Here is a 114,689-nt window from a genome sequence, read left to right on the forward strand (position 1 = left end):
GCCGCCGAATCATCCTACATGGCCCACCAAGTGGTAACGGGTGTGTACCGAGCACATAGGTCACACTTTATACCGGAGAGATAGGTAACACTCCGGTCAAGAAAGGGTTGGGCGCAGCCGCCGAATCATCCTACATGGCCCACCAAGTGGTAACGAAGCCCGGACCCGGCGTCCGGGTTTTTCGTTTTCAGATAACGCATTCGAACCTACGACGTCAAACAGGCTTGGTTCGACAGCGCAGCGAAGCGGAGCTGTATGAGACGNGCGTCCGGGTTTTTCGTTTTCAGATAACGCATTCGAACCTACGACGTCAAACAGGCTTGGTTCGACAGCGCAGCGAAGCGGAGCTGTATGAGACGGCGCAGCCGCCGAGACATCCTTCATGGCCCACCAAGTGGTAACGAAGCCCGGATCTAGCGTCCGGGTTTTTCGTTTTCAGATAACGCATTCGAGCCTACGACGTCAAACAGGCCTGGTTCGACAGCGCAGCCGCCGAGACATCCTTCATGGCCAGTTAATGAAATCAGGTGCTTACCCAAGATTTCCAAGTTGGGAGGGGAGTCTCTACATTCGATGCGATTTGTAAACTATCCCATTAGCTTCTTGCAGTTCGCGCACATAAGCGATGATATAAGATACTTCGCGTTTCGATATTTCAGGCCGGGGTGGCATATTGCCATATGGCCAATGGTGTTGTTTGACGCCTTGCAGTGTCGCGCGATAGAACGCCTCGTCAGCATGATGTCCGGGGTTATAAATGTCGTGGACCAGGGGCGGACCATTTTTGGTACCGCTGGCATTGTCACCATGACAGGAGATACAACTTTTGTCGTAATATTTCTCGCCTTTAACCGCTGTGGTAGTGAGTTGAGGTACCGTTACAGCTACAGTAGCGTCATTTTCGCCAGGTCCCATGACTTTGGAGGCAATAACCGCCGCACCTCCTACCAGAGCTGAACCGATAACGACAATTTGTATGATCTCAGTGGTTTTCATATGCAATACACTCTGTAATTAAGGGTAAAAATAGATCGAATTTGCAATTAAACAGATAGGCGGTGTTTATTGATCTGGATCAGAAATAAAATGCGCCATCAACCCACACTGCTAAACCAGGGAATTGTCTTTAGCAGCCAAAATGAGAAGCGACTTAAATACCCTGTAATCATTGCGATTCCCATGATGATCAGGATGATTCCGGCGATGCGGTGAATGAGTGGACCGCGTTTCCGAAACTTTTTCGCGTGATGAAGAAACTGATCGGTAAACAGTGCCGCCATGACGAAAGGAACACCAAGCCCCAGCGAATAAATCGCCAACAGGCCGATACCGTTATTGATAACGCCGGATGTTGCACTAACAGTGAGTATGGCGCCGAGAATCGGGCCAATGCAGGGTGTCCAACCAAAGGCAAAGGCAAGTCCTAATAGATACGATGACAGTGCCTTGCCTCCGGGTAATTCGCTGTGTACACGTATGTCGCGCTGCAGAAAAGATGATTTAAGCAGCCCTGTCATGAATAGACCAAAAATTATAATAACAATGCCGCCAACAATATTGGCTTCATATTTGTAACTGAGCAGCAGTTGGCCCAGCGCGGTTGCACTTGCGCCAAAGGCAATAAACACCGTGGAAAAACCCAGGATAAAGGAGAGACTCAAACCGACTATGATCAGCGTCTCTTTAGAATTGGCGCCACTCTTTCTGATCTCGTCGAGTGATTGACCACCTATATAAGAAAGATAGCCAGGGACCAGGGGCAGTACACATGGAGAAAGAAAAGAGACAAGTCCCGCTCCAAAAGCAGAGATGACGCTTATTCCTGAAAGTTCAAACATGGTGCGGCCTTGACGGGCAGGGTTTTGGATTGCGATGCGTTGTCATGTCGTTAGGCATTCAAGGTTATTCATGGGATTATCTGATCCCAGCCTTTGACTGCTCTTGTCTGATATAGGCAATGACATGGGCAGTTTGTTCAGGTGTTATCTGGGGTACGGCGGGCATATCACCAAACCCCCAGTGATGCTGTCTTACGCCATCGCGGACCGCCATATGGAATGCAAAGTCCGCATGGTGGGCGGGACGATAGACGTTATTGACAAGCGGAGGTCCTTGTTCAGTACCGCGGGCATTGTTCCCATGGCATGAAGAGCAATTGGTTACAAACAGTGCTCCGCCTTGCGTCGCATCACTGACAAAGCCTTCCGGTGGCAAATGAAGCGCCGCGCGACGTGCCGCAGGATCGGGTGCTTCACATGCAGTCAGAAAAATAACAAGGCTGAAAAGCAGGTACTTTTTCATGCCTGTTATTCCCCTCTTGATGGGGGAGCTTCAGTTTTGAGAAGTTCATCAACAATGCGTTGCAGTCGCGCGATAGGAAGTGCACCAGCAGCGGCAATCACTTGTCCCGTTTTATTGTTAACAAAGATATTACCGGGTGTTCCACTGATACCTGACAAAAGACCATTCTCATAATCACGCTGTACCCGTTCACGCATTTCTTCGCTTTCCAGGCATTGTTTGAACGGCTTTCCATCGAGACCAATTTCCACTGCAAGCGGCACAAGCTTGTTGATAGGGAAGCCATTACCGTTAGATGTTGTTCGGGCATAGATGAGGTCAGAGTAACGCCAGAAAGCCTCATTACCACCCAGCTTGGCGGCGCACTCGGACGCTTCGGCCTGTTTCTGTGCTCCTGGGTTGTGGAAATCCAGAGGAAAGTGTCGATAAACCCAGTTCACCTTGCCGCCATTGTTATCCACAAGTTTTGCGGCGGACGGGTGGAAGCGTTTACAGAAAGGGCATTCAAAATCGGAGTATTCGACCAGACTGATAGTGGCTTCCGGATTGCCACGTATGTGATCGTCGCCAGGCGAAACCGTTCTCATATTCTTCGCTTGACGGGAACTGGCCGACTCCTGCTGTTTCCTTGCTAAAGCCTGTTGTTTATTTACAAAGTTGACGATGCCACGCTCAATAGCTTTATCAAGAATACCCTCTTGATTAATTAACCTGTCCAGTTCAGTTCTTACTTCATTAGCAATAGCTTCTCTGTCGTTCGCTGATAGATTCGATTCTGCTTGAACGGAAGATAAGGCAGTGAAAAGTACTATAGCCAGGAAAAAGGAGAGATATGGCTGCAGGCATTTCATTGTAGTCGGATGTGCCATGTGTTTTGTGTCCAGGTGGTCGGTTGATAAACAGTGTTGTAGAGAGAAAATATCGTTTCATCCAACAATCTTTCACATGCAACTCATGTGTTTTGGGCCTTGGCAAGCGAGTATGCGGTCGCTCCAAAAGCTTTTTATATAAGCTAGAATATGGCTGGCCTGTTGTTCAGTAATAACACCTTTCCATGCAGGCATTCTCTTTGTTCGTTGTAGCCCATTCAGTATGGTGTGTATGATTTGCTCATCAGAGTGATGCCAGGCATGGGAGGTCTCATTCAGCGGCATTGCCGTTAAATAACCTGGGCGTGCAATAAATGATGGGATAGGCTTTTCGCCAACGCCGTCTTTTTGATGGCAGGATTGACAATATTCCTGGTAGAGTCCCTTTCCGGCGTTTACCGCTTCTGGATCAGGGCGTTCTCCCGTTGCAGCAAACAATCCCGGACTAAAAAATAGTGCAATAATGACGATGTTAAATTTGTGCATGTAAGTTGTCCTGTTTAGCCCATCTGTGCATAATCGGCCTCGTGCGAAACCAGCCAGATAAATGCAGAATTCCCGCGAGTGTTAACTTTCTATATCACGTAAATATTCGATAATCGCTTTCAAATCGGTTTCCGATAGTCTTCCTGTCGAGTTTTCAATAACATGCCCCATCGATCCCCCGAGGAAATCGCCATCCGGTGTCATACCGATCTGAATGGAGAACAGCAGATCCTCATCGCTCCACTGACTGACTCGATTGTCTTTAGTCATGGTCAATCCGGGTACGCTTTCTCCCTCTGGCCCTTCCGGGTTACCCGTGAGTAGTCCATCTGTTTTAATGCCGCCTAGCAAATTGCGTGGGGAGTGGCACTCTCCACAGTGGCCTGGGCCGTTTACGATGTAAGCTCCGCGGTTCCATGCTTGTGATTTGTCTTTGTTGGCCTGGAATGGTGCATCATCAAAATTCACCAGTTTCCATAATGTCATGAGGGGGCGGATGTTGAACGGGAACGCAAGCTCATGGGATTTGTTTTTTGAGACTATCGGTGTCTGCTTGTCCAGAAACTGTTTCAGCGCAAGCAGGTCCTGGCGCGACATTTTGCTGTATGAGGTATATGGAAATGCGGGATAGTAATGGCTGCCATCAGGTGCTTCGCCCTTTGTCATGGCACGTATAAAATCTGCATTGCTCCATGCACCAATACCCGTGCTCTCGTCCGATGTTATATTGGGCGTGTAGAAGACCCCAAAGGGGGTCTCCATGGGCAATCCGCCAGCCAGCGGCTGATCATCTGTTGCAGTATGGCAGGAAGCACATCCACCCATGTTAAATATGTATTCCCCTTTTTTAACCGGATCGTTAATTTCACGCTCCGTCGCCCAAGTGGTGGGTGCGGTAGCGATGGCAATCAACAAAGCTGGCAGCATGAGGATTGGTGAATTCATAATGCCTCTCCCTATTTTTCCTCTTTTTTCCGGTAGTCGGTGTGGCAGCTTGAACAGACTTTTCCCAACTTTGCGAATTGCCGGGAAATTGCACGTTTATCTCTGCCCTGTGCTGTTTCCTGGAGTTTTTTTGCCTCGTCACCCAATTTAACCGAGAGCGCGGAGAACTGATCCCACTCTTCCCATATAGCTGGAAGCGCCTCTGTAGGCTTATGCAAACTGTCACTTGGAAACAATTCGGGAATTTGCGGTGCTGCATCACTGATCGCCTGGGCATGTTTGGCGATCACCATGGAATCAAAGGCTGCTTGTCCTTTGATCATTGCACCAACTTGCTTCATGTTGTCGCCCACATCTTTCATCATTTCCATGCGCTCCTTGACCACACCCGTGGCTCCGCCATGGGCTACAACAACGCCGGTCAATAGCGCGCCCGTAAACAGAAATGCCAGCCGCGCGCCGCGGAAAATTAGATCCGTATTAACTTCCTTTTTCATGTTAAGTTCTCCACTTAATTAGAAGTGACATTTTGATTCGATTGGTAACCGTGGCGTGCCAAGATATTCAGCGCTTTGGTAGCAGCGATGCATCATCTGAATAATTCACGTAGATGAATTTATTGAATCAACACTCCCATCTCGGAAAATCCTTGATACAGGGATTCCTATTTCAGGTTGAGCATCTCAACACTTGGCCAACCAAGGCCTGCAATAGGTGGAAGTTTTGAATTATGAAGCGAGAAGCGGGGGTCTTAATAGCTGTGTGGGTATCAGGTCAGAGACCCGTGGAGATATGGCGGCGATATATTCGTCAGTGAAGGGGATATCTGTTTCTTGGGTTATATCGGTACAGATCTGGGCGCCGGAAAATGAATCGCAGTGATCACTGCAGCACTCATCATCAGCCTCTGCATGCTGTTGCAGATCAGACATCTGGAGACACGCGGCGGCGTCGGTATGGTCACTGCATTCTTTGGAATCAGCATGTCCTGCCGTCATGGCAAAGTCGGAGCCCGCCATGAAAAACCCGAAACTGGTTGAAAACGGCAATACAGCCAGCGTGAACGCCAGCAAGTACACAGTTATCATTCGGGTGGTATACGTCATGGGTCGCACAATCTCATTTTTTTAAACAATGTGTCAAGGATTGCAAATGCAAATCGGAATCTATTTTCATCTGCATACCCGAGAATGAGACTCAGCATGAACAAATTAGTTCAGACAATTTTTTACAGCAGGTTCACCAAATTACAACCATTACCTCGGCAGGATAATAATCGCCTGCAGTCCACCGGCCTTTTTGTTCCGCAGAGTGAGGGTTCCCCCATGGGTAAGGGCAATGTTTTTGGCGATAGTCAGCCCCAGACCCGTACCGCCCGTCTCTTTGCTACGGGAGTTATCGAGTCGCGTATAGGGTTCAAAAACCCGCTCTATTTGGGGTTCAGGAATGCCGGTCCCGGCATCGGCGATACTGATTTTCAGATATTCCTTGGAATCCTCAACCTGGATATCTGCCTGGCCCCCATATTTGAGGGCGTTGTCCACAAGGTTGTTTATCATGCGGCGCAATGAGACAGGGTGGCAGTAAAAGACGCTTTGGGCGCGGCCGGTTAATGTGATCTTTGACCCGGCCTCTTCGCCATCGATTTGCATTGTCTCAAGCAAATCGTTTATATCCAGCGCCTGTCTCCGCTCGTTGCCGGTTTCATCACGCATAAACTCAAGCGTGCCCTGCACCAGCTCTTCCATGTCATTTAGATCACGTTCAAATTTTTCTTGTAATTCAGCATTATCGAGTAATCCACTGCGCAGTCTTAGTCGGGTTATCGGGGTCTTCAGGTCATGGGAAATAGCGGCCAGGAAACGCGAACGTTCATCGACAAATTTACGTATTTGAGCCTGCATGGTGTTAAAGGCTCTTAGGGTGCTGCACACCTCTTCTGGTCCCTCTTCCGCCAGCGGTGGGCGTTGCAGATCCTTTCCCAGGGCACGGGCCGAATCGGCCAGATAGGCGAGTGGACTTGTGATCCACCTGACCGCCAGGAAGGCAACCAGTCCCAGGGTGATGAGCACCAGGCCAAGCGCCAGGATCACCCGAAGCGGCCAGGCAGTCATCTCCTCTGGCAGTTGCTCACCAAAACTGACCCATTGGCCATCTCTTAGCTCTACTTGAATCAGATTGGCACCCTCTGAAGGCAATATCAGCCCAGCCTCGGCCATATGCCGTTGCATCATGTCGTGCATTCCTGACCCTCTACCCATCCGCATCGGTAACTCATTCATGGAGTTAAAATGTTGCCGGGCGGTGCTGTCTACCTGACTTAGGTAAATCAGACGGTCATCGTCCAGATAGTAGTGAAGGACACCACGAAATAGCGTACCGTCACTGGTAGGTGGTGCTTGGTTCTGTTCCCCCTGGGGGGGGATCGACAGGCTGATGCGCATGTTCGGTCCATCCAGGGCATCAACTATCTCCTGGCGCTGCACGGCGGGCATCTGATCAAGGATCTTGACGATGCCTGCAATTCGCTGGGCGCTGTGAATCCCGGCTGCCCGTTGTATCGCCTCGCCCCGATCCCTGGTCAGCACCAGTGCAGTAATGGCCTCGGCTAACACCAGGCCAAACAGCAACAGGAGCACCAGGCGACTGAACAGGCTGCGTGGGAAGGGTAACCAACTCATCTCTTTTCTACCTTTGCCGACAGAACGTAGCCTTCCCCGCGTACAGTTTTGATGAGCTGCGGCTCCCTGGCATCTTCGCGTAGTCTTTTGCGCAGGCGGCTGATCTGTATGTCGATGGCGCGCTCGTCGGGTGTCCAGTCCCGACCCTCCATCTGGGTCATGAGCTGGTCGCGTGAAAGCACCCTGCGCGGGCTGTCGAGGAATATACGTAACAGTTTATATTCACCGCCACTGAGAGAGACGATCACCTTATCCTCGGCGATTAAATGCCGTGCAGCCGTATCCAGGGTCCAACCGGAAAACCGGATCCGCTCTCCGGTTTCTGGTCGGCTGCCCAACAACTCCCGGGCCCGCCACAATACGGCTTTGATGCGGGCCTGCAGTTCCCTTGGATTAAAGGGCTTGGGAAGATAGTCATCCGCGCCCATTTCCAGACCCAGTATCCGGTCCATCTCCTCGCCCCGGGCGGTCAGCATAATGATGGGTACATTCGATCGACTGCGCAGATTGCGGCAAAGTGTCAGTCCATCATCACCGGGCAGCATTACATCCAAAATCACCAGGTCAATATGACGTCGCTCAAACTCACGCCACATCTGCCGGCCATCTCTGGCAGCAGAAACCCGATAACCACTCTTGGTCAAGTAGGTGGTCAGGAGTTCACGTATCTCGGGGTCATCATCAACTATCAGGATGTGATCGATCTGGGCCATATCTGAATACCAACCGTATCTGTGCGTGTAGTTATACCATCTCTCGATAGCCTCTTTTTGTATCGAAGTGTAACAGTATTGGCGAATGAAAGAGTTCGCTACCCAAGTCAGGCCAGTGGAAACAATAGCGCTACATGGGAGTGGTTTAATAATCCACAGAGAGAGCAACTGCTCACTCGATTACTAAAGAGTAAGGAGATTGGCATGAAAACTATCACGAAAACTTTAATTCTCGTTGCAGGTCTTGGAGTCGGTCTTGCTGGTACGGGAGTTTTGCTGGCACACGGTCCCGGCAGCTACATGGGTGGTCCCGGCATGATGCAGCAGGGATACGGATACGGAAACCACATGGGTCCGGGAATGATGAGAGGGCCCGGTATGATGAATGGTGGGTATGGTAACCCTGCGACGATGCAGCAAGGGTATGGTAATCAGAATCCCATGGGTCCAGGTATGATGGGGCGCCCTGGAATGATGCAGGGTGGCACAATGGGACCCGGAATGATGGGGCAGTGGGGTACCAATCCTGCCGAAAAACTGTCAGCGGTTAAAACCGAACTAGGCATTACCAAGGATCAGCAGGCTGCCTGGGATAACTACACTGCTGCGGTCCAGGCCCATATAGCCCTAGGTCAGGCCAGTCATCAGGCTATGTGGACACCACAGGGTGGCGCTACCGGCCCTACCCGGAACAACCTTCACCAGGCAATGTGGGAGTCACGGCAGAAAGTGAGTGATGCGCTGCAAAATCTTCGTTCAGTGCTTTCGCCAGCACAGCAGCAAAGGGCACAGTCGCTGCTGGGATCAGGGTGCATTGGATGATATTACCGGGGTGATGTTGCGGGGTGGGTGAGGCATGCCAGACCATGTCTCACCCTTGTTTTTTCAATGGATAATTCAGGCACTGGATGATGAACTTTCCGAAAGATCATTTGTCCACTTGGAACTGATTGAACTTACGGATAATTAGACTAATATCTTGCATCTCATGCATCGTCTCTCCAAAAAACTGCTTGCGATTATGCTCTCCCTACTGCTGGGACTATCTCCTTTTCAGGGAGCAATAGCAGGATATACTGCTTTCGATGAGCAAACGGGGAATGTGAATCAACGAGTGAGTCTGCATCACAACATGGATATGGCAGTTAACCATATGATCCTTAATCAGGATCAGTGTGAAACTGACACGGGTAACATCTATTCTGGTTGTTCATCCGGCCACTGTGCATCTTGTGCACTTGGAATAACCCAGGTATCAATCCTTTCTACAACCGACATTTCAAAACCCTTGTTAATTCAAGCAAATGACTGCTTTGTAAGCCAGCCGTCGACTTCGCTTTTTCGACCTCCCAAGTCCTGATTCTCCTGCCGGTGATTGCTGAATAATCAGGAATCACCTGATGCGATTGATTCGTTGAGTATTTGTCAGCGGCTTTACGTATGTCACTGATTTGCAGAGGAAGCATGCTTCATGATTGATAATAATGACCCTCGATATAAGAGGGGCGTCACGCTGACGCGCCGCCGATTTGTTCAAGGATTGGCTATGGGAGGTGCCTTTGCTGGCATGGGATTAGGTTCCGGTTCCGTGCTGGCTGCGGCTTTAAAACGGCAAGGGTCATCAACCCTGAGCGGCACCGATTTCAATTTGACCATTGGCCAACAGGCCGTCAACTTTACCGGCGCACCAAGAATTGGCACAACCGTCAATGGCTCTTTACCAGCGCCTATTCTGCGCTGGCGTGAAGGCGATATCGTGACCTTGAGAGTAACCAACCTGTTGCCAGAGACCAGCTCGATCCATTGGCACGGTATTATTTTACCCAGTGCAATGGATGGTGTACCCGGCATAGCCAACGGATTTGCTGGAATAAAGCCCGGAGAAACCTTCACCTATCAATTTCCCGTGACCCAAAGTGGCACCTACTGGTACCACAGCCACTCCGGTTTTCAGGAGCAGACAGGCCTGTATGGTCCCATCATCATTGATCCAACAGCACCAGATCCATTCACCTATGATCGTGACTATGTGGTGATGTTCTCTGACTGGACGGATGAAGATCCTACCGATGTATACGCGAAACTGAAGAAGCTCAGTCACTATTACAACTTTAATGAGCGTACACACAAAGACCTGATGAAAGACCTTAAGGAGAAGGGACTGGCTGTCACCTGGAACGACCGCAAAATGTGGAACCAGATGCGCATGAGCCAACGAGACTTTTCCGATGTGACGGGTCATACCTATACCTTTCTGACCAATGGCCAGACACCGGCGGATGGCTGGATCGGACTGTTCAAGAAAGGCCAGAAAGTGAGGCTGCGCTTTATCAACGGGTCGGCCATGACCTTTTTTGATGTCCGTATTCCAGGTTTGAAAATGACGGTGGTCGCGGCAGATGGTCAAAACATCGAGCCTGTAGTCGTCGATGAGTTCCGCATGGGAGTGGCTGAAACCTACGACGTTATTGTTGAACCGAAAGATGATCGGGCCTACACCATCTTTGCCCAGGACATCGCCCGCTCAGGATTTGCCCGGGGAACCCTGACACCGGATATCTCGATGACAGCCACCGTCCCTGAAATAGACTCTGTACCCAATCTGGAACATGGTGACATGGGCATGAATATGATGGGCGGCGCTGGACATGACATTGCGAGTATGAACGGCAGTCAGCATCAGATGCCCACAGAGAGCATGATGCCCGGCATGGAGCATAGCCAACATCAGATGGGCAACGGAAAAATGATGCCAGGAATGAAGCACGAGCAGGTGCAGATGCCGGCTGGGGCGATGATGCCCGGTATGGATCACGGTCAACACCAGATGTCCGACGGCAGCATGATGTCCGGTATGGACCAGATGACAGGGAACGGGCAGATGGAAATTAATAAACTTAAACCTAACCCCTCGGATTTTACAGCAGGACCTGTGAGTCATGCCCAGACCGAGTATGGTCCCCAAGTGGACATGCGGGCGGATAGTCCTCAGTACCGTCTTGATGATCCTGGCGTCGGGCTGCGCGGCAATGGGCGGCGTGTGCTCACCTATTCAGATCTACGTGCCTTGCGCACCACTTATGATCACCGTGATCCGGACCGGGAACTTGAGCTCCACCTGACCGGTAATATGGGACGTTATATATGGTCAATCAACGGAATTAAACACAGTGATGCTGAGCCGTTGCGCTGGAAGCTCGGCGAGCGTGTTCGCATCACGTTTGTAAATGACACCATGATGAATCACCCGATGCATCTACACGGTATGTGGAGTGACCTGGAGACCGGAGACAACAACTATTTGCCACGGAAACATACAGTGATTGTACAGCCGGGTTCGCGCATCAGTTATCGCGTGACCGTGGATGCAGAAGGTGGGTGGGCCTATCACTGCCACCTGCTGTATCACATGCCGGGGATGTTCCGTACAGTTATCGTCAGTTGAGGAAGTAAAAATGAAAAGCATACTAGCTGTAGTGATGTTTGTCGGTCTCTCCTCAACGGTGTTGGCAGGTGGGGCGGATAATCCACTGCTTTACAAGGTGATGATCGATAAATTGGAACTCAGAAATACCAGCGGACCGAATACCCTGGTCCTGGAAGCGGATGCCTGGGTCGGTTATGACCTGAACAAGTTCTGGTTTAAAACGGACGTGGAACGTACCGATGGCAATACCGAAGAGGCAGAAGTGCAGTTTCTCTATAGCCGTGCCATTGCACCCTTCTGGGATATCCAGGCCGGGTGGCGGCACGATATAAAACCCAAGCCGACAGGTGACTATCTGGCACTTGGATTCAAAGGTCTTTCTCCCTATCAATTTGATGTGGATGCTGGCCTGTTCATTGGCGAATCGGGACAGGTGAATGCCCGGTTGGATGCCGAGTATGAATATCTGCTTACCCAGAAGCTGATCTTATCGCCCGAACTGGAAGTCAACCTGTATAGCAAGAATGACGCTGAAGTGGGCATTGGATCCGGTCTCTCTGATGTGGAACTGGGACTGCGGTTGCGCTATGAGATACGCCGTGAATTTGCCCCGTATATCGGCGTGAACTGGACCAGGAAGTTTGGCCAGACTGCCGATTTTGCCAGGGCCGATGGCGAGGATACCAGCGATGTTCAATTCGTTGCCGGTATCAGGATCTGGTTCTGATATTTCGATGAGAGGTAGATTCCTCGCTTTCCATGAAAGGATGGGTGGGTAGATTGTATTAAATTCAAACGGAGGAATAACGCAATGTATAGTTTTTCAACACTACTGAAAGGAAAGATGACAGAGATAGAGCAGCAGTTGATTAATGCCTTGAAAGAGGAGGGTTTCGGTATTCTGACTGAAATCAATGTCCAGGCCACGCTGCTAGAAAAGCTGGGCATAGAGAGAAAGCCTTACAAGATCCTGGGTGCCTGCAATCCATCACTGGCCAACCAAGCGATTGAGGCAGATCCAGATATTGGGCTCCTGCTGCCTTGTAACGTGGTGATACGGGAAGAGGAAGACGGATCAATCCGCGTTGCCTTTATGGATCCCTCGGCCGTCTTAAAATTGGTCGAGCGGGATAACGTTGACCAACTGGCAGATGAAGTCCGTTCCCGGTTGCTTCGTGTGCGTGACAGCATGGGAGGATCAGTGAGCGACTGAGAGGGTAAAAAATCGTTCTTGACCTATGCGTAACGCATAGGTTGTACATTTAACCGCACAAGCAGTTTTCTGCAATAACCCTTGCGAGCGAGGTAGTGAATATGCGTATTTCGAGAACCATGGTCATGGCACTGTTAGTTGCATCAGTTTCAGTTCCGGTGCTGGCGGACTCCGGGCATCATCCAGACGAAGCAGAGGCAAAATCGACATCATCACCCATGCCGATGGCCAATGGGCAGATGCCGATGATGGCCGGAGGCAAGGATGGCATGCCGATGATGAAAATGATGGAGGAGCGGCACGCCATGATGCAGGCCCATATGACGAAAATGGAAGCCCATATGGCCAATATGGAGAAGCTGTTACAGCAACTGGTTGAATTGCAGAAGAAATAGCCAACAGGACCGGCAGGAGGACAGACTGATGCTTACAGTGAATGAACTGGCAATCCAGAGTGATGCACCGCCCCACGTAGTGCGTTATTACGTACGCATCGGTCTGATCTTACCCGCCGATCAGCAGGAGAATGGCTATCGTCTTTTTAAAACTCAAGATGTAAGTCGAATTCGTTTTATACGGATGGCAAAAAATCTTGGATTCACCTTGAATGAGATCAGACAGATCATACGGCATGCGGATGTTGGTGAGTCACCTTGTGATGATGTGAGAAATATCATCCAGCACCGTATTTCGGAAAACCGCATTAAAATTGAAGAGATGCTAAAGCTGCAAGCCCGAATGGAACAGGCATTGGAACGGTGGAAGCTCATGCCGAACGGCGTTCCTACCGGCTCAAGTGTCTGCCACCTTATTGAAGTAATAGAAAATAACGAAGAGTGACATCCCTTCAATATAGTCGTGCCTGGAGAAAACAATGAAACAATCCGCAAAGCATCTTGATTCATCCGATCATGTCGACCCGGTTTGCGGCATGACGGTTTCTGATACAAGCGAGTACCGATCAGATTTTGAAGGAACCGATTATTATTTCTGCAGCGAACACTGTGAAAAGAAATTTCTGGCCAATCCCTCAGGCTATTTAGGCAATAAAAAATCACAGCATGAAACCGGACATCATCACGATGAAAAATGTCAGGGTAATCATGCCACAAAAGGCGCGGCTCCGATGCCGAAAACCAGTGGTGGCTATACCTGCCCAATGCATCCGGAGGTCCAGTCAGACAAGCCGGGGCCTTGTCCCAAGTGCGGTATGGCACTTGAGCCTATGGGTGAACCTATAGCCGCCACACGCACTGAATATACCTGTCCGATGCACCCGGAGGTCATACAGGATCATCCAGGCAATTGCCCCAAATGTGGCATGGCCCTGGAGCCGCGTACCATTAACGTGGAAGAGAAGAACGAAGAGCTGGACTATATGAACCGGCGCTTCTGGGTGAGTGCGGTATTAGCCTTGCCGGTCTTTCTGCTGGCGATGGTTGCAGACCTCATGCCCACCTGGCTGCCAGATGGGCTTTCCATGAAAGCCGTTCAGTGGATTGAGTTTACACTCGCAACACCGGTAGTGTTGTGGGGTGGCTGGCCATTCTTCGTACGTGGCTGGCAGTCAGTAGTGAGCTGGAATCTCAATATGTTCACCTTGATTGGGCTGGGCGTGGCTGTGGCCTGGATTTACAGCGTCATTGCTTTGCTGTTTCCTGGCATCTTTCCACCCAACATGCTTCATGAAGGCGGCACAATCCCTGTCTACTTTGAGGCCGCGGCTGTGATCACGGCCCTGGTACTACTCGGCCAGGTATTGGAATTGAGGGCACGCAGTCAGACCAATGAAGCAATCAAGTTGCTGCTGGGCCTGGCTCCCAAAACCGCACGTATTGTGCGCGCGGATGGCAGCGAAGAAGATATCCCCATGGAATCCGTCGTGCCGGGTGACATCCTGCGTGTGCGTCCGGGTGAAAAAGTACCCGTGGATGGGGTGGTCACCGATGGAAGCAGTGCGGTGGATGAATCGATGGTCACTGGCGAGCCTATTCCAATAGAAAAATCGACCGGGGAACCACTAATAGGCGCTACTGTTAATGGTACCGGTAGTTTGCTGATGCGTGCCGAGAAGGTAGGGAGCGATACGTTGCTCGCCCAGATCGTGCGTATGGTCAGCGAGGCGCAACGTTCACGGGCGCCCATCCAGAAATTGGCGGATGTGGTCGCCGGTTACTTTGTACCAGCCGTGGTGCTGATTTCGATAATCACATTGATTATTTGGGGTTTCTATGGACCCGAACCACGCCTGGCACACGCGATTATCAATGCGGTTGCTGTGCTGATTATTGCTTGTCCCTGTGCACTGGGTCTTGCAACGCCGGTGTCGATCATGGTGGGTACCGGCAAAGGGGCATCTTTGGGTGTGTTGATCAAGAATGCCGAAGCACTGGAGATTATGGAAAAGGTCGACACACTGGTTGTCGATAAAACGGGCACATTGACCGAAGGAAAACCAAAACTGGTCTCGGTACAGACTGGAACGGGTTTCAGGGAAGCCGATGTTCTGCGTTTGGCCGCCAGCCTGGAAAAGGCCAGCGAACACCCGCTGGCGGAGGCCATTGTCCGTGGCGCAGAGGAACAGGGTGTCAAGTTGAGCTCAACTGATCAGTTTGAATCCATCACTGGAAAAGGGGTGGCCGGGTCGATTGATGGACACAGGGTAGTGCTTGGCAATATCAAGCTGTTCGAAGAACTTTCCATTGATCCGGGCGATTTACCGGATTTAGCTGAAACCGGTAGGGGCAAGGGACAAACAGTGATGTTTGTGGCCATAGACGATAAGGCTGCAGGGATCATCGGTGTAGCCGATCCTATTAAGGCATCCACCGCACAGGCCATTCAGGATCTACATGCGGAAGGTGTGAAGGTGGTCATGTTGACAGGGGATAACCGCACGACCGCCCTGGCGGTTGCGGATAAGCTCGGTATCGATCAGGTAGAAGCTGAGGTATTACCTGATCAAAAAGCGGCGATAGTCAAAAAACTACAGGCAGAAGGCCGGGTCGTAGCGATGGCCGGAGATGGTATCAATGACGCGCCGGCCCTGGCGCAATCCCATGTGGGTATAGCCATGGGTACCGGTACGGATGTGGCCATGGAAAGTGCGGGGGTAACTCTGGTCAAGGGTGACCTGCGCGGTATCGTTCAGGCGAGACGGTTAAGTCGAGGGACTATGCGGAATATTCGCCAGAATCTGTTCTTTGCCTTCATTTATAACGCACTGGGTGTTCCGGTGGCTGCTGGAGTTTTATACCCCGTATTTGGCTTGTTGCTCTCACCGATGATTGCCGCTGCTGCTATGAGTTTCAGTTCGGTTTCTGTGATCAGCAATGCGTTAAGGCTTAAACAGATTCGTATTTAGATAGGAGACTAAAATGTACAACGAACACATGTTTGGCTTTGGTTGGGGCTTTATGTGGTTATTCTGGATCTTTGTGGTCGTGGCAATTATCTGGTTGATTAAAGCATTTATAGGCAACAGCAATAATCAGGAAAAAAAGCCAAGGTCCGCAGAAGAGATTTTGAAGGAGCGCTATGCAAAGGGAGAAATTGATCGTGAAGAGTTTGAGCAGAAGCGAAAAGATTTAAATAGTTAACGGCACATGAGTGAGATATGAAATCCAAACATCAACTGAAGCCTACAGGCACCTGGGAAGTTCTGCGTCGTATTAGAGTTTCCAAAACGAACCATTCTGACAATTCTCCCGCTGTGGATGACATCGCCAGTCAAGTAACAGGTGTAAAAATTATAGTGCTCGATAATGACGCCCGGGAACTGTGGGTTCTATATGACGCCAGTCAGGTGGACTACCAAGCGATAGTTCAGGCATTAACTGAAGCTGGTGTTCCTCCTATAGATAATTGGTGGACGCGGTTTAAAGGTAGTATCTATCAATATTCAGATACCAATGCACGGGACAATGCAAAGGCACCGCCCCCTGCTTGTTGCAATAAATCACCCAAATAGTGGCTGGTATTATTGCTTTAGATGCCAATATGGCCGAATCGGATCGTCGGTTGAAAGCTCTGTATATACGCCTATGTATATTGGTTGTGTTTGTGCTGGCTCTATTGGCCGTCTATTACTATCTACACGAGCATGGAAGACTCTCCACCATTACGGATGCCGGTAAACTCAGACTCTGGATAACCAATCTTGAGTACGTTGGCCCGGTCACGATCATTGCCCTGATGGCCATTGCGGTTATCATTAATCCCATCCCCAGTGCCCCCATCGCCTTGGCGTCTGGGGCCGTGTTCGGCCATACCTGGGGCACTGTTTACGTCGTAGCAGGGGCTGCTATCGGGGCGGCAGGGGCATTCTGGATCGCCCGATTACTGGGTCAGGAACTACTAGTTAGACTGTTTGGCAAAAAGATTATGCTGGGGTGGTTGGGTTCGCAAAACATATTGATGGCTTTGGTCTTTGTTTCGCGACTTATACCATTCCTATCCTTTGATCTAGTAAGTTATGGGGCCGGCTTGACGCAGATTAAGGCATGGCGTTTTCTACTGGCAACACTTTTCGGTCTTGTTCCTGCAAGTTTCCTGCTCGCACATTTTGGTGGAGAGATGGCTGCAACTGACTTGAATGAGGCCATGTTATTGCTACTGTTGCTGGGCGGTGTAACTGTTATACCCGTGGTTCTAATAGGATATTTTAGACGCCACTAAATTATCTGTAGTTGCTGATTAAAGGCGATGCACAATTACTTGGTAACCATGCGACAAGAGAAATGTGATGGGAAAAATATTAATCGTACTTCTACTATTGATACTGAGTTTCACTGTAAATGCACAACAGGAAAAAAATATGATCCTGGCGGCGACCGCTACTGGAATGCCAGGTCATCAGATGGGAAATAGTACAGAAAAGCTTGATTTGAAAATTCCACGTGTTCCCTTCAAGTATGGGCTAGGCATGAACAGGTTTCGTACCCTGTGCTCTAGTTGCCACGGCAAATGGGGTGATGGTACAGAGCAAGGGCCGCCGCTATTACACTCTTTCTACAAACCATCACACCATTCAGATGAGGCTTTTTACCGGGCAGCACGTGAGGGGGTTAGAGCACATCATTGGAAGTTTGGTGATATGCCTCAAGTAGAAGGCGTTACAAGAAAGGATGTCGATAAAATAATTCCGTTCATTCGCTGGTTACAGAAGGAGAATGGTATCTATTAGAGTTGTAGGTGTGGATATGGAGGTTTTGCATTGGCCTCTCTGCGCCAGAGAATAATGGCGTATTCAGAATAACGATTGAAACAGGCAGGACTTTCAACAGATAAAACCAGGTTTTGTCCGACCAGACTGCCACCAAGAAGTTGAAGGCGGCCATAGACCGCACCATCACCCACTTCCAATAACCACCCGGCAAGGCGTCTTGCCAGGATGTCTCAGCCCTGTTTGGTTCATTCGAAAGGTGGCTGAGCGGCAGTCGAGTCATGCCGCGCCACGCCACGAATCAATAAACAATTTACTTATTCCAGCTCCTCGTAGGGGAGTCCGACATACTGCTGGGCAATTACTCGACGACCCGCCTCGTAACCCGTGTAGTAATCCAGTTCAGATGCCATAAATTTCTCAAAGGTTCTATCGTCTGCACCATTGATCGATAGGCCTTCAAAGTTATGCAACATATTGGTCATCCACCAGGAGAAACGTTCACCGTGCCATACTCGGCGCAGGGCTATTTCTGAATATTGTGCGATACACGACTTGTCATTCTCTTTGAACACCCGGGTCAATATTTTATACAGGGCAGAAACATCGGATGCCGCCAGGTTCAGACCCTTGGCGCCGGTTGGGGGTACTATGTGGGCTGCATCACCCACCAGGAACAGATTGCCGTACTGCATCGGTTCGCAAACGAAAGAGCGAAGTGGTGCAATGCTTTTTTCGATGCTGGGCCCGGTTACCAGGTTTTTTGCTGTATTGGCAGGCAGTCGTTTCTTGAATTCCGCCCAGAAATCATCGTCACTCCAGTCTTCCACCTTGTCGGACAGAGGGACCTGGATGTAATAGCGTGAACGGGAGGCCGAGCGCAGACTGGCCAGGGCAAAGCCGCGCTCGTGTTTGCAGTAGATCAACTCCTTACTGACCGGTGGGGTGTCGGACAGCAAGCCCAGCCAGCCGAACGGATAGATGCGCTCATATTCTGTCCTGACATCCTGGGGGATAGTCTGGCGGGAGACGCCGTGAAAACCGTCGCAGCCGGCAATGTAATCACATTCGAGATGGTGTTTAACGCCATTGATTTCGTATGTCACAGAGGGCGTTTTGGATTTAACATCGTGCAGTGTTACATTGTCGGCTTGGTAGATGGTCTGAAGGCCGGCTGCGGCCCTGGCCTCCATGAGATCTTTGGTAATCTCGGTTTGTCCATAAACCATCACCGTGTCGCCACCGGTCAGTTGCTTCATATCGATTCGTACGCGCCGGTTGTTGAAGGCAAGTTCGAAACCCTCATGTATTTCGCCTTCCCGGTCCATGCGCTCGCTGACACCGGCCTCTCTGACCAGATCGACAAAACCCTGCTCAAGAACACCTGCCCGGATACGTCCCAGCACATATTCACCGGTAACCCGCTCAACAATTATGTTATCGATTCCCTGGCGGGCCAGCAGTTGTCCTAACAACAGGCCGGAGGGGCCGGCACCAATGATTGCTACCTGTGTTTTCATAAATGCTCACCTGGTTCTGTTTGGTTTTCGGTTAAAACTCCGGGACGGGCTATGCCTGACGAACAGCATGCCCCCGAGTGTTCATCTATGATGGACCGAAAGAAAAGCTGACATAAGTCATAAAAACAACAAAAAATTGTACTTATTCACCATCTTGAAGCAACGAGTCGAAGAGGGGGGTATGGTTTTTATAATTTATATTAATGAGGGTTTTTATATATATGGATGCTAGATACAGCTATTATTGGGAGAATTCAAAAATATAATTTAGCTAAGAAATATATTCAAAAAATTGTATATTTGTGAAATGTAATGGTTTATAGGAACCGGGTGCGCAGGGTGACAGCCAATTCAGTCAATAAATCCATTCCTCAGTATGGTCTCTATGGTGAACCGGGATGGATCGATGATCCCGAGTTTATCCATATTGAAGATATCCGCAGGCGTAGCAGTGCCCTGGGTTGGGTTATTGGTGCCCATCGCCATGGCAGGCTGTTTCAGATGATCTGCATTGATGAGGGGGCGGTTGAGGTACACCTGGATGAGCGGGTGGCGAATCTTGAGAGTCCCAGCGTGATTACCATACCCGCGGGAGTCGTTCACAGTTTTCGTTTTGCGCCGGAGAGTGAGGGTGCTGTGGTCACATTGGCCGAACCCCTGCTGCTGGAAACGGAGGGTGACCGTGCACTTGCATATTTCAGCGTATTGTTCACGGAGCCCGGGTGTATAAAGTTTCCACAGCGTGGACCGGTGCTTGCGAGGCTGAAAATGGTGCTGCAACAGCTAAAGGATGAATTTGCTCAGGCTCAGAGTGGCCGTGGCCTGATGTGTGAGTGGCTGATAAGTATCCTGCTCATGACAATTTATCGTCAGCAGGAAGCGAATGGGCAGTTGGAGGTCAGCGCCAGCGCGCCAAGTATGACGGCCGGCCAATTGAAGTTTCTGATTGAAAGAAACTTTAAAGACCATTGGACCGTGGAGCAGTATGCGGATGCCATTGGCACTACCGTCAGCCGCCTGAACCGGTTGAGCAGGAGCGTGATGAATCAAACGGTAGGCCAGATGATACAGGCGCGTATGGTGTTGGAGGTGAAGCGGCGCCTGATCTATACGCGTGCCACCCTTGACGAAATAGCCGCTGACCTGGGTTTTAAAGATCCGGGCTACTTTTCACGCTATTTCAAACGCGCGGTGGGGATGCCCCCGGGCCGTTTTCGCAACGAGAACAATTTTGATACCACCGCTGAATAACCGTGGCATGAAATGGGCTGGGGAGTGGGCGTGTTCCTTGAGCGTGGAATAGCGTGAGCACTGACAGTCCGTGTTCAGTGCTGTTGCCGGAATAGGGATTGTTCGCCGATCTTGTTTACGGCGTGTCGAAATGCTTTCGGTGGCTGGCCGGTCAGTCGTTTGAAAAAGCGTGAAAAATACGCCGGATCGTTGAATCCAAGTCCGTAGGATATTTGACTGACACTCTGGACGGTGTAGATCAGGTTTCGCTTGGCCTCCAGCAGCACGCGTTCATGTATCAGCTGGAGGGCATTTTTATTGACCATTTGGCGGCACAGGTTATTCAGGTAAGAGGCGGTGATGCCGAGTTCTTCGGCGTAACTTTCTACTGTTCGCTGTTTCATGAAGTCACGATTGATGAAATGGCTGAAGCGGCTAAAGTACTCGGCGCCGCGATTCTGGAGATTGACTGTGTCAACTATTGAAGGTGCATTGCGCTCAAGCCAGATACCCAGTAACTGGACCAGAAATATCAAGGCATACGCCCGGGAGTCCTCCGGCGGATGGCTGTATTCATGGGATAAAAGTTCCAATATGCCTTCCAGTTCGCGCTGGCTGTGTCGAATGGTCATGATCATGGTGGTTTTCATGGCCAGCTGTTCCTTGGCGAGCGTGTCTTCCAGCTTATCCAGTATCAGATTGGATATGGAAAGGACACTACCCTCCACATCCTCCGACCAGGTGAAATCATGCACGCACATTTCGGAGATAACGATCAGGCAGGGTGCCTTGAGCGTGGTTGGATCTCCATCGAGGTTCGCGCGTCCATGACCCCGTTTCAGGTAGAAGATCTGTGTTAGCCCGGGATGGCGGTGCGGTCGGATCTTAAACTGATGTTTCCGGCTTCGGGTAATCAGCGGCTCGCAGTGCAACAAGTCGGGAGTGAGTGACTTCGCCTGCTCGCCATAAATCTCTATCGTGGGTATCTGGTGTGTCGGGTTCATATCGTCGGCCTGGCGAGGAATATATGAAATGTACAAGAATAAATGCGATATGTCTCTTTATAAACTGATATTTATCATTAAATATACAAGTATGGCGGCCGTGTGATATTGCCTGCCAGTTAACCCTAACTCGAGAAGGATGATCAACATGGTTTGGCAAAAGCATGATTATGAAGATATTCCTGGTACCTACGTATTCAATGGTGAGCGGTCCCATTCAGGTTACAACCTGAACAAAATGGCGTTTTCATTCAATCACGAAGCGAATCGGAAAGAGTTTGCTGCGGATATGGATGCCTACTGCAGGAAGTACAATCTGTCTGATGAGCAGCGCGAGGCCGTGCTTGCCGGCGATTTCCTCAAACTTCTGCATCTGGGGGGGAATGTTTATTACCTGGCAAAGATTGCAATTTTTCATGGTCTGACGGTTCAGGATGCCGGGGCGTCGTTCCAGGGAATCACGACTGCGGAGTTTAAGAAAAAGCTGGAGGATAATGCTGAAGGCTTTCAGGAAGCATTGAAGAAGCGCGGAGGTTTCTGGCATGGCTAAAATCATTGGTGGCATCACAACATCGCATATTCCCGCTATTGGCAATGCCATGGCAAGCAAGTTGGAAAACGACCCTTACTGGAAGCGTTTTTTTGACGGTTACGAGCCGGTCAAGGCCTGGCTTGAAGAGGTGAAGCCGGATGTCGCGATAATTGTGTATAACGATCATGGGCTCAATTTTTTCCTGAATACAGTACCCACTTTCGCGTTGGGCTGTGCCGATGAGTACCATAACGATGATGAAGGCTGGGGCATTCCCACTACCGCATCGTTTAAAGGCGATGCACAGTTTTCCTGGCATCTGGCCGAATCACTAATTAACCAGAACTTTGATCTGACCACCTGTCAGGAGATGAAAGTTGACCATGGATGCGTGGTTCCCATGAGCCTGATGTGGCGCCATCTGCCCGAGTGGCCTTGCAAACTGATTCCGTTGGCGGTCAACACGGTGCAGCATCCGCTTCCGAGTGCACAGCGCTGCTATGATCTGGGTAAGGCGCTGCGCAAAGCGATCGAATCCTACCCGGAGGATACCAAGGTGGTAATTTTTGGTACCGGTGGGTTGTCCCACCAGCTACAGGGTGAGCGCGCCGGTATTATCGATGTCGAGTTCGATATGGAGTGCATGGAGTATATTGTTAACGACCCGGACAAGATGACGGCCTTTTCCAATACCGAGATCATGGAGAAGGCGGGTACTGAAGGCATAGAGGTAATCATGTGGATGGTGATGCGTGGTGCGTTGGCTCCCAATGTGAACGTGTTGCACAAGCACTATCATGCACCGATCTCCAATACCGGGGCCGGTGTGCTTCTGTTGACCGACGCCAAGGACTGAATCGCGAGGATCTTGCAGGCGCTCACGTAACCGCCTCGGAATATAACGGCCCCCGGTTTGGGGCCGTTACGCATGCCGGTTCAGAAAGCGCCAGCATAAATGCGAAGCGGTCTTTGTAACGAGCCGTTTCGCCAGCCGCTTAGTCAGTTCACCCATCAAGAGCCGCAAGCGACAGCCGCCACAATGCGAATGTCGACTAATGAAAATCACGGCCGTCCGATAAACCCCCTCTCCCTCGGGAGAGGGTTGGGGTGAGGGGATTGGATGCGGTAACGCGTTGTTTATTCATACCCTCATCCTGTCCTTCTCCCAGAGGGAGAAGGGACGCACTAAATGCATTTTTCATCTCTCCGTGCTTCGTTGTTGTATTTAATATCACCAAAATATGAATGAGTTATAAATACAAAATACGAAGTTTTATGGGGCAGCAGTGCATGAAAAAAAGCCCGGAAAGAGGGCTTTTTCTGTACCCGGTGAAAGTGGTATCAGGGATCAACGGGTGTGATCCTGCCAATACAGTCGCATTGGATTGTCAATCAGCAGGGCCTGCTGGAGGTCCGGCGTGGGCGCGATCTTGGGAATCACGTCAACCAGCTTGCCATCATCCGGGATATGGGACTTCATGTTCGGATGCGGCCAGTCAGTGCCCCACAGGACCCGGTCCGGGAACCTCTCCACCAGTGTCCTGGCGAAAGGAACCACGTCATCGTAATTGGGCGGGTTCAGGGTGAGTCGCTCAGGGCAACTGACCTTGGTCCAGATATTCTCGTGCGCTTGCAGGAGTGTCACGAAACGCTGAAAGTCCTCATGCTCCACATCCTTGGATACATCCGGACGTCCCATGTGATCAACCACGATCAGGGTATTCAATTGCATGAGGAACGGCGTCAGCTCTTCCAGGTCCTGGGCTTCAAAATAGACCACGATATGCCAGCCCAGTGGTCGGATCTTTTCCGCGATGTCGAGAAAAACCTCTTTTGGTGTGGTGTCGACCAGGCGCTTTACAAAATTGAAACGTACTGCCCTGACGCCGGCGTTATGCATGGCCTGGAGTTCTTCGTCTGTAATGTTCGGGTCCACCACGGCAACGCCACGGGCGCGGTCGCCGGCATACTGCAGGGCATCAAGCAGCGCGGCATTGTCAGTGCCATGACAGGATGCCTGCACGATCACGTTGCGCGCGAATCCGAGGTGATCGCGTAGTGCAAACAGCTTTTCCTTGGGTGCGTCGCAGGGGGTGTACTTGCGCTTTGGATGATAGGGGAATGTATCCGCGGGTCCAAATACATGGCAATGGGCATCTACGGCGCCTTCCGGCACCGAAAATGCGGGTTTGCTGGGATTGTCGTGAAAAGGTAAGTAATCGGGGTCCATGGAGTATCCTGGTCTCTCAGTCGGCGAACACTTCGCCATCAAATAGTTTGCGGGCCGTTCTTAGTATCGCGGCATTTTTCACGTCACCCCGGTCATTGGTCTCCAGGATAACCGTCATTTCACCAATGGGATGCTCAATGGGCATGACTTTTCTGGTGCCGGCCGAAATATTGGCCAGCGCATGAGCCGGCGAATCGGGCAGCATGCAGGCGGTGGCGACACTCACCGCTCCCAGTACACCAATAGAGGCATGGCAGCGGTGGGGAATGAATGTTCGAGTGGATATTGCACCACCCTGGGTTGCGGGACTGACCATGCTCATTTTGGGGACGGACTTGTGGGTGACATCACCCAGATTCATCATCTGTCCCGCCTGCAAGCGGATTGATTCCAGTCTCTCCTTCAAGCGGTCGTTCTGTTCCAGTTGCTCTCGCGTCTCGGTTCCCGTGATGCCCAGGTCCGCGGCATTCATGACGACCACCGGCATGCCATTGTCGATGCAAGTCACCTTGATGCCGTCAATCAGATCCACCTGGTTGCCTGTGGGCAGGAGGCTGCCACAGGTGGAACCGGCAGTATCCTTGAACGTGACTGGTATTGCGCTGGCCGTGCCGGGGACGCCGTCAATATGTGCGTCGCCCTGATAGATCACCGCACCCGCATGGGTCGAAACCCGCTCGATGGCGATCTGCCCGGTATTCTCCATGAAAATGGTCACGCCGGTTTCGCCTTCCTGTGCCGTGACCAACCCTCTCTCGATCGCGAAGGGGCCGACTCCGGCCAGGATATTACCGCAGTTTTGCGCATCCGTAACAATCGCCTGATCAACGAACACCTGCAGAAACAGGTAATCGACATCGATGCCGTCGCGACCGGATTTTTTGATGACTGCAACCTTTGAGGTCAGTGGATCGGCACCGCCGATGCCGTCGATCTGCCGGGGATCGGGGGAGCCCATGATACGCAGCAAAAAGGCGTTCCGCTCCGTCTGGTCAGTGGGCAGGTCACCGGCCAGAAAGTACGCGCCTTTCGAGGTGCCGCCGCGCATCCACATGCAACGCACCGGTTTAGACATACATCAGCCCTTTCTCTTGCAAGCGGGGGCGCATATTGTAGATGTCCAGTCCCAACTCGCCGTTGGCCAGCCGGACACGCTTGGTTTCCTCGTTTTCCAGGCGTTTCCGGGAAGCCGCCAGTACCGCCTCGGCCTCTTCCCGGCGAACCACCACCACACCGTCATCATCCGCGACAATTACATCACCCGGGTTGATCAGCTGGTCGGCGCACACCAGCGGCACGTTCACCGAGCCGAGAGTCTCTTTAATAGTGCCCTGGGAAAAGACATGCTTTGACCAGACAGGGAAGTTCATCTTCCTGAGATCGCGCGTATCCCGGACACCGCCTTCGATGATCAGTCCGACCACGCCGCGTACCTGTGCCGAGGTGGCCAGCAGATCACCGAAGTATCCATGGTTGGATGGAGAAGTGGGTGAAAACACCAGGATATCACCCGGTTTGGCCTGTTCGATTGCGACGTGCATCATCCAGTTATCCCCGGCGGCCCCGGAGATGGTCAAGGCGGAGCCGGCAACAGACACATCCTGCTGGATGGGGCGCATGTAGTCCGCCAGGAGTCCCCGTCTACCTTGCGCCTCGTGGATGGTGGCGACGCCACACGCTGCCAGTCCGTCAACAATTTCCCGGGGCGCACGCTCGATATTCTGAACAACAACATTTTCACGCATGATAGAAAATCCTTAAAAAGTGTGGGTACCGCTCAGGCTTCAATCCGCAGACGACTGAAGACGCGGCGCGCATTGCCCTCAAAAATCTGTTGCTTCTGTTCGCTGGTCAGTTTCGGATTGTTGTCAATATAGCGCTTTGTATCGTCGAAATAGTGCCCGGTTTCAGGGTCTATTCCTCTCACTGCCCCGATCATTTCAGATGCAAACAGGATGTTTTTGGTCGGAATAATATCCAGCAGCAGGTCGATGCCTTTCTGATGATAGACACAGGTATCGAAGTAAATGTTCTGGAGTGCAGATTCCTCCAGCGGAGCGTAGCCCTTGTCCTGCATCAGGCCGCGGAATCGTCCCCAGTGGTAGGGTACGGCGCCGCCACCGTGGGGAATGATGATCTTCAGCTGAGGAAAGTCCTTGAACACATCGGACATTACCAGTTGCTGAAAACCGGTCGTATCAGCGCCCAGGTAGTGGGATCCGGTGGTGTGGAAGCAGTCGTTGCAAGCCGCGCTCACGTGGATCATGGCAGGTACGTCCAGTTCGCACATTTTTTCATAAATGGGATAAAAGGCGCGGTCAGCCAGGGAGGTATCCTTCCAGTACCCGCCGGACGGGTCCGGGTTCAGGTTGCAGCCGATGAACCCCATCTCCTCCACGCACCGAACCAGTTCTGGTATGGACTTCTCCGGTGCCACTCCCGGCGACTGCGGCAACTGGGCAACCGGCGCGAAGTTCCTGGGGAACAGCTCGCAGACGCGTTTGATAAGCTCGTTCTGGTGTTCGGTCCAGTATTTGCTGGTGTATTCATTTCCGATATGGTGTCCCATCCAGCTGGCGCGGGGGGAAAAAATGGTCAGGTCGGTGCCGCGCTCTTTCTGCAGTCGCAGTTGATTATTGTCTATGCTCTCAATGATTTCATCATCACTGACCGATACCTTTCCCTTTTCACCCTTGTAGGCTGGATTATTGGCAACGGCCTGCTTCTGTTTTTCCCGGTATTCACCGACGCCAGGTGGCGTGGTGGTGTAGTGTCCATGACAATCGATTATCATCTGCAGGCCTCTAATTTGGTATGCATAAGTGTTCCGAATCCGAATCAGGTGGCTGATCCATGTTCGTACCAGTATGGGGATAACGATAGGAGAATTAGGCGCAAGCTGGCTATTTGATTTTTAAAGATATGGTATTGATTTTTGAGATAGCCTATGATTCAAAGAGCAACCGTTCAGAGTCGAACATGGACTACGAGATCCCCAATATCAGGCACCTGAGAGTATTCATGGAGGTGGCTGAAAATAAAAGTATCAGTAAAGCCTCCGAGAAAGTCTTCCTGTCCCAGCCGGCAATCACCCAGGCCATCGCGAAGCTCGAAAAAATGCTGGATACGTCGCTTTTTCAGCGTCGCAGCGACGGGATGTATGTGACTGAATCCGGCCGGGTATTCGTCGAGCGGGTTCGAAGGTCAATGGAGATGATCACTGAAGGTGTCAAAAACGCCATTCGGCTGGGTGGGGGCAAGGGGCAGGTACTGCAACTGGTCAATATGCTCAAGACCACCCAGTTGCGCGCCCTGATTGCTGTGTCGGAGGCGCACAATTTCAGTGTGGCCGGGCGCAATCTCGGGATCTCGCAGTCGGCATTGCACCGTGCGGCGCGAGAGTTAGAGGATTTGCTTAAGGTGGTGCTGTTTGAGAAAACCAGTACGGGTATCAGCACCAGCAAGGCGGCCAGGGCGCTGTCGAAGGCGTGTAAGCTGGCTTTCGCCGAGATCAGGCAGGGGCGGGACGAGGTAAACTCCATCCATAATCGAGAGATTGGAGAGCTAGTTATAGGCAGCATGCCCCTGGCCAGAACCTCGCTGCTGCCCAAGGCAATCATCGCGTTGTCGCACCAGTTTCCCGATTTCAGGATCCGGGTTAATGACGGGCCCTACGATGATCTTCTCTACCATCTGCGGCATGGCGACATTGACCTGCTGGTGGGTGCGTTGCGTTTTCCTCCACCCTCGGATGATGTTATTCAGGAAGAGTTGTTCTCCTCGCCGGTGGCGATTATCGGCCGCTCCTGCCATCCGCTGTGCAGCGAGCAAACGGTCGATATCCATATGCTTGCCAAGTACCCCTGGGTTGTTCCCAGGCGGGGCACGCCGACCCGTTCTATTTTTGAATCCGCGTTTACCGAGGCCGGTATGGCAGTGCCCAGTCGCCTGGTGGAGTGCAGTTCTCAGATTCTGGTCCGCTCGCTGCTTTTGGATAGTGATCGATTGACAATAATCTCCGCACACCAGGTGCAGCACGAGTTGAGTCTGGGAATACTTGAAACGATTCCTTATGATGTGGCTCACTCCAGCAGGCCCATAGGCCTGACCTTCAGACGCAGCTGGAAGCCAACAAAAACACAGCATTCGCTTATTCAACTATTACGCAATGGCTAGCAATCAAGGGCCCCCTGGAGTTTTGGATATTGATGCCTATGCAAAAATTGAATAGTGATGTTGTTTAATTAATTACCCCGTTCCGGGTGTAAGTGATAGTTTGTCCTGCAACAATCAAGCGTAACTCTGCGATTACTGCGGATTCGGGCAGTCCATCATCCATATCGAATCGGCGAATCGCGTAGCGGTTGCAAACGACGGATGCCCGGTCCTGGTGCCGGGAATAGACAAATTCTAACGAGGTAAGCAATGAGAGTATGTATTGCAGGGGCTGCGGGTGCGTTCGGGATGAAGCACCTGGAGGCAATCAGTGCGATTGAGGATGCTGAAGTAACGTCCGTGGTGGGTGTCGATGCGGCCAAGATGGAAGCCTTTGCCGCCGAGCACGGCATTCCCCATCACACTACTGATCTGGCGGAGAGCCTGGCGCGGAACGATGTGGACTGCGTTATTCTGGCCACGCCTACCCAACTGCATGCCGCGCAGGTGATTCAGTGCCTGGAAGCGGGCAAGCATGTACAGACGGAAATACCCATGGCGGACAATATCGAAGACGCCAGAAAAATCGTTGAGATGCAGAAAAAAACCGGCTTGGTCGCCATGGTGGGGCACACGCGCCGGTTCAACCCGAGCCACCAGTGGATACACAATAAAATCCAGGCGGGTGAACTGAAAGTCCTACAGATGGATGTGCAGACTTACTTTTTCCGGCGCACCAACACCAATGCCAAGGGCGAGCCCCGTTCCTGGACGGATCATCTGTTATGGCATCACGCCTGCCACACCGTTGATCTTTTCCAATACCAGACAGGCGAGACGGCCAGCCAGGTCCAGGCTTTGCAGGGGCCGCCGCATCCGGAGCTGGGTATTGCCATGGACATGAGTATCGGCATGAAGGTACCCAGCGGCGCTATTTGTACACTCTCGTTGTCATTCAACAATGACGGTCCGTTTGGTACCTTCTTCCGATATATCTGCGACAACGGCACCTATGTTGCCCGTTACGACGATCTCGAAGATGGTCATGGAAACCCCGTAGACCTGTCCGGTGTCGCGGTCTCTTTTAACGGTATTGAGCTGCAGGATCGTGAATTCTTTTCAGCCATTCGTGAACGCCGGGAGCCGATCGCGAGTCTGTCCCGTTGTTTTCCGGCTATGCAGACGCTGGATCGTATAGAGCAGTGCCTGGCAGCGGCCGGGTAGCCGGCCGCCGCAACTCCGGAGTACGTTCCATGCACATGCGCAAGTTAGGACCGTTCGAGTGTTCCCCGATCGGACTCGGTTGTATGAACCTGTCCCACGCCTATGGAGCCCCGCCACCCGCGGCGCATTCGGAGCGGCTGCTGCATGCGGCATTGGACATGGGCTACACGCTGTTCGATACCGCGGCGTTATACGGATTCGGTGAAAACGAGAGCCTGTTGGGCCGGGCGCTGGGGAAAAAACGGTATCAGTTTGTGTTGGCCAGCAAGTGCGGCATGTTCAGGAATGATGCCGGGGTGCGGACCATAGATGGACGTCCGGAAGTCATCAGAAAAACCTGTGAAGATAGCTTGAGGCGTCTCCGCACCGATGTAATCGACCTCTACTACCTGCACCGGGTGGACAGGGCGGTGTCCGTGGAGGAGAGCGTGGGGATGCTTTCAGATCTGGTGGCTGAAGGAAAAATCCGTGCCATTGGATTATCAGAAGTTTCGGCAGACACGCTACGGAGAGCTCATGCGATTCATCCGGTCGCCGCTGTACAGACTGAATACTCGCTATGGACCAGGAACCCGGAGATTGCCGTACTGGAGGCATGCCGGGAGTTGGGGGTCACGTTTGTCGCATTCAGCCCGTTGGCCCGCGGTTATCTCACCGGCAAGTTGACCGATATCTCCGCGTTGGAAACCAAAGATATCCGCAGAAATATGCCTCGATTTGAAGCTGAGAATTATGCCAAAAATCTCAAGTTACTGGTCGAGGTGAAAAAGATTGCTGTGGAGGAGGGATGTACCTTGGCACAGCTGGCATTGGCCTGGTTGTTGGGGCGTGATGAAAGCATCATACCCATTCCGGGGACTACCAGTCTGGATCATCTGCACGAAAACCACGGGGCGGTCGATGTGAGATTAAATACGGAATCCTATGACCGGTTGGACCGGCTTATAAATCAGTCCACGGTGGCAGGTGCCCGTTACAACGCGGCCACACAAATGGAAATTGATACCGAGGAGTTTTAAATGGCATCTGATGCATAGCTGCAGTGCCACCCAAAACCATGAATACGGATGCGCGAAGAGAATAGCCATGCATAGATACGTGAGAGGAACCGAATAAAGGATCATAGTCGATACCAACGATACGGTTACAGTCATGACCTAAGTGCATCGAGCCCATCGGGTTCAGGGTGCCATGTCTGTCGCCAGAAGTATTTTTCCTGCCTTAAAAAAATAGTGTCACCGTGAATGAACTGGTACTCATCTTAATATCATTTTTTACCTCGATGGGTACGGCCGTGCTGGGTCTGGGCGGAGGGCTGATTTTGATCGCCTGCATGCCCGGACTGGTCCCGCCGGTGGCGATCATACCCGTGCATTCGGTTGCCCAACTGGCGTCAAATTTCAGCAGAGCGGCGTTTGATTTAAAATCAATCCGCTGGGAATACGGCTTGTCGTTTTTTATGGGATCGCTGCTTGGCGGCATATTGGCCGCACAACTGGCTGTACAAATTAACCTGGATTACATACCCCTGTTTATTGCAGCCTTTATTCTGTTCAACGTGTGGGGATCTGGAATAGACATCGGCAAAAAGCTGAAGGGTGAGTTTTTCACCATCGGATTCCTTCAGACTGCGCTGGGTATGCTGGTCGGTGCAACCGGGCCGATGGGGCACTCCACCCTGATCAGAAAGCAGGTTGAAAAGGATCAGCTGGTGGTGACGTCAGCTTTATTCATGACCATTACACACGCCATAAAGATTTCCATGTTCATGTTTCTGGGGTTTTCTTTTTTCCAGTATTGGGCGCTGTGTCTAGGGATGGCGGTTGCGGTTATTGCTGGCTCGTATATTGGGACACACATGCGAAGACGGGTGCCGGATAGGTACTTCAGAATCGTACTCAAGCTGTTGCTGACAATACTGGCAGTCAGAATGATCTACAATACTGTCCTCTAGTTCTCCCAGGCCATATTCGACCTAGGCGGGGATTGCAGGCATCGCAACAAGAGGGCTGGATAGGTGCAGCCTTCAAGCCCGCATGGCAGGTGGCTGGCTGCGCATAAAGGCATACAACTACCTGCGGATTGGATACGCCAACCACCGCCGCCAGCTTTTCCGGTAAAAGAAGGTTTATCCGTTCAGCGTCGTCAACCGCCTGACCAGATCGCCCCAGCCATGGCTGAAAATGACCAGCAGGGGAATGATGAAGACAAAGGCATAAAGCACGTGGCGGATATGTGCGTTGGCGCGGGTCATCTCCATGTATTGGTCGATTACCATGCGTCCCTTGAACGCAATCAGGCCGGCAACCAGCAGGGTCAGGGGCCAGCCGGGGTGTCCCGTTTCGGCAAACCAGGCCCCGGCGAGTGTGAGCCCAATCAACAGCAGCCATATTTTTTCGGCATGCCCCATGTTCACCTCAGCACGTAGAAAAATGGGAAGATCACCAGCCAGATGACATCGGTGGTGTGCCAGTAGACCGCTGCCGCTTCCAGTCCGCCGTACTCCTCTGACGAGTAGATGCCACGATTTGTGCGTATGGCAACCCAGCTGAGCCCAAGCAAGCCCCAGAACACGTGTACCAGGTGGGTCAAGGTAAGATAGTAATAGACCGTGTAGAAAATGCCGGCCTGACCGTCGACGCCGTGCGTGATATTCCAGCGGATCTCAAAGTATTTTACCAGTGGATATCCGCAGCCGAGCAGTATCGCCAGCAGGATCCAGCGAAAGGCCCTGGTGGAGGCATCCTGGCGAACCGCAGCGACGGCCTTGACCATGCAGTAGCCACTGGTCAGCAGCAGCATGGTGATTGTTACCCCGGCCACGGTGGCCAATTTGTCCGGGCCTCCCTGGAAGGCTTCCGGATGATGTGCCTTGGCAACGAAGTAAACGGTGAACAGCATCAGAAATTCAACCAGTACACAAAAGATGCCGACCCAGATGCCGCTGTTTCCAGGCACCCTGCTATCGGTGTCCAGGTTCGCATCGGGTGGTGTGGTCAGCGGTTCTGCAAGGGAGGTGTTCATGCCGCTTATTATCAATGGGTATCGGCGGGGATATCTATGACAAAGGTCAAACCGTGGAGGTGCCGGGTTAATCCCGACGGGCTGGGTTACTCTATCCATGTGAAATGGGTTCGCTAAAGCGCAATATTTAGCAATCGTTTTAGCGCTAACAGTGACCATATCCTGTTTTGTCGCTGGTTGTACAGGATTGGCGTTTGCGGTATCACGGATCGATACAACAGCCTGCGTGGCTGTGGACCAGATGACCGCTCTGGCTATTTTGCCAGGCCCCCGAACAAGACAACACAGACGGTGCGCACGGGTGTTTTTGCGGCCAGTACCGGTATTCAGGCTTTGAGAGGGTCCATTCTATTGGCAATGTACGGTTAAACATCGAACCGGGATAACGAAAAACCCGGAGATTAAATATCTAAAAGAGTTCAAATTCAATTCGGTAGATGCGCTCGGGCTTACTCCAAAGCGGGACCTGCTTTCCAATATTCGCTTGTCTGCTTGTGCTACAGTCAGGCTTGTATTGCTGCGATGCAGCAAATACCCTGGATGTAACCGTTGCCAGTCAGTCGAGAAGCCAAGTGAGCCAAGCCCCTGAAAATTCCCGTTTGACCAGACTGCGCCGCCAGATTGCCGATACGTACCAGGCGGTATTGGGCAAGGTGAGTCAACGCCTGTCCCGACTGGTTATGCCCTGCCCGGGTTGTACCGCGTTGCGGCGCTGGTTCGGTGCATCACCGCGTGATGCCGGCATTCAGCCTGTGGCACGCCGGCCGGCGGCCGCCCCCAGTCAGGATCTGATCCGCTACTTTGCGCGGCGTGACTATGCCCGTTCCCGTCGGCGTCGCTACGCGTTGCACCTGCCGCCCCAATATGGTCGCGGCCAGGAATTGCCACTGGTGATGGTGCTGCACGGCTGCCGTCAGGATGAACAGGATATTCGCCAGATCAGCGGCTTCGACGACATTGCCGATCAGGAGGGCTTCGTCGTGGTTTATCCATTCGTCACTAGCTACGCTGGCCTGCGCACCCGTAACTGCTGGGGATGGTGGCAGCGGCATGAGATAGAAGCCGGTGCTGGTGAGGTGGAAGACCTCTGGCAAATCATTAACGAGGTGGCTGAGAAATACCGCATCGACCGGCGGCGCATTCATGTCACCGGGCTCTCCTCCGGTGCCGGGATGGCGGCGGCGTTGCTGGTGGCGCATGCCGACCGGATTGCCTCGGGTGCCGTGGTGGCGGGGGTGCCTTACGGCGAGACCGCACGCGCCGTGAACCTGTGGAGTTTTGGTGGCCGGTTCAAGCCGGTTGATGTGGTGGCCAGCGCCATGCAACGGGCGTTGCCGCCCGGTGCTCGTGCCATGCCACTGCTTGTTGTTCACTCCGACGCCGATGAGACGGTGAATATCCGCGCGGCCCACAACCTGCGCGACAGTTGGGGGCGTTGTTTTGGTGTCGATACCGTGCAGCCCTGGTTGCGCACCAACGGGGTGACCCTGGGCACGCCCTGGGTCCACAGTCGTTACGGGGGCTCTGCTCCGAACGGTCTGATAGAGACGCTGTTTCTTGAGGGCAAGGGGCACGGCTGGTACGGCGGCAATTCCGGTTCCTACAGCTACCCGGAGGCGCCGGACGTGTCGCGCTGGATCTGGGATTTCTTTCATCGCCAGCCGTCGTTGCCGGTCACCACGGTTGGCCCTTCAGCGGCCGAGCCCTCGTCGGTTGCGGCCGCTGTCTGACGGGGCGGCACGGGTTACCTCCGCCCGCTGCTTTTGCATCGGCTGACGGTTGGTTCGTGACAGGCGCAAGAGCTATACAAAATCGATAACGGGGTAACCAGAACACCTGATTCACACCGCTCTTTTGCGATCTGCGCGCTCAGCGGTAAATCTGGGTGCTGTTTTCACTTGCCCGGCCCTGATGATTATTCCTCGTCAATGGCTGCGAATCGCTGGACCAGATAGTCGATCAGAGTGCGGACCGAGGGCAGCAAGCCACGCCTGGTCGGGAACACCGCATGGATGATTTCCCGGCGTGGAGCCCATTCAGGAGCCACTCTGACCAGTGACCCATCTGCCAGCTGATCGCGCACCATCAACAGGGGAAGTTGTACAACACCCACACCTGCCAATGCCGAATTCCGTAATGCGATCATGTCAGTGGTCACGAAGCGGGGCGTATGGGGTACGACTACCTGTGTCTGCTCCGGCCCGAAGAGCATCCAGGTGTGGGATTGTTGTGGCACGCCCAAACCCAGGCTGGGCAGTTCGTTGAGCTCGGCGGGGGAAGTGGGAACGCCTTGCCGCTGAACCAAGCCCGGGCTGGCAACCAGGCACTGTACTCGTTCGGCTAACACGCGCATCACCAGTTCACTGTCTTGTAGCGGCGGCGGGCGCACCCGGATTGCTACATCCACGGCTTCGCTCACCAGATCGACACGACGGTTGGTTGCTTCCAGGTGCACGATCACCTGGGGGTAGAGCGCCATGAAATCGGCCAACATCAAGCCGACATGCACGTGCAGCAGCGCCACCGGGCAGGTGATACGGATCACGCCGCGTGGTTCGGCCCGCGTTTCATCAACAGCTTCTTGCGCGGCCTCGGCTTCCACCAGCATTGCCTTGCAATGCTCGTAATAGGTTCGCCCGATTTCCGTCACCGCGAATTGGCGCGTCGTGCGCTGAATGAGCCGAACGCCTAATCTGCCTTCCAGGTTGGCGATGCGACGGCTGAGCTTGGATTTTGGCATACCCAGCGCTCGTCCCGCGGGGGCAAAGCCGCCGTGGTCCACTGCCTGGACGAAGTAATAGAGATCGTTCAGATCCTGCATCGTGCCTTTATTGTTCACAAAATAGAACTCTTAGACCCACTTTAGCAGCCTACTGCTATCAGCGTGTCAAATCTATCATTATTCCAACGCGTAACCCGTGCCGTTATTTTGGAGAACATCATGAAAAATTCACTTGGTATCTACAGTGCCCCTGGCGCCCATTGGGTCGGCGACGGTTTCCCGGTGCGCTCCCTGTTCTCGTACAACAGCCACGCCAGGCAACTGAGCCCCTTCCTGTTGCTCGATTACGCCGGCCCGGCCGATTTCACGCCAACGGACAAGCCGCGCGGTGTCGGTCAGCACCCGCATCGTGGCTTTGAAACCGTGACCATCGTCTATCAGGGCGAGGTGGCACACCGCGACTCAACCGGCCAGGGAGGAGTTATCGGCCCTGGTGACGTGCAGTGGATGACGGCGGGCGCCGGTATCCTGCATGATGAGTTCCACTCGCCGGCATTCAGCGAATCAGGTGGGACGCTTGAGATGGTGCAACTCTGGGTGAACCTTCCGTCCAGGGACAAGATGACCCCGCCGGCCTATCAGGCGATCTTCGAGCGTGACATCCCTACCGTTACCCTGCCTGATGCGGCCGGGACCGTTCGGGTTATCGCTGGTCAGTATGCAGGGCACAGCGGCCCGGCTCACACCTTCACGCCCATGAACGTCTGGGATATGCGGCTCTCAGCGGGTGGTTTCAGCTCCCTCACGCTCCCCGAGGGCTGGACAACAGCGCTGGTGGTGCTGCGTGGTAGCGTGCAGATAAATGGCAGTGTAATCGCCCGCGAGGCACAGATGGTCGTGCTGGATCGCGCCGGTAAGCGCTTTTCCATGGAAGCTGATGGCGACGCCATCGTTCTGCTGCTCAGTGGTGAACCCATCGAAGAACCGATTGTGGGGCATGGCCCGTTCGTGATGAACAGCCAGCAGGAGATTGTGCAGGCGATCAACGATTTCCAGAGTGGCCGGTTCGGACTGCGGATTCAACCGTTCGACCGCCCGTTGGCGACCGCACATCAACGGTGCGTTACACCCACCTGACCGTGAAGGAGAAAACCTCATGCGCAAGCCATATGTTCGGCTGGATAAAGAGAATGCTGCCGTTTTGTAGGTTGACCATCAGGCAGGCCTATTGTCTCTTGGTCGCGATATCGATCCGGAAAATTCAAAAATAATGTGTTGGCACTAGCTGATCTGTCCAAATACTTCGGCTTGCCCACAATCCTGGCAACCAGTTTTGAGACCAGTCCAAGCAACATTGAATGCTGTTGGTAACCTAACCCGGGTGTGCCGACAATCCGGTATCCAGTATGCGGGATGTGCTGGGCGTCGCGATACCCATCGATCAGCAGCGTTGCGGCTCGCTCCACTCAGCACATCCTGCAGGGTTTACTGCAAGCAACCACCGGGTGCCGATGATTGCCTCGCGCTGTTATAAACGGTATTCGGGAAACAGGCTTACCGGCTCCACCCCCGGTTGCCTGTTGAAACCCCGAATGACCGGACTTGCCCGGGTCGCTGAACGCCCAGGATACGTTTTACTTTCTGCGCTCCACCTCATCTCGCTTGAGGCTGACGATACCGCCGACCCGGCGCCGGTCGGCCGCGCCATACTGCGTCTTGCCCTCCCGGTCGATAATCACCGCCTGGACCGATCCGATCTCCGACGGATCACGCACGCTATGTCCGAGGGTGCCGAGTTCCTCCATGACCTGCTCGGAGAAACCGATCTCGCGACCCACGGTTCCATTCGCGCTTGTCTGAGCGATCCTGGGTGCATCCACGGCCTCCTGAATATCCATACGGTGGTCGATCAGGTTCATGCTGACATTCACCACGGAGTCGATGATAGTGGAGCCACCCGGGGATCCGTACGCGGCCAGTGGTTTCTTGCCCTTGAACACCATGCTCGGCGACATGCTGGAGCGTGGTCGCTTGTTCGGCGCCACATCGTTGGCACCTGGATTGAAACTGCCTGGATCCGGATTGAAGGCGGGTATGAAATTGAAATCGGTCAGCTCGTTGTTGAGCAGGAAACCGTAACCCGGCACCATCAGCCCGGTACCCCAGGCCGATTCGACCGTGGTGGTGTAGGAGACCATATTGCCGTAGCGATCAACAATACTGAAGTGGGTAGTATTCACTCCCTTGTCGAGCGCCGGGGTTAACGCGGCCAGCTTCTGTTTACCCGCTGTCATCGCCACGTCAAAGGGGCGTGGGTCGTCCGGCAATACATTTGCCTGGCGGGCGTCCGGACTGATCAGGGCACTGCGCAGGGCAGTGTAGTCGTCATCCAGGAGACCGGTCTTGGGTACATCAACAAAATCCTCGTCACCCATCCACACGGCGCGATCGGCGAAGGCGAGGCGCATCGCCTCGATCATCACATTCAGGGTGCGGGTGGCGCCAAAACCAAAGCCCTCCGCCTCGTCACCGATAGGGAAGCGCTCGACCAGTTTCAGTATCTGTAGCACGGTGAGGGCACCGGAAGAGGGTGGCCCCATCGATTTGATGGTGTAGCCGCGATACTCACCCGACACCGGCTCCCTGATCACCGCCTGGTAATTGGCCAGGTCATCCAGCGTCATCCGCCCTTCACCTTCAGGCCGGCTGTCGCGCGTGGCTTGTTGGGCTGCGACCATGGCGCTAGCGATCTCGCCTGAATAAAAGACATCCGTACCCTGGTCGGCAATCAGACGCAGGGTATGTGCCAGATCCGGTTGCACCAACAGTTGCCCCTCCACTAACGGCGCATCTCCGGGACGGAAGATATGCCGCGCTTCATCATAGGCGGGATTGCCAGGCTCGTTCTGCAGCCGACTGCTTTCGGTGCTCTCCGCCAGACGCGGCCCCACCCGAAATCCTTCCTCCGCCATTGCGATGGCCGGCTCGAGCGTCTCCGCCAGGGTCATGGTGCCCCACTTTTTCAACGCCAGTTCCACCCCTTTCAAGGTGCCCGGTACCCCGACTGCAATACCGCTGGTAGAGGCGACGCCGAAGCCACCGCTGCTGACGAAGGGTACAAACATATCCGCGGTTGCTGCCGCGGGCGCCTTCTCCCGGGAGTCGATGGTGAGGGTTTTTTTCTCCTTGGCCAGGTAGATCAGCATGAAGCCGCCACCCCCGATTCCGGAAGACTGAGGTTCAACCACGTTCAACGCGAATTGCACGGCTGCCGCGGCGTCGATGGCATTGCCCCCCTGGCGCAGGATCTCGGCTCCGACGCGCGCCGCATTGGGTTCACTGGTGGTGACGACGCCCCCGCGCACTCCTGGCACACCCAGGGATGCATCGTCATCACTCCAGCTCGGCGCTGAGACTGAAACCAGGAGGAGAGAAACGATAAACAGCAAGGGTTTCTTATAATTGGTGAGAATGCCGGTAATCGGTTTATGCAGGTAGTTGTTGATGTCCATGATCTTTTTAGCTCCATATAGCTGTTTGCCTTACCGGGAATCGTTATGTGCGTGATTACCACAGGTACTACAGTAACCCTCTTACCGTGAAGAGTAAGGATCAATCTAAATCACAGCGATACTAACAATCTCTAGTCGACTGCAGGCAATGAATGTATTGGGGTCAGCTCTCAACAAGGCGTGATGTGGCGTTTTGGGGCGACTGAATTGAGAAGTCCCACAAGTGCACACATGCGTTGGCGCTACCGGATAACAGTAGATGGCAATGATTGGAAATACTACATGCTTTTTTTAAGGGTATTTCGCGGAGCCTGGTTAACCCGTTCCCGGCCCTGCTCACGCTGGCGTGGCCGCGTTATTGCCAGTGGGACTAACGGCGGCCTTGCACGCGTTTAACTGTTCAGCAGCAAACCCGGGGCAGGCGGCTTTCGGCAAGCAGTTCGATGAAAGCCGATTATAAGTCGGTATTCATTTGCGGCGATTAATCTGGGCGATGCGAACCGGCCGAGTCACAACTGTTTTGCAGCGCTGATTACAATCAGTGCTCGCCCTTGGTCTTGCGAATACCGGCCAGGCGGTTGCCCTGTTTTTGTGGCCCACCCATCGGGAAGATGTCGTGCAGATAACGGGTGTTGGCCCGCTCCTTACCCCACACCTTGCGGAAGTGCTTGATCATGTCCCGCACCTGCGCCTGTACCCGGTGTTGCTGATAGTAGTCGCGGATGTAGTGGATCACCGCCCAGTGCTCGTCGGTCAGGGTCAGGTTCTCCTTCGCCGCCAGTGCCACGGTGAATGCCTCCGACCACTCGTCCATGTCCTGTATGTAACCCTCCTGGTCGGTGGCGATCAGGCGATCACCGGTATCGACATAGTCGATACGGATGGCAAAGGGGTTGGTCTGCATTGCCTGCTTGTTGGTTGGCATATTCATGTTAACCTCACGCTGTACTTTTCAGGGGCAGCATCTGCCCTTCGGTTTGTGGTATCCGGTGATGGCCCAATGCCAGGCCATAAATCCGTAGCAGATCCTCTTCGCTGACATCGATAAATGAATCTATTTCGGTCAATGCGTAAACCAGGTCACTATGGGCGATCATGCATTTCTCGGCGGGCGCTACGCTTTGCCGGGCTTGGGGATAGCGACGCCAGACAAAGGGGTAGTTAAAAATCATCGCAACTGAGAGCAGGATCAGTGCATTGGCCAGCACCGGAGTCACGGCGTAACCGTAACCCATCTCCTGCACCGCGCTACCCCCAAGGACCGCTACCAGTGCGGTGGCGCCCCCCGGCGGGTGCAGGCAGTTGAGATAGTGCATGGCGACAATCGACAATGCGACCGCAATGGCGGAGGCCATGACCGGCGATTCAATCCAGCGTGCCGCGGTCACTCCGATGAGTGCGGAAATGATATGTCCACCAAGTACCGCCCAAGGTTGGGACAGGGCGCCATGAGGTACGGCAAACAGCAACACCGCACTGGCACTCATGGATGCGACCACCAGGGTGGTGCCGTGCATATCCAGCACCTGCTGACTGATCAGCAGGATCATAAAGACACTCACCAGGCCGCCGCCCGCGGAGATCCATTTTTCGGCATGGCTGGTGGGATGGGCGTCGTTATCAGACAGATAACCCAGTATCCGGGATAGGCCCAGGGAGGGCATGCGCCCTGATGCAGTTCTGATTACTGCCAACAACATCAATGACCAACGTTTCTTCATACTACTTCCGTGAACGTCTGATTTTGAATCAGTATAAGGAGGCAAACTTTATTCAACAAACGAATATTATTGTTATCTAATATCGGAATATTCGATATAATTTCCTGACCTCATCGACAATTCCGGACATTATTTATGGATATCGAGTTTGCCCGCACCTTCCTGGCCGTGACCGCCGCCGGCAATTTTGTCGGTGCGGCGGCGAAGCTGCACGTTACCCAATCCACCGTGAGCGCCCGGATCAAGACCCTGGAGCAGCAACTGGGCACGCCGCTGTTTCGCCGTGGCCGGGGTGGGGCTGAATTGACTGCGGCGGGTCGGCGTTTTCTGCGACATGCGAAGGTGATGGTCCGTGCCTATGAGCAGGCGCGTCATGATGTGGGGCTTTCCAGCGGATTCAGTGCGGGACTGACCCTGCGCGGGCGCATCGCCTTGTGGGACGGGTTTCTGCCCAAATGGGTGCAATGGATGCGCCAGACCGCACCCGATATCTCCTTACGCCTGGAGATCGGCTTCGAGGAGGGAATCATGCAGGGCATGGTGCAGGGGGATATCGATATCGGCGTGATGTATACGCCGCAGAGTCGGCCTGCCATTGCCGCGGAATACATCTTTGGCGAGTCGCTGGTGCTGATGACCAGTTCCCGTGACCGGCATTGGCAGGACTCCAGCTATCTGCATATCGATTGGGGGCCGGAGTTTCTGGCGCAGTTTTCCGCCCGTTTTCCCGATGTGGACACCTCGGCGCAACGGGTCAATATCGGCTGGCTCGCCATGCAGTTAATCAATAACCAAGGCGGCTCTGCCTACTTTCCCGTGCGTCTGGTGCGTAACCTGATTCAATCAGAACAACTGTTTCCGGTGGAAGACAGTCCGCTGATCACGCTTCCGGTCTACATGGTTTACCCGTTGGACCGGCAGGAGGCGCACATCACCACTGCCATCAAGGGGCTGCGAGAGCTGGGGGCCGAGGAGGACCTGCGGCAGTCCCTGGATGATCTTTCCTCGGCTTCTTGAGTATTCCCGTTCTGGTTTGACCCCTGGAGCACCGAGTTCTTTTCAGTGATCCGGATTACGGCTTCCGCTACCTTCCCGCCTTGTTATCCGCACCGTTGACAAGGCGATTAAAAGGTATAAAGTGAGTAACTAATTACTATCTTCTATGGGAGAACCCATGGCACTTCATGTCAAACATCTGCCGGCCGAGGAGCGCCGCGCCATCACGGTTGAAACAGTGGTTGAACTGGCGGCGGAGCAGAATCCAAATGACATTACTACCGCCGCAATTGCCAAACGCATGGGGCTGACCCAGGGGGCGTTGTTCAGGCACTTTCCCAGCAAGAGTGCCATTATGAGCGCGGTCATGGAGTGGGTGGCCGAGCGCCTGTTGTCACGGGTGGACAAGGCCGTGCAGTCAATCGAGTCCCCCATTGCCGCGCTGGAGGCGATGTTCATGGCGCACGTGGCGTTTGTGGCGGAGCACCCGGGTGTTCCCCGCATGCTATTTGGTGAGTTGCAGCACGCCGGTGAAACTGCGCCCAAGCGCATGGTGCATACACTGATCAGCCGCTATGGGGAGCGGGTACGCAAACTCATTGATGCGGGAAAGGCAGCTGGAGAGATGCATCCGGCGCTTGATACCGAGGCGGCGGTGAACCTGTTTGTTGGCACCATTCAGGGGTTGGTGATGCAGTCACTGCTGGCGGGCGATGTAAGGCAGATCGGCCGGGATGCCCCCGGGGTATTCGCAATCTACCGGCGCGGCATCGGGAGTGGGATGTGACGATGTTCCACATCCAGGGGCGTACCCTGGCCCTGCTGGCGGTGCTGCTGCCACTCATCGGATTGTTTATCTATGTGGCACTGAGTTCCGGTCCACTGGCGCCGGTGCCGGTGACCATGGTAGCGGTGCAAAATCGTGTTGTTTCCCCGGCCCTGTTCGGCATCGGTACGGTTGAGGCACGCTACAGCTACAAAATCGGCCCTACAGTTGCCGGGCGTGTGAAGCATCTGGATGTCCAGGTGGGTGATTATGTGAAGGCGGGGCAACTGTTGGGTGAAATGGAGCCGGTGGATCTGGAAGCGCGCCTGCTTGCCCAGGAGGCGGCGCTGAAGCGCGCCCAGGCGCAGTTGCGCGAGGCCGAGGAGCGCCAGGTCTATGCCAGTTCGCAGGCAATACGCTATGAAAAACTGCTGGCGGCCCATACGGTCAGCGAAGAGCTGGTGGCCACCAAACAACATGAACTGCTGTTGGCGGCGGCGGCACTGAGCGGGGCAAGCGAGGAGCTGGTACGTCTTACAGCTGAACGGGAAGCGTTGCGTGCGCAGCGTGACAATCTCCAGCTGGTGGCGCCGGCTGATGGCCTGGTGGTCCTGCGCAGTGCCGATCCCGGCACGACGGTTGTGGCCGGTCAGGCGGTGGTGGAGCTGATCGATACGCAGAGCTTGTGGGTGAATGTGCGCTTCAACCAGACCCATGCCCATGGACTGGCGGCCGGCCTGCCGGCAGAAATTGTGTTGCGTTCGCATGCCGGACAACGCTATGCGGGGCAGGTGTTGCGGGTTGAACCCATGGCGGATGAGGTCACCGAGGAGACCCTGGCCAAGATCAATTTTGTGCAGTTGCCCGCGGTGTTGCCACCTTTGGGTGAGCTGGCGGAAGTGACCGTGACCCTGCCTGCACTGCCGGCTGCACCGGTGATTCCGAATGCGGCGATCCAGCGTATCGAAGGCCGCCTTGGAGTCTGGCAGGTGATTGACGATGATCTGCATTTCACTCCGGTCAAACTGGGTGCCGCCGGCCTGGATGGCCAGGTCCAGGTTCGTGAAGGTCTCAATGCCGGAGACCGGGTCGTGGTTTACAGCGGCAAGGCGCTGAGCAGCAAAAGCCGCATCAACCCGGTGGAACGCTTGCCGGGGATCAAGTCGTGATCAGCCTGGCCGGGCGCGATATCCAGCATGCCTGGGGCAAGTTTGTTTTCACTGGCATCGGGCTGGGTCTGCTGATCGGTGTCACCCTCACCATGGCTGGCGTGTATCGCGGCATGGTGGATGATGCCAAGGTGCTGCTGGACAATAGCGGTGCCGATCTCTGGGTGGTGCAGAAAGACACCCTGGGCCCGTATGCGGAGTCCTCCAGTATCTATGACGATCTGTGGCGTGGTATACGCAGCATGCCGGGGGTCGCGCGGGTATCCAACATCACCTATCTGACCATGCAGGTGCGTCAGGGGGAACGGGATGTGCGGGCGATGGTGACGGGTGTGACGGCCGGAGAGCCCGGATTGCCCGGCTGGCCGCCGCAACTGGTGGCCGGCAGACAGATCACCCGGGGCCATTACGAAGCGGTGGCCGACGTCGCCACCGGCTTCAAACTGGGTGACCAGATCCAGATCCGGCGCAATCAATACCATGTGGTCGGGTTGACACGGCGCATGGTCTCTTCCAGCGGTGATCCGATGGTGTTCATTCCGCTCAGGGACGCCCAGGAGGCGCAGTTTCTCAAGGACAATGATGCGATCCGGCAACAACGTCGGCGTACGGCGGAAAATCCCGCTTTTAATCGCCCCGGTGTGCCCGGACTTCTGGATGCCGTCATCGCGTCACAGAGCACCAATGCTTATGTCAACGCGGTCCTGGTGCAGATAGAGCCGGGCTGGGATGAACAAATGGTGGCGGAATCGATCCGCCGCTGGAAGCGGCTCACGGTCTATACCCGCAGCCAGATGGAGGAGATCCTGGTTGGCAAGCTGATCGCCACCTCGGCGAAACAGATCGGTATGTTTCTGGTGATCCTGGCAATTGTCAGTGCCGCTATCGTCGCCTTCATCATCTACACACTGACCCTGGGAAAGATTCGTGAGATCGCGGTGCTGAAGCTGATCGGCACGCGCAACCGCACCATTGCTGCGCTGATTATGCAGCAGGCAGTCGCCCTCGGGGGGATTGGATTTGTGGTGGGCAAGATCGCTGCGACTTTCTGGGCGCCGGTGTTTCCCAAGTATGTGCTGTTGCAACCGCTTGATTCAGTCATCGGCTTTGTCGCAGTGATTGTCATCTGTGTTTTGGCGAGCCTGATAGCAATTCGTGCCGCCCTGAAAGTGGACCCGGCAGAGGCAATCGGAGGCTGAGATGAATGGAAAAGGTATTCGCATAGAAGGACTCGCCAAACGCTATGGCAAAGGTGACACGGCGGTGGATGCCCTGAAGGTGGTGAATATGCATGTGGCCCCGGGTGAAGTGGTTGGCCTGATCGGACCATCGGGATCGGGAAAGAGTACACTGCTCAAGTGCCTCGGTGCCGTAATCGAACCCACGGCGGGACGCATGATTCTCGGTGATGACGTGATTTACGATGATGGTTGGGAGGTCAATGATTTGCGCGCACTGCGCCGTGACAAGATCGGTTTTGTATTCCAGGCACCTTACCTGATCCCCTTTCTCGACGTGACCGATAATGTGGCGCTGCTACCGATGCTGGCTGGAAAGCCCAATGCTGAAGCGCGAAAGCAGGCGTTGGATCTGCTGCAGGGGCTTGATGTGCAACATCGTGCCCGCGCCATGCCATCACAACTCTCCGGTGGTGAACAACAGCGCGTGGCGATTGCCCGCGGGCTGGTCAATCGTCCGCCGGTGATCCTGGCGGATGAACCGACTGCGCCTCTGGACAGTGAGCGTGCCCTGGGAGTAATCCGAATCCTCAATGAGATGGCGCGTAAATTCGAGACCGCCATTATCGTTGTCACCCATGACGAAAAAATTATCCCCACCTTCAAACGTATCTACCACATCAGGGATGGTGTGACCTATGAAGAGGCAGGGGAAGGTCAGGGTTTCTAGTGAGGCAGCATGCGCGACAACCGAGGATAACCGATGCCGAATAAACCAGGAATGACGAACGGCGTGTTGTTGCTGTAGACCTTGCTGGGTTTGCTCGCGTCGAGCTGGATAAAGGCAGTTATAGTCGACGAGGGTAATTAGAAGAAATTTGGCCTTGGCTGCTATATGGCGAGCAGAAGAAGACGGTGTTCATCTATTCCAACATCCGTGGTCGAAGCATATTCAGACAAGATTGAAATAGCAATTCAGCGGTACTCTGATCAGAGACGGAAACGCCGCATATGCGTGTTATGCATAATGGACTGAGTATTTGATACACATGCCCGGTGCACAGTTGCCGTCAATTTATCTCAGTAGTATCACAGAAGCCAGAATCTGTGTATGGGCCTGGCGCCCTTCCATCCCTTCGGCGAGATCCATGGTCATGTGGTGAACAGATAACCCCTGGCACGCGTGTTCGTGGAGTGTTCCGATTTGCGGTTGGATGCAAACCATCTGAAGCGTGTCCTGCATGCCATCCGGATAGGACAAAAACCTTGGTTATTCTACTTTATGAAGTTGGTCGCCTGGTACGCAGGCATAATCTGCAACCAGATCAACTCCTGTTAGTTGCACTGATATCATTCTGCATGCTATCCGACCGACGCCTTTCCGCGCGTTTGCGATCACCCTACTGGTAAGGTAATAGAGCTACTCATCGCCTGAGTGGAAGTCCTGATTTACTGATCAGCTACGTCGTGCATTGAATGCGCCACGTTTTATCACCGATGTTCGCTTTTTATATTGGCTTCTACAAATCCAATTGTTTTGTTGTTGATTATTCAATAACCATGAGTGTTATATAAATATACGTCGGCATGCAGAATGAGCGACACAATAACTCGTCACCAATTGTCACAAACTGTCACAGACATATTGGCAATCCTCAGATACGCTCTATTACAAGAATTCAATAAAACAACATTATAACAAGCTTAAAGATTCTACATTTTGGCGTTTAACGTTAAGCATAATACAGAAGAATCTAACTGACTCTAACGCGTCTGGCATTTTATCGATGCATTAAGTAATCGCACAGGGATGCGAATCACGATTGCGTATTTCGGTATGCCGGATGATTTACCAAGTAACAATTTTAAAATTATAAGTAGTGCCTATTTTAATTGGCATTTATTAGATAGGTGAACAAACCCGATTTTAGTGAAATTGATTAAATGGCTTTAGTCGCCTTTGTAAGGAGAAGTATGAGATAGGAAAAAATACGCAGGTTAGTTAAGCCTGTAAAAACCGGGAGGGGAGATGAGAAGAATTGGATTTTGTGCAAGCATGTGCCTAATTGTAGTTGGTTCAGCCAACGCTAATAACGGTGATCAGATGGTGGGGTTTAGTGCCCTGTCGAATGCAATGGGAGGGGCGGTTACAGCAACTCCACAAGACGTAACCACCTCGTTAAGTAATCCTGCTGGCCTCGCAACCTTGGATTTGGGGAAATCAAATACTCGATTTGACATGAATCTGGCACTTTTAAACCCTATTCGAGAGTTGAACGGTGTGTCGAGTGATAATGATATTTATGTCATGGCTACGGGTGGGTTTGCCTTCCGTAACAGTTCGTTGGGTGATCGGTTGACGTTTGCGGTAGGAGCGTACCCGGTCTCGGGTGGAGGCGTTGACTTTCCCAGTCACGCGTTTACTGCTCCGGTAAATGGATCGCCGTCACCCGTATCAATAGTGGCATCCCGGCAGTCTCTTAGAATTGGCCCGGCCGTGGCCTACAAGGTTACAGATGATTTTACTTTGGGCGGGAACATCAGTTTGGTCAGTAACATGATGTCAGTTAAGGGAATGACAAATTTTCCAACTGATGTTGCTTATGGTGCGTCTTTTGTTTTAGGGGCGACATACGATATTACTGATCAATTGAGATTTGGCGCTGCATACACAAGTAAAACATATTCAGAAGATCTAAATTGGAACCTTAATAACGGAGCATACAGTCTCTCATTTGACGACCCACAAACCATAGCGCTTGGTCTATCGTATGCGCCATCAGACCGGTTAATGATAGAGGCGGATTTAAAATGGTTGAACTATTCCAATGTCAGGGCAGAAAACGATTTGATAACGCCGCCATCCATGCCCGATCAAAAGCTTACGTACGGATGGGATGACCAATACGTTATTGCTTTAGGAGTAAAGTACGCACTAACTGGTAAGTACTCCTTGCTGGCTGGTTACAATTATGGCGCCTCTCCGTTGAAAGAAGACGATATCAACAACAATATCGGCGTCACAGCAATTGTGGAGCATCATCTCAGCGGCGGCATCAGCGCGCAAATGACAAAATTCACAACGTTGTCATTCTCTGTTATTCACGGCTATTCGAACGAGATGACTGCATCGGTGGGACCACCCACTAAAGTAAAGTTCGAAACAAATCTGGCTTCACTTCAATTTACCTATAAATTCTAGGCGTGATGTATCTGTTTTCGTTACATACATTTGAATGTGACAACTAACGAGGAGTGAAAAAAATGAAAAGAGAAAAGTCTAAGGGTTTGCACAAACGAGCACTAACTACACTTATTAGTGCGGTATTCATCGCGTCAGTAGCGGGGTGTGCAGCACCCAGTTTCTCACCAACTGTTGTGGATAGCGAATGGAATACCAACTACAAGGATGCGCTAAGCCCTCACACGCAACTTGCGTTGGGTGTGATGAAGAAAATCAAGAAAAATGAAGACGCAATTGGTGACAAGCTTGCGCTATCACGGAAGTGGAGCAGCTTGGCGCGCGATATTGACAGTAAAGCTTCTGATGCAACGCTTAACAAATCGCGCAGGGATATAGAAGCTCTGCTAGGCCAGAAGTTAGTAGATGAGATCAAGGGGGAAGCCTACAGCCGTGGCGACCTGATGGGATTCATGATGAGTAGTGGAATGTCAATTCCGCCTGGTGGACCATCGGCAATGAACCCGGACCTGGTGGCAGCTGAAAAAGTTGTTGCAATGTTGAAGGGTGATGATAAGTCTGCAGCGCCTGCATTTACCTACAAGCCGGTATTGCCTGGAGAAGCTTTGTCGCCAGTGGAAAACCTGACTCTTGGTACTGCGCTGCTTCTTGAAAGAGACAGGCAGTCATTTGATATGAGCCAAGTATTCCGGTTGGCGCTCTATTTTAGACCGCTAAGGCGCCTGTATGACCCGAACCCCAACATCAACAAGCAACTTAGCACCGATAAGATGGACGTCGAAACTGTCTATATGGACAGGATTTGGCGTGTATTAAAACCTGAGCAGGTTGCTGCAATACGAGCAATGGATCTAACTCGTACAGATATGAATGAATATCTTACCAACCACGTAAAGTTATTTAAAGTTGATGAAAAGAGAAATCCGAAGTTTGCATTAATTGAATATACAGTCAATGATTTTCATGAGCAGATTGCACCTCCGAACACGATTCCGCCCGAGGAAAAGGGGGAGTTCTTTATCGCGAGTTCGCTTAAGAAGTTAAGTGGAAAAGATCCTGATGACGGGCGTAAATTATTTGAGGGTGTCTGTGCAGCATGTCACGGAGTAGATGGGCAAGGTCGGTTCCCGCCAATCAGTATGAAATCATATCTGTCGCTGCACAGTGATCATGAACACTATGAGATTGTGCGCTTTGGCCCACCGCAAAAGCCAGGTTCACCAATAGTGATGCCGACATTTGATGACAAGCTGAGCAGTGATCAAATATGGGCTGTCGTACAGTATCTGCGGACATTTGAAAAAGATAACAAAATACGCCGTGGTGAGACGGAGGCTCGCGCCGCCGGTGTGAATTTCTACGATACGAGTGATGTCTATCAGTTATGGGGTAAGAAGGATGGGGATAAATACTTCCTTGATATACAGAGTGATATTGCGTATCGAATAATGGGTCATATCCCTGGCAGTAACCACATTAGGCCTGCCGAATTTGATCAGAAAATCGATTCGATTCCCCGTGACAAGGAAATTATTGTGATCGATATGTTCGGTTCACAAGGGCTTATGCCGGCCAAAACCCTCGCGGATAGCGGATACAAGGTGTCCTATATGGCATCCGGTATGATGGACTGGCATATCACGAGAAACTATCCGGTTTCATACGATTAACAATCAGTTATTCACTCCGAAGCCTCATGATGAGGCTTCGGAGTGCTCATGCAGGAAACTGCAGATTGATGGGAGATAAATAAAGTGATGACGATTAGTTTATGGTGTAACGGGAGGCGAAAACTGACTGTCGTAATGTTATTGACGGTCTGTGCATATTCAACCATTACCAGTGCGGATAGTGATACGGTGTCTGTCGAGGCGCCCGATATAGCGGAAGTGAAGGCTAGTGCAAAACACTATGTCGGATCACTGAAGGCGCTGCTTCAGAAGAAGATGTCGGCAGATGGACCAATTGGTGCGCTTGATGTTTGTGGTGTTGAGGGGGCACGGATAGGTGGGGAAATTACCAGGAATACCGGATGGTCAGTTCGGCGCATAACCAATCGCGCCAGAAATCCCTTGGCAATGCCGGATGAATATGAATCAAAAATGCTTGATCAATTCAATGCGAAAATCGCTGAACAACCCGATACAACTTCACTCGTTAAGTATGAGGTTGTAGAAGAAAACGGCGCTACTTATGCGCGCTTTATGAAAGGAATACGGGTGGAGCCGGTCTGTCTGACTTGCCATGGTGACAAGGCTACGATGGGTGAAGTGGGTGACAAAATAGATAGTCTTTATCCGCATGATAAGGCGCGTGACTACAAAATAGGAGACTTGCGTGGGGCGTTGTCAATAAAAATCAAGTTGGAATAAAAGGAAGGCCGGTTAGCTAGCGTCAGACTCATTGTGGCAAATGTATATAGGAGAATAATCAATGCTCAGAAATACGAATAAATACAAGCAAATAATGTTTGGAACACTGATTATGCTTGGTATTTCGCTGTCTCTTGGTACAGGTATACTATATGGGGCGGAGCCAATATCAAAAAAATTGACACCGAAACTAAATGAATTGTTGACTGACGAGATGTTATCAATAAAGCAGGCAGTCACCCATATAATGAACGGAATCGTCGTCGGTGATCACTCGATTGTTGAAAATATGGCTACTCAAATCAATGACAGTTTTATTTTAAAACAACAGTTGACGGAAAAAGATAAAGCAGATCTTATGGCGGTGGCTCCGAAGCGGTTTCTTGAAATGGATGGGAAGTTCCATGAGCTTTCAGGAAAACTCGCTGATGCGGCGGTTAGTAAGGATTACGATCTACAGCGGTTTTATTTTGCAAAGCTTATAGAAAGTTGTCAGACATGCCATAGTGAGTATGTCACTGACAAATTCCCAAGTTTTTCCGGTGCAGCATCGTCTGGGCATGTGCACTAATCGATGCTTAATTACTGCTGATAATTTATAACCCACCTGTTCCCCCCAAGCTGTTCCTCTTCCATAGGACAGGCTGTATTTATAGAATTACTATAAATACAGCCTGTTTGACTTCCTGAAAGGGTTCAAATTATGGCCAGGACTAGCCGCGCAATTATTCCGTCATTCCAACTTAGTTCTTTACGGGGATAATAAGGGTCGCCGTCAAGCCGCCCCCCGGAGTTTCGTCAAGACGAATATTCCATTCATTGGAGTCGGCAAGTTGTTTGGCAATCGCCAATCCAAGGCCGCTGCCGCCTGAGTCAAGTGTGCGTGATTTGTCTATTCGATAAAATGGTTCAAAGACACGATCCTGTTCATCGGGTGGGATTCCTATACCACGGTCGCGTATACGAATTGTGATTAGATTAGAGCTGCGCATGCACGCCACATTAATTGGCTGGCGGTTACCGTATTTCAAGGCGTTACTTAGCAAGTTAATAATTATACGTCGCAGTGCAAGTACATTGACGTGTATTACAATCGGATTCTCTATGGTTAGAGAGATAGTGTTTTCTTGATGCGTACATCCAACTACTAAATCGCGAATGACCTCGTTTATATCAACTGTTTCTTTTTCCTTTCCCTCGATGCCTGCACCAAAAGCCAGTGATTCATCGATAAGGCATGTCATATGTGCAATATCGAGTTCAATTTCCCGAATAAGTGGTGTTGGGTCTTTGTTAATAGCGAATAATCCTAAAGCGAGACGAATTCTCGTCAATGGTGTTCGCAAGTCATGAGCAATACCGGTTAAAAGGGTTGTGCGATTTGCCAATAAAGACGATACGTTACGCGCCATCTTATTGAACGATTTCGCCAAGCTGGCGAGTTCTGCTACGCCATTTTCGGGTAGTTCTGGTGGTAAATTACCGTTTTCAAGTTGGGATGTGACTCGGGCGAGTTTGGATAGTGGTTGCGTAACTCTTCTGACAAGAATGAATGTAGAAAACAGGGTGGCAGCTATTACAAAAACAATAATAAGAGTCAATGTAATTGACATGCTGATTCCAAGCCTGTGTTCAGCGACACCAAAGCGAATTTTTTTGCCATCCATGATTGTATCGAGCCAATACCAGCGTTCACCTCCTATTATATTTGTAGAAGTGGTAACCGAACTTTGTGCCTGGGCAGCTAACGAATCTCTCAGTAAAACAATATATGGAAAAACGATACGTGTAGAAGGGATATGGCTAATAGGTTTCTGTATCCGCACTCCAGAGTGATGCTCGAGATTATATTCAAATGTAGGGCGTTTATCAGGATCAATGGTGGTCCAAGTGTGGGCCGATACAATCATGAAAGAAGCCAGGTCATTGGCTGATCTATGCGCAATCGGAACCATCAGGAAGTAGGCGATGGATACGAAGGTAAGTATCTCGAAAATTAACAGTACACCTGCAATAGTGGTGGCAGTTGCTCCAAACAGTGACTTCTTTAGGCGGGTATCACTATAATTCATTCGAATTCAACTGGAACTGATAGAATATATCCCTCACCCCATATTGTACGAATGTATTGCGGGTCCGCAGGGTTTTCTTCGATTTTTTGACGTAATCTGAAGATGCGTTGATCAATACTGCGATCGAAAGGTACGTGCTCATAACCTTTTAGTAGGTCCAATAAATGATCACGGTTAAGGACTTTATTACTATGCTTGAGAAAAATACTTAGAAGTTTGTAGTCTGCAGTGGTTAATTGCACTTGTTGATCGTTTCGGTAGAGCGTGTGCATTACCGAGTCAAGTAAAAATGGTCCGAAACGATAATTATGTGTATTTGTAGGTGAGTGGTTGTTTTTATCTTTATTGTCTTCAGTGCGTCTAAGAACAGCCCGTATACGCGCAATCAGCTCTCTTGGGTTGAACGGTTTTGAGATATAGTCATCGGCTCCGACTTCCAGCCCTATTATTCGGTCAATATCCTTGCCTTTGGCTGATAACATGATAATGGGTATGGAATATTGAGTGCGTAATTTTCGCGCCAAACTCAAACCGTCATCTCCGGGCAACATAACATCTAGAATTACCAGGTCGACTGACTGTGATGAGAGTATCTCTTTCATCTCACCTCCGTCTTTCGCTGATAACGAATAAAAACCTTCTTCTTCTAGATAGCTCTGTAGTAGCTTACGTAGCCTGGAATCATCATCAACCGCCAGCACACGTATTTTATTTTTGTTCATTAGGGTGATCTAAGGCTTTATTAAACGTGATAGTTGTCTGACCTAATTATTGAGTAAAATACAACAGCTGTCTCATACCATATATGACAATTATTATCAATAATTGTAAGAGGTAGTGCTAAATGCTCAACCGCACTGTGGTGTGGTAATTGATATCAACAGAGAAAAAAAGGAGGCAGAATATATTGACAGATAACAACGAAAATATAGTAACCACTACGTCCATTGGTGGAAGCCGCTGGAGTATTCACGAAAAGGTATGACTTGGTGATTCGCCTGGTCATATTGAGCCGATATTGGTTAACGTTTTGATGAATGATAAAGGCATTTGTATGGTGGACAACCGCGCCTCTGGACGTTGAGCGTGCACCAGGAGTGATCCAAAGCCTTAATGAGATGGTGCGCAAGTTTGAGACAGTGATCATTATTGTTACCCGTGATGAATAAATTATCCAACCGTGGCGAACCGTTGAAATGATTTGTCAGATCGGATGTCCCCAGCTCTGGTCTGATAGAATTCTTTATGGCCGTCCGCTGTCTGCTATCCCCGGATGGTCATGTACAACCGGAGAACTAGCATGACCACCCATATGACACAACACTATCAATCCCTGCAGCGCATGTACCTGTCGGCGCCGATTAATCAGCTCTATCTGCCGGAAATCGTTATTACAGAAGGGGAGGCGAGGATCGGCATTGAGCTACGGGAGGATTTTCACCATGCTGCGGGTGCGGTACACGGTTCGGTCTACTTCAAGATGCTGGATGACGCGGCATATTTTGCCGTCAGTTCGCTGGAGCCGGAGTTATTTATGTTGACAGCCTCTTTTACGACCTATTTGATTCGACCGGTCTCATCCGGTGTTATGCGCTCGGAGGGCAGGGTGGTCAGCCGTACGCGGAGCCAATTCATTGCGGAATCCGTCGTCTATGATGGTCGAGGCAGGGAGCTGGCCCGGGGCAGTGGCATCTTCGTCAAGGGGCGACCGCGCCTGAAGGACGCGGCTGGCTACGGGGTCGACTGATGAAAGGCACATTCTTGTAAAGGTTTTTTCCTTTCTGTCGCTATCCATTCAGGGCTCCCTACGAACCCGAAAATAATATTCAGAACAATTTTAGCTGCGAATGTCATGCAACTATTCCGGGGGGCACCCGGAAGCCGGGTAACCACTGGTTTGCCCGGTCTATATTGGTTTTATATCTCAACGGTTACATCAGCAGGCAGGGTTTTACGGGTTCCGGCACTTGGAAAACAGGGTGGAGCGGGTTTTGCAGAAGAGGTATAGCTTGAACAGGTTGAGCAAAGTTGGCGTGAAACAGACCAACCTGATCGCCTGGTTGCTGGTTGGTCTGCTGATGGTATCTGCTGTCCTGGTGCTATGGGTCACCAACAGCATCCGCCACAATGTAGCCAGTATTCATGAAAAGTGGGAGGCCCTTTCAGAGAGCAGCAACTACAAGCTGCATATTGTCGACAAACTGCATGCCGACATGGGGTTTGGCGGCCTGATACACCGCTATTCCGACCTGATCATCCGGGGTGGCAGGCTCCACATCAATGAGATTCGTGAGTCTATCGGCAGTATCGAGACCCAACTGCAGGAGTATGGGGCGGAGCCTGGCAGCCGTGCCGAACAGCGCGCGATTATCAGTATTCGTGGTGTGCTGGACAGATATCGGGACAATCTGAGATTGGCCGATACGCTGTTGCAGCAAGGAACGTTGGCAATGGCCGATGATAACCGGTTATATGTCGATGACCGGGCGGCGATCGATGGCATGAAACTGCTATACCGGCAGGCCATGGGTGAGGCCGGGGTTGTCGATGTCACCATGGGTTATAGCGGGCAGGTGAATGATCTTCGCCGGGTGCTTGGCTACGGTGGGATGATCCATTTTTTCAAATACTACCTGCTCACCCGGCAAGAGCAATACCGGAAGTCCGCGCAGACAAAGCTGGCGGAAGCCCGTGTAATACTTGATCGAATTGCGGCGTTTGAACTGGGCGAGCAGGAGACGATGGCCATCGGTATTCTGCTCAGGAGCATGGATGACTACACAAAAACCCTGGAGAAAGTCGCCGAAATGATCCGCCAGGGACAGTCAATCCATGCCATGGATGTGGCGGCCTACGTCGATGAAAATCCACCGCTTGACGCATTGGATATACTCAAAAAATCCGTGCGCACCTATAACCAGAATCAGACCAGCCAGGTTGACCAATCGCTACGGAATATCATGCAGATGACCAGCACCACGGTAGGCGTGGTGGTGATCCTGGCCATTATTATCCTGATGGTCTTTTACTGGTTGTTGAACATTGAGCTGCTGTCGATATTCTCCCGTGAAAAACAGTCGCTTGAGGATGAGCTGAAAGGGATGCGACTGCAGTTGACCGACGTGCTGGATGTCTCCCCTTTTGGTTTTGTCATTACCCATCAACAAGACGGCCGGATCATTTATGCCAATCAAGCGGTTTCTGCGATGTATGGCGCTGAAAGGAGTGAACTGATCGGCAGGTGTTCGCCAGAGTTTTTTGTCAAGCCTGAATCCCGGTCACGCTATATCCACCGACTGGTGAAGGGTGAAGTGGTCAGGGACGAGCAAGAGGAATTCAGGCGTCAGGATGGATCGCGGCTGACCACCATGTTGACTTGCAAATTGACAACCTTCAATAACGAACCGGTGGTTTTTAACTGGATCTACGACATTTCAGATCGGGTGGTGACCGAAAAACGACTGTCTGAAAGCGAGCAGATGCTCAATACCATACTGGAATCGATGCCGGTCGGTGTCGGAATCGCCAATAAAGAGACCGGCATTGTTGAATACTGCAACAGCCGCGGGGCGGAGTTGTTCGGTTATCTGGACAGAACGGATTTTATCGGCAAATCCACTATATTGGCCTGGGCCAACGACCGGCAACGCCTCGAGTTTTATAATACCTTCAATCAACTGGGTTATGTGCCTGAGCAGGAGATTCAACTGCGCAAGGCCGATGGCTACCTCTTCTGGGCGCTGCTGGGATGGGAGTCCATCCAGTACCGTGATGAAGCGCATGTGCTGTTCTGGTATCACGATATCTCCGAGCGAAAGAAGATGCAGGAGGATCTGCGACGCAGTGAACAGCAACTTCGCACCATTCTCGAATCGGCGCCGATTGGCGTCGGTATCTCCAGCAAAGCCGATGGCAAGCTCTACTTTTGCAATACCAAGGTGGCGGAGATATTCAGACTCACCCATAAGAAATTGATGTCACGCAATGTAACCGATTTTTGGGTGGATCTGTCACAGCGGGAAGAGTATTTGCAGGCCTTGCAGTCTGCCGGTGAAGTTCCCGAACGGGAGATAGAACTGCGGCGTGCAGACGGCAGCCGCTTCTGGGCCTTGCTGGGCTGGAAGTCGATCCGGATTCATGGTGTGGAGCAGGTGCTCTTTTGGGTCTATGACTATGATGAGCTGAAGCAGACCACCCTGGCACTGGAGCATGCGACACAGCTGGCTGACCGGGCCAACCGGGCCAAATCCATCTTCTTCTCCAATATGAGCCACGAACTGCGCACACCCATGAACTCAGTGATCGGGTTTGCCCAGATGCTGGAGGCGGATCCCAGGGATCCGCTGACTGCCAGGCAGGAGAAGTGCGTCGGTCATATCATCAAGGCCGGCAGGCATCTGCTGGATCTGATTAACGAAATCCTCGACCTGTCCCGGATTGAGGCGGGAAAGATTGACTTCAATATTGAAGACCTGCCGGTCAACGAGATGATCAGCGAATGCCTCGACCTGATCACGCCGCTGATCGAGCAGCATCAGATAGAAGTGATCCGCTTCAGTACCCGACAAAGTGATGAATACCGGATCAGGGCGGACCGGATGCGTCTGAAGCAGGTGTTGATCAATCTGCTCACTAACGGAGTGAAGTACAATGCCGGGAGGCGGCAACTCGGTATCGGTTGCTGGACCACGGCGGCGGGGATGCTGCGCGTATTCGTTGCGGATACAGGAGTGGGTATACCGCCGGAGCGGATGAACGAGATTTTTACCCTCTATCGGCGCCTGAATGCGGGTGGAGGGGGTATCGAGGGCAGTGGTATTGGTCTCTCCATTACCCGCAAGTTGGTTGAAGAGATGGGCGGCAGCGTGGGTGTGGAGAGTCAGCCGGACCGGGGCAGTGTGTTCTGGTTTGAGCTGCCCCTGGTGAATGGCGTGGCGCAGGCGGGCGTCAGTCGGGATGAAAGCGTTGCACCTGGTTAATAACATGATTTGGCAGATATATCATGGAGAATGGCATGAGTATTGAGGAGCGGATCCTTGAGTCCAGTATACTGATAGTCGATGACACGGCAGATAATGTCGATCTGCTCATCATGATGCTTGAGGCGAATGGCTATACCAATCTGAAAGGTGTAACCGATTCACGTGAAGTTAACGACCTCTGTACACAGCATACTTACGATCTGATTCTGCTTGATATCCGGATGCCCCATCTGGACGGGTTTCAGGTGATGGAACAACTCCGGTATTCACGTTCGATGGATTATCTGCCCATTCTGGTGCTGACCGCGCAGAATGATATCGAGACTCGCACGCGCGCCCTGGAACTGGGGGCCAAGGATTTTGTTACCAAGCCTTTTGACCGGACGGAGATACAGTTACGCATTCATAATATTCTGGAAGTCCGGCAGCTCTACAAAGAGAAGCAGCAGCATAATCTGCTGTTGCAGTCGATTGTGGATGAACGCACCCGGGAGCTGCAGCAGAAGAACGACGAGTTGCAGAGCAGTCGCCATAACATCATCCAGTGTCTTGGCCGCGCCGGTGAATATCGGGATAACGAAACTGGCATGCACGTGATCCGTATGGCCAGTTATGCCCGCTTGCTGGCCGATGCGCTTGGCAAGGACAAGACGTTTGTAAAGGATATCTGGTCGGCGGCTACCATGCATGATATTGGCAAGATCGGCATCCCGGACCATGTCCTGCTCAAGCCCGGCAAATTTGAGCCGGATGAGTGGGAGATCATGCAGCGGCATACCCTGATCGGCGCCGAAATCCTTGGTGAGGCAAGTTCCGACATTATGCGGATGGCCCGCTCGGTGGTGCTGACTCATCATGAACGCTGGGATGGCAAGGGGTATCCCAACGGCCTGAAGGGCGAGGAGATACCCATTGAAGGACGCATTGTGGCGGTGTGCGATGTGTTCGATGCCCTGACCTCGGACCGGCCCTATAAGAAGGCCTGGTCGGTCCAGGAGGCGGTCGATTACCTGAACGAAAACTCCGGTACGGCATTTGATCCCGAGCTGGTGTTCAATTTCCTGCAGATCCTGCCCATGATTCATGAAGTGATGGCGGCTTTCCCGGATCAACAGTCCGGGAGCTGATCTCTCTTCCCGCCGGCTAGAACTCCACCCCCTGCTGGGCCTTGATACCCTGGCTGTAGGCGTGTTTCACCATCTTCATCTCGGTCACGGTGTCGGCGGCGTCGATAACCTCCGGCGGCGCGTTTCGACCGGTCAGTATCAGGTGCATCCAGGCCGGTTTCTGTTCCCGGATAAAGGTGGCAATCTCCGCGCCACTGATCCAGCCGTAGCCGCAGCAGTAGTTGATCTCATCCAGTACCACCAGGTCATACTCCCGGGATAGGATTTTCTGCTGGCTGAACTCCCAGATCGCCCGGCTGGTCTTGCGGTCCTGCTCCGGATTCTTGGTATCCCAGGTAAAACCGTCTCCCAGGCTGTGCCATTCGATGTTGTCGAATTTTTCCGCGGCGCAGGCCTCGCCGGTTTTCCACTTGCCCTTGATGTACTGGATGACCAGCACTCTGAATCCCGACCCTGCCGCGCGAAAGGCCACGCCGAAGGCACTGGATGATTTACCCTTGCCGTCACCGGTATGGACCAGGGTAATGCCCTGGCGCTTCTCTCTCTGTTTCATCTCTGCTTATCCTGTTTTGACCGATCCGGCAGTATGCCACAGGCGGCGGAAAACAGGTGATATGACCCATGCTGCCGACGGGTATGTGGCATAACACATGATTAAAAACGCTCTATTTATCAGATTGATAGTTATTGAATTCTGTTGATAGTTATCAATGTCCGGGGAACGTTTCAGCCAGTAGATTAGCCCCAGTTAAGTGTTCAAACGGCCAGTGAATATCCCCCTTATGCGTAAGTCAGATCGTCTCCTGTTGCTCTATGTGGTGTTGTCGGGTCTGTTCCTGTTGTCGCTGGCCGATACCACAAGATCCCCACCGGAAGGCGCTGAACGAATCGACCGCACCCGGCGGATGGTCGCCGAACTGGGACTGACCGATCCCGCCCTGTTTACCGAAGCCCGTTATACACGGCATCTTTCCCAGGCTGACCTGCACTCCGCCTTCCAGGATCACCCGATGGCGCTGGAGCATTTCCCCAGCGGCTCGCTGCTGGTGCCACCCCAGAGGAGTCAACCCTGATGGAATGGATTCGCCGTCAGCGTTATCTGATCGATTTCATTCTCTCATCCCTGCTGCGCCGCAAGGGGAAGAATTTTGGGCTGCTGCTGGTCTACACCCTGGTTGTCTTCATGTTGGCCTCGGTGATGCTGTTCACCCACGCGCTGAAGCGGGAAGTGGGCAATGTATTACAGGCCTCACCGGAAATTATATTGCAGCGCACCGAGGCGGGCCGGCACGCCCTGATACCCGCCGATTACCTGGAGAAGATCGGTCGCCTGCGCGGTGTGACCGGGCGCAAGGGGAGGCTGTGGGGCTATTTCTACGATGCGACGGTGAAGGCCAACTACACCCTGATGGTGGCCGATGAGCGGGAACTGGCGGATACCGAGGTGATTGTCGGCAGTGCCATCGCACGCGCCCGGGGTGTCGGCCCGGGGGATTATCTCACTTTCCGTTCACACGACGGGATCGCTTACAGCTTCATGATCAGAGAACTGCTGGATAGTGATACGGAGCTGTTCAGCGCTGATCTGGTGCTGATGTCCGAGCGGGCCTTCCGGGTTAGCCAGGGTGTGACCGGGGGCGGCTATACCGACATTGTGCTGTCGGTAAGCAATCCCAGGGAGTTGTCGAAGATCGCTGAGAAGCTCACCCAGCGCCTGCCGGATACCCGGCCGATTCTGAAGCAGGAGATTCTGCGCACCTATGACGCCATCTTCTCCTGGCGGCAGGGGATTCTGTTCGTCCTGCTGGCGGGTGCCATCATGGCATTTGTGATCTTTGCCTGGGACAAGGCATCCGGTCTGAGCGCGGAAGAGAAACGGGAGATCGGCATTCTCAAGGCAATCGGCTGGGAGACCGGTGACGTGTTGCAGATGAAATTCTGGGAAGGTGCCATTCTCTCAGTGACGGCATTCTTCACTGGCTATCTGCTGGCCTACCTGCATGTGTTCTACGCTTCGGCCAGCCTGTTTGAGCCGGTGCTGAAAGGTTGGGCGGTACTCTATCCGGCCTTCCGGCTGGCACCGGTGGTCGATGGCCTGCAGATCGCCACGCTGTTTTTCTTTACCGTGTTCCCCTATGTGGTGGCGACCATTATCCCGATCTGGCAGGCCTCGGTGACAGATCCCGATGCGGTGATGAGGTAGCCGCTCATGCGAATTTCACTTCAGGACGTACATAAAGTTTTCAACCAGGGTAGGCCCAATGCCTATCCGGCGATCCGTGGCGTCACCCTGACTATTGAGCCGAACCAGGTGACCTGCCTCAAGGGGGCCAGCGGATCGGGTAAAAGCACCTTGCTGTCAATGATCGGCTGCCTGTCACGTCCCACCTCGGGCCGTATCCATCTGGGAGAGCGTATGCTCTCCAGCCTGCCGGAACGCTTTCTGACCGATATCCGGCGCCACACCTTCGGCTTTATATTCCAGCAGTTCAATCTGATCAGTGGATTGACCGTGCTGGAAAATGTACTGCTGCCCGCCTATCCCCTGGCGCCGGATTTCAAGCAATTGAAGAAGTCAGCGAATGCGCTGCTGGAGCGGTTTGGCCTGCAGCACAAGGCACAGAGTCCGGTGCAGTGGCTGTCCGGTGGCGAGGCGCAACGGGTCGCTATCTGCCGGGCGCTGATCAATGATCCGCAGATCCTGATTGCCGATGAACCGACCGCCAATCTGGATACCCGGCTCTCCCATGCCTTTATGGGACAGATCCGGCAGTTGCGCGAGATTGGCAAGACGGTGTTGATCACCAGCCATGATCCGGTGGTGTTTGAGTCGCCAGTGGTGGACCGGGTGATTGAGTTGTGTGACGGTCAGGTGGTGGAGGGCTGAGCATGTTGCTTAATCCCGCCATCATGGCGCTGATCCTGGTCTCCTTCGTGGTGTTGCTGATGCTGCTGGTTGCCGCCGGTTTTGCCATTCACCTGCTGCGATTCTGGGACATGGCGAGTGGCAGTGAACGACAGCTGCGGCTGGAGCGGCGCACCTATCTGATCTCCACCCTGCTGGCCTGGGCATTTGCCGCCGAGCTGGTTTCCCTGTTGCTCTATGTCTATAACGCCGAATCCATGTCGGGTCAGTTCGTTGGTGCCATGTGCGCCACCGGGGTACTGAATGTCAATGCCTGGGGTTGGCCAACACTGTTTCTGAAGGTGGCCGTTTTCTTCAGCGGGGCGACCTGGCTGACGTTGAATGCACTGGACAATCGGGGCTATGACTACCCATTGATCCGATTCAAATACGGGCTGTTGCTGTTGCTGGTTCCCCTGGTTGCCACTGAGACCTGGTTGCAGCTGCGTTACTTTCTAGAGTTGCAACCGGATGTCATCACCTCCTGCTGCGGCTCGCTGTTCTCGGCCAACGACCGTGGCGTGGCGGGTGAGGTGGCAGCAGTCTCTCCACGGTGGGCGATGTGGAGCCTGTACCTTTCGGGTGCACTGGTTCTGCTGGCCGGCCTGTTTTATCACCGCACGCGGCGAGGTGGTCTGCTGTTCGGCCTGTTCGCCATGGTGGCCTTTTTGATTGCGCTGGTTGCGATAGTTTCGGTGATTTCACCTTACATTTACGCCCACCCCGAGCATCACTGCCCGTTCTGTATTCTCAAGTCCGGCCATGGATTTGCCGGCTACCTGCTCTACATTCCCCTGTTTGCCGCTACCGCCTGGGCGCTGGGTGTGGCTGTCGTGTCACCCTGGCAGCGGATATCCAGCCTGAGCGAGGCCGTGTCGACCAGCGGGACAAGGCTGGTGCGTCGATCGCTGATGATGTTTGTCATTTTCTATCTTTCGGCCAGCGGATTTGTCTACAACTCCACTCTGGTTATGCAGGGGGTGTGGTGGTGAATCGGCGATGGTCATGGCTTCTTCCGCTGCTAACGGTTCTGCTGTTGGCCGGTTGTGAATCATCGGACCGGTCACTAGTGCTCGGTAAATCGGTGCCTGCTGTTGAACTGGAACGATTTGAGGGAGGTCGGCTGCAGTTTCCAAGCGCCCTTCGGGGTCGCATGGTGCTGATCCATTTCTGGGCTGATTGGTGTGCGCTCTGCCGGGATGAATTGTTGGGATCGGAACTGCTCTACCGGCGTTACCGTGACCAGGGGCTAGAGGTGCTTGCCATTAATCTTCAACAGCCTCGTGAAACTGTCCGATCCTATCTGGCAGGTCTGGATATCAGCTACCCGGTCTTGCTCGATAGCAGTGGCGAGATGGCCCGGCGTTACGGCGTGTCTGCGCTGCCGCTGGTATATCTGCTGGATCGTCAGGGCAGGCTGTATACGCGGATACTGGGTGGTGCATCCCCGGACCAATTGGAGCAGATTATCAAGCGGCTGCTGTAGACGATTTGAAGGCCGGGCCGACCTGCGGTTTGGGCCCGGCGTTGTGAAACAACACCGCAGAGTTAGTAATTGATAGGGAGAGACGTGATGTGTGAAGAGAAAAAAATTGATCGGCGGGGCATGTTGAAACTTCTGGCCGTGGCCGGACTCGGCAGTCTGGCGGGTCCGGTTGTTGCCGGACCCGGTGTTGGTGCCATGGTACCCGGCAAAGGTTGGGTGAAATCCTCTGGCGAGCAGTGTCAGGGGGATGGGACGCCACTGCAGTTCATTCCGAAAACTGCACCGGACGGTAACCCGCTGGAGAATGAGCTGGAGAAATATCCTGCCTGTCCCTACTGCGGGATGAACCGAACCCAGTGGAATCACAGCCGCCATCTGGTTCAGTATGATGATGATCTGGTGGATGGCACCTGTTCCATTCACTGCCTGGCTATCAGCCTTTCGCTCAATCTTGATCGCGGTCCCAAGGCGATTTATGCCGCGGACTTCGGTGCCGCCGGAAAGGTCAAGCCGCTGGTCAAAGTGGATGAGGCCACCTACCTGATCGGTTCCAAGCTCAAGGGGACCATGACTGCCAACAGCAAGATGGCTTTTGCCTCAGCAGAGACGGCGAAGGCGGCCCAGGCGGAGCAGGGGGGTGAGCTGGCTTCATTCGATGAAGGGTTGAAGGCGGCTTATCTCGGCATGGCGCAGGATACGATGATGATCCGCAAACGACGTGCCGAGATGGTGAAAAAGATGCAGATGATGAAAATGAAAAAAAGCGGTGGCTGATAGTGCACTTTGGCGGTGGATTTTGGCCACGGTAATCCACCGCCTTGAAATGAATTGCCAAGAGGAAGAGTAGCCAGTGAATCTGATATTGAAATGCAGCATGGTACTGCTGCTGATGTTTGGGTTGGTTTTGGACGCTGCCGCGGGTCCGGTCGATACCCCGGCTCCCAATGTGGATGATACCTGTCCGGTATGCGGCATGTTCGTCGCCAAGTATCCGGCCTGGGTGGCTACCGTACGCTACCAGGATGGACATTTGCACCATTTTGACGGCGCCAAGGATCTGTATAAATACTTGCGGGATCTGCCTCGCTGGGCGCCTGGACACCGTCACGAGGATATTCAGACGATTGCTGTCACCGAGTACTACACATTGACCCGCATCGATGCCCGGGAAGCCTGGTTTGTGATCGGCTCGGATGTACTGGGTCCGATGGGCCATGAGCTGATACCGCTGGAGACCCTTGAGGACGCCGAGGAGTTCATGCGGGATCACCAGGGGGTGCGGATTCTGCGCCAGGATGAAGTGACAACAGAACTGCTGGAGAAGCTCGACCAGGGCGTGTTCGAGTAGGGGGTGGTCAGGGGTGAAATCTTAATCACCGAAGGAGCGGCTTCAGCCGCTCCTTCGGTTTGGGGGGCGATTTATTTCCACCTCAGAAAATTGTCATATCGCGCCAGATGGCGCCAGGGGTGGTGTCCGGTCTACGCGTAGCGGCGTCGAGGCGCCTATTTGGCCTGGGGCAGGGCGGCGTAGAGGCCGGTCACTTCGTTCATCTGTCCCAGTATCTTGTCCAGCATGCGCGCCACCAGTCCCGGTACGAACTCATCCTCGCCCATGCGGTTGCTCAGGTTGTACAGGTCCCAGTTCTGCTTCACCTGACTGAGGATGGCGCTGATCTCCGGGGTGTTTTCATTGGCGTTGATCAGCTCCTGCAGTGCCGTATCGAACTCACTGGTGGCGGCCTTGTAGTCCTGCCGATAGAGTTCATCAGCAAATTTCCAGCTCATCAGCATATAGAGATTGCCCATGCGCTGGCTGAGCATGCGCTGGCGTCCGGCAATGTTCACCAGATGACCCTGGTTGGTTCCAGACTCATCGGCCAGAATCAGTACCACCTGATGGGCCGCTGCCAGCAAGCGTTCCGCGTTGGCCCTCAGTTCCTCTGCCTTTTCCCTTTGCACCGGACCGGTGGCGATCTGCTTGACCGGAATCCAGAGTTTTTCCACCAGCGCAAGCCCGCGGGTGGCCTCGGGATTGGTGGTAAAATCTTTCAGCTGCTTAAGTTGCAGTTCGAACAGGTCGATGGATTCGCCAAGATGTTTTTTGGCCACCCGATAGCGCACGTCCTGCCCCATCTGCAGGTAGGATTTGACGATGCGCTGGCTCAGCATGCGTTGGCGTCCCGCCTTGTTGATGGCCTCGGCGAGGGTAATGTCCGAGGCGGCTTGGGCGGCCGGTAGCTGGCACAGCAGGATAATCAGTCCGTACACAACGGCCTGTACGCTTTTTTTGATCATGACGCTGACTCCCGATTTTACTTATGAATTAAAGTTATAACCTGCGCGCTTGAACAGAATCAAGGGACGGCCGTTCGCTGCGTCCCGGTAATTGGCCATTCTGCACAATATGTTTTCGTTTGGATGGCCGGTCAGTTGCCGTGCAGGGTAATGCTCCCGACAGCAAAATCCCCCGCCTGATTGCGGATCGCCAGTTGCTTGAACGGGTAGCGGAAAGAGTGATCGCGTACCTGAATCAACTCTTTCTCATCCAGCAACACCTCAATCTGTCCATTGGGGTCGCGACGCCACTCAATGGCGTGGGTCTGGCCGTCACCGATGTTATCCATCTCCATGCTTTCGATCACCCGGGTCCTGCCGTTGATTCGGCTTACCAGCTCCAGGGTCGAGCGCTCGCCCAGCATCAGGATCAACCGGTAGCCGGTGTCGCCCTGGCTTCCCTGATACAGCCCGAACTCAATCTGCCCGGTCTCTCGGGGCGGATTATGCGCAGAGATCTCCAGTTGTAACGCGAATACAGTGGGAATCTGCAACGGCAGTTGAATCTCGGCTGGCTCGTTACGTTTCTCCACCACCTCTTCGCCGGGTTGATCATTCTCCTTGCCGCGCAGGGCCTCTTGCAGCAGGGCGCCCAGCAACGCCTTTCCCAGGTCCTGTTTCTTTTCCTGGGGAGCCGGTTGGGCCGGTTCCTCTTGAGCTGCTTCACTGCGGGAGCGCAGCCCCAGCCGGCCATCTACCCAGAATTGTCCGGAGACGACATTCCAGCTGGGGTTCTGGTCATAATTGCCATCGGAAAAATCTTCCATCAGTAGTTCGTTGCGCCAGGGCCAGTCATGGCGGCTGATGAGATCTTCCAGATCATTCAGTAGCCAGCGATCGGCCGCCCGCTGCTGGCGGGCCTTGTCGGTCAGCTCCCGGAGCTGGTCGACCAGGGCTTGCAGCTGTTCGTTATCGGAGTTCGCGGTGAACCCCGGAGTGGAGGCGAACAGCAGGGTCATGCAGGCAAAGGCAACAAGGATGCGCATTAGCGATTTTCTCCCTATTTCGTGAACCGTCATCTCCTTAGCGTCCGAAAACCCCTATCCATGAGCAGTTTTTTTGGAGCAAAGCGATTTTCCGCGTCATCCGGGATTATATCAACTGGATGGCGACGCTATGACCGCAAGGTGTTAAAATACCCTATTTTTCCCGGCGGAGATGGCTGTCATGTTCAGTAAAGATATGCAGATCGGTGGTTATGATGATGAGCTCTGGGAGGCGATCCAGTCGGAGGAGGTCCGGCAGGAGGAGCATATTGAGCTGATTGCTTCGGAAAACTACACCAGCCCGCGGGTGATGCAGGCTCAGGGCAGCGTGCTGACCAACAAGTATGCCGAAGGCTATCCCGGCAAGCGCTACTACGGTGGCTGTGAGTATGTTGATATCGCCGAGCAGCTCGCCATCGACCGCGCCAAGGCGCTGTTCGGCGCGGACTATGCCAATGTCCAGCCGCATTCCGGCTCCCAGGCCAATGCGGCGGTCTACATGGCCCTCTGTCAGCCGGGCGACACCGTGCTGGGCATGAGTCTGGCCCACGGTGGTCATCTGACCCACGGTGCCAAGCCCAACTTCTCCGGCAAGCTCTACAACGCCGTCCAGTACGGCCTCGATCCCGCCACCGGTGAGATCGACTATGCTGAGGTGGAACGTCTGGCCGGTGAACACAAGCCGAAGATGATCGTGGCCGGTTTCTCGGCCTACTCACGGGTAATCGACTGGCAGCGCTTCCGCGCCATCGCCGATGAAGTGGGCGCCTACTTTTTTGTCGACATGGCCCACGTGGCCGGACTGATCGCCGCCGGCCTCTACCCGAGCCCGGTGCGGATCGCCGATGTCACCACCACCACCACCCACAAGACCCTGCGCGGTCCGCGCGGCGGGCTGATCCTGGCCAAGGCCAACCCGGAGCTGGAAAAGAAACTCAACTCGCTGGTCTTCCCGGGCACCCAGGGCGGACCGCTGATGCATGTGATTGCCGCCAAGGCGGTGGCCTTCAAGGAGGCGATGGAGCCCGGGTTCAAGACCTATCAGCAGCAGGTGATGACCAATGCCCAGGCCATGGCCAGCGTGTTCATAGAGCGTGGCTACGACGTGGTCTCCGGTGGCACCAATGATCATCTGTTCCTGGTCAGCTTCATTCAGGCGGGTCTTACCGGCAAGGATGTGGATGCCTGGCTGGGTGCGGCCAACATCACCGTCAATATGAATGCGGTGCCGAATGATCCCCAGTCGCCCTTTATCACCAGTGGTATCCGGGTTGGCACCCCCGCCCTGACCACCCGTGGTGTCGGGGAAGCCGAGGCGAAGGAACTGGCGGGCTGGATGTGCGACGTGATTGATTCCCGGGGTGATCAGACAGCCATTGATCGGGTCAAGGTCCAGGTACTGGATCTCTGCAAGCGTCATCCGGTTTACAAGTAAGCATATTATCGGGGCCGGGTTAGATCCGGCCCCACTCTTCAGGCCCTAGATCATGCGATGCCCTTTCTGTGGTGCCCAGGATACCAAAGTGGTGGATTCCCGGCTGTTCGGGGATGGGGATCAGGTGCGCCGGCGACGTGAATGCGCCATCTGCAAGGAGCGTTTCACCACTTACGAGACGGCCGAGCTGACCCTGCCCTTGCTGATCAAGCAGGATGGCAGCCGGGTGCCATTTGATGGTCGCAAGCTGGCCTCCGGCATGTCCCGCGCCCTGGAAAAACGCCCGGTCAGCACCGAACAGGTGGAGGAGGCAATCAGCCACATCCGCCGCAAACTGCTGGCCCATGGCGAGCGCGAAGTGCCGTCGCGGCAGATCGGCGAGTGGGTCATGGAGGAGCTACGGGCGCTGGACCAGGTGGCCTATGTGCGTTTCGCCTCGGTCTATCGAAGTTTCGAGGATGTGAATGCCTTCCGTGAAGAGATAGAGCGGCTGGAGAAACAGTTGCCGCCGGATGTACGCCGTCATCAGCTGGATCTGCTCAATGGCGACAAAGACGATGACGCCTGAGGATTTCAGTTTTATGGCCCGGGCGATCCGCCTGGCCGAACAGGGCATTTACACCACCCATCCCAATCCCCGCGTCGGCTGTGTGCTGGTGCGTGAGGGAGAAATTGTCGGTGAGGGCTTTCACCGTCGTGCCGGTGAGCCTCATGCGGAACGCAACGCCCTGGCAGAGGCCGGGGAGCGGGCGCGCGGCGCCACCGCCTACGTGACTCTGGAACCCTGTTGCCATCATGGCAGGACACCACCCTGCAGCGATGGTCTGATAGAGGCCGGCGTGGCGCGGGTGGTGGTGGCTATGACAGACCCTAATCCACGGGTAGCCGGGCAGGGGATTGCCCAGCTGGAAGCAGCCGGCATCCGGGTTGACCAGGGGGTGATGACGGATCAGGCGATGGCCCTGAATCCCGGTTTTATCGCGCGCATGAGTCGTGGCCGGCCCTTCGTGCGCTGCAAGTTGGCCATGAGCCTGGACGGGCGCACCGCCATGGCCAGTGGCGAGAGCAAATGGATTACCGGTGCTGAAGCACGGAAAGATGTGCAGCGGCTGCGTGCCCGCAGTGATGCCATTGTTACCGGCATCGGTACGGTGCTGGCAGACAATCCGTCCATGAATGTGCGGCTGAGTGTCGCCGAACTGCCGGGGGTGGAGTCCGCTGCCTACCTGCTGCAGCCGCTGCGGGTGGTGCTGGATCCCGATCTGCAGATATCCCCCGCCGCCAGACTGCTGAGTCTACCGGGAGAAACACTGATTGTTACCACCTCCGAGAACGAGAAGCGGCGACAGGCCTTGTTGGCGGTGGGTGCCGAGGTGATCCTGCTGCCGCGCCACGGTATCGGGATCGATCTGGATCTGCTGATGGAGAGACTGGCGCAGAGCGGTATCAATGAGGTGCTGATCGAATCCGGTCCCACCCTGGCCGGGGCGGCGGTAGCGGCGGATGTGGTGGACGAGCTGGTTATCTATGCGGCACCGATCCTGATGGGCAGCGATGCCCGGGGACTGCTTAATCTGCCGGCCCTGACTGAAATGAAAGACCGTATCACGCTGGAGATCCTGGACCTGCGTTCGGTCGGCGCAGACCTGCGGATCAGGGCGCGACCCACACGCATTATTCAAGGTGGATAACAAGATGTTCACAGGTATTATTCAGGCTGTCGGTACCCTTGCCGGCCGCGAACTCCGCGGCGGTGATCTGCGCCTGGCGATTCGCAGCAACAAGCTGCCACTGGCGGATGTGCAGCTGGGCGACAGCATTGCCACCAACGGGGTCTGCCTGACGGTGATCGAGCTGACCGGTGATGGCTATGTGGCCGATGTCTCACGCGAGACCCTGGCCCTCAGCACGCTGTCCGATCTGGCGGTGGGCAGTCGGGTCAATCTGGAGAAGGCGCTGACCCTGAGTACACCGCTGGGTGGCCATCTGGTCAGCGGTCATGTGGATGGGGTGGGGAGCATCCTGGAGCGCCGCGAAGAGGCGCGTTCCATCCGTTTTCTGGTTGAGGCCCCGAAGGCGCTGGCACGCTATATTGCCCACAAGGGATCGATCTGTATTGATGGGGCCAGCCTGACGGTCAATGCGGTGGACGGTCACCGGTTCGATCTGAATATCGTCCCCCACACCCAGCAGGAGACCATCACGGCCGATTACCGGCCGGGCAGTCGGGTCAATCTGGAGGTGGATCTGCTGGCGCGTTATCTGGAGCGGCTGCTGCTGGGCGAGCAAGCGGCCGAACCGGCCAGAGCCGATTCGGGTGTCACTCTGGCGCTGCTGGCGGAGCGCGGATTCCTGCGCTGATTTTAAAGACAGTGTAAGGCCCACCCCCGGGCTGAAATTGAGGACGTGGGGGATAAAGGCGGCGCATCCGCCCATCAACATTTTAATGTCTTGGGTGTTTCCCCCGGCTTTGTTACACTTTTCTGCTATTTTTCGGTGCTTCGAGGCACGGTAGTGACTATGGCTTTTAATACGACAGAAGAAATAATCGAGGATCTCCGTCAGGGCCGGATGGTGATCATCATGGATGACGAGGATCGCGAGAACGAGGGTGATCTGCTGATGGCTGCCGAGGCGGTGACGCCCGAGGCGATCAACTTCATGGCCCGTTACGGGCGCGGACTGATCTGCCTGACCCTGACCAAGGAGCGCTGCCAGCAGTTGCGGCTGCCCCTGATGGTGGGAGTCAACGAATCCCAGCACGCCACCAACTTTACCGTCTCCATCGAGGCGGCCGAGGGCGTGACCACCGGTATCTCTGCGGCGGATCGCGCCACCACGGTGCTGGCGGCGGTCAAAGAGGATGCCATGCCCCAGGATCTGGTGCAGCCCGGCCACATCTTTCCGTTGATGGCGCAGCCCGGCGGTGTGCTGGTGCGGGCCGGACATACCGAGGCCGGTTGCGACCTGGCCCGGCTGGCCGGCTTCAACCCGGCGGCGGCGATTGTCGAAATCCTCAATGAGGACGGCAGCATGGCACGCAGGCCCGACCTGGAGAAGTTCGCCCAGGAGCACAATCTGAAGATCGGTACCATTGCCGACCTGATTCACTACAGGGTCAGCAATGAGAAGACCATCGAGCGGGTCAGTGAGTGCACTCTGCCGACCGAGTATGGTGATTTTCGCCTGGTGGCCTATCAGGATTGTGTTGATCCGGAATTGCATCTGGCTCTGGTGATCGGCGACGTGGATACCAGCCAGCCGGTGCTGGTGCGGGTACATATGCAGAATACCCTGTGTGATCTGTTCTCCACCAATCATGTCGGTTGCAGCTGGCCGCTGCGTAATGCCATGAAGCAGATCGCCCAGGCGGGTTCGGGCATTATCGTGGTGCTGCGTAATCATGACACCACCCGGGACATGATCCAGCGCATGCGCGATTTCCAGTATCACGACAAGGACCAGAACGTGCCGGCCAGGGACCCCAAGCGTCACCTGCGTACCTACGGCATCGGCGCGCAGATCCTGTGTGATCTGGGTGTGCAGAAGATGCGCGTGCTGAGCGCGCCGAAGAGCCTGCACGCCATCTCCGGATTCGATCTGGAGATCGTCGAGTACGTGGCCTGTGAATAAGAGCCCTGCCGCCCTGTTAAATTATTCAATCGGGAAGCTTCCCGCAAACTAAGGTTGTATAAAAAGATGGCTATTAAAACCATAGAGGGTTCACTGACGGTACAGAGCGCACGCTTCTGCCTGGTGGTGGCGCGATTCAACAGTTTTGTCGTTGAGAGTCTGCTGGATGGGGCGATTGATGCCCTCAAGCGCCATGGCGCCAGTGATGCCGATATCACCATCGTGCGGGTGCCCGGTGCGTTCGAGATGCCGCTGGTGCTGGAGAAACTGGCGGCCAAGGGCGGCTATGACGCCATTGTCGCGCTGGGTGCGGTGATTCGTGGTGGTACGCCGCACTTTGATTTTGTCGCCGGCGAGTGTGTCAAGGGCATGGCCCAGGTGACCCTCAAGCATCAGGTGCCGATCGCCTTTGGCGTATTGACGGTGGATACCATCGAGCAGGCCATCGAGCGGGCCGGCACCAAGGCCGGCAACAAGGGGGCGGAAGCAGCTATGTCCGCTATCGAGATGGTCAATGTCTTGCGCCAGATCGACTGAATGAGCATCGACTGAATGAGCAAAAAACGAAGCCAGGCCAGGCATCACGCGGTACAGGCCATCTACCAGTGGCAGGTCGCGGGTCAGGATATCAAGGATATCCGCAATCAGTTCGTGGCGGATCAGAAGCCGGACAGTTTCGAACTGGCCTACTTCGAGGCCTTGCTGCACGGCGTACCGGCCCATCTGGATGAGCTGGATGAACTGCTGGGGCCCTATCTTGACCGCTCCATCGAGAGCGTCGATCCGGTCGAGCGGGCGATTCTGCGCCTCGGCGCATTCGAACTGCGCTACCAGTTGGAGGTGCCCTACAAGGTGATCATCAACGAGTCGATCGAGCTGTCCAAGGTGTTTGGCGCCGAGCAGGGCCACAAGTATGTCAACGGTGTGCTGGACAAGCTGGCCCGTCAACTGCGCAAGGGCGAGCTGAAGAAGTAGCTGGCGCCTATCGCTGCAGGTCCGTTTTGGCGGGCATCACCCGCCCTATTGTATAGGGCGCCCTGTGGGCGCCGATTGAACACAGGGTACCGCCAAACATCATGCCGGCCTCCGAATTCCAACTGATCGAACGCTACTTCTCCCGTCTCGGCGCGGAGCGGGCGGATGTGCCGTTGGGGGCGGGAGATGACTGCGCCCTGTTGCAGGTTCCCGAGGGCAAGCTGCTGGCGGTCAGTATCGATACCCTGGTCGAGGGTACCCATTTCCTGCCCGGCGCCGATGCCGAATCCCTCGGGCACAAGGCACTGGCGGTCAATCTCAGTGACCTGGCGGCGATGGGCGCCGAGCCCGCCTGGGTCACCCTGGCCCTGACCCTGCCGAGGGTGGATGAGGCGTGGATCGAGGCGTTTTGTCGTGGTTTCGCCGCGCTGGCCTCCCGCTACCAGGTGCAACTGGTGGGAGGGGATACCACACGCGGTCCCCTGAGTATCTCGGTACAGGCGCATGGCTTTGTCGAGCCGGGCCAGGCGTTGCGGCGTGACGCGGCTAAACCGGGTGATCTGATCTATGTGACCGGTACCCTGGGTGATGCCGGGCTGGCCCTGCTGGCCGCCAGCGGCCGTTATGACGCAGGGGATCAACGTGTGGTTTTGCAGCGGCGGCTGGATCGGCCCGAACCCCGTATTGAAGTGGCCCAGGCCCTGCGTGACCTGGCCACAGGAGCGATCGATATCTCTGATGGCCTGCTTTCCGATCTGGGGCATATCTGTGACAAGAGCGGCGTTGGCGCGACCATCCGGCAGGCGGCCATTCCCCTCTCCGAACCAGTGGCCGCTTATTTGCAGACCACGGGAGACTGGTCGATACCACTTGCTGCCGGGGATGATTATGAGCTCTGCCTCATTATCCCGGCCGCCCGTCAGGCGAGGGTAGAGGCGGTTGGGCAGCGACTGGAAGTCCCGTTGAGCCTGATCGGCCGAATCGAGGCCGGTAGCGGCATTAGCTGCACCGATGAAGCAGGCAACCCCATTGCCCTCGTCCAGGGAGGATATGACCATTTCAGTGCACCCTGAACTGCGGCCAAACTGGCATAACCCGATCCATCTGCTGGCCTTTGGCCTGGGCTCCGGTGCGGCGCCCAAGGCTCCCGGCACCTTCGGCACACTGGCGGCGGTACCCCTCTATCTGCTGCTCCAGCCTCTGGCCAATCTGCAGTATCTGGTTTTGGTGCTGCTGCTGTTCCTGCTCGGTATCTGGCTCTGCGGCCGCACCTCCCGGGATCTGGGAGTACATGACCACGGCGGCATCGTCTGGGATGAGTGGGTCGGCTTTCTGCTCACCATGTGGATGGCGCCCCCGGGCTGGTACTGGTTGCTGGCGGGGTTCTGCCTGTTCCGCCTGTTCGATATCCTCAAGCCCTGGCCGATCGGCTGGCTCGACCGACGGGTCTCCGGCGGGTTGGGGATTATGCTGGATGACGTGTTGGCTGGAATCTTTGGTCTTGCCCTCATTCAACTGGCTGCGTATCTGTTAGTCTAGGAAAGCAATGCCGGATCTGACGGAGAAAACAGCATGACCCGCTTACCCTCTAAACGCCACTTCGCCATTTTATTACTCTTTCCGGGTTGCCTGCTTTGGTCGGCGTCAGTGCTGGCCGTGGAGAAAGTCCGGGTGATGGCCCTGTTTGCCGATAAGGCGATGTTGCAGATCGATGGTAAACAGCGGCTGCTCAGGGCCGGTCAGAAGAGTCCGGAGGGGGTGCTGCTGGTCTCCGCCGACGCCAACGGGGCGGTAATCGAGGTGAATGGCAAGCGGGATAGTTACAGCCTGGGTTCGCAGGTCGGTGGTCACTTCGCCCAGCGGCATATGGCCGAGGTGAAAATCTGGGCGGATAATCGCGGCTCCTACAACACCATGGGTAGCATCAACGGCCGCATGGTGGACATGTTGGTGGATACTGGCGCCACCACCATTGCCATGAGTGAGGTGGAAGCGAAGCGTCTGGGTATCCCCTACCGCATTCGGGGAGAGAAGACCGGCGTGCGCACTGCTTCCGGTTTTGCCAAGGCCTATGCCATCACGCTCGATCAGGTGCAGGTGGGTGAACTGGCGCTGCAACAGGTCGAGGCCGTGGTGGTGGAAGGCAACAGCCCGCACCGGGTACTGCTCGGCATGAGTTTTCTCAGCCGGGTGAAGATGGAGCACAAGGGCACCCTGATGGTCCTGCAGAGCAAGTTCTGATCAGGTCCCCGGCTTGCGTCTGTTCGCTAGAACGCCCAAATAATTGACAATAGCATTGCCCAGGCGATGACACTGGCGGCCATGATGGTATAGGTGACCGACATTGCCTCCACGTCCTCCCGTATCAGTTTAAGTCCCTGAAGTCCGTGATAGACCAGGAGACAGGAGGCGGCCAGCGCGGCGAGCGCAATGAGCATGTTGACCACCAGGCTGGGGATCAGCAGTCCCAGGGCTGAGAGCCAGAGTGGAATCGGTGCCAGGGCGGCCAGCAGGTAGGTGTCATGCAGGCTTATCTCGGGATGGTGGGTGCCGGCAACTTCATGAATCAACCAGCCCATTACGGCAAAGCTCAACAGTTCTGCCAGAAAGAAGATGGTGGTGATGAACTGCCACGCCTTGTCGCCAAACCCGGGAATGAAGGCATCGCCATAGTGGGTGCCGGCATAATAGAGCATAACCGGCGGGATCAGTGACATCGGCAGGACGATGAACATGACCAGTGAAACAACTGAGGGTCGGCGGCTGCGCAGTTCGTCCCATCCCGTGCTGGAGGAGAAAGGGGTCTGAATCAGGTGGGCAAAGTGCATGGGTCACCTCCGCTGTTTAAATATCATACTATGATATAAAAAGTAGTTGTCCTTCAAAAGTGTGTCAAGGGGAGTACCTTGGAAATCGGTCCAGCCAGTAGTCTTGATTCGTTGAGCAAGCGGGATTTTGAGCGTCTTTCGCATTTCCGCTATCGACTGCGCTGTTTTTTGCGCTATAGCGAGGATCTGTGCAGTGAGTATGGCGTGACTTCGTTGCAATATCAGTTGTTGCTGCACCTGAAGGGTTTTCAGGGGCGGGAGTGGGCGACGGTGGGAGAGTTGGCCGAGCGTCTTCAGGCCAAGCACCACGGCACGGTTGCGCTGGTGGATCGCTGTGAACAGGTGGGACTGGTGGAGCGCAAGCGGGGCCGCGAGGATCGGCGGCGGATTGAAGTGCATCTGCTGGAAAAGGGGGCTCGACTGGTTGAGTGCATTGCCCAGCGGCACCAGCCGGAGTTGCAACTGTTGCGGGAAGAGTTCCGGTTGCCGGGCTGGGAGTGAAGCCGACAGGGCTATTCGAGAGATACCTTCAGGTAAGCTCAGTTTGTCTAATGCGGTTTGTCGGAATCCATTTGCTGTTCACCATGGGTCTGCTTCGACTTCAGCTCGAACAGTGAGGGGATCAGAAACGGATCATCAAAGTGGCGCCGACCGACAAAGGCGATGGCGTGGCGGCCGACCTGGCGCATGGCCCCCGGTGAGCGAATGCCCATGGGCCAGAGAATAAACCGTTCCGGTCGCGCGCTGCCCGTCACCAGACCGTGGTCGGAAAACAGGCTGTGATTGCCTGAGTCTGCGGGCAGGGAACGCAGCCGATCATAGGGCTGGCTTTGCATGGTCAGGGTGTTCTGCCCCGTGCCTGGCGGATAGAGTCGTTCGATGTAGTGGGTGACCGGGGCGATGCGCAATACCGGGGAGCCGAGGGGAGCCGCTTGCGGCACCAGTGGTGGCTCGGTAAACGGTTGCCGGGTCGGACGCAATTGCAGCCGTGCGGTCGGAAATGCCATGTAGTAACAGCCGCATTGATGGATGCTGTCATACAGCCAGGGAGTACCGTCCGGCCCGAGTGTCACACGCCAGAGCAGGCCGTCCAGATGCCCGCCATAAATATCACGACTCGGGCGTGCCGGGAACCAGACCAGATAATTGAGTTGCAGCAGTATCCGGTCCTGGAAGCGGGTGTAGCTGATCAGCTGATATTCGGTGGCGGTGCGGGTGTCCACCGTGCCGCCGTCCATCCACTTCACCGTGCCGATACGGTCGTCGTCGCTGGTCACATCCACCTCCCACACCGGGGCGTGGCGGATAAACAGCCGTCTGGCCCTGTCCTCGCTCAAGATTGGAATCCCCAGTGCGTCGTGTCCCCAGTCAGGTAAGGCGCTTTCGACGGGATTCAGTCGCCGTGTGGACCACCGTATGAGTTTACCGGACACGGGTAATTCGGTCAGCGGCCGCGCATAACGTGATTGCGCGTTGTCATGCCACCGCTGTATGCCCAGTGATACCAATGGCGCCGTTAATGGATAAAGGCCGAATACCCGCCAACTCATCACATAATCATTCGCCACCACAGTTGCTGCGCGAAGCCTGCCAATAGATGCCGGATCAAGCAGCAGTGCCTGGCGCAGCCGCTCCCGGCAACGGTCCAGTTCGGGCAGTTGTGACTGAGCTTTTTGGCGGACAGTGGTATCGGGAAGATTGTTAGTTTCCAGGCGCCGGGTCACCCGGTCCAGGGTGGCCAGGTGACCGGTCCATTGCTCCAGTTGACCGATACCAGAGACCTCGTTACGGAAGGAGGCCAGGAAGCGGTTGCTGCGCAGATAGGGAAATCCCGGAATTTGGCTAACCCCCTGGTCGCGCCGTCCGGCCTGGTCGATAATCCGGTCACTCTCCACAAACAGTTGCGAGCAGCCGGGATGTAAGGTGTCGACTGAATTCTGAATGGGTGGTGATGTGCCGCAACCGGCCAGCAGTATTGATAGCAGCAGACCGGTTATGCCGGTAGTGAAGTGGCGACGCGATCGCCCTGAACAGACGCTCACAGACCCTCCTGAAGCAATCTATATTGTGGGCAGTGGTGAAAGCCTGTAGCCCAATAGAGAGTGTAGCTGTCGCGCAGTACAATCCTTCAAAATGGGTTATAAATCGGCTATACCCGCAGTGCGACAGCGGAGATGTTGGTTGGTCCCCCGATGATACGGAGTCTGTTTTGATGTGAAACGACTTTTTCTGGCGCTGGATATTCCCGATGTGGTCAAGAATGTCCTGCTGGCCTTTCAGCCCAGGCCGGGTGCCGGGGTACGCCCGGTGAGCAGGGAAGGGCTGCACCTTACCCTCTGCTTTATTGGTGTGGCGGATATTGAACAGGTGCACCGGACCGTTTGTGGCCTCCATGCCCGGGAGGTTCCGCTTCAGATCAAGGGGCTGGGGCGATACGGTCACGCCAAAGGTGGGGTACTCTGGGCGGGAGTGGCACCTTGTGAAGGGCTATTGGCCCTGCAGAGGCGTCTGTCGGTTGCCCTGTTGCAGGCGGATATCCCAGTCGATACCAAGCGATTTCGTCCCCACATCACCCTGGCCCGCTACAAGGCGGGCGTGTCTAAATCGAGGATTGAACGGTTCCTGCAGCAGAGCGATTTGCTGGAACTTGACCCTGTCCGAATTCTTGAGTTTGTGCTCTTCTCCAGCGATACCCGGCAGGAAGGTGCGGTGTACCGGATAGAGCGCACCTACCCTCTGATCGGTATTGGCAGAAACCAGCTCCTCTGATCTCCAATCGTGTTCTACACGCGCTTGTATCATCTTGCTCCGTAATTATTTGATCCATGCTCCAGCGATAACCTCGTGCTCCATGCCCGAAAGCGACAGACACCGTCCAGACCAGAAGGTATTGCTCTGCAAATTAACATTATTGGTGTTATTCGCTTGCTTTCGCGGATAATATTTTTTCTGGATACGGCCGGGTTAGCTGGGTAGTCAGGTATTTTTATACGGATGTCCTATCCTCACTAGTCAATAGGCTGTTTTTTATGCAGGTATGGATAAATAAAGGGAGTAGATATGGGGATTGAAGTGAGTGGCCTGTTGGGGCTTTTAGTGCTCATTGCGGACATATGGGCCATTGTAAACGTCTTTCAAAGCCGTGCGGGCACCGGTAGCAAGGTGCTGTGGGTCGTGTTGATACTGGTGCTGCCGGTCGTTGGCTTTATCCTGTGGTTATTGCTCGGACCAAAATCGACCTGATGTTTCCGGCTTCGCGCGGAGAGATCCTTTGCTTAATCTATCCTGATTACTCACCAAACCTGGACTATGGCCGGATAGGTTTCATTCGCGGCTAATATTTTTCCAGAATACGGCCGGGTTAGGGGGTAATCAGGTAATCCATAATGGATTCACCCAGCCGGGCTAGATCTCGGCCTGTTGTTCGACCTCGTTACCCCACAGCATCGCCTCACGCCAGACGCCTGAGATCAGATGCTCCTCGATTTGCAATAGCCGGGCCTGCTGGCTGATAGCTTCGCTGTCCGCCGTCTCAATAGCGGTCACCAGGTTCAGGTATGTCCCAAAACGCCCCTTGCCGGTCAACAGTCCCTGGGCCAGCGGTTCCTGCAACGACAGTATCGGCAGCAACTGATCCATACCCACGTCGAGCATTACATCGAGCAGTGACAGCAGGCCGAATAGAAACAGGCTGTCTGGCTCCAGTTCTCCGCGCTGGGTATCCTCGGCAATCAGCAATTCGAAAAAACGCGCCCGTACAATGGACATGCGATAGAGTTCAGGGGTGATTTTGCGGGTCCCCATGTCTGACAACACCACCATGCGCAGCCAGTATTTGAGCCGTACCATCCCCAGCAGGGAAATGGCATGCTGAATAGACTTGATCTTCACCGAAAAACAGAACGCCGCTGAATTGAGGAGCCGCAGTAGACGGAAGGCAATGCTGGGGTCACGCTCGATCAGGCGGGTGTAGTCCTGGGGTGTCGCCTCTTCCTGTTCAAGTAACGTCAGGGTCTTGATCTTGGAGAAACAGGTCGCCGAGAGTTTCTTGCCCGAGATGGTCTGCGGGTGGGCAAAATAGTATCCCTGAAACAGGTCGAAGCCCATCTCCTGCAAGTGAGGCACGTGAGCCGGGTTCTCCACTTTCTCGGCCAGTGTGAGCACCCGCTCTGGCACCCGCGCCACCAGTGCGGCAATCTGTTCCAGTTCCAGTCCCAACAGGTCAATCTTGATAATGTCGGCATACTCCATTAACTGCGACAGATTGGCTTCACCCCGATAATCGTCAATGGCGATCAGGTAACCCTCCTGTTTCAGTTCAATGATAGCCTTGATCACCTCGGGACTGGCCGATACCGATTCCAGCACCTCGACCACGGTAACTCCTGGGGGCAGGCCCTTGGGAGCCCCGTTAAGCAGCAGTTTTTCGGTGTAATTGATGAAAATCCGCTTGGACGGCTTGAAATCGGTATCGGGACAAACCAGACCGGCAGTGGCGACACAGGCGGTGGCCAGATCATAGTCGTCGATCTGTGCCGTACGGCAGTCGGCGCTCTTGCGATACAGCAACTCGTAACCCCAGATTGAGCCACTGCGGTCGAAGATCGGTTGCCGGGCAAAAAAGATGTCGGAATAGAGGCAGTCTGGAGGCTGGTTGGACATACGGCCGATCCTGGATGGGAATCATCATTGCTGGGAACACAAGCACTAGGCATGTCTGCTATTTTTTTGCGGCCACAACGTCGCAAAGACCGCCGGCGGCTATTATACACGGATGGCTGTCGTGGTGACGAATTCTGTAAAGTGTCATGTTATTGACAGTGTCGACGGAATGATGAGAATCCAATCCTTTTTGGTATTCTATACAGATAAAGCAGGAGGGGGAGCGGTTCCCCGGCGGAGAAATCAACGCCCCTGCTGGTCTTCAGTTTCAGGCAGGCAGATTGTTTGATGTTTCTGATGGTCTATTGTATAGGGAGCGCACTACGTTCCTGGCTGTTTCCTAAGCTATTGCCTCTTTATCGTAGAATAGCGAATGCACTGTGGTTGTAAGGAACATCTAATTAATGTTGTCCACCCTTTCATATTGATTAGCGGAATAGAACCGATTTTTCATCTAACCATGGCTTGCGAACCGATCATGTAATTGAAGGGTGGCAATGCAGGTGCCGGTTTATAGCTTTACAGTTTGAACTGCTCTACTTGACGGGAAAGTTCGTTTGCCAAACTTTCCAATTGGTTGCTGGCCAGCGCAGTTTGGTGGCCACTTTTAGAACTACTTTCTGAAATATCGCTAATAGTAATGACGTTGCGATGGATATCTTCAGTAACCACACTCTGTTCTTCAGCAGCGCAGGCAATCTGTGAATTCATATCATTGATGGTTGCTACTGCCTGGCTAATTCGCTCCAGCGCCTGACCTGCAGCAGCAGATTGATCGACGGTCGCTTGTGCTTTCGTCTTGCCCTCGCCCATCACCCGTACAGCATTTTGTGCGCCCAATTGGAGCCTTTCGATCATGGCCTCGATCTCTGTCGTGGACTTCTGGGTTCGGCCGGCCAGATTTCGTACCTCATCGGCCACCACCGCAAAACCACGGCCCTGTTCACCTGCCCGGGCGGCCTCAATGGCTGCATTAAGCGCCAGCAGATTGGTTTGTTCTGCGATACCTTTAATGACATCCAGTATGGTTCCGATGTTCTCGGCGTCTCCATCAAGTTTCTGGATCACTGTTGATGCGTTTTCCACATCGATGGCCAGTGACTGTATGGCTTCGACAGTTTGCATAACAACGTGATTTCCCTCGCGAGCATATTGCTCCGCATCCTTTGCGGCATTAGCGGCATCTGAGGCATTTCGCGCTACTTCCTGTACCGTGGAAGTTAATTCTGTTACCGCGGTAGCCACTTGATCCGTTGCACTATGCTGCTTGGTGATTAAATGGTTGGTGTCGTCTGATATGCCCGATAGATGGGATGAGGCAGTGCTGACTTCCCGCGAGGAGTCTGCAATGTGTCCAATTAGATCATGCAGGCCTTCGATAAACCTGTTGAATTCTTCGGCCATAGTGCCCAGTTCATCTTTGGTCGCCACATTGATCCGGGTTGTGAGATCGCCTCTTGCGGCTTGGGTAACTCCTTTCCCCACCTCTGCAACTTGCACTTTAATCGTCTTGGATATCCATAATGCAGCCAGAATGGAGATCACCGCCGCAGCAAACAGGACAATGGAAAAGGTTCGAATGGTTAAGTCAATCTTTTCACGAGATTCGACCAGCATCTGTTGGTTGTCGGCTCTGGATTCGTTCATGGCGGAGTTGACCGACTTGTCCAGTACCTCGAACACCTTGGCCGCATTTTCCATCATCATGGTTGCGGCGGTATTGTCGATATCCGCCATATCTATGGCCTCCTGAATATTGGAGGCGTAACTGGAAACCAATTGCGCGAGTTCGTCAGACTTTACCTGCTTCCTGGCGACGCTTAACCGCTCCATGCTCTGCTCTATTTGCTTCCGGGTTAGCGCGGGGTCTGCACCCATGCTAATCAGATTCATAGCACGGTAAAGGTCGGCATGTATTTTGGTTAGGCCCAGGGCAATCTGTGCGTTTCCGTCAAAAACCGCCATATTTTGTTCGAATTTTGCGTAGGTGACATCCCGCTGTTTTGACAGTGTGTCGTAAGTCATGACACCCAATCCCAGCATGAATATCAATACCAGGAGTGGGCTGGTAAGAAGTTTTGGGCCGATATTCAGCCTAGCGAGGCCCAGCTTTGAGAGGGTAGTCATCTTGTTATCTTTGCTTCCTGACAGATAATTGAAAATGGGGCCTGAAAATCAGGCCCGACTGGACTTGTTAGCTTATTGGAAGATCCCCACTCCGGCAAAACCTTCGAAACCCTCTGTTTTTTGCACATAGGACGTCTTGGGTGTCAACTGGCCGGTTTTCGGGTGCTTCCACATGTAGTCTACCCAGCCGCTACCGTTGGTTTTGACCACATCGACCATCTCTTTGACGAAATAGCGACCTTTGGGATCTTTGAGGTTGATCAATCCTTTGCCATTAAGCTTTGGGTTGGCGCCATGGATCAGCATATTTCCATCCATATCCTGAACAAAAACGTAAAGTTCCCCTGAGTTAAATTCGCTATCTTTTTGCGCAAAAGCTTTACTTGCAGCGTCGAGGCCATTTTGTTCGAGATAGGCGATGGCCTTGATTGTCAGTGCCTTGGCCTCCTCACGGGTGGCTGCCGATGCCATCAAAGGAAGACAAACCAGGGCAATCAGTGCTGTTTTTATAAGGCGTTTCATGAAGTGTGATCCTCGATTATTTAGTTAAATCAGTATATTACGATGCAAGACTGGCATTCCTTTGAGCGCAATCGTGTATTTATATTCAGTCGGCCGGTTAATTTTAATCACGCTCAACCAGACCGCTGATCCAGTTGAGCGACCATTCAGTCAGAATCTTTAATATTTTTTGTGCACATAAAAAAATATTAATACATATGGGACACCCATTGAAACTCTGCGGTTTACCCGACATTATGCTGGCTGTTTATGTTGGGTATCTTCTCGCCAGCTCTACTTAAGGTGTTTGGGGGGAGGGGGCAGTTTGGCACTAGAAAAAGCTGAAATATACGGATAAAACATGGGGGCCTCCCGGTACCCGGGAAGGCCCCCATGTCGGAGGAACTATTTCCTCAATGCGGCCGTGGGTAGGCCAGGGATCACACAATTTATTTACGATTGGCGATAGCAGCATTGTGCCGCTCTTGTATTCGCTGTGTCGCCTCGGCCAGGGGTTCAAGTCCCAACTCCTGGCGCAACAGGTCCACTTTCTCAGGGTCACTTATCGGCAGGGGATAAGCCATTCCGTTTTCATCAATATCATGCTGAGTACCGTAGATCTGGGGTTTTCCTGACATGGTGAGCAGGCGGTCTTCAAGATAGGCGACACACCAACCCTCTGCCTCTCCCTGAGCCGTCGCCGCTTTCAACAGGACCAGACACTCCTCCATCAGTCCGCCATCCAGGATGGCATGCTGAACAATCAACCATGCCGCTTCAGAGCCTTCCTTGCCGACCAGGCTGATGCCCGGCCACCCATGGCGATTAATGATCTCGTTGATGCGTGCACTGTTCTTCTGGTGAAGCGTTTTCATTCGCGGGTGATATTCGGCCACTCCCAACTCTCCACTGTCGGACAATTCCCGCAATACGCGCTGATCTTTTTCAGCCATTGATAGCAGTTCATTTTTTAATTTGTGATTTACAACCATGAAGTTTTTTCCAATTAACAGTTTCGTACGGGCTCGTGATGGGTTGTCAGTTGTCCCCAGGACTGCAAAACCTGAACTGACCAGTCGCTACCGGCCGTGATAGTTTAGCCGAACCCCGAGCGATGTTTTGGGGATTCTGTTGGCAGGATACCCAATCGCAGGGGTCTGAGCACCAAAAGCATCATGTCCTGATGTTCTCTATTTAATATTCGAACCGCACACAGCGCACAGGGGGCAGATGATGGCTGATAGTCTGCCGGGAGCCCTCTCGGCCAGCATAATATTTGGCCGCAATCCCCACTGCATTAACCCGATACAAGCCTTACGTCTGGGTACGCCGATCCCGAAGTGAAACGGATATCGGTATCTGAAAATGCCGGGTTTCAATGGTAAAACTTAGCTGATCAGAAAAAATACAGCGCAGCATTTATGGCGCTTGGTATTCATTTATCTATCCGATGAAGCAGCACGGGGGCGGTGAACCGGAAATGTTGGAGAATGAATTTCTCCGTATGGATTCTTGTTTGATTTTGTTCTGGCTAGTCGCTAGCTAGCAGGTTGGGGTAAGGAGCGAACCTCATCCAACATCATGTTGCACGCACTATTTTTCTATTTCCAGAAAGTAGATGTCATTATGAAATCTCTTTTCCTTTATCTCCTCGATGTTTGAAAATTTTTGCAAATCATCAAACGTCTCATCGATAACGGCTATCACCTTGCGATATATCTCTTCATCAACAAGGTTATTTTTCTTTCCATTGCCCAATACCATTTTGATCCCGGAAAGTGCGTTACCGACACGATCATGAACCGTATTCATGGTGGCCTTGAGAGTGCGCATCTTCGCCTCTTTCACATCCAGATTTTTATTGACCTGTCTCTGAACGTAGAGTCCGAATATGACTACCAGGGCGCTGATAAATGCCCGCATCCAAAGTTCATTGAAGTCACTTGGAATCAGCTCGAACGGTTGCCCATAATCCAGAACGGCAAAATGCATCAGCGACTCGCCACACCAAAAAATGGTGGCGGAGATGATGCTGATGATCAGAAACAGTTGCCTCTCCAGGTTGAATAGCATATCGATCTTCCTTATTGTTTTAGTTGAACTGTTCTTGTCAAGGAACTATGAGAGCCGGTGTCCGGGATACTCTGTAGGGACTTTCCAAAATAGATAATGGGAGTATGAATCCCCTGCTTTTATCAGGATGTAAGCGCTTTTTCGCTCATACTACTGGGCTATCCGATAACCTGAAAATCAAAATTATTTATTGTATTTCCAATAATTTCGTAGGTCAGGGTGCGGAACGAACCCGAACACTATGAACTCGACCTATGGCAGTTGGGAGTCTTGGCAGTGTGGCGCGGGTAAAGGCTGAAATTCAATAATAAAAACATGAGGACCTCCCCGTGATCGGCGAGGCCCCCATGACGGAGTAACTATTTCCTCAATGCGGCTGCGTGGTAGGCCAGATGTTCACCGATGAAGGTGGCGATGAAGTGGTAGCTGTGGTCGTAGCCATCCTGCATGCGCAGGGTGAGCGGAATGCCCCGTTCCTCGCAAGCGGCCCGCAGCTCGGCAGGGTAGAGCTGGCCGGCAAGAAATTCGTCACCGGTTCCCTGGTCGATCAGCAGCGGCATCCCTGGTGCACCAGCCTTGATCAGCTCCGTGGCGTCATACGCTTTCCAGGCCTCAATATCATTACCAAGATAAGCCGAAAAACAGCCCTCTCCCCAACCACACACCGTGGGGTGGCAGATGGGGGCAAAGGCGGAGACGGAGCGATAGGCGCCCGGCTCCTTGAGGGCACAGATCAGTGCTCCGTGTCCACCCATGGAGTGACCTGTGATCGACCTGACGCCGGGAATCACCGGCAGTATCGCCTCGATCAGTGCCGGCAGCTCCCGGGTGATGTAGTCGTACATCCGGTAATGTTGCGACCAGGGGGGCTGGGTGGCGTTGACATAGAAACCGGCCCCCTGACCCAGATCGTAACGCTCCGGCTCGTCTGCCACCTCGTTACCACGCGGGCTGGTGTCGGGTATCACCAGGGCGATGCCCAGTTCTGCTGCATAACGCTGCGCGCCCGCCTTGGTGCGTACGTTGTCATCGGTACAGGTAAGCCCGGAGAGCCAGTAAACCACCGGGACTTTTTCTGTTGCCGCCTGGGGCGGCAGATAGACCGAGAAGGTCATGTCGCAGTGACAGCTCTCCGAACCGTGTTGATAACGGTTTAGCCAGCCGCCAAACTCCTTGATGCTTTCAATCTGTTTCATGCCATGGCCTCAGAAGATAATAACGGAGCGGATGCTCTCACCGCTGTGCATCAGGTCGAAGGCACGGTTGATATCCTCCAGTGGCATGGTGTGGGTCACCATGCGGTCCAGTTCGATCTCACCGTTCATGTAACGGTCCACATAACCTGGCAGTTCGGTGCGACCCTTGACGCCACCGAAGGCGGTGCCTTTCCAGGTGCGTCCCGTCACCAGTTGGAACGGCCGGGTGCTGATCTCCTGTCCGGCACCGGCGACCCCGATGATGGTGGAGACGCCCCAGCCGTTGTGACAACACTCCAGCGCCTCACGCATCACGTGCACATTGCCGATGCATTCGAACGAGTAGTCGACTCCGCCGTTGGTCATCTCGACAATCGCCTCGGTGACACTGCCGCTGAGTGTCTTGGGATTGACGAAGTCGGTAGCGCCCAGTGCCTTGGCGATCTCCCATTTGTCCGGGTTGATATCAACCGCGATGATGCGTCCCGCCTTGGCCATGACCGCGCCCTGGATACAGGAGAGGCCGATGCCGCCCAGACCGAACACGGCCACACTCGAGCCGGGTTCCACCTTGGCGGTGTTGAGAACTGCGCCAATGCCGGTGGTGACACCACAGCCAAGCAGACAGATCTTGTCCAGCGGTGCCGCCTTGTTCACCTTGGCCAAGGCGATCTCGGGTACCACGGTATATTCCGAGAAGGTGGAACAACCCATGTAGTGATAGATCGGTTTGCCATTCATGGAGAAGCGGCGGCTATGATCCGGCATATAGCCGGTCCATACCGTCTCGGCAATGGATTGACAAAGATTGGTCTTGGGCGAGTGGCAGTACTCGCACTCGCCACACTCCGGGATATAGAGCGGGATCACGTGATCGCCAGGTTTCAGGCCTTTCACCCCGGGGCCGCACTCCACCACTTCGCAGCCGCCCTCGTGTCCCAGCACGCACGGGAAGACGCCTTCCGGGTCGTCACCAGAGAGCGTGAAGGCATCGGTGTGACAGACGCCGGAGGCGATCACTTTTAACAACACCTCCCCCTCTTTTGGTCCTTCCACGTCGATCATCTCAATCGACAGGGGCTTTTTCGCTTCCCAGGCCACGGCGGCTTTTGCTTTCATGCTGTGTACTCCTTAATGGTTGTGTATGGATCTTTTTTCTAATGATTTTTTTGCTAAAGCGCTTTTATCGACTCGCGTCCTTGAGCGTATCCTTGGGCGACCGCACACTCTGCATATTGTTATCCAATAGTGAGCGTACTACACGCTGCACGTGCTCGGGTGGCAGGCCATAGGGCACTACGCTGAAGAGTTGTCCGTCCTGATCGATAATGTACAGATTGGCAGAGTGATCCAGGCTGTAACTGCCGTTTGATAGTGAGTGTTTTTGATAGCGCACCTGATAGCGGATTGCTACCTGTCGGATAGCGTCATCTGAACCGGTCAGGCCAATCAACTGCTGATTAAAATAACCCAGATAATCCTTCAGTACCCGGGGGGTGTCGCGCTCCGGGTCAAGGGAAACGAACACTCCCTGTACCCGGTCGGCATCGGTGCCCAGCCCGTCAAGCACCCTGGATACGCCGGCCAGTTCAGTGGGGCAGATGTCGGGACAGTAAGTATAGCCAAAAAACAGCAGTACCACCTTGCCGCGCAGTTGTTGCAGATGGAATGTCTTGCCCTCGTGGTTGATCAGGGTGAAGTCGCCGCCGATACTGGAGGTGCTCGCCTGAATGGTTGTAAAAAGGCTGGATAGTAGCGACAACACAATCAATAGGGCCAGCCGGGTCATACGCATTCAGCGTGCCTCCGCGGTGCTTTCGTGGGCCCAGCCGGGATCGCCTTTTTTGACATCACCCACGGGTGCGGCAAAGGCATCGGCCACGATCTGCTCCACATTGCGCCCGGTCAGTGACTGCAGGAAGGCAATCAGATCCTGACGCTCCCGCTCGTCCAGTTGTAGCGGCTGGATCAGCGGGTCAAGCAGTTCATTGGGCACGCCGCCGGCATTATAGAAATCCACTACATCACCCAATGTGCTGAGTGATCCGTTGTGCATGTAGGGTGCGGTCAGGGCGATATTGCGCAGGCTCGGCGTCTTGTATTTCCAGCGATCGTAGGGGTTCTGGGTGATCTCGTAACGTCCCACGTCGGTCGGGGGTGGCTCACCGACACTGTCTATGACAGAGCGATCAACATCAATGGTGATGCCCGGGGCGATCTGTATCTGTTCCCGCTCAGCGCGGATGCCCATCGACTCGCGGTAACCGATGCCGGTGTTGTGCAACTGATCGTCACTGAACAGGGCGTGCTGTTCATCAATATTGTGGCAGGCAACGCAGCCGGCTTTGCCGGTAAACAGCTTGAAACCGCGTTGTGCCGGAGCCGGCAGGGCGGCAGGTTCCTTGGCGTAATACCAGCGATCAAAGGAAGAATCGCCGGAGACCAGGCTGCGTTGATAACTGGCCAGTGCCATGCCGAGCGTCTCCATGGAAACGCCCTTGCCGTTGAACGCCGCTTCGAACAGGCCGCGGTATTCATCAATACCGCCGATCTTGTTGATCACATGGCCGACCGAGGGATTTGCCATCTCATTCTTCGCCAGCAATGGTCCCCACACCTGCTGTTCCAGGCTATCCTCGCGGCCATCATGAAACAGCAGGGCGGCATAGGCACTGTTGTAGATTGTTGGCGAGTTGCGCCGCACGCTGCGCCCCTCGACACCCACCGCCATGGCGAGCTCGTTACTGGTGAACCCCTGTTCCGGAATATGGCACATGGCGCAGGAGAAGGTGTCATTGAGGGAGAGGCGGCGGTCAAAGAACAGTTTTCGCCCCAGCGCGATCTTCTCACGGGTAATGGGATTATTGTCCGGCTGGGGGATTGCCGGCAGTCCCAGTGGCGGCCGTTCAACCCATTGCATCAGATCAATCGCTTCTCCCCGGCGCAATTCCAGTGCCCGGGAATTGGTTTTGTAGCCGGCACTTTCGTAGCCGGTCTTGTCGTCACCCGGTTGCGACAGGCTGGGCATTTTTTTAGGGGCATGGGCGGAGTTGGCCTGCTTTTCTTGTGGGTCCGCCTGCCTGATCAGGGTCTTGATATCGTTCAGGACCAGCGCCTGATGCAAAAAATCCACATTGTAGATATTGCGTATCCGCTTCTGCGGGTCGATCAGAAAAACGCGCAATATATGGGAGAAACCCACGCTGCTGCTGCCGTCGCTGGCGACGTCTCTCTGTACCTGCTGATTGTAGGCGTTGAGAATCGGCGCCAGTGTCTGTTCGGAGTCGGTGGTAACGAACTGCCAGTCGCCCAGATTGCCGGCATAACGGAAATTATTGGCATAGCGCGCCATCACTTCCGGGGTGTCTGATGCAGGATCAAAACTGAGGCTGATCAGTTTCAGCTTGTCCGCCAGTTCTGCATCCTGCTGCATGCGTGCCTTGATCTGATAAAAGACGTGGGCGGTCAGTGGGCAGCCGTTGATGTCACTGCAGTTGCTGTAGATAAATCCCAGCAGCACGTACTTGCCGTCAAACAGTTCATGGAGTTGGCGCGAACGGCCGGTGGCATCCAGTACCGTGCCGTCCGCCGCCGTACCAAGGGCCGGCAGGGTATAACTGCCGACGGGGGGTAGCGGATAGCCCAGCCCGCCATAGCCGACCGCCAGCGGGGTTGATGGGCTGTTGGTGTCTGCTACTGCACTTGAAAACAGCCACAGCCCACAAGTTAAAAAAAAGGCTAATGATCGGGTTAACATCTGATCTCGCGAATATCGTCTCGACCGGATGCGTTGCCGCATCCGGTCACGCCGGTTAATGAGTGGGGTTATCAGTCGCCAGCTTCCAGTTTTGCCACGGCGGTCGTTACGCTGGGTTTGACAGCGCTATAGAGCGAATAGGCGCCGAAACGCATCTGATGGGCACGGCCCAGTTTCTGCTCATTGAAGTCGATGGAGAACTGCTCCACCAATTTCTCACCATCCCAGATGAAACTCTTGAAATACTGCTCATTGTCTTCTCCCTTCTTGTCCCAGTTGGCCAGCAGGGAGGAGGTGTAGTAGATCCGTTTGCCGTCCCAGCTGGAGGAGGCCATGTTGACCTGGCGGCCGATTACCTTCTCGTAGACCTGCTTGGGATTGTGCGGGTCGGTAATATCGAACAGGCGGGTCTTGCCGTCCATGAAGGTGTTCACCCAGAGATGGCTGTCGTCCGAACTGATGGAGATATCCACCGGCAGCGGCACCTTGGCGGGATCGCCCACATCGGCCACGGCCTTGCTCTGCCATTCGCCCTGTTCATCCTCGTAGACCAGATAGATCTTGGAGGTGAGCGCGGTGGTGGTTAGACACCAGTTATGGTTAGGCTGCCAGGCGCAACGGATCTCCAGCGGGGCGCCCGGTACATCGAATATCTTCTTCGGTTTCTTGCTGTGCAGATTCCACAGCACCATGGTGTTGCCGAACCGTTTCATTGCCTCCTTGTCCTGCAGCATCTTGCCGAAATCCATCATGTAGTTGGACCAGCCGGTGAACGAGGAGGTGAGCATGATATTGCGACGCGGCAGCACGCGCAGGTCATAGTTGTAGCCATCGGCAAAATTGCCGCTCTTCTTGGCACCCTGCAGGTTCTGGTCGGTCGGCATCCAGTGGGTGGCGATATACTCGCCCTCATTGGTGTACTCGACCAGTGCGGTGCGGCCGCCATGGTCCTTGTTGTTGGAGAGGCCGGTAATCATGATGCGGCCAGGCAGGGCATAGGTGGTGTGGGGGCCGACCACGCCGCCGCTCTTCTCGACAAAGTCGGTCACTACCTTGTACAGGGTCGGTTTTGCCGGATCGGAGGCGACGTCAAAGATGAACAGCTTGTTGGTATCCAGACCGCCGGCCCAGAGATATTTACGGTCGTCGGTAAAACCGGAATGGTGGGCCTCATTGCGGCCGCCCACGGAGAGGCTGGCGACGACCTTACCGTAATTGGGTGACTTTGGATTGACATCCACCGTGACCAGTTTGTCCTGCCCGTCGCCCAATCCCTCGACACCGAGGGTCCAGACGTAGACGAAATCCTCCTGGCCGGTGATCTTGGCCATGTAGGGCGACTGGCAGGTCTCATCTGCCCGGGTGGCGACAGGGGTACCCAGCAGCGACAGGGTCACAGCCATGGCCATAGCCAGTATCCCGGGCCTTATGGAATTCACATATCCAGGATTATTCATTGTGTCTCCTCCTGTTGGCTCTGTTATTATACTCATTCAAAAAGTAGAACGAATGTTCATTTCTGTCAAATTTTTTACTATGCTATGTATAATCAGCAAACAAAAACGATTGATCTGGAGTCTTCATGCCTTACCTGAATAAAGCGGCACCTTCCCCCGAACCACTGGATTGCCGTATTCTCTCCGCGGCGCTGGATCTGTTCGTGGAGCGCGGATTTCACAATGTTTCGGTGCATGATGTGCAGCGGGAGTCACAGGTCAGCATCGGATCCATCTACAAACACTTTGGCGGCAAGGAGGGGATTGCCAAGGCGCTCTACTATCACCTGTTGAATGAATTCGAGGAGATGATGAATCAGGTGATGGAGGAGGATCTGAGCAACCGGGAGCGCTGTAACCGGATTATTGCGTTGCTGTTTGAGTACACCGAGAGCCGTCGCAACATCATCGAGTACATGTTGCATGCCAAGCATCGGGAGTTCCTGCCCAATGAGCCGCCGATCTGCAGCTCCACACCGTTCAAGGTGATGCGAAGCATCGTCCAGCAGGGCATGGATGCGGGCGAGATCCGTTCGGGGAATCCCTGGGTGGTTGCCTCCACAGTCTTTGGCGGGGCGATCCGCATGATTCACCTGCGGCTTGATGGGGTGATGGAGCAGCCCCTGACGGAATGCTATGACGAGCTGATCGATTGCATGTGGCGAGGCCTGAGTACCGGCGAGGCGGTAAAGCGAAAAAGACCGCAAGCTGTCGAGGTTGCCGGCTGAGTCTGATCTCTGCGCCGCTGAAGCAACTGCCCTCCATCCAGACTTGAACCCGCGTGGGCTTTTCTCTACCATACACCACCCTTTGTGGCCCTTCGGCATGCACAGGCCCCTGCCAGGTAGCTGACAGTTATCGGCTGTTTCTGATGACTGGTCCCGGCCGAGGCACTACCCGCCCTTTTTTGTCCCAAGCGCTGACGGTTGCTGGCTGTCGGATCGCTCTGATGATCGGAATTTAATGTGATTACCACTGCTAATATCACCATGCAATTTGGCGCCAAGCCGCTGTTTGAAAACATCTCGGTAAAGTTCGGCAACGGCAACCGCTATGGCCTGATCGGCGCCAACGGCTGTGGCAAGTCCACCCTGATGAAAATCCTGGGCGGAGAGCTGGAACCCTCGGCCGGCAATGTCAAGGTGGATGTCAACGAGCGGGTGGGCAGGCTGCGGCAGGACCAGTTTGCCTTCGAGACCTATACAGTGCTTGATACCGTAATCATGGGCTATGCCGAACTGTGGGCGGTGAAGCAGGAGCGTGACCGGATCTACGCGCTGCCGGAGATGAGCGAGGAGGACGGCATGAAGGTGGCCGAGCTGGAGGTCGAATTCGCTGAACTGGACGGCTACAGCGCCGAGGCGCGGGCCGGCGAACTGCTGCTGGGCCTGGAGATTCCCGAGTCCCAGCACTTCGGCCTGATGAGCGAGGTGGCGCCGGGCTGGAAGTTGCGCGTGCTGCTGGCCCAGGCCCTGTTTGCCGATCCCGACATCATGCTGCTGGACGAGCCAACCAACAACCTGGATATCAATACCATCCGCTGGCTGGAAGGGGTGCTGAACCAGCGTAACAGCACCATGGTCATCATTTCCCATGACCGCCATTTTCTGAACAGCGTCTGTACCCACATGGCCGACCTTGACTATGGTGAGCTGCGCATCTACCCCGGCAATTACGACGACTACATGACCGCCTCTACCCAGGTGCGCGAGCGACTGCTGGCGGATAATGCCAAGAAGAAGGCGCAAATTTCCGAACTGCAGACCTTTGTCAGCCGCTTCAGCGCCAACGCCTCCAAGGCGAAGCAGGCCACTTCACGGGCGCGCCAGATCGACAAAATTCAGTTGGCCGAGGTAAAGCCCTCCAGCCGGGTCAGTCCCTATATCCGCTTTGACCAGACCAAGAAGCTCTATCGGCTGGCGCTGGAAGTGGAGGGGGTGAGCAAGGGATATGGCGAGGCGCCCCTGTTTAACAAGCTCGATCTGCAGATCGAGGTCGGCGAACGGGTGGCCATCATCGGCGCCAGTGGTATTGGCAAGACTACCCTGTTGCGCACCCTGGTGGGTGATCTGCAGGCTGATAGCGGAGATGTACGCTGGTCGGAAAACGCCCAGATTGGTTATTTCGCCCAGGATCACTCGGCCGATTTTGCCCAGGATCTGGACCTGTTCGACTGGATGGCGCAGTGGGGCCAGAAAGGTGATGATGAGCAGGTGATTCGCGGTACCCTCGGGCGCATGCTGTTTTCCCAGCACGAGATCAAGAAATCGGTGAAGGTGATCTCCGGTGGTGAGCAGGGGCGCATGCTGTTTGGCAAGCTGATGCTGCAGCGGCCCAATATCCTGCTGATGGATGAACCGACCAACCACCTGGACATGGAGTCGATCGAATCACTCAACTTGGCGCTGGAGAACTATCCCGGTACCCTGTTCTTTGTCAGCCATGACCGTGAATTCATCTCCTCGCTGGCTACCCGCATTATCGAGATCACCCCGACAGGCGTAAATGATTTCCGCGGGGGTTACGAGGAGTATCTGCGCAGCCAGGGGGTTGAAGAGTTCGCTGGGCAGCGCGCGGCCGGGTAATCTGCCTACCATAGCCGGCTTGGCGAAACGCCGCGGATTGCGGCCTCCCCCGGCGGCTTAACCGCAACAGACCAGACCCGACGTTTTCAGGTCATCCGTTTCGCTTTCTCGATCGCCTCGTCCATGGTGCGGGCAAAGCGGATTCTGCCAGGCCGGGTACGCACACCGGCACGTCGCAACTTGAGGATGATTCGGGGTTGCAGATTGCTGATTACCAGCCCGACATTCTTCGCCGCGAGATTGGCCACGATTGATTCCATGGCCACGATAGCGCTCATGTCCACCATGGTGACTTCCGTCATATCGAGCACAATCACCCGTACCTCGGGTGTAATGGCGGTTATGTTCTTCAGGGCCTTCTGGGCGGAGCCAAAAAAAAGCGGGCCATTGATGTCGTAGATCGATATCTGGCTCGGTAATTCCAGTTCATTCATCCGCCCGGATTCAACCTTGGTATTCTCCGTCAGGCGGATGCTCCTATGGATGAATAACATGGCGGCCAAGCCCATGCCGACACCGACGGCAATGGTCATATCGAACAGCACGGTCAGGAGAAAGCAGGTGACCAGGGTGAGAATGTCGTCCCGGGGCGCAATTTTCAGCGTGCGGATAAAATGCTTCGCCTCACTCATGTTCCAGGCCACCATCAGCAGCAGCGCCGCCATGGATGCCATCGGAATGTAGGCGAGCACCGGGGAGAGGGAGAGGATGGCGACCAGGATGAACAGGCCGTGCACGACCGATGCGAGGGGTGATGTGCCGCCTGCCCTGACGTTCGCCGCAGTACGTGCGATAGCCGCTGTAGCCGGGATTCCGCCGAACAGTGAGGCGACCATATTGCCGATACCCTGGCCGATCAGCTCATCATTGGGGTTGTGTTTTTTTCCTGACATGCCGTCTGCCACTACGGCGCATAGCAGTGATTCGAGTGATCCCAGTATGGCAATGGTGATGGCCGATGCCAGCAATGTGTTGAGCAGGCTGAAGCTGAACCCGATCGAATTGCCTTCAGCATCCGGCAGGTTCCATGGCCACTCGAAGCCGGGGAGGAAGGGGGGTATGCCACTCCCGGTTATGCCGTTCAATTCATAGTGAAACCGGCTGCCGATGGTGGCGACCGAGAAGTCAGAGGTGATCTGGCTAATCAGCCAAGCGGCGACCGAGCCGATCAGCAAGGCCACCAGATGACCTGGAATTCGGGATTGCAGTCTTGGCCACAGGATCAATACACCCAGGCTAAGGGAGCCGATCATTGTCTCCTGCCAGTTGATGCTGGGTACTGATTGCAGAATCAGCCAAAGCTTGTCGATGTAATGTCCGTCCAGCGACTGGATATTCAGGCCGAGAAAGTCCTTGATCTGGAAGGTGGCAATAACCACCCCGATACCGGCGGTAAAACCGACGGTGACAGGATAGGGAACAATTTCTATTAATCGTCCCAGCCGTGCCAGGCCCAGCAGCACGAGTATTATTCCAGCCAGAAAACCGCTAACCAGCAACCCGCCAATCCCGTACTGCTGGACAATTGGTAGCAGCACCACAACGAAAGCGGCTGTCGGGCCAGAGATATTCACCTTGGAGCCGCCGGTCAGGGCGATGACAATGCCGGCAACTATGGCGGTATAGAGACCATGCTGTGGTGGCACCCCGCTGGCAATCGCCAACGCCATGGAGAGCGGCAATGCGATAACGCCGACGGTGAGTCCAGCCAGAATATTCGATTGAATACTGGACAGGGATCTTTCATTGACGAGAGCGGTCCTGAGTGCGGAAAACATCGATGATGCCTGACTGTGAGAGTTAATGGGGCCTGCGGTGAGTGGGTTGAACCAGGGTTTATCACCCAACTGTAAAGGGCGCCTGAATGGCGCCCTTTACGGTGAGTTTGTTTGGGATTGCCTCGGGCTTTACTCGGCTTCCTTGTCCCGCTCAATCAGTGCATAGGCTGAATGGTTGTGGATGGATTCGAAGTTTTCCGACTCCACGATATAGGCGCAGAAGCGTTCATCCCTGTCCAGCATGCCGGCCACATCCCGCACCATGTCCTCGACAAACTTGGGGTTGTCATAGGCACGCTCGGTGACGAACTTTTCATCCGGCCGTTTCAGCAGGCCGTAGAGTTCGCAGGAGGCCTGGCTCTCCACCAGATCGATAATCTCCTCGACCCAGACAAAGCCACAGGTTCTGACCTGCACGGTGACATGGGAGCGCTGGTTGTGTGCGCCGCGATCGGAGATCTTCTTGGAGCAGGGGCAGAGGCTGGTGACCGGCACCTGGACCTTGATGTAGGTGATCGGCTTGCCGCCATGCACTTCGCCAATGAAGGTAACGTCATAGTCCAGCAGGCTCTGTACGCCGGAGATGGGGGCCGTCTTGTTGATGAAGTAGGGGAAGTTCATCTCGATGTGGCCTGACTCCGCTTCCAGCTTCTCGGCCATCTCTGCCAGCATCACCTTGAAGTTGGAAATGCTGATCTCTTTTTCGTGGGAGTTGAGTATCTCCACGAAGCGCGACATGTGGGTACCCTTGAAGTTGTGCGGCAGGTTCACATACATGTTGAACGTGGCGATGGTGTGCTGCTCGCCGTCGCTACGGTCTTTGACCCGCACCGGGTGACGGATGTCTTTGATACCCACCTTGTTGATGGCGATCTGCCGGGTATCGACGCTGCTCTGTACGTCAGCAATCTCAGTGGTGGTGGTCACTGTCTCTATTCCTCGCTACAACGGTGCGCACACGATCAGCCTACGCATCCAACAATTATGCCCTTACTTGCAATCTACCCCGTTTGACGACGGGCGAACACCGGCGGATTGCCGGGTTTTGCGCTTGCCGGGGCACAGGTGGCTGTCAGGGAACCCGGGATTATGATGGTTGGCATGCTTCTGTGCAACATCAGTGTCGGTTAATGTTCCGCCTGTTGCTGATGAAAACGCAATAAATCAATGGGTTGGGCAGATTCTTCGCGCACGGATCAGTGCGTCGATAACTCATTGGATGATTCAGGTCGGGAATAGTTGCCGATTAAGCCTATTTACGGGTCACTACCCTGGTAATTAAGTGGAATAGTGGTTTTCAACTCCGTGCTCGAATGGGTGTTGTCGCTAACCACTTGTTGTCGCTCGTAAAAATGTCAGTGCTTTGACAAGAGACTGATATATATCAGAAAAAACGGCTTGGCACAGCCGTTGCAAATCCGTCCCCCCAGGACGCGGCAGAAAGATTTAAACAATGCCGCGCCACCCAACCAAGTGCACTGGAGGAGTCGGGTAATGAGCGAGACCTTTTACGATGTGATGCGGCGACAGGGGATCACCCGCCGCAGCTTTTTGAAATACTGCAGTTTGACCGCCTCGGCGCTCGGACTGGGGCCGGCCTTCGCGCCGACTATCGCCGCGGCGATGGAGACCAAACCGCGCATTCCGGTGCTCTGGCTGCACGGCCTGGAGTGTACCTGCTGCTCTGAATCCTTCATCCGCTCGGCCCATCCGCTGGCCAAGGATGTGGTGTTGTCGATGATCTCGCTGGATTACGACGACACCATCATGGCGGCTGCTGGTCATGAGGCGGAGGCGATTATCGAAGAGATTATCGAAAAATATGACGGCAACTATATCCTGGCGGTGGAGGGCAATCCGCCGCTGGATGAGGATGGCATGTACTGCATTATCGGTGGCAAGCCGTTCGTGGAGCAGTTGCGCAAGGCGGCCGAGCACTGTAAGGCGATCATTTCCTGGGGCTCCTGCGCCTCCTGGGGCTGTGTGCAGGCGGCGCGTCCCAATCCCACCCGCGCGACACCGGTGCACAAGGTGCCGGGCCTGGCTGCCAAGCCGATCATCAAGGTACCCGGTTGTCCGCCCATCGCCGAGGTGATGACCGCGGTGATCACCTACATCCTCACCTTCGAGCGCTTCCCCCAGCTCGATCGTCAGGGTCGACCGCTGATGTTTTACAGCCAGCGGATTCATGACAAGTGCTACCGCCGTCCCCATTTTGATGCCGGCCAGTTTGTCGAGCACTGGGATGATGAGGCGGCGCGCAAGGGTTACTGCCTCTACAAGATGGGCTGTAAGGGACCCACCACCTACAACGCCTGTTCCACGGTGCGCTGGAACGGTGGCCTGTCATTTCCGATCCAGGCCGGGCACGGCTGTATCGGCTGTTCCGAGGACGGCTTCTGGGACAAGGGTAGCTTTTATGACCGGGTCACCGACACCCACCAGTTTGGTATCGAGGCCAATGCCGACAAGGTAGGTATTGCTGCTGCCGGCACCGTGGGCGCCGCTGCCGCGGCTCACCTGGCGGTCACCGCCATCAAACAGGCGCAGCATAAAGGGGATCAGGATCAATGAGCACGAAACAGACACCCAACGGTTTTTCCCTGGACGATTCCGGCAAGCGGGTAGTGGTTGATCCGGTCACGCGGATCGAGGGCCACATGCGCTGCGAAGTGAATGTGGACGGGAACAACATAATCCGCAACGCCGTCTCCACCGGCACCATGTGGCGTGGTCTGGAGGTGATTCTCAAGGGACGCGACCCACGCGACGCCTGGGCCTTCACCCAGCGTATCTGCGGCGTCTGCACCGGCACCCACGCTCTCACCTCGGTGCGGGCGGTGGAAGACGCGCTGGCTATTCAGATCCCGGAGAACGCCAACTCGATCCGCAATATCATGCAGCTGGCCCTGCAGGTGCACGATCATCTGGTGCATTTCTATCACCTGCACGCCCTCGACTGGGTAAACCCGGTGAACGCCCTGAAGACCGATCCCAAGGCGACCTCCGAGCTGCAGCAGAAGATCTCGCCGCGGCATGCGCTCTCCTCGCCGGGCTATTTCCGCGATATCCAGAACCGGCTGAAGAAGTTTGTTGAGTCCGGTCAATTGGGACCGTTCAAGAACGGCTACTGGAGCAACCCGGCTTACCTGTTGCCGCCGGAGGTGGACCTGATGGCGGTGACTCATTACCTGGAGGCGCTTGATTTCCAGAAGGAGATCGTCAAGGCCCGTACCATCTTCGGTGGCAAGGATCCCCATCCCAACTGGCTGGTGGGCGGCGTGCCCTGCCCCATCAACCTGGACGGTGTCGGTTCGGTCGGGGCGCTCAACATGGTCAACCTGAACCAGATCTCCTCGATCATCGATCAGGTGCGGGAGTTCGTGAACAACGTCTATGTGCCGGACCTGCTGGCGATTGCCGGTTTCTACAAGGGCTGGACCTATGGAGGCGGTCTCTCCGGCATGAACGTGCTGGCCTATGGTGATATCCCGGACCGGGCCAATAACTATTCAGCGGATAATCTGATGATGCCGCGCGGTGCCATTATCAATGGCAACCTGAAAGAGGTGCATGAGGTGGATCTGCGTAATCCCGACGAGATCCAGGAGTTCGTACCGCACTCCTGGTACAAGTACCCGGATGAGTCGAAGGGGCTGCATCCCTGGGACGGGATCACCGAGGCTAACTTCCAGTTGGGGGCAAACACCCGGGGTAGCAAGACCGATATCCGCCAGATTGACGAGTCGGCCAAGTACTCCTGGATCAAGGCGCCGCGCTGGAAAGGGCACGCCATGGAGGTGGGGCCGCTGGCCCGCTATATCATCGGCTACGCCAAGGGCGACAAGGAGATCACCGAGCAAATTAATTTTACTCTCAAGACCCTGGACCTGCCGGTATCGGCACTCTTCTCCACTCTGGGGCGAACCGCCGCACGCGCTCTGGAAGCGCAGTGGGCGGCGGACAAGATGCGCTACTTCATGGACAAGATGCTGGCCAATATCAAGGCCGGCGACAGCAACACGGCGAACGTGGAGCGCTGGGACCCGGAGACCTGGCCAGCGGAGGTGAAGGGGGTTGGGTTTTCCGAGGCACCCCGTGGCGCCCTGGGACACTGGATCCGTATCAAGGACACTCGCATCGCCAACTACCAGTGCGTGGTACCCACCACCTGGAACGGTTCACCGCGGGACCAACAGGGCAACATCGGTGCCTTCGAGGCTGCGCTGCTGAACACCAAGGTGGAACGGCCGGAGGAGCCGGTGGAGATCCTGCGCACCCTGCACAGCTTCGATCCCTGTCTCGCCTGTTCCACCCACGTGATGAGCGAAGACGGTCAGGAGCTGGCTGAGGTCAAGGTCCGTTAATGGTGAGATCGTCTCAAAAGGAGGCACAATTATGCAGACAGAAATCAACACAGGGGCGGTCTATGTCTATGAAGCCCCGGTTCGGGTCTGGCATTGGGTCAACGCCCTCTCCATTACCTTGCTGGCGATTACCGGTTATCTGATTGCCCATCCGTTACCGACCCTGCCGGGGGAAGCCAGCGACCATTTCCTGATGGGTACTATCCGCTTCGTCCACTTTGCCGCGGCCTACATCTTCGCGGTTGGCTTCCTGGGCCGGATCTACTGGGCGATGGTGGGCAATAGATATTCCCGTCAGCTGTTCAAGTTGCCACTGTTGCACCGGAAATTCTGGAAAGACCTGCTGCACGAAGTTCGCTGGTACGCCTTTCTGGAGAAGGAGCCGAAGAAGTACGTCGGCCATAATCCACTGGCTCACCTGTTCATGGTGGCGATCATCACCGTGGGGGGGGCGGTGATGTTGCTCACCGGCTTTGCCCTGTATGCGGAACAGACCGGCCTGGGCAGCTGGCAGGACAGCCTGTTTGGCTGGCTGATCCCGCTGGTAGGACAGAGCCAGGATGTGCGCCTGTGGCACCACTGGGGCATGTGGGTGATCGTGGTGTTCGTGATGCTGCACGTCTACGTGGCGATCCGCGAGGATATCGTTTCCCGCCAGAGCCTGATCAGCACCATGATCAGCGGCTGGCGCACCTTCAAGGATGACCGGCCATGAGCGGCGCGACAGCGAAGCGGCTTCCCCACGTACTGATCTTGGGAATCGGCAACCTGCTGTGGGCCGATGAGGGGTTCGGGGTGCGTGCAGTGGAGGCTTTTCAACAGCGCTATCACACGCCCGATTCCGTGCGGGTGATGGATGGCGGCACCCAAGGGGTCTACCTGGTGCAGGAGGTGCGCGACGCCGATCTGCTGGTGGTGTTCGACGCCATTGACTACGGACTGCCACCCGGCACCCTGAAATTGATAGAGGGCGAGGCGGTACCGAAATACCTCGGGGTGAAGAAGGTGAGCCTGCACCAGACCGGCTTCCAGGAGGTGCTGGCCCTGGCGGAGATGCTGGGTGACTACCCGCAACAGCTGTTGCTGATCGGGGTGCAGCCGGAAGAGATCGAGGATTTCGGCGGCAGCCTGCGTCCGGCGATAAAGGCGCAGATCGAACCGGCCTTGCAGCACGCGGTGGCCTATCTGCGACACCAGGGGATAGCGGTGCGACCTCGATCCTCGCCGCTTGAAATCGATCCCTACGCCGCTGCTATTGACGATATCCGTCGCTATGAAACGGAGCGGCCGGGGCCGGAGCAGGCGTGCCGGCTGGGGGATGAACGGGTGGTCTGGTCTGGCACCTATGAGGTGGGTTATCGACCGGCCGATCTGGGGGGGGAATTCCTGCAGGTTGGATTGGACCAGCACCTGGACTCCTATCGTCGGGCCCGGTTTGAGCGAGAGGAGTAGCAGATGCCATCAATATTGATTAGACAGATGATCCAACAGCAGGGTTATCCGGAACTGGATGAAACCACGCTGGAACCGTTTCTGGCGCGACAGGAACATTCGGTACTGTTTTTTACCGGTGATCCCAAACAGTATCCGGAGAGTAACGACGTGGCGGTAATCCTGCCCGAACTGGCAGGCCGGTTTGCCGGCCGATTCAGCGTGGCAGTGGTGGCCCGCGAGGCGGAACTGGCATTGCAAAAACGCTTTCCCTTTAGCAGTTGGCCGGCGCTGGTGTTTTTGCGTGGCGAGCAGTATCTGGGGGCGATCACCCGGGTACAGAACTGGAGCGACTACCTGGGTGAGATCGAGCGGCTGTTGAGTGCCGATGCGGTGCATGTACGTGGCGTCGGTATTCCGGTGGTGGCTGCCGGCCGGGGTTAGCGGCAGACTGAGGAGACAAATCATGGGTTATTACGAACTGTCGGTTGCGGCCGTCGGCGCGGGAACACAGCCTTCGGAAACGGACGGGGCCGAGCTGAACTATCAGGCGATGCCAGAAAGTATGTCGACTTTTGCCATGCCGGAGATTCCGGAACCGGAGGTGGTGGGGGATCTGCTGCAGGCCCGGCAGCTACTGGATGATGTACAGGGTGTTCTGAGGGATTATCGGGTCGGTGATCCCCCCTCACTGTTTGAGTTAAGTGATCTGGATAGGGACAACCTGGCGCTGCTGGATCAGTTGCTGGGAGAAGGGGAGGTGAGCATCGTGGTTGCCGGTAAATCGCAGACACGGATTCAGGAATCGGTACTGGCGGGCCTGTGGCGGGTTCGCTACCTGGACCGGGAGGGTACCTTGCTACGCGATACCTTGGAGGTAGCGGATATCCCCGGACTGGTGCGCCAGGCCACCTTTGCAGCGGCGGCAGAGCATCTGGTTCTGCCGGATGCCCCCCTGCCGGAGGGGGTGCTGAATGCACCGCCACTGGTGGCGGAACTGGATGAAAAATCGCTCGCCTACCGTTCTGCTGTGCCACCCCACGTGATCAACCTGACCCTGCTGCCACAGACCGAGCAGGACCTGGCCTTTCTCGACCAGCTGTTGGGTGCCGGTTCGGTCACCATCCTCTCACGGGGTTATGGCAACTGCCGTATCACCAGCACCCAGATGCGCTACGTCTGGTGGGTGCAATACTTCAACTCCCAGGATAACAACATCCTCAATACCCTGGAGGTGACCGACGTGCCGGCGGTGGCCTGTGCCGCCCCGGAAGACATTGCCGATAGTGCACAGCGACTCAATGAAATCCTGGAGATTTACCGATGAGCGCGGCCTTTTTTGCCGGCTCTTACGGTGGCAGCGCGGACAAGCTTAACGACGAGTCGCGGCTGGAGTGCAAGATCTGCTGGTATGTCTACGATCCGGTGGAGGGTGACCCCTACTGGCAGATCCCACCGGGCACAGCGTTCTCCAAGTTGCCGGCTGACTGGAGCTGTCCCAACTGTGACGGCCGTAAGGACGATTTTATGGTAATGCCGTGAGTGGGCCCAAGCGACCGGTCGAGGTGGTCCGTCTGGAGGGGCTGTTTCGTCATATCGAACAGACCCGCATGGTCGGGGTGCCGATACTCAACCCGGCACTGTGGGTGCAGGCGGTGGATTTTATCCCCTGGAAAGGCTACCAGTTGGGGGTGCTGATCACCCCCTGGTTCATGAATCTGATCCTGCTGGGTGGCACAGAGGCCGACAGCCTTGCCAAGCGCCGACCGGGGGAGAAGATCACTCACGCCTTTCCTTCCGGGTTGTACGAATTCATTGTCGCCGAGGAGCCGGCGCTTGATCACCATCAGGGCCGCTACCAGGCCTGTTCCCTGTTTTCACCCATGCAGCCGTTCGACTCCCAGGAGCTGGCGGTGGCGACCGCACAGGAGATTATGCGTGGCCTCATGCTTGAGGAGAACCGCTCTGAAGTCGTGACCCGTAGCCGGGAGATTGCCGAGGCGTGGGCGGGCGGTAATGAGTTGGCGACAGATACAGAGACAGAAAGCGTCCCACTCGAAGAGGGACCGGGCCTGTCCGAGCGGCTGGAGACTCCGTTGACCCGGCGCGAGCTGTTCACCGGATTGTCGTAGGGGCAACCTCCGGTGGTTGCCCGGCAGGCTGGGATTGATGCGAACAAAGGGCAGGCACGGGGGCCGGCACCTACACCTTATTATCCGGATAGGCAGGGTTTCTCGTTCCCACGCTCTGCGTGGGAATGCATAAGGGGCAACACAGGGTCTGCCCCTACCCATGTTTATCTTGATAAATGGCGAGTGATCGGTGGGCGTTGACTCAAACGTCACGATTGACGATATAGTCGGCCAGCCAGCGCAGCGGGTCGGCACGCTCATCCAATTCCGAGAGACTGGCGAGGGCATCCTGGCGCAGGTTCTGGGCCAGCTCCTTGGCGCCTTTCAGTCCGATCAGGGAAGGATAAGTCGGTTTGCCGTTGGCCTGGTCCTTGCCTTGGGTCTTGCCGAGGGTGGCGGTATCGCCCTCCACATCCAGGATATCGTCCTGTACCTGGAAGGCGAGGCCGATGCAGTTGGCGTAGTGTTCCAGTTGACGGGTCTGGGCCGGTTCAGCCTTCGTGGCCGCCAGACAACCCAGCTTGACACTGGCGTGGATCAGGGCGCCGGTCTTGTGGATATGCATGTTTTCCAACTGGGCCAGATCGATTTGCCTCCCCACCGCCGCCAGATCCAGGGCTTGTCCACCCGCCATGCCGCGGGAACCGCTGGCGTGGGCCAGGGTTTCGAGCATTTCCAGTCTAATATGCGGCGCGAAGGGGGATACTTCATCCTTACACAATACCTTGAAGGCGAGGGTCTGCAGGGCGTCGCCGGCGAGTATCGCCGTGGCTTCATCAAATGCCTTATGACAGGTAGGTCGACCGCGCCTGAGATCATCATCATCCATGGCTGGTAGATCGTCATGGATCAGGGAATAGGCGTGGATCAGCTCGACCGCGCAGGCCGGCCCATCAAGTTGCTCCGGCTCCACCCCCAATGCTGCGCCGGCGGCGTAGACCAGCATGGGGCGGATGCGTTTGCCGCCGTTCAGGGTGGCGTAGCGCATGGCCCGATGCAACTGCTGGGGCTGGATGCTATCGGCAGGCAATTGTAGTTCGAGAGCCGCATTCACCTGTTGTTGACACTGAATCAGGTACTGCTTGAGGGCGGACTCAGTTGTCACGGTCAAAGGGTTCCGGTTCGGCGTCGATGCGCTGGTCGGAGAGGATCTGAACTTTTTGTTCCGCCTCCTTCAGGGCCATCTGACAGGTGCGGGTGAGGGCTACGCCCCGCTCAAAGGACTTCAGGGACTCTTCCAGGGAGAGGTCGCCCTGCTCCAGGGTCTCCACCAGGGACTCCAATTCGCTCAGGGCCTGTTCGAACGAAGGTTCACTGTTTTCGTTAATGACGGGTTCTTTTTTCGGCACGGTGCGGCTCGTTGTTGGTTTGCATGGGTAAACCTTAACCAGAGGAAGGGTGGCGGTCAATCGGTGCTGTTGCAACAGCGGACAGCGAACCGGGACCGATTCCGCTTCATCTGCAGGGCGCGAGGCTGCCCCTCGCATCGCTTCGTGGGGGCGTGTAAACTCTGGCTCCATTGTGTGTCAATCAGTCAGGTTTTTAATCCATGAGCAGCAGTTCTTACGACGCTTCCGCCATTGAGGTGCTGAGTGGCCTGGAGCCGGTGCGTAAACGCCCCGGCATGTATACCGATACCAGCCGCCCAAATCACCTGGCTCAGGAGGTGATCGACAACAGCGTGGATGAGGCGGTCGCCGGCCACGCCACCACCATCGAGGTCACCCTGTACAAGGACGGCTCGCTTGAGGTGAAGGATGACGGCCGTGGCATGCCGGTGGATATTCATCCGCAGCAGGGACTGCCTGGAGTTGAGGTGATTCTCACCAAGCTGCATGCGGGCGGCAAGTTCTCCAACAAGAATTACCAGTTCTCCGGTGGTCTGCACGGTGTCGGTGTGTCGGTGGTGAACGCGCTATCGAAGCATCTGGAAATCTGGGTCAAACGTGACGGCGCCGAGTACAACATGGCCTTTGCCGGTGGCCACAAGGCGTCCGATCTGGAAGAGGTGGGCCGGGTTGGCAAGAACAACACCGGCACCCGGCTGCGCTTCTGGCCGGATGCCAAATATTTTGATTCAGGGAAATTCTCGGTGCGCCAGTTGCTGCATGTATTGCGCGCCAAGGCGGTACTCTGTCCCGGGTTGAAGGTGCTGTTTCTGGATGAGAACAGTGGCGACAACTACGAGTGGTATTACGAGGATGGCCTGCAGGACTATCTGCTGGATGCCCTGCAGGGGCTGGAGTTGTTACCCGAGCCCCCGTTTGTCGGCTCCATGTCCGGAAATTCCGAGGCGGCCGACTGGGCCGTGGCCTGGCTGCCGGAGGGCGGCGAGGCGGTCACCGAGAGCTATGTCAACCTGATTCCTACCGCCCAGGGCGGTACCCACGTCAACGGGCTGCGTTCCGGTCTTACCGACGCGGTGCGGGAGTTCTGCGAATTTCGCAACCTGCTGCCGCGCGGGGTCAAACTGGCGCCGGAGGATGTGTGGGGTCGCTGCTGCTACATCCTGTCGGTGAAGCTGGCCGATCCGCAGTTCTCCGGCCAGACCAAGGAGCGACTCTCCTCCCGCGAGTGTGCGGCCTTTGTATCGGGCGTGGTGAAAGACGCCTTCAGCCTCTGGCTGAACCAGCATACCGATGCGGGTGAACGGCTGGCCGACATGGCGATCAATGCCGCCCAGTCGCGGCTGCGGGCAGGCCGCAAGGTGCTGCGCAAGAAGGTGACCCAGGGACCGGCGTTGCCCGGCAAGCTGGCCGATTGCAGCAGTGTGGATACCACCCGTAGCGAACTGTTCCTGGTGGAGGGTGATTCCGCCGGCGGTTCGGCCAAGCAGGCACGGGACCGGGAGTTTCAGGCGATCATGCCGTTGCGGGGCAAGATCCTGAATACCTGGGAAGTGGACTCCGCCGAGGTGCTGGCGTCCCAGGAGGTGCATGACATCTCGGTGGCGATCGGCGTGGAGCCGGGCTCCGATGATCTGAGTAAGCTGCGTTTCGGCAAGATCTGTATCCTCGCCGATGCCGACTCGGACGGCGCCCATATCGCCACGCTGCTCTGTGCCCTGTTCCTGCGGCATTTCCGCAAGCTGGTGCAGGAGGGGCATGTTTATGTGGCAATGCCGCCGCTCTACCGGATCGATGTGGGTAAACATATCTTTTACGCGCTGGACGACTCCGAGCGTCAGGGCGTGCTGGATCGGATCGCCGCGGAGAAACTGACTGGCAAGGTAAGTGTCCAACGCTTCAAGGGGCTGGGCGAAATGAATCCGCTGCAATTGCGCGAGACTACTATTGATCCGGATACCCGGCGGCTGGTGCAATTGACCATCGACGCGGGTGATGACACCAACGGTATGATGGATATGCTGCTGGCGAAGAAGCGGGCCTCGGACCGCAAGCATTGGCTACAGGAGAAAGGTGATCTGGCGGAGGTGTAATCGTTGTCTCCCTGCCGGTGACTTCAGACTATGACGAAATCAACAAGCAGATGTAATTTATGGGTCGGCTTGATCGCACTCCTGCTGTCACAGGTGGGGCTGGCGGAGAGCAATAGTCCCCTGACGGCAAAGAAGGGGGACGCCAATTTTTACGGGCCAAACGAGTCGGTCAATCCCAATGTGGAGGAGTATGAGTGGACTGAGAAAGATTCCCAGCTTCCACCCTTTCCGGAAGATGACAATCTGATTGAATTTCAGGTCACCCGACCCAGCGCCTCTTTCAGCTATTTTATCGACGCCAACTCCATCAGCTATACCGAGGCGGATGGAGTTGTGCGCTATACCCTGGTGATCAGATCCCGCAACGGGGCGAATAATGTCGCCTTCGAGGGAATGCGTTGTACGACGAATGAATACAAGACCTACGCTTTTGGTAATGGCGAGGGCAAGTTCGTGCGGCCGCGTCGCATCGAATGGAAGCCGATTTCGGAGAATGGCTATACCCGCTATCGCAAGGACCTGGCCGAGTTCTATTTCTGCAATTTCCATATTGTGAATCTCAGCGCGGAAAAGATCATCCGTGAACTCAAATATGCCAGACCGCAGGTCCGAGAATCAGGGTTTTACTAGGAGTTTGTCGGGCTTGACCGATCGTAGCGAGGGAAAGCCGATTTGAGACAGATTTTTTGATCTTTCGAGGCGAATAGTGGGCCTATTCAACGAGGAAGACCGGAAAATATGGCCAAATCCGGCTTTTCCGCAGTAGATCAGTGTTAAGTCCGACAGACTCCTAGACCAGGCCCAACCCCGGCGGAGCTTCAAACACCGGTGTAAAGATGGAGCGCCAGCGTAGCGACACCCAGCATCACCAGGGCAAAGCCCGCATTCATGCGCAGCAGTGTGAAGGCATTGATATGGTATCGGCCCTGAATGGTCAGATGCAGGCCGGAAAAGGGTGTGGTGCTGACGCCAATCGCCCAGGTCATGAGGAACGTGATACCGAGCAGATTGGGGTCGACCCCCAGCGGTGAGAGGATGCCCCCGGCGGTGGCAATACTGATGACGGGATGAATGCCGATCACCGATACCGATACCATTGTCAGCAGCAGCAGGCTCGCCTCAGTGGCCCCGAAAGTCTGCACATCCACCGAGAGGTTGCTGGCCTGGATGGCGCTTGCGATACCGGTGGCCAGCACCCCGGCGGCGAGAAACAGCAGCAACTCACCTGACATGCGCGGCAGTCCGACGCGGATGTGTTGACGATAGGCGCCAAGCCCCGCTCTCCCATGTCGGAGCAGCAGTAACAGCAAGGTCACCGAGAGTGACAGGGTGGAGATCAGGGTCAGGATTGGGATGGTCGGCCAGGCGTGATGCAGCAGCATCAACATGAGTGCCAGCAGGGCCGGAATCCACAATGCACTGAACTGCATCGGATAGCCGTGAAAGCTGTCGGCACGGCTGTTGCGGGTCAGTTCCCAGCCAGTCAACAGCAATGCCAGCATGGCCACCGGAAAACCCACGGTGGAGAGGGTGGTCAGTTGAGATCCCGGGGCATTGGAGAGGGCGATACCCATGGCGGCAAAAAACGGTGACCAGCAGGCCGCCATGGCAAACCCGCGGGACAGTACGCAGGCCTGCAACGGCGTCATGGCCCGGTTGGCGGAGAGCCGGTCCCCGATGATGACAATCGAGGACATGTTGATCACGGTTCCGAGAAAATGAACCCCGAACAGGGTGCGCCAGAGTGGTCTGTCTCCCTGTGGCAATGCCTCGTCACAGATAGCGGGCTGGGTAACCAGCCTGAGGAAACTGACCGAGGCCAGCATGGCCAGCATGGCCTGATTGGTGCTGAACACCTTTTCAAATGGAATTACTGCGCCGGAGAGTGCCCCCCAGAGCAGTCCGCAGCCGCCCACCAGCAGCATGGCGATTACCTGAATTCGCTGCACCGTATTGGTGCTGGTTGCCAGCAGCAGGGCTGTCAGCCAACCGGCCCCACCCGCCAGATAGGCAGGAAGATTTCCATACAGACCGTGCAGGATCGACAGCAGCGCCATCAGGAACAGGATTGATCCTGCCAGCTTTTCGGCCGCCCGTTGGTGGAGTTGTTTCAAAGGCCCCGGGCTCCTGCGAGTAGGTGAGTGATACAGATGGGGCTGAGGTTTATCGTGGCCAAGGCAGCTCCAACGGGTTCAGTATCGGTAGGTGCGGGTTCAGCGGCAAATTTGGCTGAATAAATGCTTCCGATCATAACCGATCCTGATGCGTGACCGGGACGCCTTGTCATGGATTTCCCGATCTTGACACTCCGGTTGGCTCGGACCATCCTTGATTAAACGACCGTTTGAGGAGATCGTAATGGCTTCGGAAGTGCCGGTGTTGGAATACAGTCTGGGTGAAGAGATCGCCCATGCCGTGACCCATGGCATCGGCGTCGCCCTGAGCATCGCCGGTCTGGCGGTTCTGGTGGCCTTCTCCGCGCTCTATGGCAACGCCTGGCACATTGCCAGCAGCAGCATTTATGGTGCCACGCTGATCCTCTGCTATACCGCTTCGACGCTCTATCACAGTATTCCCCACCCCAAGGCCAAGCGGGTTTTGCGCCAGATTGATCACGCCACGATTTTTCTGCTGATTGCCGGCACCTATACCCCGTTTTCCCTGGTCAGTATGCGGGAGAGCTGGGGTTGGTGGCTGTTTGGCACGGTCTGGGGCATTGCTGTCGTCGGCATGATCTTCGAGCTGTTTACCGAGCAGCGCTACAAGAAGGTTTCACTCACGCTCTATCTGGGACTGGGTTGGCTGGCATTGGCGGCGGTTCAGCCGATGCTGGAGGCAATCGGGGTGGGCGGGCTGACCCTGCTGGTGATTGGTGGCCTGTTCTATTCCCTGGGCGTGATCTTCTATGCCTGGGAACGCTTGGCCTACAATCACGCCATCTGGCACCTGTTTGTGCTGGCGGGCAGTGCGTTCCATTTTTTTGCCGTGCTGTTTTACGTAATCCCGGACGGCCACTGGCTGTCGTTACCCCGCTGATTCCCTGTTTGCCCTCGGTTTGCCTGGCCCGCTCACGGGTTATGCAACTCCCTGTGACATCTGCCGGCGCTTTTCGTATGATCCCCCTCCATGTGTGATATCCGGGCGTCTGCTGGTGTTAAACCCGGCTGATTCCTGGCAACCGGTTTGACAGGGTGATATGAGTAACGGAATCGACCAGAGTATCGAGGGCATCGAGCGGATGCCGTTAAAGGTGTTTACCGAGAAGGCGTACCTGGATTACTCCATGTACGTGATCCTCGACCGGGCGTTGCCGTTTATCGGCGATGGCCTGAAGCCGGTGCAGCGGCGTATTGTCTATGCCATGTCGGAGCTGGGCCTTTCGGCCGGCTCCAAGCATAAAAAATCAGCCCGCACCGTGGGTGATGTACTGGGCAAGTTCCACCCGCACGGCGATTCCGCCTGTTACGAGGCGATGGTGCTGATGGCCCAGCCCTTCTCCTATCGCTACACTCTGGTGGATGGTCAGGGTAACTGGGGCTCGCCGGATGACCCCAAGTCCTTTGCCGCCATGCGCTACACCGAGGCGCGTCTCACCCCCTATGCCCAGGTGCTGCTCGCCGAGCTGGGCAAGGGGACGGTGGATTGGGTGCCCAATTTTGATGGCACGCTGAAAGAGCCATCCATGTTACCGGCCCGCCTGCCCAATCTGCTGCTCAACGGCACTACCGGTATCGCCGTGGGCATGGCCACCGATGTGCCGCCGCACAACCTGCGCGAAGTGGCGAGTGCCTGTATCCGGTTGCTGGAAAGTCCGAAGAGCACCCTGGAAGAGCTGTGTGAGCATATCCAGGGTCCGGATTATCCCACCGAGGCGGAGATCATCACCCCGCGTGAGGAGCTGATGAAGGTCTATGAAACCGGTGGTGGCAGCATCCGCATGCGCGCCCGCTATATCCGGGAACAGGGTGATGTGGTGATCACGGCGTTGCCGCACCAGGTCTCGGGGGCCAAGATCCTGGAACAGATCGCCCAGCAGATGCAGGCCAAGAAGCTGCCCATGGTGGAAGACCTGCGGGATGAGTCGGATCATGAGAATCCGACCCGCCTGGTGATTGTGCCGCGCTCCAATCGGGTTGATGTGGAGCGGCTGATGTCCCACCTGTTTGCCACCACCGATCTGGAGCGTACCTACCGGGTCAACATGAACGTGATTGGTCTCGACGGCAAGCCCCAGGTGAAGAACCTGCTGGGCCTGCTAAGGGAGTGGCTCGAGTTCCGTTATGAGACGGTGCGCCGCCGTCTGGAGCATCGTCTGGGCAAGGTACGAGACCGGCTGCATCTGCTGGATGGCCTGTTGATCGCATTCCTGAATCTGGATGAGGTGATCCGCATCATCCGCAGCGAGGATGAGCCGAAACCGGTATTGATGCAGCGCTTCGATCTGACCGAGTTGCAGGCCGACTACATCCTGGATACCAAACTGCGCCAGTTGGCGCGGCTGGAAGAGATGAAGATCCGTGCCGAACAGGATGAGCTGGCAAAGGAGCAGGAGTGGCTGGAGAAGACGCTCGGTTCCAAGCAGCGCATGACCACCCTGATCCGCAAGGAGATCCAGGAGGATGCCGAGAAATACGGGGATGAGCGACGTTCACCCATAGTCGCACGCCAGGCTGCCGAGGCGCTGGCCGAGACCGATCTCACCCCGAGCGAACCGGTCACCGTGGTGCTGTCCGAGAAGGGTTGGGCGCGGGCCGCCAAGGGGCATGACATCGATCCCGCCAGTCTCAGCTACAAGGCCGGCGACAATTATCTGGACTCCGCCCATTTGCGCAGTAACCAGGCAGCGGTATTCATCGACTCGACGGGACGCAGCTATTCGGTGCCGGCGCATACCCTGCCATCGGCCCGCAGTCAGGGAGAGCCCCTGACCGGGCGGTTGTCCCCCGCCAGCGGGGCTACTTTCAGCGTGGTGCTGGGGGGCGATCCGGAACAGTGGTATCTGGTTGCTTCCGATGCCGGCTACGGTTTCCTGGTGCAGTTGAAGGAACTGCATGCCAAAAACAAGGCCGGCAAGGCGCTGCTGACCCTGCCGAAAGGGGCCCGGGTACTGCATCCGGTGCAGGTGACCGATCGGGACAGCGATCGGGTGGTGGCTGTTACCAATGAGGGTCGCATGCTCACCTTCCCGGTTGCCGAACTGCCCGCCCTGAGTCGCGGCAAGGGCAACAAGATTATCGGTATCCCCGCCAAGCGGGTGGAGGATCGCATCGAATTTGTGGTGGCCGTAGCCTGCGTGCCCGAGGGCGGAAGGCTTACGGCCCACTCCGGCAAGCGCCATATTACGCTGAAACTGGCCGACCTGGAGCACTACCAGGGCGAGCGGGGTCGCCGGGGCAGCAAGCTGCCGCGCGGTTTCCAGAAGGTGGATCGGGTTGAGGTGGAGTTGTAAATTCTGGTTTTTCGCAGCCTGAATCACGTTAATGACTGGTTTGAATCAGAGTGCCAGGGTGGTGCTGACTTCGTGAGTTGCTGTAGCCGACAGGTCGGTTTAGCCGAGGGCGTAAGCCAATAATTTTTCCGGTGCCGGGGCAAATAGTCCCGGGTTGTCGGATTACGCTTCGCTAATCCAACCTACGGTCCTGATCGGGGCTGGTTGGCGGTGGCAACCGCTCATCCAGCACCCGGTCGATCTCTTCCCGCAGGGTACGCTCCAGATCAGCGCGAAACCGTTCTGTCACTGAGTCAGCGACCTGTTCAATGGCTTCCAACATCTCACGCCTCAACTGTTCCCGCAATTGCTTCAGGTCGATCGACGGAGTGGCCGCGCCGTCGCGCCAGTCCGGATCAAACAGCGGCAGGTTGGCCTGGTTTGGGTCGGCCGAATCGATCAACCCCAGTTCGGTCGGCTCCACCACCTCATTAAGGATTGGAATGCCCTCATGATCCACTGGGAGCGGCGTTTCCGGGGGTGTCGTTTCCGGGGGGACCGGTTTGAATGGCCATGTGAATTTCATGCGACACATCCCTGTGTCACACCCTGACGGGCGGCCTGCGGCCGTGAAAATTGTCTCTCCTGCCAATTGTCCATTCTGAATTCCTTGATTCAACCGCTAAGAGCGTAAAGAACACGAAGAAAAATATTGAGTTGTATTCTCCCGTTCATCCAACTGTCGGGGTGGTCCGAAACAATGAAGATTGGCCACTGTATCTCTTTGCGCACTTTGCGCTCTTGGCGGTTGAAATGAGGTTTTTAGGTTCACAGGTTGTGGGTGTTGAGGGTGTAGCCGCGGTCCCGGTAGGTTCGGTAGCGGCTGCGTCCGGCCTCGCGCACCGCCGGATCCTGGTCGATCAATTCGGCCACCCGGGAGAAACGGCTGAAGAAGGGGGGTACACCGGCCGCCAGGTTGACCAGTACATCGTGTTCGTCACCGGCCTGTTCGTTGTGTCCGATCAATACCGGTGTGAGCGTGCTGTCACTCTCGCTGATCAGGCCGTGTGGGATGAAGCTCTCCTCCCGTTGCGTCCAGAGCAGCTTGTCCAGGTGCCGCGATTCCGCGTCCGAGTTGGTGTGCAGATAGACCCGGTGCCCCTGTTGCCAGGCCTTGTCGACAATGCGGCAGGCGAGCTGAAAGCGGTCGCCGGCCGACTGCTCACCCAGGATATAAAAATCGACCTGGGTCATTTGGCCTGGCCTGCCCGTTTCAGCAGAAACTGCGAAAGCAGTGAAACGGGGCGCCCGGTGGCCCCTTTCTGATCACCGCTTCTCCAGGCGGTACCGGCGATATCCAGATGCGCCCATTTGAATTTTTTCGCATAGCGTGACAGGAAACAGGCGGCGGTAATGGTGCCGGCGCCCTTGCCACCAATATTGGCCATGTCGGCAAAGTTGCTCTTCAACTGCTCCTGATACTCATCCCAGAGCGGCAGTTGCCAGGCACGATCGGTGGCCCGGTTGCCGGCCTCCAGAAGCTCGGCGGCCAGCTTGTCATCATTACTCAGCAGGCCCGAAGCCTGGGACCCGAGGGCGATAATGCAGGCACCGGTCAGGGTGGCGACGTCCACTACGGCTGCGGGATCAAAGCGTTCCGCATAGGTGAGGGCGTCGCACAGGATGAGCCGGCCCTCGGCATCGGTGTTGAGGATCTCAATGGTCTGTCCCGACATGCTGGTGACGATATCGCCGGGCTTGTTGGCGGCTCCATCGGGCAGGTTTTCCGAGGATGGGACGATCACCACCAGGTTGATCGGCAGTTCCATCCGGACACAGGCGGCCATGGCGCCCATGACGCTGGCGCCGCCACACATGTCGTACTTCATCTCATCCATGGCTGCGGCGGGTTTCAGCGATATACCACCGGCATCAAAGGTGAGGCCCTTGCCGATCAGTACCACCGGCTTGCTCTTTGGTTTGCCGCCCTTGTACTCCATGACAATCAGCTTGGCCGGTTCGCGGCTGCCGCGGGAGACTGAGAGCAGTGAACCCATGCCGAGGGACTGCATCTGCTTCTCCTCCAGCACCGATATTTTCAGTTTGGTCGACTGTTTGCCCAGCTGTCGGGCCTGATCCGCCAGGTAGCTCGGGGTGCAGAGATTGCCCGGCAGATTGGACAGGTTTTTGGCCAGGGTGATGCCGCTGGCGATTGCCTCGCCCTGGCTCACCGCACGCAGCACGGCCTGGCTCTTTTTCTGCTCGCCGATGAACAGGCTCAATTTTTTCAGAGGCCGCTTGGGTGGCTTTGCCTCGCTTTTGCATTGATCGAAGCGGTAAACCTGGTCCTCGGCCGCGATGATCGATTCACGCAGTCGCTGTGCCAGATCGGTCTCCTTGATCTCCGGGGCGCAGAGGGCATTGGTAACCTCGATGACGCTGCTTTCGTTGAGTTGCTTCACGGCGCCGGCCCAGGCGGTGATGACCGACTTCAGGGTGAGTTCCTTTTCTGCCCCGAGGCCGACCAGCAGGATGCGTTCCGCCTGGATGCCGGGGATGTCATAGAGCATCAGGGACTGCCCGGTCTCACCCTCCATG

The 114,689-nt window shown here is 54.9% G+C and carries 113 protein-coding genes and 1 pseudogene (1 of these 114 running past the window's edge); 67 read left to right on the plus strand and 47 right to left on the minus strand.

Annotation, left to right across the window (positions count from 1 at the left end; genetic code table 11):
* Positions 1–564: 564 nt before the first annotated feature.
* From A3GO_RS25565 to A3GO_RS0100050, 10 genes are all read right to left on the minus strand, one after another.
* Entirely contained in the window at positions 565–996 is a 432-nt protein-coding gene (locus A3GO_RS25565; RefSeq protein ID WP_084609602.1) for a c-type cytochrome, read from the minus strand.
* Between the two features lie 98 nt (positions 997–1,094).
* Positions 1,095–1,838, minus strand: coding sequence for a cytochrome c biogenesis CcdA family protein (locus A3GO_RS0100010; protein WP_029131660.1), 744 nt, complete (start codon positions 1,836–1,838; stop codon positions 1,095–1,097).
* 76 nt (positions 1,839–1,914) lie between these two features.
* A complete protein-coding gene (locus A3GO_RS25570) occupies positions 1,915–2,301 on the minus strand; it encodes a c-type cytochrome (RefSeq protein ID WP_084609604.1) in 387 nt (128 codons plus the stop codon).
* 5 nt (positions 2,302–2,306) lie between these two features.
* Entirely contained in the window at positions 2,307–3,170 is an 864-nt protein-coding gene (locus A3GO_RS21760; RefSeq protein WP_037374347.1) for a DsbA family protein, read from the minus strand.
* Positions 3,171–3,242: 72 nt separating this feature from the next.
* Complete coding sequence (locus tag A3GO_RS21765; RefSeq protein WP_051301658.1) at positions 3,243–3,656, minus strand: c-type cytochrome; 414 nt, start codon at positions 3,654–3,656, stop codon at positions 3,243–3,245.
* 81 nt (positions 3,657–3,737) lie between these two features.
* A complete protein-coding gene (locus tag A3GO_RS21770) occupies positions 3,738–4,601 on the minus strand; it encodes a c-type cytochrome (RefSeq protein ID WP_051301659.1) in 864 nt (287 codons plus the stop codon).
* Positions 4,602–4,612: 11 nt separating this feature from the next.
* Positions 4,613–5,098, minus strand: coding sequence for a c-type cytochrome (locus A3GO_RS25035; RefSeq protein ID WP_051301660.1), 486 nt, complete (start codon positions 5,096–5,098; stop codon positions 4,613–4,615).
* A gap of 231 nt (positions 5,099–5,329) precedes the next feature.
* A complete protein-coding gene (locus A3GO_RS25925; RefSeq protein ID WP_157606647.1) occupies positions 5,330–5,707 on the minus strand; it encodes a hypothetical protein in 378 nt (125 codons plus the stop codon).
* Between the two features lie 150 nt (positions 5,708–5,857).
* Entirely contained in the window at positions 5,858–7,282 is a 1,425-nt protein-coding gene (locus tag A3GO_RS0100045) for an ATP-binding protein (RefSeq protein ID WP_029131662.1), read from the minus strand.
* Complete coding sequence (locus A3GO_RS0100050) at positions 7,279–7,995, minus strand: response regulator (RefSeq protein WP_029131663.1); 717 nt, start codon at positions 7,993–7,995, stop codon at positions 7,279–7,281. The genes A3GO_RS0100045 and A3GO_RS0100050 overlap by 4 nt, the downstream gene beginning before the upstream one ends.
* Positions 7,996–8,199: 204 nt before the next feature.
* On the opposite strand from A3GO_RS0100050, the gene A3GO_RS25040 reads away from it, so the two are divergent.
* The 11 genes from A3GO_RS25040 (at position 8,200) to A3GO_RS21785 (ending at position 17,820) form a co-directional block, all read left to right on the plus strand.
* Entirely contained in the window at positions 8,200–8,817 is a 618-nt protein-coding gene (locus A3GO_RS25040) for a Spy/CpxP family protein refolding chaperone (protein ID WP_051301661.1), read from the plus strand.
* 649 nt (positions 8,818–9,466) lie between these two features.
* Positions 9,467–11,440 carry a copper resistance system multicopper oxidase gene (locus A3GO_RS0100065; RefSeq protein WP_051301662.1) on the plus strand — a complete coding sequence of 658 codons (1,974 nt, stop codon included), beginning with the start codon at positions 9,467–9,469 and terminating at the stop codon, positions 11,438–11,440.
* 10 nt (positions 11,441–11,450) lie between these two features.
* Positions 11,451–12,149, plus strand: a complete 699-nt coding sequence (locus A3GO_RS0100070; RefSeq protein WP_029131665.1) for a copper resistance protein B — start codon at positions 11,451–11,453, stop codon at positions 12,147–12,149.
* A gap of 84 nt (positions 12,150–12,233) precedes the next feature.
* On the plus strand, positions 12,234–12,635 hold the full coding sequence (locus A3GO_RS0100075; protein WP_029131666.1) for a DUF302 domain-containing protein: 402 nt from the start codon (positions 12,234–12,236) through the stop codon (positions 12,633–12,635).
* Positions 12,636–12,736: 101 nt separating this feature from the next.
* The gene (locus tag A3GO_RS0100080; protein ID WP_029131667.1) at positions 12,737–13,030 is read left to right on the plus strand and encodes a hypothetical protein; all 294 of its coding nucleotides are present in this window, start codon (positions 12,737–12,739) and stop codon (positions 13,028–13,030) included.
* Between the two features lie 28 nt (positions 13,031–13,058).
* Complete coding sequence (locus tag A3GO_RS0100085) at positions 13,059–13,475, plus strand: MerR family DNA-binding protein (RefSeq protein ID WP_037374348.1); 417 nt, start codon at positions 13,059–13,061, stop codon at positions 13,473–13,475.
* Positions 13,476–13,509: 34 nt separating this feature from the next.
* Positions 13,510–15,999 carry a heavy metal translocating P-type ATPase gene (locus A3GO_RS0100090; RefSeq protein WP_029131669.1) on the plus strand — a complete coding sequence of 830 codons (2,490 nt, stop codon included), beginning with the start codon at positions 13,510–13,512 and terminating at the stop codon, positions 15,997–15,999.
* A 13-nt stretch (positions 16,000–16,012) separates the two neighbouring features.
* A complete protein-coding gene (locus A3GO_RS0100095; RefSeq protein WP_029131670.1) occupies positions 16,013–16,234 on the plus strand; it encodes an SHOCT domain-containing protein in 222 nt (73 codons plus the stop codon).
* A gap of 17 nt (positions 16,235–16,251) precedes the next feature.
* On the plus strand, positions 16,252–16,605 hold the full coding sequence (locus A3GO_RS25930) for a hypothetical protein (protein ID WP_157606648.1): 354 nt from the start codon (positions 16,252–16,254) through the stop codon (positions 16,603–16,605).
* Complete coding sequence (locus A3GO_RS0100100; protein ID WP_245621621.1) at positions 16,605–17,312, plus strand: TVP38/TMEM64 family protein; 708 nt, start codon at positions 16,605–16,607, stop codon at positions 17,310–17,312. Before A3GO_RS25930 ends, A3GO_RS0100100 begins: the two co-directional genes overlap by 1 nt.
* A gap of 67 nt (positions 17,313–17,379) precedes the next feature.
* Positions 17,380–17,820, plus strand: coding sequence for a c-type cytochrome (locus A3GO_RS21785; protein ID WP_157606649.1), 441 nt, complete (start codon positions 17,380–17,382; stop codon positions 17,818–17,820).
* A 296-nt stretch (positions 17,821–18,116) separates the two neighbouring features.
* Here the strand turns inward: A3GO_RS21785 and pobA are convergent, their stop codons facing one another.
* A complete protein-coding gene (gene pobA / locus A3GO_RS0100110) occupies positions 18,117–19,319 on the minus strand; it encodes a 4-hydroxybenzoate 3-monooxygenase (RefSeq protein WP_029131672.1) in 1,203 nt (400 codons plus the stop codon).
* A gap of 339 nt (positions 19,320–19,658) precedes the next feature.
* Here pobA and A3GO_RS0100115 point away from each other — a divergent pair, with 339 nt between their 5' ends.
* Positions 19,659–20,570, plus strand: coding sequence for a helix-turn-helix domain-containing protein (locus A3GO_RS0100115; RefSeq protein WP_029131673.1), 912 nt, complete (start codon positions 19,659–19,661; stop codon positions 20,568–20,570).
* A gap of 74 nt (positions 20,571–20,644) precedes the next feature.
* Here A3GO_RS0100115 and A3GO_RS21790 read toward each other — a convergent pair whose 3' ends face one another.
* Entirely contained in the window at positions 20,645–21,553 is a 909-nt protein-coding gene (locus tag A3GO_RS21790; protein WP_051301665.1) for a helix-turn-helix domain-containing protein, read from the minus strand.
* Between the two features lie 148 nt (positions 21,554–21,701).
* Between A3GO_RS21790 and A3GO_RS0100130 the strand changes: the two genes are divergently transcribed.
* The gene (locus A3GO_RS0100130; protein WP_029131674.1) at positions 21,702–22,103 is read left to right on the plus strand and encodes a protocatechuate 3,4-dioxygenase; all 402 of its coding nucleotides are present in this window, start codon (positions 21,702–21,704) and stop codon (positions 22,101–22,103) included.
* Positions 22,096–22,941 carry a class III extradiol dioxygenase family protein gene (locus tag A3GO_RS0100135; RefSeq protein WP_029131675.1) on the plus strand — a complete coding sequence of 282 codons (846 nt, stop codon included), beginning with the start codon at positions 22,096–22,098 and terminating at the stop codon, positions 22,939–22,941. Before A3GO_RS0100130 ends, A3GO_RS0100135 begins: the two co-directional genes overlap by 8 nt.
* Before the next feature lie 492 nt (positions 22,942–23,433).
* Here A3GO_RS0100135 and A3GO_RS0100140 read toward each other — a convergent pair whose 3' ends face one another.
* The 4 genes from A3GO_RS0100140 to A3GO_RS0100155 are packed head-to-tail and all read right to left on the minus strand — an operon-like array spanning position 23,434 to position 27,109.
* Complete coding sequence (locus A3GO_RS0100140; protein ID WP_029131676.1) at positions 23,434–24,315, minus strand: amidohydrolase family protein; 882 nt, start codon at positions 24,313–24,315, stop codon at positions 23,434–23,436.
* Between the two features lie 16 nt (positions 24,316–24,331).
* Entirely contained in the window at positions 24,332–25,390 is a 1,059-nt protein-coding gene (locus A3GO_RS0100145; RefSeq protein ID WP_029131677.1) for a 4-oxalomesaconate tautomerase, read from the minus strand.
* Positions 25,383–26,060 (minus strand): 4-carboxy-4-hydroxy-2-oxoadipate aldolase/oxaloacetate decarboxylase, encoded by a 678-nt coding sequence (locus tag A3GO_RS0100150; protein ID WP_029131678.1) that lies wholly within the window; start codon positions 26,058–26,060, stop codon positions 25,383–25,385. Before A3GO_RS0100150 ends, A3GO_RS0100145 begins: the two co-directional genes overlap by 8 nt.
* A 32-nt stretch (positions 26,061–26,092) precedes the next feature.
* Positions 26,093–27,109 carry an amidohydrolase family protein gene (locus A3GO_RS0100155; protein WP_029131679.1) on the minus strand — a complete coding sequence of 339 codons (1,017 nt, stop codon included), beginning with the start codon at positions 27,107–27,109 and terminating at the stop codon, positions 26,093–26,095.
* A 185-nt stretch (positions 27,110–27,294) separates the two neighbouring features.
* Here A3GO_RS0100155 and A3GO_RS0100160 point away from each other — a divergent pair, with 185 nt between their 5' ends.
* The 4 genes from A3GO_RS0100160 to A3GO_RS0100175 all read left to right on the plus strand — a co-directional run bounded on the left by A3GO_RS0100160 (position 27,295) and on the right by A3GO_RS0100175 (position 31,648).
* The gene (locus A3GO_RS0100160; protein WP_029131680.1) at positions 27,295–28,491 is read left to right on the plus strand and encodes a LysR family transcriptional regulator; all 1,197 of its coding nucleotides are present in this window, start codon (positions 27,295–27,297) and stop codon (positions 28,489–28,491) included.
* A 249-nt stretch (positions 28,492–28,740) separates the two neighbouring features.
* Positions 28,741–29,694, plus strand: a complete 954-nt coding sequence (locus A3GO_RS0100165; RefSeq protein ID WP_029131681.1) for a Gfo/Idh/MocA family oxidoreductase — start codon at positions 28,741–28,743, stop codon at positions 29,692–29,694.
* Positions 29,695–29,729: 35 nt separating this feature from the next.
* On the plus strand, positions 29,730–30,713 hold the full coding sequence (locus tag A3GO_RS0100170) for an aldo/keto reductase (protein WP_335339991.1): 984 nt from the start codon (positions 29,730–29,732) through the stop codon (positions 30,711–30,713).
* Positions 30,714–30,934: 221 nt separating this feature from the next.
* Positions 30,935–31,648, plus strand: a complete 714-nt coding sequence (locus tag A3GO_RS0100175) for a sulfite exporter TauE/SafE family protein (RefSeq protein ID WP_029131683.1) — start codon at positions 30,935–30,937, stop codon at positions 31,646–31,648.
* A gap of 174 nt (positions 31,649–31,822) precedes the next feature.
* Here A3GO_RS0100175 and A3GO_RS0100180 read toward each other — a convergent pair whose 3' ends face one another.
* Complete coding sequence (locus A3GO_RS0100180) at positions 31,823–32,104, minus strand: cytochrome C oxidase subunit IV family protein (RefSeq protein ID WP_029131684.1); 282 nt, start codon at positions 32,102–32,104, stop codon at positions 31,823–31,825.
* Positions 32,105–32,106: 2 nt separating this feature from the next.
* A complete protein-coding gene (locus A3GO_RS0100185) occupies positions 32,107–32,718 on the minus strand; it encodes a cytochrome c oxidase subunit 3 family protein (protein WP_029131685.1) in 612 nt (203 codons plus the stop codon).
* A 599-nt stretch (positions 32,719–33,317) separates the two neighbouring features.
* On the opposite strand from A3GO_RS0100185, the gene A3GO_RS25045 reads away from it, so the two are divergent.
* Positions 33,318–34,448 (plus strand): extracellular catalytic domain type 1 short-chain-length polyhydroxyalkanoate depolymerase, encoded by a 1,131-nt coding sequence (locus tag A3GO_RS25045; protein WP_051301666.1) that lies wholly within the window; start codon positions 33,318–33,320, stop codon positions 34,446–34,448.
* A 185-nt stretch (positions 34,449–34,633) separates the two neighbouring features.
* Here the strand turns inward: A3GO_RS25045 and A3GO_RS0100195 are convergent, their stop codons facing one another.
* On the minus strand, positions 34,634–35,539 hold the full coding sequence (locus A3GO_RS0100195) for a LysR family transcriptional regulator (RefSeq protein ID WP_029131687.1): 906 nt from the start codon (positions 35,537–35,539) through the stop codon (positions 34,634–34,636).
* Between the two features lie 120 nt (positions 35,540–35,659).
* Between A3GO_RS0100195 and A3GO_RS21800 the strand changes: the two genes are divergently transcribed.
* Both A3GO_RS21800 and A3GO_RS26470 read left to right on the plus strand, forming a co-directional pair.
* On the plus strand, positions 35,660–36,577 hold the full coding sequence (locus A3GO_RS21800; RefSeq protein ID WP_051301667.1) for a pirin family protein: 918 nt from the start codon (positions 35,660–35,662) through the stop codon (positions 36,575–36,577).
* Positions 36,578–36,596: 19 nt separating this feature from the next.
* Positions 36,597–36,790: pseudogene (locus tag A3GO_RS26470) on the plus strand (hydrolase); the annotation flags it as partial.
* 284 nt (positions 36,791–37,074) lie between these two features.
* Here A3GO_RS26470 and ggt read toward each other — a convergent pair.
* The 3 genes from ggt to A3GO_RS0100215 all read right to left on the minus strand — a co-directional run bounded on the left by ggt (position 37,075) and on the right by A3GO_RS0100215 (position 40,673).
* On the minus strand, positions 37,075–38,952 hold the full coding sequence (gene ggt, locus A3GO_RS21805) for a gamma-glutamyltransferase (protein WP_051301668.1): 1,878 nt from the start codon (positions 38,950–38,952) through the stop codon (positions 37,075–37,077).
* 538 nt (positions 38,953–39,490) lie between these two features.
* On the minus strand, positions 39,491–39,883 hold the full coding sequence (locus A3GO_RS0100210; protein WP_245621622.1) for a TusE/DsrC/DsvC family sulfur relay protein: 393 nt from the start codon (positions 39,881–39,883) through the stop codon (positions 39,491–39,493).
* Positions 39,884–39,890: 7 nt separating this feature from the next.
* Positions 39,891–40,673, minus strand: coding sequence for an HPP family protein (locus A3GO_RS0100215; RefSeq protein WP_245621623.1), 783 nt, complete (start codon positions 40,671–40,673; stop codon positions 39,891–39,893).
* A 135-nt stretch (positions 40,674–40,808) separates the two neighbouring features.
* Here A3GO_RS0100215 and A3GO_RS21810 point away from each other — a divergent pair, with 135 nt between their 5' ends.
* From A3GO_RS21810 to A3GO_RS0100265, 9 genes are all read left to right on the plus strand, one after another.
* Positions 40,809–41,690, plus strand: coding sequence for a LysR family transcriptional regulator (locus A3GO_RS21810; RefSeq protein ID WP_051301670.1), 882 nt, complete (start codon positions 40,809–40,811; stop codon positions 41,688–41,690).
* A 157-nt stretch (positions 41,691–41,847) separates the two neighbouring features.
* Entirely contained in the window at positions 41,848–42,456 is a 609-nt protein-coding gene (locus tag A3GO_RS0100225) for a TetR/AcrR family transcriptional regulator (RefSeq protein ID WP_029131690.1), read from the plus strand.
* A gap of 2 nt (positions 42,457–42,458) precedes the next feature.
* On the plus strand, positions 42,459–43,604 hold the full coding sequence (locus A3GO_RS0100230) for an efflux RND transporter periplasmic adaptor subunit (RefSeq protein ID WP_037374349.1): 1,146 nt from the start codon (positions 42,459–42,461) through the stop codon (positions 43,602–43,604).
* On the plus strand, positions 43,601–44,803 hold the full coding sequence (locus tag A3GO_RS0100235) for an ABC transporter permease (RefSeq protein ID WP_029131692.1): 1,203 nt from the start codon (positions 43,601–43,603) through the stop codon (positions 44,801–44,803). Before A3GO_RS0100230 ends, A3GO_RS0100235 begins: the two co-directional genes overlap by 4 nt.
* Before the next feature lies 1 nt (position 44,804).
* Positions 44,805–45,512, plus strand: coding sequence for an ABC transporter ATP-binding protein (locus A3GO_RS0100240; protein WP_029131693.1), 708 nt, complete (start codon positions 44,805–44,807; stop codon positions 45,510–45,512).
* A 1,299-nt stretch (positions 45,513–46,811) separates the two neighbouring features.
* Positions 46,812–47,984, plus strand: a complete 1,173-nt coding sequence (locus tag A3GO_RS0100250; protein ID WP_084609610.1) for an OmpP1/FadL family transporter — start codon at positions 46,812–46,814, stop codon at positions 47,982–47,984.
* Positions 47,985–48,046: 62 nt separating this feature from the next.
* Positions 48,047–49,654, plus strand: a complete 1,608-nt coding sequence (locus A3GO_RS0100255) for a c-type cytochrome (protein WP_029131695.1) — start codon at positions 48,047–48,049, stop codon at positions 49,652–49,654.
* 87 nt (positions 49,655–49,741) lie between these two features.
* Positions 49,742–50,356 (plus strand): Tll0287-like domain-containing protein, encoded by a 615-nt coding sequence (locus A3GO_RS21815; RefSeq protein WP_051301671.1) that lies wholly within the window; start codon positions 49,742–49,744, stop codon positions 50,354–50,356.
* Positions 50,357–50,417: 61 nt separating this feature from the next.
* Positions 50,418–50,927 (plus strand): cytochrome c, encoded by a 510-nt coding sequence (locus tag A3GO_RS0100265; RefSeq protein ID WP_029131696.1) that lies wholly within the window; start codon positions 50,418–50,420, stop codon positions 50,925–50,927.
* A 172-nt stretch (positions 50,928–51,099) separates the two neighbouring features.
* Here A3GO_RS0100265 and A3GO_RS0100270 read toward each other — a convergent pair whose 3' ends face one another.
* Both A3GO_RS0100270 and A3GO_RS0100275 read right to left on the minus strand, forming a co-directional pair.
* The gene (locus A3GO_RS0100270) at positions 51,100–52,428 is read right to left on the minus strand and encodes an ATP-binding protein (RefSeq protein ID WP_029131697.1); all 1,329 of its coding nucleotides are present in this window, start codon (positions 52,426–52,428) and stop codon (positions 51,100–51,102) included.
* On the minus strand, positions 52,425–53,150 hold the full coding sequence (locus A3GO_RS0100275; RefSeq protein WP_029131698.1) for a response regulator: 726 nt from the start codon (positions 53,148–53,150) through the stop codon (positions 52,425–52,427). The genes A3GO_RS0100270 and A3GO_RS0100275 overlap by 4 nt, the downstream gene beginning before the upstream one ends.
* Positions 53,151–53,728: 578 nt before the next feature.
* On the opposite strand from A3GO_RS0100275, the gene A3GO_RS0100280 reads away from it, so the two are divergent.
* From A3GO_RS0100280 to A3GO_RS0100290, 3 genes are all read left to right on the plus strand, one after another.
* Complete coding sequence (locus tag A3GO_RS0100280) at positions 53,729–54,175, plus strand: PaaI family thioesterase (protein WP_245621624.1); 447 nt, start codon at positions 53,729–53,731, stop codon at positions 54,173–54,175.
* Between the two features lie 286 nt (positions 54,176–54,461).
* Positions 54,462–57,407 (plus strand): PAS domain S-box protein, encoded by a 2,946-nt coding sequence (locus A3GO_RS0100285; RefSeq protein WP_029131700.1) that lies wholly within the window; start codon positions 54,462–54,464, stop codon positions 57,405–57,407.
* 35 nt (positions 57,408–57,442) lie between these two features.
* Positions 57,443–58,537 (plus strand): HD domain-containing phosphohydrolase, encoded by a 1,095-nt coding sequence (locus A3GO_RS0100290; RefSeq protein WP_029131701.1) that lies wholly within the window; start codon positions 57,443–57,445, stop codon positions 58,535–58,537.
* A 16-nt stretch (positions 58,538–58,553) separates the two neighbouring features.
* On the opposite strand, the gene cobO is transcribed toward A3GO_RS0100290, so the two are convergent.
* Entirely contained in the window at positions 58,554–59,090 is a 537-nt protein-coding gene (gene cobO / locus A3GO_RS0100295) for a cob(I)yrinic acid a,c-diamide adenosyltransferase (protein WP_029131702.1), read from the minus strand.
* A gap of 229 nt (positions 59,091–59,319) precedes the next feature.
* Here cobO and A3GO_RS0100300 point away from each other — a divergent pair, with 229 nt between their 5' ends.
* The 7 genes from A3GO_RS0100300 to A3GO_RS0100330 all read left to right on the plus strand — a co-directional run bounded on the left by A3GO_RS0100300 (position 59,320) and on the right by A3GO_RS0100330 (position 64,276).
* Positions 59,320–59,610 carry a hypothetical protein gene (locus A3GO_RS0100300; protein ID WP_037374350.1) on the plus strand — a complete coding sequence of 97 codons (291 nt, stop codon included), beginning with the start codon at positions 59,320–59,322 and terminating at the stop codon, positions 59,608–59,610.
* Positions 59,610–60,740, plus strand: a complete 1,131-nt coding sequence (locus A3GO_RS0100305; protein WP_037374351.1) for an ABC transporter permease — start codon at positions 59,610–59,612, stop codon at positions 60,738–60,740. Before A3GO_RS0100300 ends, A3GO_RS0100305 begins: the two co-directional genes overlap by 1 nt.
* A gap of 6 nt (positions 60,741–60,746) precedes the next feature.
* Complete coding sequence (locus A3GO_RS0100310) at positions 60,747–61,424, plus strand: ABC transporter ATP-binding protein (RefSeq protein ID WP_029131705.1); 678 nt, start codon at positions 60,747–60,749, stop codon at positions 61,422–61,424.
* A 2-nt stretch (positions 61,425–61,426) separates the two neighbouring features.
* Positions 61,427–62,434 (plus strand): hypothetical protein, encoded by a 1,008-nt coding sequence (locus A3GO_RS26315; protein ID WP_029131706.1) that lies wholly within the window; start codon positions 61,427–61,429, stop codon positions 62,432–62,434.
* A 92-nt stretch (positions 62,435–62,526) separates the two neighbouring features.
* Positions 62,527–62,928, plus strand: coding sequence for a TlpA family protein disulfide reductase (locus A3GO_RS26320; RefSeq protein WP_211245073.1), 402 nt, complete (start codon positions 62,527–62,529; stop codon positions 62,926–62,928).
* An 87-nt stretch (positions 62,929–63,015) separates the two neighbouring features.
* A complete protein-coding gene (locus A3GO_RS0100325; protein ID WP_245621625.1) occupies positions 63,016–63,702 on the plus strand; it encodes a nitrous oxide reductase accessory protein NosL in 687 nt (228 codons plus the stop codon).
* Between the two features lie 76 nt (positions 63,703–63,778).
* The gene (locus tag A3GO_RS0100330; RefSeq protein ID WP_029131708.1) at positions 63,779–64,276 is read left to right on the plus strand and encodes a nitrous oxide reductase accessory protein NosL; all 498 of its coding nucleotides are present in this window, start codon (positions 63,779–63,781) and stop codon (positions 64,274–64,276) included.
* 155 nt (positions 64,277–64,431) lie between these two features.
* Here the strand turns inward: A3GO_RS0100330 and A3GO_RS0100335 are convergent, their stop codons facing one another.
* The gene (locus A3GO_RS0100335; protein ID WP_051301673.1) at positions 64,432–65,223 is read right to left on the minus strand and encodes a type IV pili methyl-accepting chemotaxis transducer N-terminal domain-containing protein; all 792 of its coding nucleotides are present in this window, start codon (positions 65,221–65,223) and stop codon (positions 64,432–64,434) included.
* A 131-nt stretch (positions 65,224–65,354) separates the two neighbouring features.
* Positions 65,355–66,248, minus strand: coding sequence for a hypothetical protein (locus tag A3GO_RS0100340; protein ID WP_029131710.1), 894 nt, complete (start codon positions 66,246–66,248; stop codon positions 65,355–65,357).
* Positions 66,249–66,429: 181 nt separating this feature from the next.
* On the opposite strand from A3GO_RS0100340, the gene glyA reads away from it, so the two are divergent.
* The 10 genes from glyA to A3GO_RS0100390 all read left to right on the plus strand — a co-directional run bounded on the left by glyA (position 66,430) and on the right by A3GO_RS0100390 (position 74,532).
* A complete protein-coding gene (gene glyA / locus A3GO_RS0100345) occupies positions 66,430–67,683 on the plus strand; it encodes a serine hydroxymethyltransferase (RefSeq protein WP_029131711.1) in 1,254 nt (417 codons plus the stop codon).
* 52 nt (positions 67,684–67,735) lie between these two features.
* Positions 67,736–68,251 (plus strand): transcriptional regulator NrdR, encoded by a 516-nt coding sequence (gene nrdR / locus A3GO_RS0100350; protein WP_029131712.1) that lies wholly within the window; start codon positions 67,736–67,738, stop codon positions 68,249–68,251.
* On the plus strand, positions 68,226–69,374 hold the full coding sequence (gene ribD, locus A3GO_RS0100355; protein WP_245621626.1) for a bifunctional diaminohydroxyphosphoribosylaminopyrimidine deaminase/5-amino-6-(5-phosphoribosylamino)uracil reductase RibD: 1,149 nt from the start codon (positions 68,226–68,228) through the stop codon (positions 69,372–69,374). The genes nrdR and ribD overlap by 26 nt, the downstream gene beginning before the upstream one ends.
* Before the next feature lie 4 nt (positions 69,375–69,378).
* The gene (locus A3GO_RS0100360; RefSeq protein ID WP_029131714.1) at positions 69,379–70,044 is read left to right on the plus strand and encodes a riboflavin synthase; all 666 of its coding nucleotides are present in this window, start codon (positions 69,379–69,381) and stop codon (positions 70,042–70,044) included.
* 159 nt (positions 70,045–70,203) lie between these two features.
* A complete protein-coding gene (ribBA, locus tag A3GO_RS0100365; RefSeq protein WP_029131715.1) occupies positions 70,204–71,316 on the plus strand; it encodes a bifunctional 3,4-dihydroxy-2-butanone-4-phosphate synthase/GTP cyclohydrolase II in 1,113 nt (370 codons plus the stop codon).
* Positions 71,317–71,382: 66 nt separating this feature from the next.
* Complete coding sequence (ribH, locus tag A3GO_RS0100370; RefSeq protein ID WP_029131716.1) at positions 71,383–71,853, plus strand: 6,7-dimethyl-8-ribityllumazine synthase; 471 nt, start codon at positions 71,383–71,385, stop codon at positions 71,851–71,853.
* Positions 71,854–71,868: 15 nt separating this feature from the next.
* Complete coding sequence (gene nusB, locus A3GO_RS0100375; protein WP_029131717.1) at positions 71,869–72,291, plus strand: transcription antitermination factor NusB; 423 nt, start codon at positions 71,869–71,871, stop codon at positions 72,289–72,291.
* A gap of 101 nt (positions 72,292–72,392) precedes the next feature.
* Complete coding sequence (gene thiL, locus A3GO_RS0100380) at positions 72,393–73,364, plus strand: thiamine-phosphate kinase (protein WP_029131718.1); 972 nt, start codon at positions 72,393–72,395, stop codon at positions 73,362–73,364.
* Entirely contained in the window at positions 73,342–73,830 is a 489-nt protein-coding gene (locus tag A3GO_RS0100385; protein WP_029131719.1) for a phosphatidylglycerophosphatase A family protein, read from the plus strand. The genes thiL and A3GO_RS0100385 overlap by 23 nt, the downstream gene beginning before the upstream one ends.
* 33 nt (positions 73,831–73,863) lie before the next feature.
* A complete protein-coding gene (locus tag A3GO_RS0100390) occupies positions 73,864–74,532 on the plus strand; it encodes a retropepsin-like aspartic protease family protein (RefSeq protein ID WP_029131720.1) in 669 nt (222 codons plus the stop codon).
* 26 nt (positions 74,533–74,558) lie between these two features.
* On the opposite strand, the gene A3GO_RS0100395 is transcribed toward A3GO_RS0100390, so the two are convergent.
* Entirely contained in the window at positions 74,559–75,119 is a 561-nt protein-coding gene (locus tag A3GO_RS0100395) for a Yip1 family protein (protein ID WP_029131721.1), read from the minus strand.
* 78 nt (positions 75,120–75,197) lie between these two features.
* Between A3GO_RS0100395 and A3GO_RS0100400 the strand changes: the two genes are divergently transcribed.
* Positions 75,198–75,620, plus strand: coding sequence for a MarR family transcriptional regulator (locus tag A3GO_RS0100400; RefSeq protein ID WP_335339992.1), 423 nt, complete (start codon positions 75,198–75,200; stop codon positions 75,618–75,620).
* Positions 75,621–75,667: 47 nt separating this feature from the next.
* Here the strand turns inward: A3GO_RS0100400 and A3GO_RS25050 are convergent, their stop codons facing one another.
* Positions 75,668–77,161, minus strand: a complete 1,494-nt coding sequence (locus tag A3GO_RS25050; RefSeq protein ID WP_051301674.1) for a hypothetical protein — start codon at positions 77,159–77,161, stop codon at positions 75,668–75,670.
* Positions 77,162–77,333: 172 nt separating this feature from the next.
* Between A3GO_RS25050 and thpR the strand changes: the two genes are divergently transcribed.
* Together thpR and A3GO_RS0100415 are read left to right on the plus strand one after the other, a co-directional pair.
* On the plus strand, positions 77,334–77,888 hold the full coding sequence (gene thpR, locus A3GO_RS0100410) for an RNA 2',3'-cyclic phosphodiesterase (RefSeq protein ID WP_029131723.1): 555 nt from the start codon (positions 77,334–77,336) through the stop codon (positions 77,886–77,888).
* Positions 77,889–78,179: 291 nt separating this feature from the next.
* Positions 78,180–78,362, plus strand: a complete 183-nt coding sequence (locus A3GO_RS0100415; protein WP_029131724.1) for a PLDc N-terminal domain-containing protein — start codon at positions 78,180–78,182, stop codon at positions 78,360–78,362.
* 162 nt (positions 78,363–78,524) lie between these two features.
* Here A3GO_RS0100415 and A3GO_RS21830 read toward each other — a convergent pair whose 3' ends face one another.
* From A3GO_RS21830 to mtoX, 10 genes are all read right to left on the minus strand, one after another.
* On the minus strand, positions 78,525–79,781 hold the full coding sequence (locus tag A3GO_RS21830) for an EAL and HDOD domain-containing protein (RefSeq protein ID WP_051301675.1): 1,257 nt from the start codon (positions 79,779–79,781) through the stop codon (positions 78,525–78,527).
* A 519-nt stretch (positions 79,782–80,300) separates the two neighbouring features.
* Positions 80,301–81,806: a methyl-accepting chemotaxis protein gene (locus A3GO_RS25055; protein WP_169720343.1), complete on the minus strand. Its 1,506-nt coding sequence runs from the start codon at positions 81,804–81,806 to the stop codon at positions 80,301–80,303.
* 174 nt (positions 81,807–81,980) lie between these two features.
* Entirely contained in the window at positions 81,981–82,430 is a 450-nt protein-coding gene (locus A3GO_RS0100430) for a cache domain-containing protein (protein ID WP_029131725.1), read from the minus strand.
* Positions 82,431–82,858: 428 nt separating this feature from the next.
* The gene (locus tag A3GO_RS0100435; protein WP_029131726.1) at positions 82,859–83,401 is read right to left on the minus strand and encodes a DUF6624 domain-containing protein; all 543 of its coding nucleotides are present in this window, start codon (positions 83,399–83,401) and stop codon (positions 82,859–82,861) included.
* Positions 83,402–84,002: 601 nt separating this feature from the next.
* Positions 84,003–84,482, minus strand: a complete 480-nt coding sequence (locus A3GO_RS0100440; RefSeq protein WP_029131727.1) for a hypothetical protein — start codon at positions 84,480–84,482, stop codon at positions 84,003–84,005.
* 359 nt (positions 84,483–84,841) lie between these two features.
* A complete protein-coding gene (gene fghA / locus A3GO_RS0100445) occupies positions 84,842–85,678 on the minus strand; it encodes an S-formylglutathione hydrolase (RefSeq protein WP_029131728.1) in 837 nt (278 codons plus the stop codon).
* A 9-nt stretch (positions 85,679–85,687) separates the two neighbouring features.
* Positions 85,688–86,797 (minus strand): S-(hydroxymethyl)glutathione dehydrogenase/class III alcohol dehydrogenase, encoded by a 1,110-nt coding sequence (locus A3GO_RS0100450; RefSeq protein ID WP_029131729.1) that lies wholly within the window; start codon positions 86,795–86,797, stop codon positions 85,688–85,690.
* A 64-nt stretch (positions 86,798–86,861) separates the two neighbouring features.
* Positions 86,862–87,473, minus strand: coding sequence for an SCO family protein (locus A3GO_RS21840; RefSeq protein ID WP_051301677.1), 612 nt, complete (start codon positions 87,471–87,473; stop codon positions 86,862–86,864).
* On the minus strand, positions 87,474–89,435 hold the full coding sequence (locus A3GO_RS21845; protein ID WP_051301678.1) for a cytochrome c peroxidase: 1,962 nt from the start codon (positions 89,433–89,435) through the stop codon (positions 87,474–87,476). It abuts the gene before it with no gap.
* Between the two features lie 71 nt (positions 89,436–89,506).
* Positions 89,507–90,892, minus strand: coding sequence for a methanethiol oxidase (mtoX, locus tag A3GO_RS0100465; RefSeq protein WP_037374352.1), 1,386 nt, complete (start codon positions 90,890–90,892; stop codon positions 89,507–89,509).
* Positions 90,893–91,017: 125 nt separating this feature from the next.
* Between mtoX and A3GO_RS0100470 the strand changes: the two genes are divergently transcribed.
* Both A3GO_RS0100470 and A3GO_RS0100475 read left to right on the plus strand, forming a co-directional pair.
* A complete protein-coding gene (locus A3GO_RS0100470) occupies positions 91,018–91,659 on the plus strand; it encodes a TetR/AcrR family transcriptional regulator (RefSeq protein ID WP_029131731.1) in 642 nt (213 codons plus the stop codon).
* A 237-nt stretch (positions 91,660–91,896) separates the two neighbouring features.
* Positions 91,897–93,516 (plus strand): ABC-F family ATPase, encoded by a 1,620-nt coding sequence (locus tag A3GO_RS0100475; RefSeq protein WP_084609612.1) that lies wholly within the window; start codon positions 91,897–91,899, stop codon positions 93,514–93,516.
* Positions 93,517–93,602: 86 nt separating this feature from the next.
* Here the strand turns inward: A3GO_RS0100475 and dauA are convergent, their stop codons facing one another.
* Complete coding sequence (gene dauA, locus A3GO_RS0100480; RefSeq protein WP_029131733.1) at positions 93,603–95,294, minus strand: C4-dicarboxylic acid transporter DauA; 1,692 nt, start codon at positions 95,292–95,294, stop codon at positions 93,603–93,605.
* 129 nt (positions 95,295–95,423) lie between these two features.
* Positions 95,424–96,221 (minus strand): GTP cyclohydrolase FolE2, encoded by a 798-nt coding sequence (folE2, locus tag A3GO_RS0100485; RefSeq protein ID WP_245621628.1) that lies wholly within the window; start codon positions 96,219–96,221, stop codon positions 95,424–95,426.
* A gap of 567 nt (positions 96,222–96,788) precedes the next feature.
* On the opposite strand from folE2, the gene A3GO_RS0100490 reads away from it, so the two are divergent.
* From A3GO_RS0100490 to hybE, 8 genes are read left to right on the plus strand one after another with little or no spacing between them, the layout of a single operon-like run.
* Entirely contained in the window at positions 96,789–97,868 is a 1,080-nt protein-coding gene (locus A3GO_RS0100490) for a hydrogenase small subunit (RefSeq protein WP_029131735.1), read from the plus strand.
* On the plus strand, positions 97,865–99,661 hold the full coding sequence (locus A3GO_RS0100495) for a nickel-dependent hydrogenase large subunit (protein ID WP_029131736.1): 1,797 nt from the start codon (positions 97,865–97,867) through the stop codon (positions 99,659–99,661). Before A3GO_RS0100490 ends, A3GO_RS0100495 begins: the two co-directional genes overlap by 4 nt.
* A gap of 31 nt (positions 99,662–99,692) precedes the next feature.
* On the plus strand, positions 99,693–100,376 hold the full coding sequence (gene cybH, locus A3GO_RS0100500; RefSeq protein ID WP_029131737.1) for a Ni/Fe-hydrogenase, b-type cytochrome subunit: 684 nt from the start codon (positions 99,693–99,695) through the stop codon (positions 100,374–100,376).
* Positions 100,373–101,113 carry a HyaD/HybD family hydrogenase maturation endopeptidase gene (locus A3GO_RS21850; protein WP_037374355.1) on the plus strand — a complete coding sequence of 247 codons (741 nt, stop codon included), beginning with the start codon at positions 100,373–100,375 and terminating at the stop codon, positions 101,111–101,113. Before cybH ends, A3GO_RS21850 begins: the two co-directional genes overlap by 4 nt.
* Before the next feature lie 3 nt (positions 101,114–101,116).
* A complete protein-coding gene (locus A3GO_RS0100510) occupies positions 101,117–101,536 on the plus strand; it encodes a thioredoxin domain-containing protein (protein ID WP_029131738.1) in 420 nt (139 codons plus the stop codon).
* A gap of 22 nt (positions 101,537–101,558) precedes the next feature.
* A complete protein-coding gene (locus A3GO_RS0100515; RefSeq protein ID WP_029131739.1) occupies positions 101,559–102,419 on the plus strand; it encodes a hydrogenase expression/formation protein in 861 nt (286 codons plus the stop codon).
* A complete protein-coding gene (locus tag A3GO_RS0100520; protein WP_029131740.1) occupies positions 102,416–102,634 on the plus strand; it encodes a rubredoxin in 219 nt (72 codons plus the stop codon). Before A3GO_RS0100515 ends, A3GO_RS0100520 begins: the two co-directional genes overlap by 4 nt.
* Positions 102,631–103,224, plus strand: a complete 594-nt coding sequence (hybE, locus tag A3GO_RS25060; protein ID WP_051301679.1) for a [NiFe]-hydrogenase assembly chaperone HybE — start codon at positions 102,631–102,633, stop codon at positions 103,222–103,224. The genes A3GO_RS0100520 and hybE overlap by 4 nt, the downstream gene beginning before the upstream one ends.
* A 202-nt stretch (positions 103,225–103,426) precedes the next feature.
* On the opposite strand, the gene ispA is transcribed toward hybE, so the two are convergent.
* Both ispA and A3GO_RS26475 read right to left on the minus strand, forming a co-directional pair.
* Positions 103,427–104,329, minus strand: a complete 903-nt coding sequence (gene ispA, locus A3GO_RS0100530; RefSeq protein ID WP_037374357.1) for a (2E,6E)-farnesyl diphosphate synthase — start codon at positions 104,327–104,329, stop codon at positions 103,427–103,429.
* Complete coding sequence (locus A3GO_RS26475; RefSeq protein WP_037374359.1) at positions 104,319–104,573, minus strand: exodeoxyribonuclease VII small subunit; 255 nt, start codon at positions 104,571–104,573, stop codon at positions 104,319–104,321. The genes ispA and A3GO_RS26475 overlap by 11 nt, the downstream gene beginning before the upstream one ends.
* A gap of 200 nt (positions 104,574–104,773) precedes the next feature.
* Between A3GO_RS26475 and parE the strand changes: the two genes are divergently transcribed.
* Both parE and A3GO_RS21860 read left to right on the plus strand, forming a co-directional pair.
* The gene (gene parE, locus A3GO_RS0100540; protein WP_029131743.1) at positions 104,774–106,663 is read left to right on the plus strand and encodes a DNA topoisomerase IV subunit B; all 1,890 of its coding nucleotides are present in this window, start codon (positions 104,774–104,776) and stop codon (positions 106,661–106,663) included.
* 30 nt (positions 106,664–106,693) lie between these two features.
* Entirely contained in the window at positions 106,694–107,293 is a 600-nt protein-coding gene (locus A3GO_RS21860; protein WP_084609614.1) for a CNP1-like family protein, read from the plus strand.
* Between the two features lie 188 nt (positions 107,294–107,481).
* On the opposite strand, the gene A3GO_RS21865 is transcribed toward A3GO_RS21860, so the two are convergent.
* Positions 107,482–108,777 carry a hypothetical protein gene (locus A3GO_RS21865; protein WP_051301681.1) on the minus strand — a complete coding sequence of 432 codons (1,296 nt, stop codon included), beginning with the start codon at positions 108,775–108,777 and terminating at the stop codon, positions 107,482–107,484.
* A 244-nt stretch (positions 108,778–109,021) separates the two neighbouring features.
* On the opposite strand from A3GO_RS21865, the gene trhA reads away from it, so the two are divergent.
* Positions 109,022–109,699 carry a PAQR family membrane homeostasis protein TrhA gene (gene trhA / locus A3GO_RS0100555; RefSeq protein ID WP_029131744.1) on the plus strand — a complete coding sequence of 226 codons (678 nt, stop codon included), beginning with the start codon at positions 109,022–109,024 and terminating at the stop codon, positions 109,697–109,699.
* Positions 109,700–109,859: 160 nt separating this feature from the next.
* Positions 109,860–112,112, plus strand: coding sequence for a DNA topoisomerase IV subunit A (parC, locus tag A3GO_RS0100560; protein WP_029131745.1), 2,253 nt, complete (start codon positions 109,860–109,862; stop codon positions 112,110–112,112).
* A gap of 172 nt (positions 112,113–112,284) precedes the next feature.
* Here the strand turns inward: parC and A3GO_RS0100565 are convergent, their stop codons facing one another.
* The 3 genes from A3GO_RS0100565 to A3GO_RS0100575 form a co-directional block, all read right to left on the minus strand.
* On the minus strand, positions 112,285–112,677 hold the full coding sequence (locus A3GO_RS0100565) for a hypothetical protein (RefSeq protein ID WP_029131746.1): 393 nt from the start codon (positions 112,675–112,677) through the stop codon (positions 112,285–112,287).
* Between the two features lie 242 nt (positions 112,678–112,919).
* A complete protein-coding gene (locus tag A3GO_RS0100570) occupies positions 112,920–113,345 on the minus strand; it encodes a DNA polymerase III subunit chi (RefSeq protein WP_029131747.1) in 426 nt (141 codons plus the stop codon).
* A protein-coding gene (locus A3GO_RS0100575) for a leucyl aminopeptidase (RefSeq protein WP_029131748.1) crosses the window boundary here: on the minus strand, positions 113,342–114,689 show its 3' portion. It continues 152 nt past the right edge of the window; only the last 1,348 of its 1,500 coding nucleotides appear in the window; its start codon lies beyond the right edge, outside the window; the stop codon is at positions 113,342–113,344. Before A3GO_RS0100575 ends, A3GO_RS0100570 begins: the two co-directional genes overlap by 4 nt.

Origin of the sequence: Sedimenticola selenatireducens DSM 17993, from assembly GCF_000428045.1 — a bacterium.
GTDB classification, from domain to species: Bacteria; Pseudomonadota; Gammaproteobacteria; order Chromatiales; family Chromatiaceae; genus Sedimenticola; species Sedimenticola selenatireducens.

Excerpts from the sequence above, each read along its gene's own strand:
- A3GO_RS0100255 (WP_029131695.1), top strand. The coding sequence starts at position 48,047 with ATGAAAAGAGAAAAGTCTAAGGGTTTGCACAAACGAGCACTAACTACA.
- A3GO_RS0100470 (WP_029131731.1), top strand. The coding sequence starts at position 91,018 with ATGCCTTACCTGAATAAAGCGGCACCTTCCCCCGAACCACTGGATTGC.
- ribBA (WP_029131715.1), top strand. The coding sequence starts at position 70,204 with ATGGCTTTTAATACGACAGAAGAAATAATCGAGGATCTCCGTCAGGGC.
- A3GO_RS0100185 (WP_029131685.1), bottom strand. The coding sequence starts at position 32,718 with ATGAACACCTCCCTTGCAGAACCGCTGACCACACCACCCGATGCGAAC.
- A3GO_RS0100290 (WP_029131701.1), top strand. The coding sequence starts at position 57,443 with ATGAGTATTGAGGAGCGGATCCTTGAGTCCAGTATACTGATAGTCGAT.
- A3GO_RS0100160 (WP_029131680.1), top strand. The coding sequence starts at position 27,295 with ATGGACTACGAGATCCCCAATATCAGGCACCTGAGAGTATTCATGGAG.
- A3GO_RS0100210 (WP_245621622.1), bottom strand. The coding sequence starts at position 39,883 with ATGAATATGCCAACCAACAAGCAGGCAATGCAGACCAACCCCTTTGCC.
- A3GO_RS25040 (WP_051301661.1), top strand. The coding sequence starts at position 8,200 with ATGAAAACTATCACGAAAACTTTAATTCTCGTTGCAGGTCTTGGAGTC.
- parC (WP_029131745.1), top strand. The coding sequence starts at position 109,860 with ATGAGTAACGGAATCGACCAGAGTATCGAGGGCATCGAGCGGATGCCG.
- A3GO_RS25925 (WP_157606647.1), bottom strand. The coding sequence starts at position 5,707 with ATGACGTATACCACCCGAATGATAACTGTGTACTTGCTGGCGTTCACG.
- nrdR (WP_029131712.1), top strand. The coding sequence starts at position 67,736 with ATGCGATGCCCTTTCTGTGGTGCCCAGGATACCAAAGTGGTGGATTCC.
- thiL (WP_029131718.1), top strand. The coding sequence starts at position 72,393 with ATGCCGGCCTCCGAATTCCAACTGATCGAACGCTACTTCTCCCGTCTC.
- A3GO_RS0100095 (WP_029131670.1), top strand. The coding sequence starts at position 16,013 with ATGTACAACGAACACATGTTTGGCTTTGGTTGGGGCTTTATGTGGTTA.
- A3GO_RS0100165 (WP_029131681.1), top strand. The coding sequence starts at position 28,741 with ATGAGAGTATGTATTGCAGGGGCTGCGGGTGCGTTCGGGATGAAGCAC.
- A3GO_RS0100250 (WP_084609610.1), top strand. The coding sequence starts at position 46,812 with ATGAGAAGAATTGGATTTTGTGCAAGCATGTGCCTAATTGTAGTTGGT.
- A3GO_RS21785 (WP_157606649.1), top strand. The coding sequence starts at position 17,380 with ATGGGAAAAATATTAATCGTACTTCTACTATTGATACTGAGTTTCACT.
- A3GO_RS0100450 (WP_029131729.1), bottom strand. The coding sequence starts at position 86,797 with ATGAAAGCAAAAGCCGCCGTGGCCTGGGAAGCGAAAAAGCCCCTGTCG.
- A3GO_RS21810 (WP_051301670.1), top strand. The coding sequence starts at position 40,809 with ATGGATATCGAGTTTGCCCGCACCTTCCTGGCCGTGACCGCCGCCGGC.
- mtoX (WP_037374352.1), bottom strand. The coding sequence starts at position 90,892 with ATGAATAATCCTGGATATGTGAATTCCATAAGGCCCGGGATACTGGCT.
- A3GO_RS0100310 (WP_029131705.1), top strand. The coding sequence starts at position 60,747 with ATGCGAATTTCACTTCAGGACGTACATAAAGTTTTCAACCAGGGTAGG.
- A3GO_RS0100385 (WP_029131719.1), top strand. The coding sequence starts at position 73,342 with ATGACCATTTCAGTGCACCCTGAACTGCGGCCAAACTGGCATAACCCG.
- A3GO_RS0100180 (WP_029131684.1), bottom strand. The coding sequence starts at position 32,104 with ATGGGGCATGCCGAAAAAATATGGCTGCTGTTGATTGGGCTCACACTC.
- A3GO_RS0100305 (WP_037374351.1), top strand. The coding sequence starts at position 59,610 with ATGGAATGGATTCGCCGTCAGCGTTATCTGATCGATTTCATTCTCTCA.
- A3GO_RS21770 (WP_051301659.1), bottom strand. The coding sequence starts at position 4,601 with ATGAATTCACCAATCCTCATGCTGCCAGCTTTGTTGATTGCCATCGCT.
- A3GO_RS21840 (WP_051301677.1), bottom strand. The coding sequence starts at position 87,473 with ATGCGTATGACCCGGCTGGCCCTATTGATTGTGTTGTCGCTACTATCC.
- trhA (WP_029131744.1), top strand. The coding sequence starts at position 109,022 with ATGGCTTCGGAAGTGCCGGTGTTGGAATACAGTCTGGGTGAAGAGATC.
- A3GO_RS0100155 (WP_029131679.1), bottom strand. The coding sequence starts at position 27,109 with ATGATAATCGATTGTCATGGACACTACACCACCACGCCACCTGGCGTC.
- A3GO_RS0100270 (WP_029131697.1), bottom strand. The coding sequence starts at position 52,428 with ATGAATTATAGTGATACCCGCCTAAAGAAGTCACTGTTTGGAGCAACT.
- A3GO_RS0100440 (WP_029131727.1), bottom strand. The coding sequence starts at position 84,482 with ATGCTATTCAACCTGGAGAGGCAACTGTTTCTGATCATCAGCATCATC.
- A3GO_RS0100085 (WP_037374348.1), top strand. The coding sequence starts at position 13,059 with ATGCTTACAGTGAATGAACTGGCAATCCAGAGTGATGCACCGCCCCAC.
- A3GO_RS0100515 (WP_029131739.1), top strand. The coding sequence starts at position 101,559 with ATGGGTTATTACGAACTGTCGGTTGCGGCCGTCGGCGCGGGAACACAG.
- A3GO_RS0100325 (WP_245621625.1), top strand. The coding sequence starts at position 63,016 with ATGTGTGAAGAGAAAAAAATTGATCGGCGGGGCATGTTGAAACTTCTG.
- cybH (WP_029131737.1), top strand. The coding sequence starts at position 99,693 with ATGCAGACAGAAATCAACACAGGGGCGGTCTATGTCTATGAAGCCCCG.
- A3GO_RS0100135 (WP_029131675.1), top strand. The coding sequence starts at position 22,096 with ATGGCTAAAATCATTGGTGGCATCACAACATCGCATATTCCCGCTATT.
- A3GO_RS0100430 (WP_029131725.1), bottom strand. The coding sequence starts at position 82,430 with ATGAAACGCCTTATAAAAACAGCACTGATTGCCCTGGTTTGTCTTCCT.
- A3GO_RS21850 (WP_037374355.1), top strand. The coding sequence starts at position 100,373 with ATGAGCGGCGCGACAGCGAAGCGGCTTCCCCACGTACTGATCTTGGGA.
- A3GO_RS25565 (WP_084609602.1), bottom strand. The coding sequence starts at position 996 with ATGAAAACCACTGAGATCATACAAATTGTCGTTATCGGTTCAGCTCTG.
- ribD (WP_245621626.1), top strand. The coding sequence starts at position 68,226 with ATGGCGACAAAGACGATGACGCCTGAGGATTTCAGTTTTATGGCCCGG.
- A3GO_RS25930 (WP_157606648.1), top strand. The coding sequence starts at position 16,252 with ATGAAATCCAAACATCAACTGAAGCCTACAGGCACCTGGGAAGTTCTG.
- A3GO_RS0100170 (WP_335339991.1), top strand. The coding sequence starts at position 29,730 with ATGCGCAAGTTAGGACCGTTCGAGTGTTCCCCGATCGGACTCGGTTGT.
- A3GO_RS21845 (WP_051301678.1), bottom strand. The coding sequence starts at position 89,435 with ATGTTAACCCGATCATTAGCCTTTTTTTTAACTTGTGGGCTGTGGCTG.
- A3GO_RS0100150 (WP_029131678.1), bottom strand. The coding sequence starts at position 26,060 with ATGCGTGAAAATGTTGTTGTTCAGAATATCGAGCGTGCGCCCCGGGAA.
- A3GO_RS0100360 (WP_029131714.1), top strand. The coding sequence starts at position 69,379 with ATGTTCACAGGTATTATTCAGGCTGTCGGTACCCTTGCCGGCCGCGAA.
- A3GO_RS0100050 (WP_029131663.1), bottom strand. The coding sequence starts at position 7,995 with ATGGCCCAGATCGATCACATCCTGATAGTTGATGATGACCCCGAGATA.
- A3GO_RS25570 (WP_084609604.1), bottom strand. The coding sequence starts at position 2,301 with ATGAAAAAGTACCTGCTTTTCAGCCTTGTTATTTTTCTGACTGCATGT.
- A3GO_RS0100230 (WP_037374349.1), top strand. The coding sequence starts at position 42,459 with ATGTTCCACATCCAGGGGCGTACCCTGGCCCTGCTGGCGGTGCTGCTG.
- A3GO_RS0100145 (WP_029131677.1), bottom strand. The coding sequence starts at position 25,390 with ATGTCTAAACCGGTGCGTTGCATGTGGATGCGCGGCGGCACCTCGAAA.
- A3GO_RS0100045 (WP_029131662.1), bottom strand. The coding sequence starts at position 7,282 with ATGAGTTGGTTACCCTTCCCACGCAGCCTGTTCAGTCGCCTGGTGCTC.
- A3GO_RS0100565 (WP_029131746.1), bottom strand. The coding sequence starts at position 112,677 with ATGAAATTCACATGGCCATTCAAACCGGTCCCCCCGGAAACGACACCC.
- A3GO_RS0100495 (WP_029131736.1), top strand. The coding sequence starts at position 97,865 with ATGAGCACGAAACAGACACCCAACGGTTTTTCCCTGGACGATTCCGGC.
- A3GO_RS0100070 (WP_029131665.1), top strand. The coding sequence starts at position 11,451 with ATGAAAAGCATACTAGCTGTAGTGATGTTTGTCGGTCTCTCCTCAACG.
- A3GO_RS25035 (WP_051301660.1), bottom strand. The coding sequence starts at position 5,098 with ATGAAAAAGGAAGTTAATACGGATCTAATTTTCCGCGGCGCGCGGCTG.
- A3GO_RS0100415 (WP_029131724.1), top strand. The coding sequence starts at position 78,180 with ATGGGGATTGAAGTGAGTGGCCTGTTGGGGCTTTTAGTGCTCATTGCG.
- fghA (WP_029131728.1), bottom strand. The coding sequence starts at position 85,678 with ATGAAACAGATTGAAAGCATCAAGGAGTTTGGCGGCTGGCTAAACCGT.
- A3GO_RS0100395 (WP_029131721.1), bottom strand. The coding sequence starts at position 75,119 with ATGCACTTTGCCCACCTGATTCAGACCCCTTTCTCCTCCAGCACGGGA.
- A3GO_RS0100490 (WP_029131735.1), top strand. The coding sequence starts at position 96,789 with ATGAGCGAGACCTTTTACGATGTGATGCGGCGACAGGGGATCACCCGC.
- A3GO_RS0100240 (WP_029131693.1), top strand. The coding sequence starts at position 44,805 with ATGAATGGAAAAGGTATTCGCATAGAAGGACTCGCCAAACGCTATGGC.
- A3GO_RS21760 (WP_037374347.1), bottom strand. The coding sequence starts at position 3,170 with ATGGCACATCCGACTACAATGAAATGCCTGCAGCCATATCTCTCCTTT.
- A3GO_RS0100265 (WP_029131696.1), top strand. The coding sequence starts at position 50,418 with ATGCTCAGAAATACGAATAAATACAAGCAAATAATGTTTGGAACACTG.
- A3GO_RS0100390 (WP_029131720.1), top strand. The coding sequence starts at position 73,864 with ATGACCCGCTTACCCTCTAAACGCCACTTCGCCATTTTATTACTCTTT.
- nusB (WP_029131717.1), top strand. The coding sequence starts at position 71,869 with ATGAGCAAAAAACGAAGCCAGGCCAGGCATCACGCGGTACAGGCCATC.
- A3GO_RS0100520 (WP_029131740.1), top strand. The coding sequence starts at position 102,416 with ATGAGCGCGGCCTTTTTTGCCGGCTCTTACGGTGGCAGCGCGGACAAG.
- ribH (WP_029131716.1), top strand. The coding sequence starts at position 71,383 with ATGGCTATTAAAACCATAGAGGGTTCACTGACGGTACAGAGCGCACGC.
- A3GO_RS21860 (WP_084609614.1), top strand. The coding sequence starts at position 106,694 with ATGACGAAATCAACAAGCAGATGTAATTTATGGGTCGGCTTGATCGCA.
- glyA (WP_029131711.1), top strand. The coding sequence starts at position 66,430 with ATGTTCAGTAAAGATATGCAGATCGGTGGTTATGATGATGAGCTCTGG.
- pobA (WP_029131672.1), bottom strand. The coding sequence starts at position 19,319 with ATGAAAACACAGGTAGCAATCATTGGTGCCGGCCCCTCCGGCCTGTTG.
- A3GO_RS26315 (WP_029131706.1), top strand. The coding sequence starts at position 61,427 with ATGTTGCTTAATCCCGCCATCATGGCGCTGATCCTGGTCTCCTTCGTG.
- A3GO_RS0100215 (WP_245621623.1), bottom strand. The coding sequence starts at position 40,673 with ATGAAGAAACGTTGGTCATTGATGTTGTTGGCAGTAATCAGAACTGCA.
- A3GO_RS0100090 (WP_029131669.1), top strand. The coding sequence starts at position 13,510 with ATGAAACAATCCGCAAAGCATCTTGATTCATCCGATCATGTCGACCCG.
- A3GO_RS25055 (WP_169720343.1), bottom strand. The coding sequence starts at position 81,806 with ATGACTTACGACACACTGTCAAAACAGCGGGATGTCACCTACGCAAAA.
- A3GO_RS0100280 (WP_245621624.1), top strand. The coding sequence starts at position 53,729 with ATGACCACCCATATGACACAACACTATCAATCCCTGCAGCGCATGTAC.
- A3GO_RS21790 (WP_051301665.1), bottom strand. The coding sequence starts at position 21,553 with ATGAACCCGACACACCAGATACCCACGATAGAGATTTATGGCGAGCAG.
- dauA (WP_029131733.1), bottom strand. The coding sequence starts at position 95,294 with ATGTTTTCCGCACTCAGGACCGCTCTCGTCAATGAAAGATCCCTGTCC.
- parE (WP_029131743.1), top strand. The coding sequence starts at position 104,774 with ATGAGCAGCAGTTCTTACGACGCTTCCGCCATTGAGGTGCTGAGTGGC.
- A3GO_RS0100065 (WP_051301662.1), top strand. The coding sequence starts at position 9,467 with ATGATTGATAATAATGACCCTCGATATAAGAGGGGCGTCACGCTGACG.
- A3GO_RS0100510 (WP_029131738.1), top strand. The coding sequence starts at position 101,117 with ATGCCATCAATATTGATTAGACAGATGATCCAACAGCAGGGTTATCCG.
- A3GO_RS21830 (WP_051301675.1), bottom strand. The coding sequence starts at position 79,781 with ATGTCCAACCAGCCTCCAGACTGCCTCTATTCCGACATCTTTTTTGCC.
- A3GO_RS0100225 (WP_029131690.1), top strand. The coding sequence starts at position 41,848 with ATGGCACTTCATGTCAAACATCTGCCGGCCGAGGAGCGCCGCGCCATC.
- A3GO_RS0100435 (WP_029131726.1), bottom strand. The coding sequence starts at position 83,401 with ATGGTTGTAAATCACAAATTAAAAAATGAACTGCTATCAATGGCTGAA.
- cobO (WP_029131702.1), bottom strand. The coding sequence starts at position 59,090 with ATGAAACAGAGAGAGAAGCGCCAGGGCATTACCCTGGTCCATACCGGT.
- A3GO_RS0100075 (WP_029131666.1), top strand. The coding sequence starts at position 12,234 with ATGTATAGTTTTTCAACACTACTGAAAGGAAAGATGACAGAGATAGAG.
- A3GO_RS21815 (WP_051301671.1), top strand. The coding sequence starts at position 49,742 with ATGACGATTAGTTTATGGTGTAACGGGAGGCGAAAACTGACTGTCGTA.
- ggt (WP_051301668.1), bottom strand. The coding sequence starts at position 38,952 with ATGGACATCAACAACTACCTGCATAAACCGATTACCGGCATTCTCACC.
- A3GO_RS0100340 (WP_029131710.1), bottom strand. The coding sequence starts at position 66,248 with ATGCGCATCCTTGTTGCCTTTGCCTGCATGACCCTGCTGTTCGCCTCC.
- A3GO_RS0100080 (WP_029131667.1), top strand. The coding sequence starts at position 12,737 with ATGCGTATTTCGAGAACCATGGTCATGGCACTGTTAGTTGCATCAGTT.
- A3GO_RS0100010 (WP_029131660.1), bottom strand. The coding sequence starts at position 1,838 with ATGTTTGAACTTTCAGGAATAAGCGTCATCTCTGCTTTTGGAGCGGGA.
- A3GO_RS0100335 (WP_051301673.1), bottom strand. The coding sequence starts at position 65,223 with ATGATCAAAAAAAGCGTACAGGCCGTTGTGTACGGACTGATTATCCTG.
- A3GO_RS0100140 (WP_029131676.1), bottom strand. The coding sequence starts at position 24,315 with ATGGACCCCGATTACTTACCTTTTCACGACAATCCCAGCAAACCCGCA.
- A3GO_RS0100570 (WP_029131747.1), bottom strand. The coding sequence starts at position 113,345 with ATGACCCAGGTCGATTTTTATATCCTGGGTGAGCAGTCGGCCGGCGAC.
- A3GO_RS21765 (WP_051301658.1), bottom strand. The coding sequence starts at position 3,656 with ATGCACAAATTTAACATCGTCATTATTGCACTATTTTTTAGTCCGGGA.
- A3GO_RS0100300 (WP_037374350.1), top strand. The coding sequence starts at position 59,320 with ATGCGTAAGTCAGATCGTCTCCTGTTGCTCTATGTGGTGTTGTCGGGT.
- A3GO_RS21800 (WP_051301667.1), top strand. The coding sequence starts at position 35,660 with ATGAAAAATTCACTTGGTATCTACAGTGCCCCTGGCGCCCATTGGGTC.
- A3GO_RS0100195 (WP_029131687.1), bottom strand. The coding sequence starts at position 35,539 with ATGCAGGATCTGAACGATCTCTATTACTTCGTCCAGGCAGTGGACCAC.
- A3GO_RS0100275 (WP_029131698.1), bottom strand. The coding sequence starts at position 53,150 with ATGAACAAAAATAAAATACGTGTGCTGGCGGTTGATGATGATTCCAGG.
- A3GO_RS0100130 (WP_029131674.1), top strand. The coding sequence starts at position 21,702 with ATGGTTTGGCAAAAGCATGATTATGAAGATATTCCTGGTACCTACGTA.